Annotated in this window: 105 protein-coding genes and 2 rRNA genes (2 of these 107 running past the window's edge); 65 read left to right on the forward strand and 42 right to left on the reverse strand. The window is 58.5% G+C overall.

Going from position 1 to position 113,975, the window contains the following annotated elements:
- The 9 genes from B9Z37_RS12375 to B9Z37_RS12415 all read left to right on the forward strand — a co-directional run.
- Positions 1 to 2,006 (forward strand): 23S ribosomal RNA (locus B9Z37_RS12375) (it extends 874 nt beyond the left edge of the window).
- A 161-nt stretch (positions 2,007 to 2,167) separates the two neighbouring features.
- Positions 2,168 to 2,280 (forward strand): 5S ribosomal RNA (gene rrf, locus B9Z37_RS12380).
- 205 nt (positions 2,281 to 2,485) lie between these two features.
- Entirely contained in the window at positions 2,486 to 4,819 is a 2,334-nt protein-coding gene (locus tag B9Z37_RS12385) for a bifunctional salicylyl-CoA 5-hydroxylase/oxidoreductase (RefSeq protein WP_108313346.1), read from the forward strand.
- Entirely contained in the window at positions 4,820 to 5,620 is an 801-nt protein-coding gene (locus tag B9Z37_RS12390; RefSeq protein ID WP_108313347.1) for an SDR family NAD(P)-dependent oxidoreductase, read from the forward strand.
- Entirely contained in the window at positions 5,617 to 6,126 is a 510-nt protein-coding gene (locus B9Z37_RS12395; RefSeq protein WP_240606714.1) for a MarR family winged helix-turn-helix transcriptional regulator, read from the forward strand. The genes B9Z37_RS12390 and B9Z37_RS12395 overlap by 4 nt, the downstream gene beginning before the upstream one ends.
- Complete coding sequence (locus tag B9Z37_RS12400; RefSeq protein ID WP_053172453.1) at positions 6,123 to 6,983, forward strand: enoyl-CoA hydratase family protein; 861 nt, start codon at positions 6,123 to 6,125, stop codon at positions 6,981 to 6,983. Before B9Z37_RS12395 ends, B9Z37_RS12400 begins: the two co-directional genes overlap by 4 nt.
- Before the next feature lie 3 nt (positions 6,984 to 6,986).
- On the forward strand, positions 6,987 to 8,171 hold the full coding sequence (locus B9Z37_RS12405; protein ID WP_108313348.1) for an acyl-CoA dehydrogenase family protein: 1,185 nt from the start codon (positions 6,987 to 6,989) through the stop codon (positions 8,169 to 8,171).
- 19 nt (positions 8,172 to 8,190) lie between these two features.
- Positions 8,191 to 9,843, forward strand: coding sequence for an AMP-binding protein (locus B9Z37_RS12410; protein WP_167394395.1), 1,653 nt, complete (start codon positions 8,191 to 8,193; stop codon positions 9,841 to 9,843).
- Between the two features lie 10 nt (positions 9,844 to 9,853).
- A complete protein-coding gene (locus B9Z37_RS12415; RefSeq protein WP_019427185.1) occupies positions 9,854 to 10,249 on the forward strand; it encodes a RidA family protein in 396 nt (131 codons plus the stop codon).
- Positions 10,250 to 10,641: 392 nt separating this feature from the next.
- On the opposite strand, the gene B9Z37_RS12420 is transcribed toward B9Z37_RS12415, so the two are convergent.
- The 3 genes from B9Z37_RS12420 to B9Z37_RS12430 all read right to left on the reverse strand — a co-directional run bounded on the left by B9Z37_RS12420 (position 10,642) and on the right by B9Z37_RS12430 (position 13,450).
- Positions 10,642 to 11,475: an alpha/beta fold hydrolase gene (locus B9Z37_RS12420; protein ID WP_240606737.1), complete on the reverse strand. Its 834-nt coding sequence runs from the start codon at positions 11,473 to 11,475 to the stop codon at positions 10,642 to 10,644.
- Between the two features lie 267 nt (positions 11,476 to 11,742).
- Positions 11,743 to 12,744: an NADP-dependent oxidoreductase gene (locus tag B9Z37_RS12425; protein WP_108313351.1), complete on the reverse strand. Its 1,002-nt coding sequence runs from the start codon at positions 12,742 to 12,744 to the stop codon at positions 11,743 to 11,745.
- 103 nt (positions 12,745 to 12,847) lie between these two features.
- Positions 12,848 to 13,450: a TetR/AcrR family transcriptional regulator gene (locus B9Z37_RS12430; RefSeq protein ID WP_108313352.1), complete on the reverse strand. Its 603-nt coding sequence runs from the start codon at positions 13,448 to 13,450 to the stop codon at positions 12,848 to 12,850.
- A gap of 47 nt (positions 13,451 to 13,497) precedes the next feature.
- Between B9Z37_RS12430 and B9Z37_RS12435 the strand changes: the two genes are divergently transcribed.
- Positions 13,498 to 14,715: an MFS transporter gene (locus B9Z37_RS12435; RefSeq protein WP_108313353.1), complete on the forward strand. Its 1,218-nt coding sequence runs from the start codon at positions 13,498 to 13,500 to the stop codon at positions 14,713 to 14,715.
- Between the two features lie 319 nt (positions 14,716 to 15,034).
- Here B9Z37_RS12435 and B9Z37_RS12440 read toward each other — a convergent pair whose 3' ends face one another.
- Both B9Z37_RS12440 and B9Z37_RS12445 read right to left on the reverse strand, forming a co-directional pair.
- A complete protein-coding gene (locus tag B9Z37_RS12440) occupies positions 15,035 to 15,475 on the reverse strand; it encodes a MarR family winged helix-turn-helix transcriptional regulator (RefSeq protein ID WP_108313354.1) in 441 nt (146 codons plus the stop codon).
- Positions 15,472 to 16,020 carry a flavin reductase family protein gene (locus B9Z37_RS12445; RefSeq protein WP_108313355.1) on the reverse strand — a complete coding sequence of 183 codons (549 nt, stop codon included), beginning with the start codon at positions 16,018 to 16,020 and terminating at the stop codon, positions 15,472 to 15,474. The genes B9Z37_RS12440 and B9Z37_RS12445 overlap by 4 nt, the downstream gene beginning before the upstream one ends.
- A 98-nt stretch (positions 16,021 to 16,118) precedes the next feature.
- Here B9Z37_RS12445 and B9Z37_RS12450 point away from each other — a divergent pair, with 98 nt between their 5' ends.
- From B9Z37_RS12450 to B9Z37_RS12470, 5 genes are all read left to right on the forward strand, one after another.
- Complete coding sequence (locus B9Z37_RS12450; RefSeq protein ID WP_108313637.1) at positions 16,119 to 17,204, forward strand: M29 family metallopeptidase; 1,086 nt, start codon at positions 16,119 to 16,121, stop codon at positions 17,202 to 17,204.
- On the forward strand, positions 17,201 to 17,983 hold the full coding sequence (locus B9Z37_RS12455; protein ID WP_108313356.1) for an alpha/beta fold hydrolase: 783 nt from the start codon (positions 17,201 to 17,203) through the stop codon (positions 17,981 to 17,983). The genes B9Z37_RS12450 and B9Z37_RS12455 overlap by 4 nt, the downstream gene beginning before the upstream one ends.
- A complete protein-coding gene (locus tag B9Z37_RS12460; protein ID WP_407067236.1) occupies positions 17,980 to 19,248 on the forward strand; it encodes an acyl-CoA dehydrogenase family protein in 1,269 nt (422 codons plus the stop codon). Before B9Z37_RS12455 ends, B9Z37_RS12460 begins: the two co-directional genes overlap by 4 nt.
- Positions 19,248 to 20,798 (forward strand): class I adenylate-forming enzyme family protein, encoded by a 1,551-nt coding sequence (locus B9Z37_RS12465; protein ID WP_108313357.1) that lies wholly within the window; start codon positions 19,248 to 19,250, stop codon positions 20,796 to 20,798. The genes B9Z37_RS12460 and B9Z37_RS12465 overlap by 1 nt, the downstream gene beginning before the upstream one ends.
- 130 nt (positions 20,799 to 20,928) lie before the next feature.
- Positions 20,929 to 21,894 carry a Bug family tripartite tricarboxylate transporter substrate binding protein gene (locus tag B9Z37_RS12470; protein ID WP_108313639.1) on the forward strand — a complete coding sequence of 322 codons (966 nt, stop codon included), beginning with the start codon at positions 20,929 to 20,931 and terminating at the stop codon, positions 21,892 to 21,894.
- A 98-nt stretch (positions 21,895 to 21,992) separates the two neighbouring features.
- On the opposite strand, the gene B9Z37_RS12475 is transcribed toward B9Z37_RS12470, so the two are convergent.
- From B9Z37_RS12475 to B9Z37_RS12530, 12 genes are all read right to left on the reverse strand, one after another.
- Positions 21,993 to 22,769 carry a YecA/YgfB family protein gene (locus B9Z37_RS12475; RefSeq protein ID WP_108313358.1) on the reverse strand — a complete coding sequence of 259 codons (777 nt, stop codon included), beginning with the start codon at positions 22,767 to 22,769 and terminating at the stop codon, positions 21,993 to 21,995.
- Positions 22,770 to 22,911: 142 nt separating this feature from the next.
- Entirely contained in the window at positions 22,912 to 24,156 is a 1,245-nt protein-coding gene (locus B9Z37_RS12480; RefSeq protein ID WP_108313359.1) for an ATP-binding protein, read from the reverse strand.
- Positions 24,157 to 24,317: 161 nt separating this feature from the next.
- Positions 24,318 to 24,785 (reverse strand): PIN domain-containing protein, encoded by a 468-nt coding sequence (locus B9Z37_RS12485; RefSeq protein WP_240606715.1) that lies wholly within the window; start codon positions 24,783 to 24,785, stop codon positions 24,318 to 24,320.
- Complete coding sequence (locus B9Z37_RS12490) at positions 24,782 to 26,113, reverse strand: THUMP domain-containing class I SAM-dependent RNA methyltransferase (RefSeq protein WP_108313360.1); 1,332 nt, start codon at positions 26,111 to 26,113, stop codon at positions 24,782 to 24,784. Before B9Z37_RS12490 ends, B9Z37_RS12485 begins: the two co-directional genes overlap by 4 nt.
- A gap of 10 nt (positions 26,114 to 26,123) precedes the next feature.
- Positions 26,124 to 27,665 carry an RNA polymerase factor sigma-54 gene (locus B9Z37_RS12495; RefSeq protein WP_108313361.1) on the reverse strand — a complete coding sequence of 514 codons (1,542 nt, stop codon included), beginning with the start codon at positions 27,663 to 27,665 and terminating at the stop codon, positions 26,124 to 26,126.
- A gap of 37 nt (positions 27,666 to 27,702) precedes the next feature.
- Complete coding sequence (gene lptB / locus B9Z37_RS12500; protein WP_108313362.1) at positions 27,703 to 28,461, reverse strand: LPS export ABC transporter ATP-binding protein; 759 nt, start codon at positions 28,459 to 28,461, stop codon at positions 27,703 to 27,705.
- Complete coding sequence (gene lptA, locus B9Z37_RS12505) at positions 28,458 to 29,084, reverse strand: lipopolysaccharide transport periplasmic protein LptA (RefSeq protein ID WP_108313363.1); 627 nt, start codon at positions 29,082 to 29,084, stop codon at positions 28,458 to 28,460. The genes lptB and lptA overlap by 4 nt, the downstream gene beginning before the upstream one ends.
- A gap of 143 nt (positions 29,085 to 29,227) precedes the next feature.
- Positions 29,228 to 29,902, reverse strand: coding sequence for a thiol:disulfide interchange protein DsbA/DsbL (locus B9Z37_RS12510; protein ID WP_108313364.1), 675 nt, complete (start codon positions 29,900 to 29,902; stop codon positions 29,228 to 29,230).
- Between the two features lie 28 nt (positions 29,903 to 29,930).
- Entirely contained in the window at positions 29,931 to 30,560 is a 630-nt protein-coding gene (locus B9Z37_RS12515) for an SPOR domain-containing protein (protein ID WP_108313365.1), read from the reverse strand.
- 14 nt (positions 30,561 to 30,574) lie between these two features.
- Positions 30,575 to 32,272, reverse strand: coding sequence for an arginine--tRNA ligase (gene argS / locus B9Z37_RS12520; protein WP_108313366.1), 1,698 nt, complete (start codon positions 32,270 to 32,272; stop codon positions 30,575 to 30,577).
- A gap of 69 nt (positions 32,273 to 32,341) precedes the next feature.
- Positions 32,342 to 33,268 (reverse strand): LysR family transcriptional regulator, encoded by a 927-nt coding sequence (locus B9Z37_RS12525; protein ID WP_108313367.1) that lies wholly within the window; start codon positions 33,266 to 33,268, stop codon positions 32,342 to 32,344.
- Positions 33,269 to 33,342: 74 nt separating this feature from the next.
- Complete coding sequence (locus B9Z37_RS12530; protein WP_205872590.1) at positions 33,343 to 34,266, reverse strand: hydroxymethylglutaryl-CoA lyase; 924 nt, start codon at positions 34,264 to 34,266, stop codon at positions 33,343 to 33,345.
- Positions 34,267 to 34,449: 183 nt separating this feature from the next.
- On the opposite strand from B9Z37_RS12530, the gene B9Z37_RS12535 reads away from it, so the two are divergent.
- From B9Z37_RS12535 to B9Z37_RS12555, 5 genes are all read left to right on the forward strand, one after another.
- Positions 34,450 to 36,681 carry a malate synthase G gene (locus tag B9Z37_RS12535; RefSeq protein ID WP_108313368.1) on the forward strand — a complete coding sequence of 744 codons (2,232 nt, stop codon included), beginning with the start codon at positions 34,450 to 34,452 and terminating at the stop codon, positions 36,679 to 36,681.
- Positions 36,682 to 36,778: 97 nt separating this feature from the next.
- Entirely contained in the window at positions 36,779 to 37,012 is a 234-nt protein-coding gene (locus tag B9Z37_RS12540; RefSeq protein WP_108313369.1) for a hypothetical protein, read from the forward strand.
- Between the two features lie 11 nt (positions 37,013 to 37,023).
- Positions 37,024 to 37,281, forward strand: coding sequence for a cysteine-rich CWC family protein (locus B9Z37_RS12545; protein WP_108313370.1), 258 nt, complete (start codon positions 37,024 to 37,026; stop codon positions 37,279 to 37,281).
- On the forward strand, positions 37,278 to 38,804 hold the full coding sequence (locus tag B9Z37_RS12550; RefSeq protein ID WP_108313371.1) for an MFS transporter: 1,527 nt from the start codon (positions 37,278 to 37,280) through the stop codon (positions 38,802 to 38,804). Before B9Z37_RS12545 ends, B9Z37_RS12550 begins: the two co-directional genes overlap by 4 nt.
- 3 nt (positions 38,805 to 38,807) lie before the next feature.
- The gene (locus tag B9Z37_RS12555; protein WP_108313372.1) at positions 38,808 to 39,572 is read left to right on the forward strand and encodes a class II glutamine amidotransferase; all 765 of its coding nucleotides are present in this window, start codon (positions 38,808 to 38,810) and stop codon (positions 39,570 to 39,572) included.
- 50 nt (positions 39,573 to 39,622) lie between these two features.
- Here the strand turns inward: B9Z37_RS12555 and gshB are convergent, their stop codons facing one another.
- The 3 genes from gshB to icmF all read right to left on the reverse strand — a co-directional run bounded on the left by gshB (position 39,623) and on the right by icmF (position 45,523).
- Positions 39,623 to 40,564 (reverse strand): glutathione synthase, encoded by a 942-nt coding sequence (gene gshB / locus B9Z37_RS12560; protein WP_108313642.1) that lies wholly within the window; start codon positions 40,562 to 40,564, stop codon positions 39,623 to 39,625.
- A gap of 119 nt (positions 40,565 to 40,683) precedes the next feature.
- Positions 40,684 to 42,192 (reverse strand): AMP nucleosidase, encoded by a 1,509-nt coding sequence (locus tag B9Z37_RS12565; protein ID WP_108313373.1) that lies wholly within the window; start codon positions 42,190 to 42,192, stop codon positions 40,684 to 40,686.
- Positions 42,193 to 42,232: 40 nt separating this feature from the next.
- Positions 42,233 to 45,523, reverse strand: coding sequence for a fused isobutyryl-CoA mutase/GTPase IcmF (gene icmF, locus B9Z37_RS12570; RefSeq protein ID WP_108313374.1), 3,291 nt, complete (start codon positions 45,521 to 45,523; stop codon positions 42,233 to 42,235).
- A 160-nt stretch (positions 45,524 to 45,683) separates the two neighbouring features.
- Between icmF and B9Z37_RS12575 the strand changes: the two genes are divergently transcribed.
- Positions 45,684 to 46,118, forward strand: a complete 435-nt coding sequence (locus tag B9Z37_RS12575; protein WP_108313375.1) for a rhodanese-like domain-containing protein — start codon at positions 45,684 to 45,686, stop codon at positions 46,116 to 46,118.
- Positions 46,119 to 46,185: 67 nt separating this feature from the next.
- Positions 46,186 to 47,508, forward strand: coding sequence for an acetylornithine deacetylase/succinyl-diaminopimelate desuccinylase family protein (locus tag B9Z37_RS12580; RefSeq protein WP_108313376.1), 1,323 nt, complete (start codon positions 46,186 to 46,188; stop codon positions 47,506 to 47,508).
- Positions 47,509 to 47,798: 290 nt separating this feature from the next.
- Here B9Z37_RS12580 and B9Z37_RS12585 read toward each other — a convergent pair whose 3' ends face one another.
- Positions 47,799 to 49,253 carry an amidase gene (locus B9Z37_RS12585; RefSeq protein ID WP_108313377.1) on the reverse strand — a complete coding sequence of 485 codons (1,455 nt, stop codon included), beginning with the start codon at positions 49,251 to 49,253 and terminating at the stop codon, positions 47,799 to 47,801.
- Positions 49,254 to 49,265: 12 nt separating this feature from the next.
- On the opposite strand from B9Z37_RS12585, the gene B9Z37_RS12590 reads away from it, so the two are divergent.
- Entirely contained in the window at positions 49,266 to 50,033 is a 768-nt protein-coding gene (locus B9Z37_RS12590) for a type III pantothenate kinase (protein ID WP_108313378.1), read from the forward strand.
- Between the two features lie 16 nt (positions 50,034 to 50,049).
- On the opposite strand, the gene B9Z37_RS12595 is transcribed toward B9Z37_RS12590, so the two are convergent.
- Both B9Z37_RS12595 and B9Z37_RS12600 read right to left on the reverse strand, forming a co-directional pair.
- Positions 50,050 to 50,715 carry a TetR/AcrR family transcriptional regulator gene (locus tag B9Z37_RS12595; protein ID WP_108313379.1) on the reverse strand — a complete coding sequence of 222 codons (666 nt, stop codon included), beginning with the start codon at positions 50,713 to 50,715 and terminating at the stop codon, positions 50,050 to 50,052.
- Between the two features lie 22 nt (positions 50,716 to 50,737).
- Positions 50,738 to 51,265 carry a phasin family protein gene (locus tag B9Z37_RS12600; protein WP_108313380.1) on the reverse strand — a complete coding sequence of 176 codons (528 nt, stop codon included), beginning with the start codon at positions 51,263 to 51,265 and terminating at the stop codon, positions 50,738 to 50,740.
- 110 nt (positions 51,266 to 51,375) lie between these two features.
- Between B9Z37_RS12600 and rfbB the strand changes: the two genes are divergently transcribed.
- The 4 genes from rfbB (at position 51,376) to slmA (ending at position 55,298) form a co-directional block, all read left to right on the forward strand.
- Positions 51,376 to 52,479 carry a dTDP-glucose 4,6-dehydratase gene (gene rfbB / locus B9Z37_RS12605; RefSeq protein WP_108313381.1) on the forward strand — a complete coding sequence of 368 codons (1,104 nt, stop codon included), beginning with the start codon at positions 51,376 to 51,378 and terminating at the stop codon, positions 52,477 to 52,479.
- A gap of 282 nt (positions 52,480 to 52,761) precedes the next feature.
- The gene (gene rfbD / locus B9Z37_RS12610) at positions 52,762 to 53,658 is read left to right on the forward strand and encodes a dTDP-4-dehydrorhamnose reductase (RefSeq protein ID WP_108313382.1); all 897 of its coding nucleotides are present in this window, start codon (positions 52,762 to 52,764) and stop codon (positions 53,656 to 53,658) included.
- 69 nt (positions 53,659 to 53,727) lie between these two features.
- Positions 53,728 to 54,627, forward strand: coding sequence for an acetylglutamate kinase (gene argB, locus B9Z37_RS12615; protein ID WP_108313383.1), 900 nt, complete (start codon positions 53,728 to 53,730; stop codon positions 54,625 to 54,627).
- 47 nt (positions 54,628 to 54,674) lie between these two features.
- Positions 54,675 to 55,298, forward strand: a complete 624-nt coding sequence (slmA, locus tag B9Z37_RS12620; RefSeq protein WP_108313384.1) for a nucleoid occlusion factor SlmA — start codon at positions 54,675 to 54,677, stop codon at positions 55,296 to 55,298.
- A gap of 235 nt (positions 55,299 to 55,533) precedes the next feature.
- Here the strand turns inward: slmA and B9Z37_RS12625 are convergent, their stop codons facing one another.
- Complete coding sequence (locus B9Z37_RS12625) at positions 55,534 to 56,247, reverse strand: Crp/Fnr family transcriptional regulator (RefSeq protein ID WP_167394386.1); 714 nt, start codon at positions 56,245 to 56,247, stop codon at positions 55,534 to 55,536.
- A gap of 128 nt (positions 56,248 to 56,375) precedes the next feature.
- On the opposite strand from B9Z37_RS12625, the gene B9Z37_RS12630 reads away from it, so the two are divergent.
- The 3 genes from B9Z37_RS12630 to B9Z37_RS12640 are packed head-to-tail and all read left to right on the forward strand — an operon-like array spanning position 56,376 to position 60,391.
- A complete protein-coding gene (locus B9Z37_RS12630; RefSeq protein WP_167394387.1) occupies positions 56,376 to 57,344 on the forward strand; it encodes a Bug family tripartite tricarboxylate transporter substrate binding protein in 969 nt (322 codons plus the stop codon).
- A gap of 32 nt (positions 57,345 to 57,376) precedes the next feature.
- Positions 57,377 to 58,948 (forward strand): sulfatase family protein, encoded by a 1,572-nt coding sequence (locus tag B9Z37_RS12635; RefSeq protein WP_108313387.1) that lies wholly within the window; start codon positions 57,377 to 57,379, stop codon positions 58,946 to 58,948.
- 12 nt (positions 58,949 to 58,960) lie between these two features.
- Complete coding sequence (locus B9Z37_RS12640) at positions 58,961 to 60,391, forward strand: sulfatase-like hydrolase/transferase (RefSeq protein WP_108313388.1); 1,431 nt, start codon at positions 58,961 to 58,963, stop codon at positions 60,389 to 60,391.
- A 261-nt stretch (positions 60,392 to 60,652) separates the two neighbouring features.
- On the opposite strand, the gene manD is transcribed toward B9Z37_RS12640, so the two are convergent.
- The 8 genes from manD to B9Z37_RS12680 form a co-directional block, all read right to left on the reverse strand.
- Entirely contained in the window at positions 60,653 to 61,864 is a 1,212-nt protein-coding gene (gene manD, locus B9Z37_RS12645; protein WP_108313389.1) for a D-mannonate dehydratase ManD, read from the reverse strand.
- Positions 61,865 to 61,881: 17 nt separating this feature from the next.
- Positions 61,882 to 63,300: a mannitol dehydrogenase family protein gene (locus B9Z37_RS12650; RefSeq protein ID WP_108313390.1), complete on the reverse strand. Its 1,419-nt coding sequence runs from the start codon at positions 63,298 to 63,300 to the stop codon at positions 61,882 to 61,884.
- 101 nt (positions 63,301 to 63,401) lie between these two features.
- A complete protein-coding gene (locus B9Z37_RS12655; protein ID WP_108313391.1) occupies positions 63,402 to 64,463 on the reverse strand; it encodes a malate/lactate/ureidoglycolate dehydrogenase in 1,062 nt (353 codons plus the stop codon).
- A 154-nt stretch (positions 64,464 to 64,617) separates the two neighbouring features.
- Positions 64,618 to 66,147 (reverse strand): UxaA family hydrolase, encoded by a 1,530-nt coding sequence (locus B9Z37_RS12660; protein WP_108313392.1) that lies wholly within the window; start codon positions 66,145 to 66,147, stop codon positions 64,618 to 64,620.
- Between the two features lie 45 nt (positions 66,148 to 66,192).
- Positions 66,193 to 67,587, reverse strand: a complete 1,395-nt coding sequence (locus B9Z37_RS12665; protein WP_108313393.1) for a TRAP transporter large permease — start codon at positions 67,585 to 67,587, stop codon at positions 66,193 to 66,195.
- A 22-nt stretch (positions 67,588 to 67,609) separates the two neighbouring features.
- Complete coding sequence (locus B9Z37_RS12670) at positions 67,610 to 68,185, reverse strand: TRAP transporter small permease (protein WP_108313394.1); 576 nt, start codon at positions 68,183 to 68,185, stop codon at positions 67,610 to 67,612.
- Positions 68,186 to 68,255: 70 nt separating this feature from the next.
- A complete protein-coding gene (locus B9Z37_RS12675) occupies positions 68,256 to 69,245 on the reverse strand; it encodes a sialic acid TRAP transporter substrate-binding protein SiaP (protein WP_108313395.1) in 990 nt (329 codons plus the stop codon).
- Positions 69,246 to 69,299: 54 nt separating this feature from the next.
- Positions 69,300 to 70,022, reverse strand: a complete 723-nt coding sequence (locus B9Z37_RS12680; protein ID WP_108313396.1) for a FadR/GntR family transcriptional regulator — start codon at positions 70,020 to 70,022, stop codon at positions 69,300 to 69,302.
- 181 nt (positions 70,023 to 70,203) lie between these two features.
- Here B9Z37_RS12680 and B9Z37_RS12685 point away from each other — a divergent pair, with 181 nt between their 5' ends.
- From B9Z37_RS12685 to B9Z37_RS12725, 9 genes are all read left to right on the forward strand, one after another.
- On the forward strand, positions 70,204 to 71,319 hold the full coding sequence (locus B9Z37_RS12685; RefSeq protein WP_108313397.1) for a mandelate racemase/muconate lactonizing enzyme family protein: 1,116 nt from the start codon (positions 70,204 to 70,206) through the stop codon (positions 71,317 to 71,319).
- Positions 71,316 to 72,065 carry an SDR family oxidoreductase gene (locus tag B9Z37_RS12690; RefSeq protein WP_108313398.1) on the forward strand — a complete coding sequence of 250 codons (750 nt, stop codon included), beginning with the start codon at positions 71,316 to 71,318 and terminating at the stop codon, positions 72,063 to 72,065. The genes B9Z37_RS12685 and B9Z37_RS12690 overlap by 4 nt, the downstream gene beginning before the upstream one ends.
- Positions 72,066 to 72,082: 17 nt before the next feature.
- Positions 72,083 to 72,841, forward strand: a complete 759-nt coding sequence (locus B9Z37_RS12695) for an SDR family NAD(P)-dependent oxidoreductase (protein ID WP_108313643.1) — start codon at positions 72,083 to 72,085, stop codon at positions 72,839 to 72,841.
- A 23-nt stretch (positions 72,842 to 72,864) separates the two neighbouring features.
- Positions 72,865 to 73,728 carry a fumarylacetoacetate hydrolase family protein gene (locus tag B9Z37_RS12700; protein ID WP_108313399.1) on the forward strand — a complete coding sequence of 288 codons (864 nt, stop codon included), beginning with the start codon at positions 72,865 to 72,867 and terminating at the stop codon, positions 73,726 to 73,728.
- Between the two features lie 355 nt (positions 73,729 to 74,083).
- Complete coding sequence (locus B9Z37_RS12705; protein ID WP_108313400.1) at positions 74,084 to 74,839, forward strand: TetR/AcrR family transcriptional regulator; 756 nt, start codon at positions 74,084 to 74,086, stop codon at positions 74,837 to 74,839.
- Between the two features lie 44 nt (positions 74,840 to 74,883).
- Positions 74,884 to 76,695, forward strand: a complete 1,812-nt coding sequence (locus tag B9Z37_RS12710) for an acyl-CoA dehydrogenase C-terminal domain-containing protein (protein WP_108313401.1) — start codon at positions 74,884 to 74,886, stop codon at positions 76,693 to 76,695.
- A 25-nt stretch (positions 76,696 to 76,720) separates the two neighbouring features.
- On the forward strand, positions 76,721 to 77,164 hold the full coding sequence (locus tag B9Z37_RS12715) for a DUF2147 domain-containing protein (RefSeq protein ID WP_108313402.1): 444 nt from the start codon (positions 76,721 to 76,723) through the stop codon (positions 77,162 to 77,164).
- An 18-nt stretch (positions 77,165 to 77,182) separates the two neighbouring features.
- Complete coding sequence (locus B9Z37_RS12720) at positions 77,183 to 77,947, forward strand: enoyl-CoA hydratase (RefSeq protein WP_108313403.1); 765 nt, start codon at positions 77,183 to 77,185, stop codon at positions 77,945 to 77,947.
- A gap of 49 nt (positions 77,948 to 77,996) precedes the next feature.
- Positions 77,997 to 78,479 (forward strand): thioesterase family protein, encoded by a 483-nt coding sequence (locus B9Z37_RS12725; protein WP_108313404.1) that lies wholly within the window; start codon positions 77,997 to 77,999, stop codon positions 78,477 to 78,479.
- Positions 78,480 to 78,519: 40 nt separating this feature from the next.
- On the opposite strand, the gene B9Z37_RS12730 is transcribed toward B9Z37_RS12725, so the two are convergent.
- Entirely contained in the window at positions 78,520 to 78,930 is a 411-nt protein-coding gene (locus B9Z37_RS12730) for an acyl-CoA thioesterase (RefSeq protein WP_108313405.1), read from the reverse strand.
- A 38-nt stretch (positions 78,931 to 78,968) separates the two neighbouring features.
- Between B9Z37_RS12730 and B9Z37_RS12735 the strand changes: the two genes are divergently transcribed.
- The 13 genes from B9Z37_RS12735 (at position 78,969) to B9Z37_RS12795 (ending at position 92,933) form a co-directional block, all read left to right on the forward strand.
- Positions 78,969 to 80,837, forward strand: coding sequence for an ABCB family ABC transporter ATP-binding protein/permease (locus tag B9Z37_RS12735; protein ID WP_108313406.1), 1,869 nt, complete (start codon positions 78,969 to 78,971; stop codon positions 80,835 to 80,837).
- 6 nt (positions 80,838 to 80,843) lie between these two features.
- The gene (locus tag B9Z37_RS12740) at positions 80,844 to 81,788 is read left to right on the forward strand and encodes a LysR substrate-binding domain-containing protein (protein WP_108313407.1); all 945 of its coding nucleotides are present in this window, start codon (positions 80,844 to 80,846) and stop codon (positions 81,786 to 81,788) included.
- Between the two features lie 278 nt (positions 81,789 to 82,066).
- Positions 82,067 to 83,095 (forward strand): amino acid ABC transporter substrate-binding protein, encoded by a 1,029-nt coding sequence (locus B9Z37_RS12745; RefSeq protein WP_108313408.1) that lies wholly within the window; start codon positions 82,067 to 82,069, stop codon positions 83,093 to 83,095.
- A gap of 83 nt (positions 83,096 to 83,178) precedes the next feature.
- Positions 83,179 to 84,378: an amino acid ABC transporter permease gene (locus tag B9Z37_RS12750; protein ID WP_240606717.1), complete on the forward strand. Its 1,200-nt coding sequence runs from the start codon at positions 83,179 to 83,181 to the stop codon at positions 84,376 to 84,378.
- A 1-nt stretch (position 84,379) separates the two neighbouring features.
- Positions 84,380 to 85,483: an amino acid ABC transporter permease gene (locus B9Z37_RS12755; protein ID WP_205872591.1), complete on the forward strand. Its 1,104-nt coding sequence runs from the start codon at positions 84,380 to 84,382 to the stop codon at positions 85,481 to 85,483.
- A gap of 13 nt (positions 85,484 to 85,496) precedes the next feature.
- The gene (locus B9Z37_RS12760) at positions 85,497 to 86,252 is read left to right on the forward strand and encodes an amino acid ABC transporter ATP-binding protein (RefSeq protein WP_019430768.1); all 756 of its coding nucleotides are present in this window, start codon (positions 85,497 to 85,499) and stop codon (positions 86,250 to 86,252) included.
- 78 nt (positions 86,253 to 86,330) lie between these two features.
- On the forward strand, positions 86,331 to 87,368 hold the full coding sequence (gene pyrC, locus B9Z37_RS12765) for a dihydroorotase (RefSeq protein ID WP_108313411.1): 1,038 nt from the start codon (positions 86,331 to 86,333) through the stop codon (positions 87,366 to 87,368).
- Positions 87,369 to 87,415: 47 nt separating this feature from the next.
- The gene (locus B9Z37_RS12770) at positions 87,416 to 88,192 is read left to right on the forward strand and encodes a DUF3025 domain-containing protein (RefSeq protein WP_167394396.1); all 777 of its coding nucleotides are present in this window, start codon (positions 87,416 to 87,418) and stop codon (positions 88,190 to 88,192) included.
- Positions 88,193 to 88,262: 70 nt separating this feature from the next.
- Positions 88,263 to 89,138 carry a protease HtpX gene (gene htpX, locus B9Z37_RS12775; protein WP_108313412.1) on the forward strand — a complete coding sequence of 292 codons (876 nt, stop codon included), beginning with the start codon at positions 88,263 to 88,265 and terminating at the stop codon, positions 89,136 to 89,138.
- Positions 89,139 to 89,370: 232 nt separating this feature from the next.
- Positions 89,371 to 90,252: a DMT family transporter gene (locus B9Z37_RS12780; RefSeq protein ID WP_240606718.1), complete on the forward strand. Its 882-nt coding sequence runs from the start codon at positions 89,371 to 89,373 to the stop codon at positions 90,250 to 90,252.
- 34 nt (positions 90,253 to 90,286) lie between these two features.
- Positions 90,287 to 90,976, forward strand: a complete 690-nt coding sequence (locus B9Z37_RS12785; RefSeq protein ID WP_108313414.1) for an ABC transporter ATP-binding protein — start codon at positions 90,287 to 90,289, stop codon at positions 90,974 to 90,976.
- Complete coding sequence (locus tag B9Z37_RS12790; RefSeq protein WP_108313415.1) at positions 90,973 to 92,253, forward strand: ABC transporter permease; 1,281 nt, start codon at positions 90,973 to 90,975, stop codon at positions 92,251 to 92,253. Before B9Z37_RS12785 ends, B9Z37_RS12790 begins: the two co-directional genes overlap by 4 nt.
- A gap of 56 nt (positions 92,254 to 92,309) precedes the next feature.
- Positions 92,310 to 92,933 carry a DUF3299 domain-containing protein gene (locus B9Z37_RS12795; RefSeq protein WP_240606719.1) on the forward strand — a complete coding sequence of 208 codons (624 nt, stop codon included), beginning with the start codon at positions 92,310 to 92,312 and terminating at the stop codon, positions 92,931 to 92,933.
- A 60-nt stretch (positions 92,934 to 92,993) separates the two neighbouring features.
- Here B9Z37_RS12795 and B9Z37_RS12800 read toward each other — a convergent pair whose 3' ends face one another.
- From B9Z37_RS12800 to B9Z37_RS12810, 3 genes are all read right to left on the reverse strand, one after another.
- Positions 92,994 to 93,893, reverse strand: a complete 900-nt coding sequence (locus tag B9Z37_RS12800; RefSeq protein WP_108313416.1) for a 5'-nucleotidase — start codon at positions 93,891 to 93,893, stop codon at positions 92,994 to 92,996.
- A gap of 12 nt (positions 93,894 to 93,905) precedes the next feature.
- Complete coding sequence (gene ilvA / locus B9Z37_RS12805; protein WP_108313417.1) at positions 93,906 to 95,453, reverse strand: threonine ammonia-lyase, biosynthetic; 1,548 nt, start codon at positions 95,451 to 95,453, stop codon at positions 93,906 to 93,908.
- Positions 95,454 to 95,525: 72 nt separating this feature from the next.
- On the reverse strand, positions 95,526 to 97,856 hold the full coding sequence (locus tag B9Z37_RS12810; protein WP_407067237.1) for a TonB-dependent receptor domain-containing protein: 2,331 nt from the start codon (positions 97,854 to 97,856) through the stop codon (positions 95,526 to 95,528).
- Between the two features lie 592 nt (positions 97,857 to 98,448).
- Between B9Z37_RS12810 and B9Z37_RS12815 the strand changes: the two genes are divergently transcribed.
- Both B9Z37_RS12815 and B9Z37_RS12820 read left to right on the forward strand, forming a co-directional pair.
- Positions 98,449 to 98,901, forward strand: coding sequence for an OsmC family protein (locus B9Z37_RS12815; RefSeq protein WP_108313419.1), 453 nt, complete (start codon positions 98,449 to 98,451; stop codon positions 98,899 to 98,901).
- A 42-nt stretch (positions 98,902 to 98,943) separates the two neighbouring features.
- Positions 98,944 to 100,164, forward strand: a complete 1,221-nt coding sequence (locus tag B9Z37_RS12820) for an ATP-binding protein (protein ID WP_108313420.1) — start codon at positions 98,944 to 98,946, stop codon at positions 100,162 to 100,164.
- Between the two features lie 23 nt (positions 100,165 to 100,187).
- Here B9Z37_RS12820 and coq7 read toward each other — a convergent pair whose 3' ends face one another.
- Complete coding sequence (gene coq7, locus B9Z37_RS12825) at positions 100,188 to 100,814, reverse strand: 2-polyprenyl-3-methyl-6-methoxy-1,4-benzoquinone monooxygenase (protein WP_108313421.1); 627 nt, start codon at positions 100,812 to 100,814, stop codon at positions 100,188 to 100,190.
- A 149-nt stretch (positions 100,815 to 100,963) separates the two neighbouring features.
- On the opposite strand from coq7, the gene B9Z37_RS12830 reads away from it, so the two are divergent.
- The 3 genes from B9Z37_RS12830 (at position 100,964) to B9Z37_RS12835 (ending at position 103,586) form a co-directional block, all read left to right on the forward strand.
- Entirely contained in the window at positions 100,964 to 102,205 is a 1,242-nt protein-coding gene (locus tag B9Z37_RS12830; protein ID WP_240606720.1) for a porin, read from the forward strand.
- Positions 102,206 to 102,394: 189 nt separating this feature from the next.
- The gene (locus tag B9Z37_RS14365) at positions 102,395 to 102,634 is read left to right on the forward strand and encodes a hypothetical protein (RefSeq protein ID WP_146179736.1); all 240 of its coding nucleotides are present in this window, start codon (positions 102,395 to 102,397) and stop codon (positions 102,632 to 102,634) included.
- Positions 102,635 to 102,677: 43 nt separating this feature from the next.
- Positions 102,678 to 103,586 carry a hypothetical protein gene (locus B9Z37_RS12835; protein ID WP_108313423.1) on the forward strand — a complete coding sequence of 303 codons (909 nt, stop codon included), beginning with the start codon at positions 102,678 to 102,680 and terminating at the stop codon, positions 103,584 to 103,586.
- A gap of 9 nt (positions 103,587 to 103,595) precedes the next feature.
- On the opposite strand, the gene B9Z37_RS12840 is transcribed toward B9Z37_RS12835, so the two are convergent.
- Complete coding sequence (locus B9Z37_RS12840) at positions 103,596 to 104,162, reverse strand: tyrosine-type recombinase/integrase (protein ID WP_108313424.1); 567 nt, start codon at positions 104,160 to 104,162, stop codon at positions 103,596 to 103,598.
- A 455-nt stretch (positions 104,163 to 104,617) separates the two neighbouring features.
- Here B9Z37_RS12840 and B9Z37_RS12845 point away from each other — a divergent pair, with 455 nt between their 5' ends.
- The gene (locus B9Z37_RS12845) at positions 104,618 to 104,974 is read left to right on the forward strand and encodes a DUF6876 family protein (RefSeq protein WP_108313425.1); all 357 of its coding nucleotides are present in this window, start codon (positions 104,618 to 104,620) and stop codon (positions 104,972 to 104,974) included.
- Positions 104,975 to 105,437: 463 nt separating this feature from the next.
- On the opposite strand, the gene B9Z37_RS12850 is transcribed toward B9Z37_RS12845, so the two are convergent.
- Positions 105,438 to 105,827 (reverse strand): hypothetical protein, encoded by a 390-nt coding sequence (locus B9Z37_RS12850; RefSeq protein WP_146179737.1) that lies wholly within the window; start codon positions 105,825 to 105,827, stop codon positions 105,438 to 105,440.
- Here B9Z37_RS12850 and B9Z37_RS12855 point away from each other — a divergent pair.
- Both B9Z37_RS12855 and B9Z37_RS12860 read left to right on the forward strand, forming a co-directional pair.
- The gene (locus B9Z37_RS12855; RefSeq protein WP_108313427.1) at positions 105,826 to 106,014 is read left to right on the forward strand and encodes a hypothetical protein; all 189 of its coding nucleotides are present in this window, start codon (positions 105,826 to 105,828) and stop codon (positions 106,012 to 106,014) included. The genes B9Z37_RS12850 and B9Z37_RS12855 overlap by 2 nt on opposite strands.
- A gap of 142 nt (positions 106,015 to 106,156) precedes the next feature.
- Positions 106,157 to 106,600: a DUF6641 family protein gene (locus B9Z37_RS12860; RefSeq protein WP_108313428.1), complete on the forward strand. Its 444-nt coding sequence runs from the start codon at positions 106,157 to 106,159 to the stop codon at positions 106,598 to 106,600.
- On the opposite strand, the gene B9Z37_RS12865 is transcribed toward B9Z37_RS12860, so the two are convergent.
- Complete coding sequence (locus tag B9Z37_RS12865; protein ID WP_108313429.1) at positions 106,590 to 107,942, reverse strand: site-specific integrase; 1,353 nt, start codon at positions 107,940 to 107,942, stop codon at positions 106,590 to 106,592. The genes B9Z37_RS12860 and B9Z37_RS12865 overlap by 11 nt on opposite strands.
- A gap of 251 nt (positions 107,943 to 108,193) precedes the next feature.
- Here B9Z37_RS12865 and B9Z37_RS12870 point away from each other — a divergent pair, with 251 nt between their 5' ends.
- On the forward strand, positions 108,194 to 109,300 hold the full coding sequence (locus B9Z37_RS12870; protein WP_276308870.1) for a porin: 1,107 nt from the start codon (positions 108,194 to 108,196) through the stop codon (positions 109,298 to 109,300).
- A gap of 190 nt (positions 109,301 to 109,490) precedes the next feature.
- Positions 109,491 to 109,730, forward strand: a complete 240-nt coding sequence (locus tag B9Z37_RS12875; RefSeq protein WP_108313431.1) for a hypothetical protein — start codon at positions 109,491 to 109,493, stop codon at positions 109,728 to 109,730.
- A gap of 78 nt (positions 109,731 to 109,808) precedes the next feature.
- On the opposite strand, the gene B9Z37_RS12880 is transcribed toward B9Z37_RS12875, so the two are convergent.
- Positions 109,809 to 110,168, reverse strand: a complete 360-nt coding sequence (locus tag B9Z37_RS12880) for a hypothetical protein (protein WP_108313432.1) — start codon at positions 110,166 to 110,168, stop codon at positions 109,809 to 109,811.
- A 573-nt stretch (positions 110,169 to 110,741) separates the two neighbouring features.
- On the opposite strand from B9Z37_RS12880, the gene B9Z37_RS12885 reads away from it, so the two are divergent.
- The 3 genes from B9Z37_RS12885 (at position 110,742) to B9Z37_RS12895 (ending at position 113,876) form a co-directional block, all read left to right on the forward strand.
- A complete protein-coding gene (locus B9Z37_RS12885; protein WP_108313433.1) occupies positions 110,742 to 112,316 on the forward strand; it encodes a hypothetical protein in 1,575 nt (524 codons plus the stop codon).
- A gap of 331 nt (positions 112,317 to 112,647) precedes the next feature.
- On the forward strand, positions 112,648 to 113,247 hold the full coding sequence (locus B9Z37_RS12890) for a tyrosine-type recombinase/integrase (RefSeq protein ID WP_108313434.1): 600 nt from the start codon (positions 112,648 to 112,650) through the stop codon (positions 113,245 to 113,247).
- Between the two features lie 185 nt (positions 113,248 to 113,432).
- Positions 113,433 to 113,876, forward strand: coding sequence for a DUF6641 family protein (locus tag B9Z37_RS12895; protein ID WP_108313435.1), 444 nt, complete (start codon positions 113,433 to 113,435; stop codon positions 113,874 to 113,876).
- On the opposite strand, the gene B9Z37_RS12900 is transcribed toward B9Z37_RS12895, so the two are convergent.
- On the reverse strand, positions 113,866 to 113,975 hold the 3' portion of the coding sequence (locus B9Z37_RS12900) for a site-specific integrase (protein WP_205872593.1). The gene runs 886 nt beyond the window's last position; 110 of the gene's 996 nt are visible here — the last part of the coding sequence; its start codon lies off the right edge, out of view; its stop codon occupies positions 113,866 to 113,868. The genes B9Z37_RS12895 and B9Z37_RS12900 overlap by 11 nt on opposite strands.

A 113,975-nucleotide genomic window follows, 5' to 3' on the forward strand; every position in this document is an offset into this window, starting at 1 on the left:
GTCATGGCGACTTACCAAACCAAGGCAAACTCCGAATACCGATGAGTACAGCTTGGGAGACAGAGCACCGGGTGCTAACGTCCGGACTCAAGAGGGAAACAACCCAGACCGCCAGCTAAGGTCCCTAAAATTGGCTAAGTGGGAAACGAAGTGGGAAGGCTAAAACAGTCAGGATGTTGGCTTAGAAGCAGCCATCATTTAAAGAAAGCGTAATAGCTCACTGATCGAGTCGTCCTGCGCGGAAGATGTAACGGGGCTAAGCCAGTTACCGAAGCTGCGGATTTGCAATTTATTGCAAGTGGTAGGAGAGCGTTCTGTAGGCCTGTGAAGGTGGTGGTGTAAACCCTGCTGGAGGTATCAGAAGTGCGAATGCTGACATGAGTAGCGTTAAAGGGGGTGAAAAGCCCCCTCGCCGTAAGCGCAAGGTTTTCTACGCAACGTTCATCGGCGTAGAGTGAGTCGGCCCCTAAGGCGAGGCAGAGATGCGTAGCTGATGGGAAACAGGTCAATATTCCTGTACCGATGACAAGTGCGATGTGGGGACGGAGAAGGTTAGCTCAGCCAACTGTTGGATATGTTGGTTCAAGCCTGTAGTCGTGCTCGGTAGGCAAATCCGCCGGGCTTAGATGAGGGGTGATAACGAGGGTGCTTGCACCTGAAGTGAGTGATACCCTGCTTCCAGGAAAAGCCACTAAGCTTCAGCTTGTCATTGACCGTACCGCAAACCGACACTGGTGCGCGAGATGAGTATTCTAAGGCGCTTGAGAGAACTCAGGAGAAGGAACTCGGCAAATTGATACCGTAACTTCGGGAGAAGGTATGCCCCAAGTAGGTGAACTCGAACAGAGGGAGCCCAACGGGGTTGCAAAAAATCGGTGGCTGCGACTGTTTAATAAAAACACAGCACTCTGCAAACACGAAAGTGGACGTATAGGGTGTGACGCCTGCCCGGTGCTGGAAGATTAAATGATGGGGTGCAAGCTCTTGATTGAAGTCCCAGTAAACGGCGGCCGTAACTATAACGGTCCTAAGGTAGCGAAATTCCTTGTCGGGTAAGTTCCGACCTGCACGAATGGCGTAACGATGGCCACACTGTCTCCTCCTGAGACTCAGCGAAGTTGAAATGTTTGTGATGATGCAATCTCCCCGCGGAAAGACGGAAAGACCCCATGAACCTTTACTGTAGCTTTGTATTGGACTTTGAACAGATCTGTGTAGGATAGGTGGGAGGCTTTGAAGCTGGAACGCTAGTTTCAGTGGAGCCGACGTTGAAATACCACCCTGGTGTGTTTGAGGTTCTAACCTAGGTCCATTATCTGGATCGGGGACAGTGCATGGTAGGCAGTTTGACTGGGGCGGTCTCCTCCCAAAGCGTAACGGAGGAGTTCGAAGGTACGCTAGTTACGGTCGGACATCGTGATAATAGTGCAATGGCATAAGCGTGCTTAACTGCGAGACTGACAAGTCGAGCAGATACGAAAGTAGGACATAGTGATCCGGTGGTTCTGTATGGAAGGGCCATCGCTCAACGGATAAAAGGTACTCTGGGGATAACAGGCTGATACCGCCCAAGAGTTCATATCGACGGCGGTGTTTGGCACCTCGATGTCGGCTCATCTCATCCTGGGGCTGTAGCCGGTCCCAAGGGTATGGCTGTTCGCCATTTAAAGAGGTACGTGAGCTGGGTTTAAAACGTCGTGAGACAGTTTGGTCCCTATCTTCCGTGGGCGCTGCAGATTTGAGGAAGCCTGCTCCTAGTACGAGAGGACCGGAGTGGACACACCTCTGGTGTATCGGTTGTCACGCCAGTGGCATTGCCGAGTAGCTAAGTGTGGAAGAGATAACCGCTGAAAGCATCTAAGCGGGAAACTCGTTTCAAGATGAGATCTGCCGGGGCCTTGAGCCCCCTAAAGAGTCGTTCAAGACCAGGACGTTGATAGGTCAGGTGTGGAAGCGCAGTAATGCGTTAAGCTAACTGATACTAATTGCTCGTGCGGCTTGACCCTATAACTTTGATCACATACCGCAAGGTGTGCATTGGTCAAGGAAGTTATGCCAAGTTGACGCATTCAAAAAAGGTCGAAAGACCCAAGCGCAAGCTTAAAATCTGATTCCAAGCTCTATGAATTTGTTGTCTTGACGCGAGTCAAGGTGACGCCAAGTTATGCCTGATGACCATAGCAAGTTGGTCCCACTCCTTCCCATCTCGAACAGGACAGTGAAACGACTTAGCGCCGATGATAGTGCGGATTCCCGTGTGAAAGTAGGTCATCGTCAGGCTTTTACAGCACGAAACGCCCCACCGATCGGTGGGGCGTTTTGCTTTGTGCGAAGCATTTCAGCATGCGCACCATTCACTCCCCTTCTTTTGTTTTCTACGGGTTACTCCCTGATTGACCGCCTGTTCATTCGCCTCAATACTTGAGGCTTGAAATATATAGGCCTTAATCAATGGCCTGTGCGGTCTATAGCAAAGAGAACGAACATGAAAATTGTGTGTATTGGCGGTGGTCCATCGGGTTTGTACTTTGCGTTGCTGATGAAAAAGCTTGGCCCACACCACGACATCACGGTGGTGGAGCGCAACAAGCCCTACGACACTTTTGGCTGGGGCGTGGTTTTCTCGGACCAAACGCTGGAGAACATGCGTCAGTGGGACAGCCAGACCGCTGCGGAGGTGGAGCAGGCCTTCAACCACTGGGATGACATCGAGCTGCACTTCAAGGACGAAGTGATCCGCTCAGGCGGCCACGGCTTTGTGGGCATTGGTCGCAAGAAGCTGCTCAACATCCTGCAAGTGCGCTGTGAAGAGCTGGGCGTGAAGCTCTTGTTTGAGCAAGACGTGCAGTCCGACCTCGACTTTCCTGATGCCGACCTGATCATCGCCAGCGACGGCATCAACTCGCGTGTGCGCAGCCGTTTGCCCGAGGTGTTTCAGCCAGATATCGTCACGCGTCCCAACCGCTACATCTGGCTGGGCACCAACCGCCAGTACGACGCTTTCACCTTTTTGTTCGAGAAGACCGAGCATGGCTGGTTCCAGGCGCACGTCTACAAATTCGACAACCAGACGTCCACCTTCATCGTCGAGTGCCCTGAACACGTCTGGCTGGCACACGGCCTGGACAAGGCCGACCAAGATGCTTCGATTGCCTTCTGCGAAAAGCTCTTTGCCAAGAACCTGCAAGGCGAGAAGCTGATGACCAACGCCCGTCACCTGCGCGGCTCGGCATGGCTCAACTTCCAGCGCGTCAAGTGCGCCAACTGGTCCACCTTCAACGGCAACAGCCATGTGGTGCTGATGGGCGACGCGGTGCACACCGCGCACTTTGCCATCGGCTCGGGCACCAAGCTCGCGCTCGAAGACGCCATTGAGTTGGTGCGCCAGTTCAAGGCGCTGGGCGACACCGCAGACCGCATCCCTGAAGTGCTGAAACATTACCAAGCCGTGCGCGAGATCGACGTGATCCGCCTGCAAAACGCCGCCTGGAATGCGATGGAATGGTTCGAGGTGTGCGGCGAGCGCTACTGCGACCAGCTCGAACCCGAGCAGTTCATGTACTCCATGCTCACCCGCAGCCAGCGCATCAGCCACGAGAATTTGCGCTTGCGTGACAAGGCCTGGCTGGAAGGCTATGAGGCCTGGTTCGCAGGCCGCACGGCTACGCCCGGGGTTCGTCCTCCCATGTTCACGCCCTATACCCAACGCTCGGTCACGCTCAAGAACCGTGTGGTGGTCTCGCCCATGGCGCAATACATGGCCGTGGACGGCCGCGTGGGTGACGACCACCTGGTCCATCTGGGCGCACGCGCCATGGGCGGTGCAGGGCTGGTGATGGTCGAGATGACCGCACCCAGCGCCGACGGTCGCATCACGCACGGCTGCCCGGGGTTGTGGAATGAGCAGCAGACCACCGACTTTGCAAGAATAGTGGACTGGGTGCATGCCAAATCTGACGCGAAGATCGGCCTGCAGATCGGCCATGCCGGGCCCAAAGGTTCGACCTGCCGACCCTGGCAAGGCGCGGGCATGGACCAGCCTGTGCCCGCTGACGACGCAGAAGGCAACTGGCCATTGTTGGCGGCCTCCGCCCAGCCCTATTTGCCCCATGGCGATGTGCCCCGCGTCATGACCCGCGCCGACATGGACCGCGTCACGGCCGACTTCGTGGCCAGCACACAGCGCGCTGCCCAAGCCGGGTTCGACTGGCTGGAGCTGCACTGTGCGCACGGTTATCTTTTGTCGAGCTTCATCAGTCCGCTCACCAATCAGCGCACAGACGAATACGGCGGCTCGCTCGCCAACCGCCTGCGTTACCCGCTCGAAGTGTTTGCCGCCGTGCGCGCCGCTTGGCCCAAAGACCTGCCCATGTCTGTGCGCATCTCGGCGCACGACTGGGTCGAAGGCGGCATCACACCGACCGACGCGGTCGAGATCGCCCGCGCCTTCAAGGCGGCAGGCTCCGACATGATCGACTGCTCATCGGGCCAGGTCAGTGCGCAGCAAAAGCCCACTTACGGCCGCATGTACCAAACCCCCTTTGCCGACCGCATCCGTCAAGAAGCGGGCATCGCCACCATCGCGGTGGGTGCCATCAGTGAAGCTGACCACGTCAACAGCATCTTGGCCGCTGGCCGCGCCGACCTGTGCGCCGTTGCCCGCCCGCACCTGGCCAACCCTGCCTGGACCTTGACCGAAGCGGCGCGCATCGGCTTCAAAGACATCGCTTGGCCGCGTGCTTACGTGTCAGGCAAGCCCCAGCTTGAAGCGGGCTTTGCCCGCGAGCGCGCCCAGCAGGCTGCGACAAAGGGGGATTGAATGGCCGATGAACTGCAGGGCCGCCATGCCCTCATCACCGGCGCAGGTGCAGGCATTGGCGCGGCCATCGCGTTGCAGCTCGCGCAAGCGGGTTGCCGCTTGACCTTGTGTGGCCGCTCGCAGGACAAGCTGCAGGCGCAAGCCGAGGCACTGCGAGGGCAAGTGCCCGACGTGGCGGTACTGATCGCGCCCATGGACGTGGCCGATGAACACGCCGTGCAAGCGGCGATGCAGCAGGCGCAGGCCCGCTTTGGCCCGGTGAACATCTTGGTCAACAACGCGGGCCAGGCGCACAGCGCGCCCTTTGCCAAGACCGATGCCGCGCTGTGGCAGCAGATGCTGAACGTCAACCTCACAGGCACTTACCACTGCATCCAAGCCGTGCTGCCCGGCATGCTCGAGGGGGCCAAAGCAGGCACACCAGGGCGAATCATCAACATCGCCAGCACGGCGGGCCTCAAAGGCTATGCCTATGTGAGCGCCTATGTCGCGGCCAAGCACGGCGTGGTGGGCCTGACCAAAGCGCTGGCCCTCGAATTGGCCCGCAAAGGCGTGACCGTGAACGCGATTTGCCCCGGCTACACCGAGACCGACATCGTGCGCGAAGCGGTGCAAAACATCGTGAGTAAAACAGGCAAGAGCGAAGCCGAAGCGCGCCAAGTCTTGGCCGCGAGCAACCCGCAACAGCGCTTGGTGCAGCCGCACGAAGTGGCGCAAAGCGTGTTGTGGTTGTGCGCAGCGGGCAGCGATGCGATCAACGGTCAATCGATTGCCATTGATGGTGGGGAGCTGGTGTCATGAGCGCACGACCCGACATCGACATGGCCTCTGTGGACATGGAAAAGCGCGCGCACGCCGACCACCACGCCTCGCTGCGCTTGTGGTTGCGACTGCTCTCGGCCACCACCCGCATCGAAGACACGATCCGCCAACGATTGCGCGAGCAGTTTGACATCACGCTGCCGCGCTTTGACCTGATGGCACAACTCGAGCGCGAGCCGCAAGGCTTGTCGATGAGTGAGCTCTCGCGCCGCATGATGGTCACGGGTGGCAACGTCACATCCATCGTTGACCAGCTCGAAAAAGAACAACTGGTGCAGCGGCAAATGCAGGCAAGCGACCGCCGCTCCTACACCGTCAGCCTGACCGATGCCGGGCGCAGCGCATTTGCGGCCATGGCCCTGGCCCACGAGGGCTGGGTCGTCGAGCTGCTGTCGCCGCTGGCGGCAAGCCAACAAGAACAACTGCACAAATTGCTGGGCACCTTGAAGTCCGGCACCCCAACAAATTCGAAGGAGACAAAATGAGCCAACGCTACCTGCCCGGCCAGCCCCACCAGCTGCCCCGCCACAACCAGCCCATGGCGGGCTACCAGCCCGAGCATTTTTTGCTGTCCGTCAAAGACGGTGTGGCCACGGTGAGCTTGAACCGCCCCGAACGCAAGAACCCGCTGTCGTTTGACTCCTACGCCGAGCTACGTGACTTTTTCCGCGCCTTGCCCTACGCACCTGACATCCATGCCGTGGTCATCACGGGCGAGGGCGGCAACTTCTGCTCGGGTGGCGATGTCCACGAAATCATCGGCCCGCTCACCCAGCTCGACATGCCCGGCCTCTTGGCCTTCACCCGCATGACGGGCGATTTGGTCAAGGCCATGCGTGCCTGCCCACAACCCATCATCGCGGCGATAGACGGCGTGTGCGCGGGCGCAGGCGCGATCCTGGCCATGGCGTCTGACCTGCGCTACGGCACCGAGCGCAGCAAGACTTATTTCCTGTTCAACAAGGTCGGCTTGGCCGGATGCGACATGGGCGCGTGCGCGCTCTTGCCGCGCATCATCGGCCAGGGCCGTGCAAGCGAGCTGCTCTTCACCGGACGCGGCCTGGGCGCGCTAGAAGCCGAGCGCTGGGGGTTTTACAACCGCGTGTGCGAGGCAGGCACGGTGTTGGCCGATGCGCAAGCCATCGCCGCCCAGCTGGTGGCAGGCCCCACATTTGCCAACGGCATCACCAAAAAGATGCTGCAACAAGAATGGAACATGGGTGTGGATGAAGCCATCGAGGCCGAAGCCCAGGCCCAAGCCATTTGCATGGCCACCAACGACTTCCACCGGGCGTACCACGCCTTTGTGGCCAAGCAAACACCCGTGTTTGAAGGGGACTGAGCCATGTCAAATCACACAGCCACTCACCCGCCAGAACTCGACTGGCCTTTCTTTGACAACAGCCACCGCGACTTCAAAGTGCGCCTGGACGCTTGGTGCCAAGAGCACCTTGCCCACGCGCACCACGACGAAAGCCGCGACGCGGTGGACGCCGAATGCATCCGCTTGGTGCGCTTGCTGGGCAGCGGCGGCTGGCTCAAGCATGCAGTGTCCGGCACGGCCTATGGCGCAGCGTCGGACGTGATCGACACCCGCCAGCTCTGCCTGCTGCGCGAAACATTGGCTTTCCATAACGGCTTGTCGGACTTCGCGTTTGCCATGCAGGGCTTGGGCACAGGCGCCATCAGCCTCATGGGCACAGCCGATCAAAAGCAGCGCTACCTGTCGCGTGTGGCGTCGGGCCAGGCCTTGAGCGCCTTTGCCTTGAGCGAACCCGATGCAGGCTCCGACGTAGCCGCCATGCAGTGCAGCGCCACGGCCACGGCAGACGGCTATGTACTCAACGGCCGCAAGACCTGGATCAGCAACGGCGGCATCGCCGACTTTTATGTGGTGTTTGCCCGCACAGGCGAAGCGCCCGGTGCACGCGGCATCACGGCTTTCATTGTCGATGCCGACACGCCCGGTCTGTCGATTGAAGAGCGCATCGACGTAGTGGCTCCTCACCCGCTGGCCACGCTCAAGTTTGACAACTGCAAGGTCGCTGCCAACCAGCGCATTGGCGAAGCGGGCCAAGGCTTCAAGGTCGCCATGGCCACGCTCGATGTGTTCCGCACCTCGGTGGCGGCGGCCGCTTTGGGTTTTGGGCGGCGTGCGCTGCACGAGTCCATCAGCTGGGCGCGTTCACGCAAGATGTTTGGCCAAACCTTGGGCGACTTTCAGATCACCCAGACCAAGATCGCGCAAATGGCCACCATGCTGGACGCGGCCACGCTTTTGACGTATCGCGCCGCTTGGTTGCGCGACCAAGGCGGGCGCATCACCCGCGAGGCGGCCATGGCCAAGATGACCGCCACCGAAAACGCCCAGCAGATCATCGACATGGCGGTGCAGATGCACGGCGGCATGGGCGTCAAAAAAGGCGTGATGGTCGAGTCGCTGTACCGCGAGATCCGGGCGCTGCGCATTTACGAAGGCGCCACCGAAGTGCAGCAGCTGATCATCGGCAAAGACTTGCTGAAAGGTTGACATGAGCGACTGGAACCAACTGCTGCCCAGCAGCCACACCGACACCTTTGCGCGTGACCGGCTGCCGCCCAAAGACCAGCTGCCTGTGTTCATGGCGGACCGACCCGAGCTGGACTACCCGGACCAGATCAACTGCGCAGTGGAATTGGTGGACCGCCATGTGCAGGCAGGCCGAGGCGAGCGCATCGCGCTGCATGGCGTGAGCGACTTCAACAAGGGTGGTGGCGACTTCAGCTGGACCTATGCGCAGTTGCAAGACAAGAGCAACCGCATCGCCCAGGTGCTGACCCTCGACATGGGCCTCGTGCCCGGCAACCGCATTTTGCTGCGCGGTGGCAACAGCCCCATGATGGCCGCTTGTTTGCTGGGCGCGCTCAAGGCGGGCCTGGTGGCGGTGCCCACCATGCCGCTGCTGCGTGCGGGCGAGCTGGCCCAGATCATCGACAAAGCCCAAGTCAGCGCCGCCCTGTGCGACAGCCTGCTGGCCGACGAACTGCAGCACTGCATGACACCCGGTCACGCCAGCCACATGGCCAGCTTGCAGCAGCTGGTGCAGTTTCGCAGCGATGCCCCTGATGGCCTGGAGCAGCGCATGGCGCAGCAAAGTGACGCGTACACGCCTCACGCCACCAGCCGCGACGACGTGTGTTTGATCGCTTTCACCAGCGGCACCACAGGCAAGCCCAAAGGCACCATGCACTTTCACCGCGATGTGCTGGCCATGTGCGACTTGTTCCCGCGCCACATCTTGCAGATGAACGAGAACGATGTCGTATGCGGCACGCCGCCCATCGCCTTCACTTTCGGGCTGGGTGGTCTGTTGGCGTTCCCGCTGCGATATGGCGCGAGCACCGTGCTGCTCGAAAAGCACACGCCCGAGACCTTGATGCAGACCATTGCCAAGTACCGCGCCACGCAGTGCTACACCGCGCCCACCATGTACCGCCAAATGGCGACGCTGGCCAAAGGCGTTGACCTGTCGAGCCTCAAGCACCCCGTCTCGGCAGGCGAGGCCTTGCCCGACGCCACCCGCCAGCTGTGGAAGCAGGCCACAGGCATCGAGATGACCGATGGCATTGGCGGCACCGAAGTGATCCACATCTACATCTCGAGCGCAGGCGCGCAAGTGCGCCCCGGCAGCATTGGCCAAGTGGTGCCCGGCTATGTGGCGCAGATCGTGGATGACGACATGCAGCCCGTGTCGCCTGGCACCGTGGGGCGCCTGGCGGTGCGCGGCCCCACAGGCTGCAAATACCTGGCCGACCCGCGCCAGCAAGACTATGTGAAAGACGGCTGGAACCTGCCCGGCGACACCTTCGTCATGGACGCCGATGGCTACTTCAGCTACCAAGCGCGCAACGATGACATGATCATCTCGGCGGGCTACAACATCGCAGGCCCTGAGGTGGAAGGCGCTTTGCTGCAACACCCGGCCGTGGCCGAATGCGGCGTGGTCGGCATGCCCGACGAAGACCGTGGTCACATCGTGCAGGCCTATGTGGTGCTCAAACCCGGCCACACGGGTGATGTGGCCATGGAAAAAACCTTGCAAGAGCACGTCAAACAAACCATCGCCCCGTTCAAGTACCCGCGCAAGGTGGTCTTTTTGGACGCCTTGCCCCGCACTGAAACCGGCAAACTGCAGCGCTTCAAGCTGCGTCAAATTTCTTAAGGAGCCCACCATGTTCAACGTCTTGCAACCCGAAGGCTGGGCACCCGCCAAAGGCTATGCCAACGGCATCGAAGCGCGTGGCCGCATGGTGTTCGTCGCGGGCATGATCGGCTGGAACGGCCAAGCCCAATTCGAGACTGACGACTTTGTGGCCCAGTGCCGCCAAGCCCTGCAAAACATCGTCGACACGCTGGCCTGCGCAGGCGCAGGCCCACAGCACATGGCCCGCATGACCTGGTACGTCAAGGACAAAAAGGAATACCTAGCCCGCGGCCGCGAGCTGGGTAAGGTCTATCAGGAAGTCATTGGCAAAAACTACCCCGCCATGACGCTGGTGCAAGTGGCCGACCTGGTCGAAGATCGAGCCCAAGTTGAGATCGAAGTGACGGCGGTGGTGCCGGAGTGAGCGAAAAATGCTTTGGTAAGAAGCTGTAGAAAGCCTAGATCGATCGGCAGATTTAGGCTGAAAGCGGACCATCACTACGAGCAGTTGACCGGCAGAAGCCGACCCATAGCAGCCCTTCGACCTGTGGGTTGAGTGATGGGTTTGTCGCGGAAGCAGTCTGTCACTGATTTTTATTTTCAGGGTAGAAAGGAAAATTATTCGAGCATATTTCTTTTCTAAATCAGTCATGACATTTTCGACAGACCTTGCGGGAACAGCGATCTGGTTTATGTTGGGTCTTGATTGAAATTCGCCCAAAGATACGCGAACCTTTCGCCCCGGATCTCAATAAATTAGGTGGGCAATATCAGGTTTCTATAGTTCATAGCGAAATTCTTCAATACTTCGAAAACTTAGCGTGCTAGAAACTCAAGTGCACTAGGCACGAAAGTGTTGTGGAACTGGAAGATTCCGCCATGGCCCGCATCGGGATAAATGATCAAAGTACTGTTCGGGAGTCGCCGCGCCAGGTCATGTGTGTTGCCCGTCGGAACCATGCGGTCAGCGTCTCCATTCGCAACGAGCACAGGCTGTTTAACGATCGAGAGATCCGCTGGCTCTTTATGCCCCCAGGTGCGCAGTGCCTGCAATTGAGCGATGAACGCGCTTACAGCAATTTCCTGATCACGATACTCCGCACGTTCCTTTAGACGTTCCAGAAATGCTTTACCTGCCTCGATGCCGCTTGTCGTGCGCGTGAAGAACAAAAACTGTTTGGCATCCTGGCCCGTGAAGAAGCCCCGCAACATGTCATAAAAGGTCACTCCCACCACCGAGCTGATGCCTTCTCCACCAGCAGGGCCGGTTCCAGCGAGGATCATTTTTCGGACAAGTTCGGGCTCTTTCAGCACGATTTCCTGAGCAACCATGCCCCCCATCGAAAAACCTAAAAGGTCTACCTTTTTAAAACCTTTTGCTTTGATGAAAGCGGTGGCATCGTCAGCCATTTGCTCAATCGAGTTAGATGGTTTACCCGTGGAAGCTCCGATACCGCGGTTGTCAAAGGCGATCACATGGTGCTTGGCTGCAATGCCATCCATGATCCGCGGGTCCCAGTTGTCCAGCACAGCCGCGAGATGAGCCAAGAATACGATGGGTGTCCCGTTATTGTGCTTACCCAACTCTCTGTACGCGAAGGTGATTCCGCCTATCGTGATCTCCTGTGTACGGACATTTTTCCAATTCATTATTAAGGCTTGGCTTGCCTCTGGCAGAGTTTGCGCGTGTCCTGTCGACACTGGATTTGAAGCGCTCACTGGGTTTGAAATGACTGCAGTTGCAACTGAAATTCCTATCACGGTGCGCACAAAGTTTTGTGTGATTGTGCGCAGAGTGTCGCTAATCAGATGAATAGATTTTTCAATTTTCATATGGGACTGCAGAAGGAGTAATGGTAGTTTTTATGGCGCTCGGCAAAGTCTTGCCTTATCAATGCGTGGTTCTTTGGTAACCCGTCAACGCACCTTGATCACAACCTTGCCCTTGGCGCGTCCACTTTCGACGTAGGCCAAGGCCTCGTTGGTGGCATCAAACGGAAATACTTTGTCCACAACTGGGTGGATGGCTCCTGACTCGATCAGAGCTGTGATTTTTTGAAGCTGGCTGCCGCTGGCTTTCATGAAGAGAAACGAGAAATCGAAATCCAGGCGCTTCGCCTTTCTACGGGTGCCAAAGCTCAGTGCACGCGTGACTTGCTTCACAACCCAAGGGAGCTTGAGTTCTTCCGCAAATTCGGGGGTAGGCGGGCCTGAAATGGAGATGAGTTGTCCGCCGGGTTTGAGGACATTCAGAGACTTTTCAAGTGTCTTCCCATCTTGACTATTGAGAACAACGTCGTAGTTGCTCAAAACACTTTCAAAATCTTCCTTTTTGTAGTCGACCACGACATCGGCACCCAGCGCTTTGACCCAAGACACATTGCCTGTGCTGGTCGTGGTGGCCACAGTTGCGCCCAGATGTTTTGCCAGTTGGATAGCGAACGTGCCAACTCCGCCAGAACCGGCTTGAATAAAGACCTTCTGACCTTTCTGAAGTTTGGCTTTTTCAACCAGCGCCTGCCAAGCCGTTAAAGCGATAAGCGGGAGTGATGCAGCCTCTTCCATGGAAAGATTCTTAGGCTTGAATGCAAGCGACGTTTCTTTGACTGGAACAAATTCAGCGAACGTTCCGATCCGATGATCATCTGGCCTGGAATAGACCTCGTCACCGGGTTGGAACATTTGCACGCGTCGCCCCACCTTGACCACCACACCGGCCACGTCATGACCTAAGACAAAGGGGGTTTTGTAAGGGAGGATGAGCTTGAATTCTCCATTTCTGACTTTGACATCCAACAGATTGACGCCAGTCGCGTGTACTTGGACTAAGACTTCGTCATCTCGCAGCACTGGCTCGGGCACATCAACGGCCTTTAAGAGTTCTTTTTTTCCATAGCGATCAACAATGAATGCTTTCATGAAATTCTTTCTTTCAAAAATTGACTGTGGTGAAAACCAAGCGGCTCCATAAATTTCGGATCTCGCATGATGAATATCATATGTAAATTTAAAAAAACAGGAATCAGATCCCGACCGAATTTAGCTTTTTCAAAGTTGAACTACACAGCGATTCCGACAGCGCGGAGTCATTCACTGCACGCGCGAGAATCAATGTGCCCACCATCATGGACACCGTGACCAATGCACGCTCGTGCGCAGCTGGCTGCCCCCAATCGGGAAACTGACGCGCAACCAAGTCAATCATCTCTTTGATGCGCAATGTAGCGGCACGGCGAACTTCATCAGACTGTCGTGGCATCTCAGAGCCAAGGGCAGAAATCGGACATCCAGATTCGATGCCGTCAATATGCTCTCTGGACAGGTAAACCTGCATCATGGCCTGAAGCGCTTCCTCAGGTGGCACTGAGGCAATGACGCTCGAAGCAACAGCGTTGGCTTGCGCACCAGCTCGATCCACAGCCTCGACCAACATGGCTTCACGTGACTCAAAGTGGGCATAAAACGCACCGTGCGTGAGTCCTGCTTCCTTCATGATGTCGGCAACACCCGTACCGTCATAGCCGCTGCGACGTATGGCGCGGGCAGCAGCATCCACGATGCGCTCATGTGAGGCTTCTTTTGATGCAAGACGTGCGCTTGATTTGTTTCGCATGATGTGTATCATACAGAAAATTATTCGAAAAGAACTGTAATCCAATCAGGAAGTCGTTTATGTCATTTTTTTCCAGCATGAATCACCGTGGTGTTTGGTTCACCACTCTTATGGCGTCCGCTATTTTGATGATCACCATGGGAACCAGACAGTCTATGGGGCTTTATGTGGGACCGCTCAACACAGACACGGGGCTTGGCATTGTCACGATAAGTTTGGCCATGGCAATCGGCCAATTTGTATGGGGTGCTATTCAACCTATCGCTGGTGCTTTTGCAGACAAATACGGCCCACGCCCAGTACTTCTGAGTGGTTTATTTATTCTTGTCTTAGGTTCTGCATTGACACCCTTTGTCACCAGCAGTTGGGGTCTTATCCTGACGATGGGCGTATTAAGTGCAATGGGTGCAGGTGCTTGCAGTTTTTCAGTCCTGCTAGGTGCTGCCGCTCAGCGCATGCCTGCAGAATCAAGAGGAGCCGCTTCGGGCATCATCAATGCGGGTGGTTCATTTGGCCAATTTGTATTCGCGCCCATCATTCAAAAGCTGATTCCATGGGTTGGTTGGATGGGTTCCATGTGGACTATGGCGGTAGTCACACTACTGGCAATTCCACTACTTAACCGATTGACCAGTGATACGCATGCCCCTGCCAAAGCAGCCGATCCAGAAGGTGGCCTCAAAAAAGCAGTTAGAGATGCCATGCGTAACCCCAGTTATTTACTTTTGCATTTGGGGTTTTTCACATGCGGCTTTCACATCGCATTTTTAGTCACCCACCTACCTACCGAAGTGGGCTTGTGTGGTTTAACTCCCGCTGTGGCCAGTTGGTCATTGGCCATCATCGGGTTGGCCAATATTTTGGGCAGTCTATATGCCGGGTCGTGCGTCAATATGTATAGAAGTAAGTATGTTTTGGCAACGATGTATGGATCACGGGCTTTGCTGATTGCGATGTATCTGGTAGCGCCCAAAACGGAATGGACTTTTTATGTGTTTGCCATGGGGTTGGGGTTCACATGGTTAGCTACGGTTCCACCAACAGCAGCAATTGTTGGTAAATTATTCGGCGTTCGGTATTTGGCAACTCTCTTTGGTTTGACACTACTTTCGCACCAAATAGGAGGATTTTTAGGAGCCTATCTAGGAGGCTTGGTTTTTACTGCTAACGGAGACTATCAATGGATGTGGTGGGCAGATATCGCATTGTCTGGCATGGCTGCACTAATTAATTTACCAATTAAAGAAGCGCCCATTGCAAAGCCTTTGACGGCCTAAAAAAAGGAATTCAGAGCCTAGACTCTTCAAATGGCTCTCTCACTAAGGCCCCCTTCCGCATGCTTGAACCAATAGCCTCAATGGCTTTTGACTTGAATGGATTCCCTGGATGACCGCTTAGCCAATCAAGCGTGCGTTGACACCACAACCGCAACTTCCGCTTGTGGCCGGAAGCAGCCTAAGCGCTTAACGGCTTCGAGCGACCACTTCCGCTGCAAAACAGCCGTTGGGTCTTAGCCCCAACCACTTGCCGCAGAGACCGGCAATAAATGGTTCACCAAAACCTAAAACTAAAAATCTTGGCTGTGCCCTTGCGCGCTCAGGTACTGCCATGCGCCGCAATCAAGCTCTCCAGCATGAGCTTGAGTTGATGTGCCGGGTCTGCCCCCAAAGCAGACACCACCTGTGCCTCGTGCGCTTTGGCTTGCTTCAGCAGGGGCTGCACTTTGCGCCGACCTGCGGCCGTGAGGCTCACCAGGCTTTGCCGTTTGTCGTGTGCGGCGTCGCAACGCGTGACCCACCCGGCGTCTTGCATGCGGCCCACCAGCTTGGTCACGGTGGGTTGTTTGGCCAGCACGATGCTGGCGAGTTCGTTGATGCTTAAACTGTCTTTGCCCGACAAGCTGGCCATGACGCGCCACTCCATGAGGCTCAGGCCGCTGGCTTCGACCACGGCATGGAATTCACTCGAAATCAAATGGCTGGCGCGTGCCAGCAAATAGGCCAGGTAGTCGTCGACAAAGCCTGCTGATTTGCTCATGCCAGTGGCGTGGTGGTGCTGAACTGACCGCCCTGGTAAACGAGTGGGGCCGAGCCATCACTGAAACCGCAGCGTTCTACCTCACCCACAAAAATCACATGGTCGCCTTCTTCGTGGCGGCTGCGGTTGTGGCATTCAAACCAGGCCAGAGCGCCTTTCAAAATGGGTAACCCGGCTTGTCCTAGGGTGTAGGCGGTGTCGGCAAAGCGGTCGCCTTTGCCGTAGGCAAAGCGATTGCACAAGTCGAGCTGGTCTGCGGCCAGCACATTCACCACATAGTGCGTGCCCGCATGGAACAGCGGCAAGCTGCTGGCCCGGTGGCCCAAGCTCCACAGCACGAGCGGCGGCGTGAGCGACACCGAATTGAAGGAGCTGGCCGTGATGCCCACAAAGCTGCTGCTGGCTGTATCGCCTTTTTGTGCGCCTGGCGCGAAGGTGGTGATGACGGTCACGCCTGTGGCAAAGCGCGACAGGGCCTGCCTGAAATGAGGGGCCTCAAAGTCAGGGGTCAGCGGCTGAATGGTCGGAGGTGGGTTGGGGCGCATAGGGTCATTATGGATGAATTTACATGAATATTCATATAAACTGTTTGGCATGAGGTCGAGTGCGTCGTGCGCAGAACCAGTTCGTCAAGGAGACAAGCATGCTGGTGGAACGAATCGAAAACAGGTGGCTCGCGGCCTTTACCCGCACCTTCACGCTGTGCAAGGTGCAGCCTGGCGAAGTGGTCGCTATTTTGGCCGAAACCCAATCACGCCGGGTCAACGTGGACTTGGCCCGCCTCGCGCTGGAGGCCATGGGCGCCCGCGTGTTCGAGGTGACTTTGACAACGCCTGCGCTCACCGCCCCCGCGCCCGTGCGCTCCACAGGCGCTAGCGACGCGATTGGCCAGCTCGGCCCCGTGGTGGCAGCTCTCGCCCGCGCCGACATGGTGGTGGACTGCACCGTCGAAGGCCTGCTGCACGCGCCCGAGCTGCCCACCATCATGAAGGGCGTGGACGGCCACATGCCGCGCCTGCTCATGGTGTCCAACGAGCACCCTGAAATCTTGGAGCGCACCGTGCCCGATCCGGCGCTCGAAGGCGTGGTGCGCTCGGCCATGAAAAAGCTCCGCGCTGCACAGCAGATGCATGTGACGTCTGCCGCTGGCACTGACCTGCGCGTGAACCTGAAACATGGCGACAAACAAGCGGTGGTCGGCGGTGTGTGGGGCTTTTGCCCCAAGCCGGGCATGGTGTCGCACTGGCCTGCCGGGCTGGCGCTGGCATTCCCGGCCGCAGGCAGTGTCAACGGCACGCTGGTCATGGCCCCGGGCGATGTGAACCTGACCTTCAAAAGCTATTTGCGCGACACGATCCGCCTGACCATCGAGGACGACAGCGTGGTCGCCATCGAGGGGCAGGGCGTCGATGTGGACATGATGCGCGGCTACTGGAAAGCCTGGGAAGACGCCGAAGGCCACCGCGCCGCTTATGCCGTCTCGCATGTGGGCTTTGGCCTGAACCCGGCGGCGCGTTGGGATGCCATGGCGTTCTACGACAAGCGCGACTGCAACGGCACCGAGCTGCGCGCCTTTGCGGGCAACTTTTTGTACTCGACCGGGGCGAACGAGGTGGCAGGCCGCCACACGCTGGGCCACTTTGACCTGCCTATGCGCGGCTGCACCATCTGTCTGGATGACACCGTGGTGGTCGATGCGGGCCAAGTCGTGAGCGCGGCGCTGGCATGAACGCACCCGCCTTCACCGACGTGGGTTTGCCCACACAACCCGCCGTGGTGTTCTTGCACGGCGTGGGTGGCGGCCGACATGGCTGGGTAGCGCAGCAAGCGCATGTGGCCGCTTTGGGTTGGCGCAGCCTGGCCTGGGACATGCCCGGTTATGGCGACAGCCCCATGGTCAGCCCCTACGACTTCGCGCACCTGGCGCAAGCCCTCTGGCAGATGCTGGACGCGGCGCACATCGACCAAGCCGTGTTGGTGGGCCACAGCATGGGGGCCATGGTCGCCCTGCAAGCCTGGACGCAAAAGCCAGAGCGCATCTGTGGCCTGCTGCTGGCCGCCAGCAGTCCGGCTTTTGGCAACTCAGATGGCGATTTTCAAAAGCAGTTTTTGGCGCAGCGCCTCGCCCCGCTGGAAGCGGGCAAAACCATGGGCGACATTGCCGACAAGCTGATCCCGACCATGGCCGCTCCCGGTGGCGATGCAGCCCAGTTGATCCCTGCGCACCAAAGTATGTCGGCCGTGCCGCCCGCCACCTACTGCGCCGCATTGCATGCGCTGGTGCAGTTTGAGCAACGCGCCGCTTTGCCCACCCTCACCGTGCCCGTGCTGTGCCTGGCTGCAGAGCACGACCGCACCGCACCACCCACCGTGATGGAACGCATGGCGCAAAAGATCCCCGGTGCGCGCTATGCCTGCTTGGCCGGGGCAGGGCATTTGCTGCATTACGAACAGCCCAAGGCGTTCAATGCCGAACTCGAAAAATTTCTGAAGGACGTGAAACCATGACCGACGTGCAAGCCCCCTCTCAACCAGACGTCATGCCCATCTGTGGCGACGATTACCCCCTGACCGAAAAACAGCAAAAGCTGATGGCGCTGGCCCGCCAGCTGGGCCGCGAGAAGTTCGCCCCCCGTGCCGCGCAACTCGACCGCGACGCGCAGTTCCCGTTTGCCAACTACGACGACATGCGTGACTCGGGCCTGCTGGCGCTGTGCGTGCCCGAAGCGCATGGCGGCCACGGTGCCGACTACGCCACCTATGCCATGGTCTCGGCCGAGATCGGCCGCTACTGCGGTGCCACCGCGCTCACTTTCAACATGCACGTCTGCACCATGCTCTGGAGCGGCTTGTTGTCTGAAGACCTGGAGATGACGCCTGAGCAACGCGCCATCCACCGCACGCACCAGGCCACGCACTTTGCCCGCGTGGTGAAAGACGGTGCGATCTATGCGCAGCCTTTCTCCGAGGGTGGTGCGGCCGCTGCCGGGGCACAACCTTTTGGCACGCTCGCCGTGAAGGTCGAGGGCGGCTGGAAGATCAATGGCAAAAAAATCTTCGCTTCGTTGTCCGATGCAGCCGATTACTTTGGTGTGCTCTGCACCGAGAAAAAAGAGGGCACCGACCTCTCGCGCCGCGACACGCTGTACCTGGCTGTGCCGCGCACCGCGCCGGGTCTGACGGTCGAAGGCGACTGGGACCCGCTGGGCATGCGCGCCACCGTGTCACGCAACCTGATCTTCAAAGACGTGTTCGTGCCCGACGACGCGGCGCTCATGCCGCAAGGCCTGTACTTCCAGGCCGCCAGCCGCTGGCCGCACATGTTCATGACGCTCTCGCCCACGTACATGGGCATCGCGCAAGCGGCGTACGACTTCACCGTGGCCTATTTGCGTGGCGAGATTCCCGGCACGGGCCCCATCAAGCGCCGCCAGTTCGCGACCAAGCAAATCGCCGTGGCCGAGATGTTCATCAAGCTCGAACAAACACGCAACCTCTTTTTGCGCGCCATCGAAGACGCGAAGGTGGACCCGAGCAAGTCCACCCGCCTGCGGGCCTATGCCGCGCAGTACACCATCATGGAAAACGCGCAAGACATCGCCCGCTTGGCCATTCGCACCTGCGGCGGTCAGTCCATGCTCAAAAGCCTGCCGCTGGAGCGCCTGTACCGCGATGCGCGTTGTGGCTCGCTCATGCTGCCCTGGACGGCCGAGCTGTGCATGGACCGCATTGGCCGCGAAGCCCTGTACGAACCCGGCGAAAAAGACGAGTGATGTTGGGCGACGAAACCAGCCCCCTCTCAGCCCGCTTTGCGCAGCTGGCGCAGGACTGCGGCACGCAGCCCGCCATGACCTTTCGGGGCGATGAGCGCAAGGCCACCCAGACGGGTGACAGCACCATCGCCTACGACTTCGCCAAGTTCTGGCGGCGCGTGGAGCGCGTCACAGCTCACCTGCAATCCACCTGGGGTGTGCAGCCGGGTGACCGCGTGGCCTGGCTAGGCTTCAACCACGAGCTGCAACTGGTCACGTTGGTGGCCTGCGCCCGTTTGGGCGCGGTGTTCTTGCCGCTCAACTTTCGGCTGGCCGTGCCCGAGTTGCAGCAGGTCATGCAAGACGCCCAGCCGCGCTTGCTGGTGCATGACACCCACCACGCCGATGCTGCGCATGCGTTGCAAGGCACAGACCTGCAGCACACCCACCACGACACGTTGATCGCCACCGCCTCGCCTCGTGGCCTGCCGTTGCCCACTGTGCACAGTGAGCTGCCGCTGCTGTTGGTCTACACCTCGGGCACCACGGGCGTGCCCAAGGGCGCGGTGCACACGCAAGCCGCGCTGCTCGCCAATGCCCGCGCCAGTGCCTGGGCGCACGACTTTGTAGAAGGCGACAAGGTGCTGTCCACGCTGCCGATGTTCCATGTGGGCGGCCTGTGCATCCAGACCCTGCCCGCGCTGCTGGCGGGGGTGGAGGTGGTGCTGCATCCGCGCTTTGACCCGACCGCTTGGTTGGATGAAATGCACACGAGCCGCCCCACGCTGTCGCTCTTGGTGCCCGCCACCATGCGCGCCGTGTTTGAACACCCGCGCTGGGCCGAGACTTCGCTGGCTTGCCTGCGCGGCATCATGACCGGCTCGTCCACCGTGCCTGTGGCTTACCTCGAAACGCTGCACGCACGCGGCGTGCCCGTGGGGCAGGTCTATGGCACCACCGAGACGGGGCCTGTGTCCATCGTGCTGCGCCTGCCGGACGCCATGGCCCGAGTGGGCGCATCCGGCTGGCCGCACCCGGAGGCGCAGGTCAAACTGATCGACGCCCAAGGCCAGGAAGTCGGCCCCGGTGAAACGGGCGAAGTCTGCATCCGCGCCGCCAACCTGATGCGCGGCTACTGGCGTGCCGACGGCGAAATCCACGCGGGTCTGCAGGACGGTTGGTTCCATTCTGGCGATTTGGGTCAGCGCGCCGAAGACGGCTGCATCACCATCGTGGGCCGCAGCAAAGACATGATCATCTCGGGTGGCGAAAACATCTATCCGGCCGAAATCGAAAACCAGCTTGTCACTTTGCCCGGCGTGGCCGACAACGCGGTGGTCGGCGTGGCCGATGCCCGCTGGGGCGAAGTGCCCGTGGCGGTGCTGGTGCGCCGCCCAGACTCCGCAGGGCAAGCCCTGAGCGCCGAAGCCGTGCTGGCCCACCTGCAGTCGCGCATCGCCCGCTTCAAGTTACCGCGCCGTGTGGTGTTCATGGACAGCCTGCCCAAGAGTGCCTTGGGCAAGGTGCAAAAGCCCGCTTTGCAGTCCCTTTTGACCGGGACAAACCCTTAAAAACCGCCTCTTTCTTCGCCTGCGTGACAGCGTTGTCACACCTGCATGGCATCATGATTTGATGCATCAAAACAAGGAGATACGCATGGTTCAACTGTCACGCCATTTCAATCGCCGCCCGGTTCTGGGCATGGCGGCTGCAGTTCTGTTGTCGACCACGTCTTTGGCCTGGGCGCAAACCGCCTGGCCCACCAAGCCCGTCAAGATCGTGGTGCCCTTCGCACCCGGCGGCACCACCGACATCCTGGCCCGAGCCATCGCCCCGGATTTGAGCAAAGCTTTTGGTCAGCAATTTGTCATCGAAAACAAGGGCGGCGCAGGCGGCAACCTAGGGGCAGAAATCGTGGCCAAGTCCGCAGGTGACGGCTACACCCTGCTCATGGGCACCGTGGGCACGCACGGCATCAATCGCGCCCTTTACGCCAAGCTGCCCTACGACCCCTTCAAGGACTTCGCCCCCATCACGCTGGTCGCGGGTGTGCCCAACGTGATGGTGGTCAATGCCGAAAAAGCCGCTGCCAACAAGATCAACAACGTCAAAGACTTCATCCAGTACGCCAAAGCCAACCCCGGCAAGTTGAACATGGCGTCCAGCGGCAACGGCACTTCCATCCACTTGGCAGGCGAGTTGTTCAAGTCGCAAACCGGCACCTTCATGGCCCACATCCCATACCGCGGCTCCGGCCCAGCCTTGCTCGATTTGGCGGGCGGCAGCATGGACGTGATGTTCGACAATTTGCCCTCGGCCATGCAACTCATCAAGGCGGGCAAACTCAAGGCCTTGGCTGTCACCAGCAGCCAGCGCTCCGCTGCTTTGCCTGACTTGCCCACCGTGGAAGAAGCAGGTGGCCTCAAAGGCTTTGAAGCCAGCAGCTGGTTCGGTTTGCTGGCCCCCGCAGGCACGCCCCCCGATGTGGTCAGCCGTATCCAGCAAGAGGTCGCCAAGTCATTGGCCTCTCCGGCCATGAAAGAGCGCCTGGCCACTTTGGGCGCGATCCCCAGCGGCAACACGCCTGCACAGTTTGCAGCGCTGATTGACGCCGAGCACAAGAAGTGGGCCGAAGTCGTCAAGGCCTCGGGTGCCAAGGTCGACTGATGGTGTGTCTCTGAAACGGCATGGATACCCGCCTGCACGGGTATGACAACTGTTCAGTGTCATCCCGGACTTGAGCCGGGATCCATCTTCGCTGGGCCTCAGGCCCCGCAGCACTTTTTGTATTTTTTACCGCTGCCGCAGCTGCAAGCATCGTTGCGGCCGGGCGTAGCTTCTTTGATGACTTGAGCTACGCGGGGGCCGATGTTGCGCCAGATTTCGCGCAGGTCATACACCGCCCACAAAGCCTCGCCATAAGCGTTCAGGCGGTTTTCGCTCACGCTGGGTGGGCCGTCTTCCGACAGTGCCGACAAGGTGGGCACATCGGTGTCGTCTTCGGTCAAGGCCACAACGGCTTCAAGCGACAGGTCATGCCACTTGTTGGCATCTTTGTCTTTGGGGGCAGCCCACTCTTCGGGCCAGTTTTCCACCGCAAACATGAAGCCCAAGGCCCACACCTGGGCAAATGACGGGATTTCGCTGTCTTCAATCTCTTCACGCTCTTCGGGTGGCAATGACGCAATCGCGCCGCGCACATCCATCACCTCGGGCGCATAGGCCTTGTCGTCGTCCAGCGCTTCCACGGGGGTGTCGAGTGCGAGCTTGATCTCGTCAAAACGGCGCTGCCACAAGGCCATGAACTGCTGGCGCTGGGCGTCGTCGGCAAAGCTGCCACCTTCGGCCTCGTCCGGGTCAATGCCCAGCAGCATCGGCAGCCACTCGCTGTCGGGGATGGCGCGGCGGCAGCACACCAGCGCGGCCATAAAGCCCTCGCAAAACTCCCACTGCGGCGTCTCTTCAAAGCGCTCGCGCAGGTCGTCCAGGATGTTGTCCAGGGTGTCAAAGTCTTCGGCTTCCAAGCCAGCGGTCGTGTTCATGCGGTGTTCCTATTGCAATGGCAGGATTGTAGAAGGGGCGGTGGCCAGACACGCCTGTGCTTGTCTGCCGCCACTTTGCTTGTCTATCAAGTGGGAGCGAGCCCCTGCTCGCGAAGGGTTCGCCACGGGAGTCTGCGAAATATCACTTGCCCCAAAGTGTCGACAACGGGGCCGCCCAGATGTTGTCGCCCAGCGGCAGGGTTTCATCGCCGTCATAAAGCAGCACGCCCATTTTGAAATCAGCCCCCGCCAGTCCGGCGAGTTTTCGCAGTCCGCGCAGGTCGCTTTCTTTGACGGTGGCCGATGACTTGACTTCAACCCCGACCACCTGGCCTGCGGCGTTTTCAATCACCACATCGACTTCCACCTGGTCGGCATCCCGGTAGTACAGCAGTTGGTAGTCGCCCTCGGCGGTGCTGGCATGCTTGAGCAATTCTGAATAGACAAACGTTTCCAGCACATGGCCAAAGCGTGTTTTGTCTTTTTGGGTTTCTTCAGCGGTCAAGTCCAAGAGGGTGGCCAGCAGACCTGCATCGATGAATTGAAGTTTGGGCATTTTGACCATGCGCTTGAGGCGATTGCGCGCCCAAACGTCCACGCGTTTGAGCAAATACATTTGCTCAAAAATGCCGAGATATTTGGCGGCGGTCTTGTTGTCGATGCCCACTTGGCCGCCAAGTTGAGAGTAGTTGCACATTTGCCCGGCCATCTGAGCCAGGGCGCGCAAAAACCGCGGCAGTTGATCCAACTTGTCAATGTTGGCGATGTCGCGAACATCCCGCTCCACCATGGCCGCGAGGTATTGACGCGCCCACGTTGTGCGACGCCTGTCGGTGGATCGCGTCAGTGCCTCCGGGTAGCCGCCGCGCAGCACACGGGCAACCAAGTCATCGTCGCGGGCAGATGAGCCTGCTTGAGGCAGGTGGTCAGCAAACGCATGATCCAGCCAGTTGGCGGATTGCCCTGCGATTTCGCTTTGTGACAAAGGCAGCAGTGACAAAGTCTCCATGCGCCCCGCCAAAGAATCGGCCACTGTGGGCAGGGCCATCAAGTTGGCTGAGCCGGTGAGCAAAAAACGCCCTGGGCGGCGGTCTTCATCCACGCTTTTCTTGATCGCCAGCAACAAACCTGGGGCGCGTTGAATCTCGTCGATCACCGCACGGTCCAAACTGCGGATCATGCCCACCGGATCTTCTTGGGCCGACAAAAGGGTGAGCGCGTCATCCAGTGTCAGGTAACGGAATTCGCCGCTGTGGCCAGCGATTTGTTTGACCAGTGTCGTTTTGCCTGCTTGCCGTGGACCGGCCAAGAGAACCACTGGCGTGTCGCTCATGGCTTCAAGGAGATGCGGCGCGATGAGTCGCGGGAACATTTCAGGATCAGTCATGCCTGAATGTTAGCGTAAATTCAGGAAAATTATGACGTAAATTTGGGAATTGAGTGCCGTAAATTTTGGATTATTTTTGGGTTTTCTTGAGGCGGATGGCTGTTTTCCGGCCAGAAGATGTGACGCAGGTACGGCCTCCCATAAGGGAGCCAGCGGACGGTTCAGGGCACCTTAGGGTTCAACGCCACGCCGCAGCGCTCCAAGCGTTTTTTCATGCAGAGTACTTGCGCGTCTTTGCTGTGCAGAGCAGCGGCGTGGGCCACGGCCAGGTCGATGAATTTTTGGTCGTCGGCGTCTTTGCAGGCGTAGGGGGCTTTGGGCGCGTCGGGCTGCAGTTGGGCCCAGCGGTCAAAGTGGCCGAGCACGGCGCTGGCGGGCAGTTCGCGGTGCGTGAGGCGTTTGACGATTTGCGGGTAGGCGAGCACGCGGGCCAGTTCTTCGCGCATGGCGGCGGTGGCCAGCCACTGCGTGCTGCCGCTCTCGACGCTGGTGCGCAGTGCTTCGGATTGGGGTTCGTCAAATACCCACAGGTCGAGCACGATGTTGGTGTCCAGCACGCGGCGTGTCGGGGGCTGATCTGAGCCTGCGTCCAGTCCGCCGCCAAGGCCCTTGTTTACCGCCTCACTCATGAACCTGTTGTTCCCGTTGTTCCCGATGTGTCGGGGTTGGGCGTGCCATCGCTGGGCACGCGCTTCAAGCTGCCCTTGATCATGTCAAAGCGGAACAGGCGGCATTCGATGGGGCCGTTCCACATGGGCACGCGGCGCGATTCTTTCAGGCGCATTTTGCTGGGCAGTTTCAGGTCGGGCGTGAGCATCCAGGCGCTCCAGCCGCTGTAGTTTTTCTTCCAGTGGCTGGCCAGTTGGGCAAAAAAGTCGACGCTGTCGTCGCCGTCTTGGGTTTGGGCGGTTTCGCGGTGGTGGCTTTGGTCGGCTGCGCGGGTACTTGAGCGCGCATCGGCCAAGGCCCCGGGCTGGAAGCTGTCGCGCCCACGCCCGGCCACACCCGCTGCGGCAATGCGCTCGCCATAAGGCGGGTTGAGCAGCATGACGCCGGGCGTCTCGCTGGGCGGCATGCGTTGCAGCGCGTCGCCACCCCGGAATTCGATCACGCCCGACACGCCTGCGCGTTCGGCGTTGCGCTCGGCAAAGTCGACCATGCGGAAGGCCACATCGCTGCCAAAGACGGGCGCGGTGGGTTCGTGTTCGTTGTCGCGGGCTTCTTCGATCAGGCCTTGCCAGACGTGGTTCTGGAAGGGCAACAATTTCTCGAAACCAAAGCGACGCTGTAAGCCGGGTGCGATGCCGCAGGCGATTTGCGCCGCTTCGATTGGGATGGTGCCGCTGCCGCAGCAGGGGTCGTACAGGGGGACGGTTGCGTCCCAGCCACTGGCCGCGATCATGGCAGCGGCCAGGGTTTCCTTCAAAGGCGCGTCGCCTTTGTCGGTGCGCCAGCCGCGCTTGAACAGCGGTTCACCCGATGTGTCGATGTACAGCGTGAGGGTTTCGGGCGTGACGTGGGCATAAATGCGCACATCGGGCCAGGTGGTGTCCACGTTCGGGCGCTCGCCGCGCTTGGCGCGAAAGCGGTCGGCCACCGCGTCTTTGATCTTGAGGGCCGCAAAGTTCAGGCTGGTCAGCGGGCTGTGCTGCGCCGTGATGTCGATCTTGAAGCTTTGCTTGGGGGTGAACCAGATCTCCCAGGCCACTTCACTGGCCGCCCGGTACAGGTCGTTTTCGTTGCGGTAGTCGGTGACCGACAACTGCACCAGCACGCGCTGGGTCAGGCGGCTGTGCAGGTTGATGCGCATGGCGTCGCGCCACGAGGCGCGGGCCATCACACCGCCGCGCCCGGTCATCAGGTCGTTGCCGGTCAGGCCCGTGATGGTGTGCACTTCGTCGGCCAAAAAGCCCTCAACGCCAGCGGCGCAAGGCATGAACAGGTTCAATGAATTCACTCGAATACTCTCAAAGGGTTTTGCGCAGGTTCGCAGGCGCGATCTTCAGGGCTTCGCGGTATTTGGCCACCGTGCGGCGTGCGCAGTCGATGCCTTGCTCTTTCAGCATTTCAGAAATCTGGTTGTCCGACAGAGGTTTGGCGGGTTTTTCGGCAGCCACAAACTGCTTGATCAACGCCCGCACGGCGGTGCTGGATGCGGCGCTGCCGCTGTCGGTGCCCAGGCCCGAGCCAAAGAAATACTTCAGCTCAAAGGTGCCCTGCGGCGTGGACATGTATTTGGCCGTGGTCACGCGGCTGATGGTGGACTCGTGCATGCCCAGCTCGTCGGCGATCTCGCGCAGCACCAGCGGGCGCATGGCCAGCTCACCGTGCGTCAAAAAGTTCTTTTGCCGCTCCACGATGGCAGTCGACACACGCAAGATGGTGTCAAAGCGCTGCTGGATGTTCTTGATGAACCAGCGGGCTTCTTGCAGGCGCTGCTGCAAACCCGCGTGCGACGAGCCTTTGCTGCCGCGCAGGGCGTTGGCATAAATGTCGTGCACGCGCAGTTTGGGCATCACGTCCGGGTTGAGCTGGATGCGGAATTTGGGCGTGGCGGTCTTGCTGGTGTTCACCACCAACACATCAGGGATGATGATGTTTTGCTCAGCCTGCACAAAGGGGCGGCCAGGCTTGGGTTCGAGTCGGGCGATGAAGGGGATCGCGGCTTTGACCACGGCTTCGTCCAGGCCGCAGGCCACCGCCAGGCGTTTGAAGTCGCGCTTGGCCAGCATTTCCAGGGGCTGAGCGCACACGGCCAAAGCGGCTTGTGCCACGGCATCGTCTGGTTCGTCTTGGAGCAAGGCCTTGATCTGGATGCGCATGCACTCGGCCAAATCGCGAGCGCCCACGCCCACGGGTTCGAGCGATTGCAGCAAACCCAGCGCCACAGTGAAGCGGTGCACCAGCTCGTCCAGTTGCTCGTAATCGTCGCTGCCCGCCAAGCTGGCGGCCAGTTCGGGCAGGGTGTCGGTCAGGTAGCCGTCGTCGTTGAGCGACTCGATCAAAAAGCGCAGCGCCGCGCGGTCGATCTCGGACAGGCGCAGCGACAAGGCCTGTCGGTGCAAAAAGTCAGTCAATGAGCCGCTGCTGCGGGCCAGGTCGATGGCATCGGCGGTTTCTTCGCCGTTGTTTTGCCGAGGCCCGGCCTCACCGCCCCATTCGCTGTCGTCGGGGCGCATGTCCACGCTGCCGTCGCCGTCCCAGCTTTCGGCCACATCGGTCACGGCTTCGTCGCGGGTTTCGCTGGCGCTGTCTTCGCTGCTGCTGGACGTGCTGGCGCTCTCGCTCACCCGGTCGCCCAAGCTGACATGGGTGTCGGTCTGCTCTAGGCCAAAGGCTTCGGAAGCGGATTCCTCTTCGCTGCGCTCTAAGAACGGGTTGTCGTCCAGCATCTGGTCGACTTCCTGCGACAGCTCCAGCGTGGACAGTTGCAGCAGGCGAATCGATTGTTGCAACTGGGGCGTGAGCGCCAGGTGCTGGGACATGCGGAGCGACAGACCGGGTTTCATGGCTGTGCTCTGATGTCGTTGACGGGTGATTTGTTCATCACATTCGGAAGTGTTCGCCCAGATACACGCGTCGTACCTCGGTGTTGGACACGATCTCGTCGGGCGTGCCCGCTGCCAGCACACGACCCTCACTGATGATGTAGGCGTGGTCGCAAATGCCCAGCGTTTCGCGCACGTTGTGGTCGGTGATGAGAACGCCGATGCCGCGTTGTTTGAGGAAGGCGATGATGCGCTGGATTTCGATCACAGCGATCGGGTCGATGCCTGCAAAGGGTTCGTCCAGCAAGATGAAGCGCGGATCGGTGGCCAGGGCGCGGGCAATCTCTACGCGGCGGCGCTCACCGCCCGACAAAGCCACGGCGGGTGAATCGCGCAAATGGTCAACGCGCAGGTCGGCCAGCAGTTCGCTCAGCCGTTTTTCGATGTCGGCTGGTGCAAGTGCTTGGCCTTGGTCGTCGGTTTGCAGCTCCAGAATGGCGCGCACGTTGTCGGCCACACTCAGCTTGCGAAAGATGGAGGCTTCTTGCGGCAGGTAAGACAGGCCCATGCGCGAGCGCTTGTGAATGGGCATGCGGGTGACGTCTTCGCCGTCGATCAGGATCTGGCCGCCGTCACCGCGCACCAAGCCCACGATCATGTAAAACGAGGTGGTTTTGCCTGCACCGTTGGGGCCCAGCAGACCAACCACTTCGCCCTTGCCCACCTGCACGGACACATCGTGCACCACTTTGCGGCTGCCATAGGCCTTCTTCAGGTGGTGCGCTTCCAGTCGACTGGTCACCAGTGGCTCACTCATGGTTTCTTGCTTTCGCCTGCGTTCGGGCTGGTCCGCAGTGCAGGTGCTGCCGTTGTCGGTGCGGTGGTTGACGGTGTGCCCACTTTTCGGGGCGTCAGTACGGCTCGCACACGTTGATCGCGCGGGTCTGTGGCTTTGGCGCCCTTGGGTGGGCCGTCAACGGTCATGACTTCGGTGGTGTTGTTGAAGACGATTTTTTCGCCATTGATTTGGTCGGCCAACTCCGTGCCGCGCAAAATTCGGACCTCTGCCCGCTGAATCAGCGTCACCACATCGGCTTGGCTGTCGTAGATGGCCGTTTCGCCTTCACCTTCGGTGAACTCGTCGACCCCTTCGCGCTTCTGGCGAAAAAACACCCGCTCTTTGGGGGCCGCCCAGACGTGGGCCACTTGCTGGCCTTGTTTGTCTTGCTGCACTTCCATGCGGGCGCCGCGCAGCACCATGGTGCCTTTGAAGGCCACAACGTTGCCGATGAAATGGGTGAGCAGCTTGTTTTCGTCGTGGCGCATCGCGTCCGCTTCAATGAGCATGGGCTTGTCGCGGTCGGCTTTTTCGGCCCAGGCAGGCGTGCAAAACAAGCTCAGTCCTGCGGCGAGGAGGCTGATGGTCCGTAGAATTGTCATTGGGGGCATGAATCTTGCTGGTGACGATTTTTGATTGTAGGGGCAAGAGCGACCAGATCGACCTCGCAGCGCGTGTCAAGGCATAAAAAAAGCCCGCTCAGGTGACTCACCCGCGGGCTTGGGTTGGGGCTGCTGGCGCTGGCTCAGCTTTTCTTCTGGCCCGCTTTCGCGTTGCTTTGGGCGGGGCGTGACTGGGCGATCAAGGCTTCCGTCACTTTCAGCGCTTGTTCCATGCTCCCGGCCAAAGTGCCGTCCACGTAGTAGCGACCCGCCACCCCCAAGGAAGGCACGCCTTCCACTTTGAAGTCGTTTTGCAATTGGACCGCACGCTTGAGTTTGCTGGCCACCCCAAACGATTTGTAGATCTCGTTGAACTTGGTTTTGTCCAAGGGCTGTTTTTCTGCCCAGGCCAGCACGCTGGCATCTGAGTTGAGGGGCAGCTTTTCCACATGGACCGCAGCAAACACTTTGGCGTGCAATGTGTCGAGCAAATTCATGGCTTCGAGCGTGAAAAACAAGCGCTGCTGCGGCGCAAAGTCGTCACGGAAAGACACGGGGATGCGGCGCACCACCACATCCTTGGGCACATTTTTGACCCATTGGGCAAAAGTGGGTTCAAACGCATTGCAGTGTGGGCAGCTGTACCAAAAGAACTCGATGACTTCGACCTTGCCTGTACCTGCTTCTGTGGCCACAGGGCGGTCCAGTGTCAAAAAGTCTTTGCCAGACTTGAACACAGTGGCTTGGGCCCAAGCGGCAGAGGTGCTGAGCCAAGCGGTGGCTGTCACCAAGGCGGTAGAGAAGAAACGGCGTTTCATGGGGTGCTCCAGATCATGAAGGACGTGTTCAGCGCTGAACACGCACCAAGGTGTTTTCAATGCCGCTGCCCTCCAGGCGGGTGCGAATTTTTTCAGCGGCGGCTTTGTCTGTAAAGGGACCCAAGCGTACACGGAAGATGCTGCGGCCAGCTTGATCTCGCTCAGAGACCTTGGCATCCAGACCCATTAAAGCCAGCTTGGCTTTTTGGGCGTCGGCATCGTTGCTGGTGCGATAAGCGCCTACCTGGATGACGTAGTCAAACGGATCGGCACTGGCACTGTTGGCGGCAGGGGTTGAGAGCCCAGACTTGGATTTGGCCAAATCGCCCAAGGGATCGGCTGTGACCGCCGGGCGCGGCTCGGTCTTGCCGACTTCTGGCGTGGTTTTTTCGGCTGCGGGATTGGGTGCTGCAGGAGCACTGGGGGTTGCCGGTACATCTGCAGGGGGCTTGGGCTGGAGCACACCGTTCGGGTTCCAGTCTTTGTTTTTCTGGCTTTCCTGCACGTCCTGGTCGTTCGTGCGTGGCTGGTTCTTGTTCGAAAAAGGCGTGGGCACCTTGGTCACATAAACGGCCACGGCCAAAGCCACGCCCAAACCCAGCACCAGCCCAATGATGAAGCCGAGAAAAGTACCGCCGTGTTGGGTGTGGAGTTTCATGTCGTTGTGTCCGTTCACATTTTTGGGGGGGCTGACACGCCCAGTACTTGCAGGCCATTTTTCAGCACTTGCGCGGTGGCCGCGACCAGGGCCAGTCGGGCGGTTTTGACCGCTTCATCGTCCACCAAAATGCGTTCGGCGTCGTAGTAGCTGTGGTACAGCGAGGCCAAATCACGCAGGTAGAAGGTCACATCGTGCGGCGCAAAGTCGGTGGCTGCAGATGTGAGCATCTCGGGGTACTTGGCCAAGGCCAGCATGAGCGCGTGGGCTTGCGGGCTTTGCAGTGGCGACAAATCGGCGTTGGCGAGTGATGCGGTGTCACCACCGTCCTTGTCTTTCCAGGCCGCCAACACCGAGCAGATGCGTGCGTGGGCGTACTGAACGTAGTACACCGGGTTGTCGTTGTTTTGCGCCAGCGCCAGGTCGATGTCGAAGATGTATTCGGTGTCGGGCTTGCGCGAGAGCAGGAAGAAACGCACCGCGTCTTTGCTGGTCCACTCGATCAGGTCGCGCAGCGTGACATAGCTGCCAGCTCGCTTGGAAATTTTGACCTCTTCGCCCCCGCGCATCACCCGCACCATGGTGTGCAGCACGTAGTCGGGGTAGCCCTCGGGGATGCCCACGTTAGCCGCTTGCAAACCTGCACGGACCCGGGCAATCGTGCCGTGGTGGTCGGTGCCCTGGATGTTCACCACGCGGGTGAAGCCGCGTTCCCACTTGGTGATGTGATAGGCCACATCGGGCACGAAGTAGGTGTAGCTGCCGTCGCCCTTGCGCATGACACGGTCTTTGTCGTCGCCGTAGTCGGTGGACTTGAGCCACAGCGCGCCGTCTTGTTCGTAGGTCTTGCCTGCGTCTTTGAGCTTTTGCACGGCGGCATCCACCTTGCCGCTGGTGTACAGGCTCGACTCCAGGTAGTAGTTGTCGAATTTGACGTCAAAGGCCTTCAAGTCCAAGTCCTGCTCGTGGCGCAAATAGGCCACAGCAAACTGGCGCATGCCGTCCAGGTCATTCACATCGCCGCTGCCGGTGAATTCGCGGTCGTCGGACTTGACGGTTTTCTTCGCCAGAAAGTCGTTGGCGATGTCCTGGATGTAGTCGCCGTTGTAGGCCGGTGCATTTTCGCCACTGGGCCACTCTGCATCGCCCGGCTTGAAGCCCTTGGCGCGCAACTGGGTGGAATTGGCCAGGGTGCCGATCTGCACGCCCGCGTCGTTGTAATAGAACTCGCGGTAAACCTGCTGGCCTTGTGTGGCCAGCAGATTGCAGATGGCGTCACCCAAGGCGGCCTGACGGCCGTGGCCCACGTGCAGCGGGCCTGTCGGGTTGGCAGAGACGAACTCGACCAGCACTTTGTCGGTTTTGATGCTTTGGCTGCCAAAATCGGCACCGGCCTGCAGCACCTCATGTACCACGGCCTGCTTGGCCGCATCCTTGAGGCGGATGTTGATGAAGCCAGGTCCTGCGATCTCGATCGCGTCCACCCAGCGCTCGAACGCGGGTGTCAACAACAAGGCCGTGCGCAGGGTTTCCGACAGCTGCCTGGGGTTTTGCTTGAGGGCTTTGGCCAGCTGCATGGCGGCCGTGCAAGCCAGGTCGCCGTGAGCAGCCACTTTGGGCGATTCGAAGGCCGCGCGCGCACCGGCACCGGTTTGGAGTTTTTCAAGCTCTGCGGCCAGGGCCGTGAGCAAATGTTGTTTGGCAGAAAGCATAGAGGCCCATTTTACGGGCAGGCTTGATGAGCCCAAGTGCTTGGCTTGAATGGCCGTTCTGAGTACGAATCAATGCGGAGGTGCCTGCCAGTAACCGGTTTGGGCGTAGTGGTGTTTCAGGTAGTCAATCCACAGCCTCACCCGCAAGGGCAAATGTTTGCGCTGAGGGAAAACCACAAAGATGCCATTGGGCGGCGCAGCAAAGTCTTCCAGCACGGCGACCAACTGGCCTGACTGGATTTCGCTTTCGACTTCCCAGGTGCTGCGCCATGCAATCCCGTAGCCCGCCAGGCACCAGTCGTGCAGCACTTGGCCGTCCGAGCAGTCGAGCGGGCCACCGGGTCGCAGGTGCGTGACTTCATGGCCTGTTTCGGTCGATGTGCGAAACGCCCAGCCCCGGGTTTGTGAGGCATCGCTCGACAAGGTCAGGCAATCGTGTTGCAACAGGTCGGACGGCTGCAAAGGCGTGCCGCGTCGCGCCAGATAGCCCGGCGTAGCCACACATAAGCGGCGGTTGTCGGCCATGCGCACGCTCACCAGCGACGAGTCGGGCAGGTCGCCCACGCGCACGGCGCAGTCAAAACCCTCGGCTGCCAAGTCCACCACCCGGTCGCTCAAATTGAGCGAAATCGACACATCGGGGTGCAGTTCGCGAAAGCGCGGCACCAAAGGGGCCACATGCCTGCGCCCGAAACCAGCCGGAGCGGTGATGCGCAAATGCCCGCTGGCCTTGACGCCCCCCGCCGATACGCTGGCTTCGGCATTGGCCACATCCGAGAGCAAGCGCTGACAATCTTCCAGAAATGCACTGCCTTCGTGGGTCAGGGTGATGCGCCGCGTGGTGCGCACCAGCAGCTTCACGCCCAGGTTTTCTTCCAGCGCATCGAGCCGCCTGCCAATGATGGCCGGGGCCACGCCCTCAGCCCGGGCGGCGGCGGTCAGGCTGCCTTTGGTGGCAACCGAGACGAAGGTTTCAAAGGCTTTGAGCTTGTCCATGTGCCTCGATTATGCGGGTTCAAGGTTGCAATGCTGCCGTTGCGATGGGTGATTGATGCGCGAGGATGCTTGTATCAAACCCAGCCCTTGGGCAAACCCGCCTCGGGCGTCATGCCGTACAGCGGTTCGCCAGGCAGCCCGGCTTTCAACGGCGCGCGTGCGGCCATGAGTTTGTGCAGATCAACCCCGGTGGACACGCCCATGGCCTCGAACATGACGACCAGGTCTTCTGTGACCACATTGCCTGAAGCGCCAGGGGCGTAAGGGCAGCCGCCCAGGCCGCCGAGCGAGCTGTCAAAAGTGCGCACGCCTGCCTCGTAGGCGGCCAGGCCATTGGCCAAGCCCAGCCCTCGGGTGTTGTGCAGGTGGGCCGCGCCTGTGAGGGGGCCGATTTCCTGGAACATGCGCTTGAACAAGCGGCTCACTTGGGCAGGGTTGCCCATGCCGGTGGTGTCCGACAGGCCAATCTCGTCAACGCCCGCTTCGGCCAGCAGCACGGCCAGGCGCAGCACATCGTCTTCTGGCACCAGGCCTTGCAAGGTACAACCAAAAGCGGTGGACATGCCGACTTCGACCGGCACGCCAGGCGCCATCTCGTCGCGCAAGCGCAAGACTGCCTTGACCTCTTCGACCATGGCTTCTGGCGTTTTGCGCACGTTGGCCATGGAGTGGGCGGGACTGGCCGATACGGGCAGGGTGAGCTTTTGCGCCCCGGCCTGCAGCGCCGCCTGTGCGCCGCGCAGGTTGGGCACCAGGGCCATCACCCGCACGCCAGTGTGGCGCAGCGCGTGCTGCACCACCTGTGCAGCATCGGCCATTTGCGGCAACAGCTGGGCGGGCACGAACGAGGCCACTTCAATCTCGCGCAGCCCAGCAGCCGCCAGTGCATCGATCCAGCGCAGCTTGTCGGCCGTGGGCATGGTGGCCTTGACCGATTGCAGCCCATCGCGTGGACCCACTTCGCTGATCAGGACCTCAGGGGCGTGAATGTTGGTCATGACACGATTAAACAACAGTGGATTCGTGCGGAAAAGTCATGGGTTTATGGCTTTTGAGCGTGTTTATCTGCATCCAAACTTAGAATAAAGTCCTTTTTCACTGAATAGACGCGGTTGCCTTGTCCAACAGCGTCCCATTCAATGACCGATATTCCTGTTTTTCAACATCCTTTCGAGGCTTCCATGACTGCACGCACCACCATCCACAACCTGCAAGTGGCCAACCCGCTGCTGAGCTTCATCAACGACCAGATGCTGCCCGCCACGGGCGTGGACAAAGACCAGTTCTGGAAAGGCTTCAACGACATCGTGGCCGATCTGGCCCCCAAAAACATCGCCCTGCTGGCCGAGCGTGACCGCATCCAGACCGCCATGGACTCGTGGCACACCGCCAATCCCGGTCCGGTCAACGATGCCAAGGCCATGAAGGCCTACCGCAAATACCTCGCCCAAATCGGCTACTTGGTGCCTGAGCCTAAAAATGCCCAAGCCACCACCGCCAACGTGGACGCCGAGCTGGCCAAGCTCGCTGGCCCTCAGCTGGTCGTGCCGATCTTGAACGCACGCTACGCCCTGAACGCGGCCAACGCCCGTTGGGGTTCTTTGTACGACGCGCTGTACGGCACAGACGCGATCAGCGAGACCGACGGTTGCGAAAAAGGCTCGGGCTACAACCCCAAGCGCGGCGCCAAAGTCATCGACTACTGCCGCAACGTGCTCGACCGCACGGCCCCACTGAAGACCGGTTCGCACGTGGGCAGCAAGGGCTACGCCGTGAAAGCGGGCAAGCTGGTGGTCACCCTGGCCAATGGCAAAAATTCCACCTTGGCCGATGCCAAGCAGTTTGTCGGTTACACCGGCTCCGCATCAGCCCCCGCCTCGGTGCTGTTCGTGCACAACGGCATCCACCTCGATCTGCAAATCAACAAGACCACGGCCATCGGCAAGACCGACCCGGCTGGCGTGTCCGACCTGATCGCTGAAAGCGCTTTGTCCACCATCCTCGACTTGGAAGACTCGGTGGCTGCAGTGGACGCCGAAGACAAAGTGCTGGCCTATGCCAACTGGTTGGGCATTTTGCAAGGCACTCTGAGCGAAGAAGTGCAAAAGGGCGGCAAGACTTTCACGCGGACCATGAACGGTGACCGCGAATACACCAAGCCCGCTGGCAAAGGTACCGTCAAGCTGCACGGCCGCTCGCTCATGTTTGTGCGCAACGTCGGTCACCTGATGACCAACCCCGCCGTCTTGTACAAAGGCGCGGACGGCAAAAACCACGAGATCCCCGAAGGCATCTTGGACGCCATGGTCACCGTGACCTGCGCTTTGGTGGACTTGCAGAAAAAGTCCTCGCACCCTTTGCGCAACAGCCGCACGGGCAGCGTCTACATCGTCAAGCCCAAGATGCACGGCCCCGCCGAAGTGGCGTTTGCCGACGAGCTGTTTGGTCGTGTCGAAAAAGTCATTGGCATGAAGCCTTCCACCGTCAAGCTGGGCATCATGGACGAAGAGCGCCGCACCAGCGCCAATTTGAAAGCCTGTATCGCTGCCGCCAAGAGCCGCGTGGCCTTCATCAACACCGGCTTCCTGGACCGCACAGGCGACGAGATGCACACCTGCATGCTGGCCGGACCCGTGATGCGCAAGGGCGACATCAAGAACAGCACTTGGTTGGGTGCTTACGAGAAGAACAACGTCAATGTGGGCCTGGCCTGCGGCCTGCGTGGCCGCGCCCAAATCGGCAAAGGCATGTGGGCCATGCCCGACCTGATGGCCGACATGTTGAAAGCCAAAATCGGCCACCCACTGGCCGGTGCCAACACCGCTTGGGTGCCCAGCCCCACTGCCGCCACGCTGCACGCCATGCACTACCACCAAGTTCATGTCTCCGCGCTGCAAAAGCAGATGGAAAAGGCTGTCGCCAAGCAAGACCCGAAACAATTGCGCGAAGACACGCTCAACGCTTTGCTGCAGTTCCCTGTGGTGGCCAAAGACGCGGCCAACTGGTCGGCTGAAGACAAACAAAAAGAACTCGACAACAACGCCCAAGGCATCTTGGGTTATGTGGTGCGCTGGGTTGATCAAGGCGTGGGCTGCTCCAAGGTGCCCGACATCAACGGCGTGGGCCTGATGGAAGACCGCGCGACCCTGCGCATCTCCAGCCAACACATGGCCAACTGGGTGCAGCACGGCGTGGTGACCGAAAAGCAAGTCAAGCAAACCATGGAGCGCATGGCCGCTGTGGTGGACGCGCAAAACGCTGGCGACGCGGCTTACCAGCCCATGGCAGGCAACTTCGCCAAGTCGGCGGCTTACAAAGCGGCTTGCGATCTGGTCTTTAAAGGCAAGGCGCAACCCAGTGGCTATACCGAGCCGCTGCTGCATGCTTGGCGCTTGAAGGTCAAAGCGGCCTGAAAGCGCAGGGCTCTGACAAGGGCCGATGCTTAAAAACGGCTCCTTCGGGAGCCGTTTTGCTGTGCATGGTTGAAAATGGTGCTTTGAGGAGGGCGCGATGCGCTGGATTGACCGGATTCCGATGTGGTGGCTGGTGGCTATTGCCGTTTATTTGGCCGGGGCCCCGTTTGTGCCTGAGCCGCATTTGGTGGAGAAGTGGCGCATGCTCATGCAAGGCAGCTTGAGCAAACCCATCGACATCTTTGATTTTTTCTTGCACACCACCCCTCTGGTGGTACTGGGCATTCGCCTGTGGCGTGACGCGCAGCGCCGCCGCCAGGGCAAGGACTGAGACCTGCCACCATGTCGCAGCCTGCCCTTGACCCTTGCCGCTGCCCCTTGTGCGGGCAGCCCAATGCCTGTGCCATGGCCATGCCGCAAGCCTGTGATGCCGCGTCCGGGCCGTGCTGGTGCACGCGGGTTCAGTTCAGCGCCGATTTGCTGAAGCAAGTGCCCGAAGCGGCGCGCAACAAGGCCTGCATTTGCGCGGCTTGTGTGGCGGCGTCCGAACAGCCTTCCCCAGGCACAAGCCTAGGCCATAACCAAGGCAAACACGCATGAGCCTGGCCCAAGGCCCCCACAGCCTGCAAGCACTGCAAGCGCGTTATGGCGAGCGGCATCGCTGGTTGCTGCTGCTGTCGGTCATGCTGGGCTCCATGGCGGCGGTGATGTCGTCCACCATCATGAACGTGGCCATCCCTGACATGAGCGCCCACTTCACGCTGGGCCAAAGCCGTGTGCAGTGGGTGACCTCGGGCTTCATGGTGGCCATGACGGTGTCCATGCTCACCACGCCTTGGCTGCTGTCGCGCTATGGCTACCGCCGGGTGTACGAGGTGTGCATGTGGCTGTTGCTGGGGGGCGGAGTTGCGGGTGGCTTTGCCAATGACTTCCCTTTGGTGATGGCTGCCCGTGTGGCCGAAGGCTTGGCCGCCGGGGTTGTGCAACCCATTCCGGCCATCATCATCTTGCGTGCCTTTGCGTCTGACGAGCAGGGCCGCGCCAGCGGGCTGTTTGGCATGGGCGTGGTGCTGGCCCCGGCCATTGGCCCGAGCATTGGCGGGGTGCTGGTCGATGTGTTTGGCTGGCGTTCGATCTTTTTCATGGTGGTGCCGCTGGCCATGGTGGCGCTGTGGTTGTCGCGCCGCTATGTGCCCACCTCGGCCCCTGGCGGTGTGCAAGCCGATGCCGACAGCCCGGGGCTGGACTGGATCGGGCTGGCACTGGCCAGTGTGTCCACCCTCGTGCTGCTCAATGGCCTGGTGCAGTTGCGTGGCGATGACGACACGGTGGCCGTGGCGCTGCTGGCGCTGGCGGGCGTGGGCATGGCGGCGTTTGTGGCCTGGCAGCGCTATTTGCTGCTGCCTCGTCGACACGGGCGCCGCCCAGGTTCAGGCCGCAAAGGCCAGCCAGTGCGCCAGGCCCCCCGAGGCCCACTGATGAACCTGCAGGTGTTTGGCCACCGCCATTTCGCCATGGGGGCGCTGGTGTCGTTCACCTACGGCATCGCGCTGTTTGGCTCGACCTATTTGCTGCCGGTCTACATGCAAATGGGTTTGAGGCTGTCACCGTCCTACATTGGCGCAGCCTTGTTGCCTGCGGGTATTTTGCTGGCCGTGACCATCGCCGCCGTGGGGCGTTTGTCGCACCGCATGCCGCCCGCCCATTGGGTGAGCTGGGGCTTGGCTTTGCTGGCGCTGTCGTTCGCGCTCATGCCCTTGGTCCATCCGGCCGCAGGCTTGGCGCTGCTTTGGATTTTGGTGATCCTCGGGCGCATTGGCCTAGGGTTCATCTTGCCTTCACTCAACCTGGGGGCGATGCGGGGCTTGCCCAAAGACCTGATCCCGCAGGCGTCGAGCGTGATTGGTTTTGTGCGCATGCTGGGTGGTGCGGCGGGCGTGAGCATTTGCGCCATCGTGCTGGAGTGGCGACTGGCGGTTTATGCCTTGTCGACCAGCGGACAGGGCGGTGCTGATTTGCGGGCCTTCAACGAGACCTTTGTGTTTTTGGCGACCATGACCGCCTTGGCCTTGTTGGCGGCCTGGAAAATGGGTGAAGCTCAAACGATTGCGAAGAAAGACTGAACCATGTGCCAACTGCTCGGCATGAACTGCAACACCCCCACCGATGTGACCTTCAGCTTCAGCGGCTTTGCGCAGCGTGGTGGCATCACCGACCACCACAGTGACGGTTGGGGCATCGCTTTTTTTGAAGGCCAAGGCGTACGCCATTTTGTGGACCACCAAAGCGCCAGCACCTCACCCATTGCCGACCTGATCCGCCGCTACCCGATCAAAAGTCAGAACGTCATCGCTCACATTCGCAAAGCCACGCAGGGTGAGGTGAGCCTAGAAAACTGCCATCCCTTTGTGCGTGAACTGTGGGGGCGCTACTGGGTGTTTGCGCACAACGGTAATTTGGTGGACTACGCACCGCGCCTGCACGGCAGCTTCAAGCCCGTGGGGCAGACCGACAGCGAGCGGGCGTTTTGCTGGCTCATGCAAGAGCTGGCCAAATCACACGCCAGCGTGCCCAGCGTGGCAGAACTCAGTTGCACCTTGCGCGAGCTGGTGCCGCAAATCGCACAGCACGGCACGTTCAATTTCTTGTTGTCCAACGGGCAAGCCCTGTGGTCGCACGCCAGCACGCATCTGCACTATGTGCTGCGCAGGCACCCGTTTAATCGGGCCACGCTCAGTGACGAAGATCTGAGTGTCAATTTTGCGGACCACACCCGTGAGAGTGACCGCGTGGCGGTGGTGGTCACGCAACCGCTGACCACCGACGAAAACTGGGTCGCTTTTGAGCCTGGCCGCTTGTATGCATTTGAGGACGGGAATCTGAACGCGTAGATTGGATTCAGGCTCGGTGAAAGATTCGAGCGGGCCTGACGCCGCAGCGCTTAAAGTGCGGCTTCCACCGCGTCCATGAACAACGCCGCCACGTCGCAACCCATCTGGTCGGTGATTTCCTGAAAGCAGGTCGGGCTGGTGACGTTGATCTCGGTCAGGCTGTCGCCAATGATGTCCAGCCCCACCAGCATCAGGCCGCGTGCAAACAAAATGGGGCCGAGGGCCTCGGCGATTTCGCGGTCACGCGCTGAGATGGGTTGGGCCACGCCTTTGCCGCCAGCGGCCAGATTGCCACGCACTTCGCCGCCTTGCGGAATGCGCGCCAGACAAAACGGCACGGGCTTGCCGCCGATCAGCAGCACGCGTTTGTCGCCTTTTGCGATGCCGGGCAAAAACTTTTGCACCATCACTGTCTGGGCGCCGCCTTGGTTCAGGGTTTCGATGATCGCGCCCAGGTTCAGGCCATCGGCACCGACCTTGAAAATGCCCATGCCGCCCATGCCGTCCAGCGGTTTCAAAATGATGTCACCGTGCGTGGCGTGGAACTCACGGATGTCCGCTTCGCTGCGGGTGACCAGCGTGGGTGCAATGAATTGCGGGAACTCCATGATGGCCAATTTTTCAGGGTGATCGCGCAGCGCGGCAGGGCTGTTGAACACCTTGGCACCTTCGCGCTCGGCTTGGCCCAACAGGTGGGTGGCGTAAAAGTATTCGCTGTCAAAGGGTGGGTCTTTGCGCATGACCACTGCGTCAAAATTTTTCAATGCGGCACGGCCGGTGCCGGTTTCGGAGAACCAAGTCGTGGGGTCACCCGTCAGACGAATTTCGCGTACCTGCGCCGATACCGCTTCGCCTTGTTGCCAGCGCATATCGGTCATCTCGCATGCCACGACCTGGTGTCCGCGCTTTTGCGCCTCGCGCATCATCGAAAACGTGGTGTCCTTGTAAATTTTGAAGGACTCAAGAGGGTCGGCAACGAAGAGGATTTTCATGGTGTTCATTGTAGGAGGTGATCGTTTTGTAGGTCGGCGGCTTCAGCCCCGACAAGTGTTCGTGATCCATCGTGTCGGGGCTGAAGCCACCGACCTACAGGGGCCAGACCTTGACCCCGTCACTGGAAAGCGACTTCGGCAAAGCTGCGCAACTTGCGGCTGTGCAGTTGGGCCGGTCCTGCAGCGCGCAACAATTCGAGTGCCCGTATGCCGATCTGCAGGTGCTGGTTCACCCGCTCACGGTAAAAGTGGTTGGCCATGCCGGGCAGCTTGATCTCGCCGTGCAGCGGCTTGTCGCTCACACACAGCAGCGTACCGTAGGGCACCCTAAAACGAAAACCGTTGGCAGCAATCGTGGCGCTCTCCATGTCGAGCGCCACGGCGCGGCTCTGGCTGAAACGGCGTTGGGGCGTGGTGGCCGCGTTCTGGGTGGGCAGCAACTCCCAGTTGCGGTTGTCGGTGCTGGCCACGGTGCCGGTGCGCATGAGGCGTTTGAGGTCCGCGCCATGACAACCCGTGACCTCGGACACCGCACGCTCCAGCGCCACCTGAATTTCGGCCAGTGCCGGAATCGGCACCCACAGCGGCAGCTCTTCGTCGAGCACATGGTCCTCGCGCACATAGGCATGGGCCAGCACGTAGTCGCCCAGCTGCTGCGTGGTGCGCAGGCCCGCGCAGTGGCCCAGCATCAGCCAACTGTGCGGGCGCAGCACCGCGATGTGGTCGGTGATGGTCTTGGCGTTGGCCGGGCCGACGCCAATGTTGACCATGGTGATGCCGCTGTGGTCTTCTCGCACCAGGTGGTAGCCCGGCATTTGCGGCAGGCGTGGCGGAGCCGCGCCCAAAGCGTCTTCGGGCTGGGAGCTCAGGCCCACGCGGCGCGTGACCACATTGCCCGGCTCCACAAAGGCGACATAAGGGCTGTCCGGTTTGGCCATCTCGGCATGGCCCAGCGCAATGAACTCGTCGATGTAGAACTGGTAATTGGTGAACAGCACAAAGTTCTGAAAGTGCACCGGGTTGGTGCCGCAGTAGTGGCGCAGGCGGTGCAGCGAATAGTCGATGCGCGGCGCGGTGAACAGCGACAGCGGCGCGGGCTGGCCGGGTGCGGGCTCGTAGGTGCCGTTGGCAATGCCGTCGTCCATGGCCGTCAGGTCAGGCAGGTCAAACACCTCGCGCATTTGGGCGCGGCGCTCGGCGCTCATCTCGCCTTCGATGTGGTCGTTTTCGGCAAACGAAAAATGCACCGGAATCGGCAACTGGCTGGTGCCCACCTCCAGCGCCACGCCGTGGTTGGCCAGCAGCAGCGCAAACTGCTGGCGCAGGTACACGGCAAACAGGTCGGGCCGCGTGAGCGTGGTTTCGTAGCGCCCGGCGGTGGCCACAAAGCCGTAGCTCAGCCATTCGGTCTCCAGGCTCTTGGGCGGCACCCAGCCGGTCGTGGTCTGCAACCGCACAAAGGGGTAGCAAGCGCGCACTTTGTCGGCCATCGGTTCGCCCGCCACATAGCGGCGCATGGCCTCGCGCAGGTGCTTCAGACTTTGGTCATAAATGGCTTGAACCCGAGCCAAGGCGGCTTCGGCTGTGTCAAACACTTCGGGGGCGATGAAAGGTGTGGGTCTTTGCATGGCCCCATTGTGCACATCCAATGTTTCGGTTTTGCCTGCCTTACATATTGCGCCGGTACTGCCCACCCACCTCGAACAAGGCATTGGTGATCTGACCGAGCGAGCACACCCGCACAGCGTCCATCAGCACTTCGAACACGTTGCCGTTGTCGATCACGGCTTGCTGCAAGCGCTTGAGCATGGCCGGGGATGCGTTGGCGTGCAGCGTCTGGAAGTCGTTCAGGCGCTGCAGTTGCGATTGCTTTTCTTCCTCGGTCGATCGGGCCAGCTCCAGCGTGTCCATGACTTGATCGCCCTTGGGGTTGCGGAAGGTGTTGACGCCGATGATGGGCAGCTCGCCGGTGTGCTTGAGCATCTCGTAGTGCATGGACTCGTCTTGAATCTTGCCGCGCTGGTATCCGGTTTCCATCGCGCCCAGCACGCCGCCGCGCTCGGCGATCTTTTCAAACTCGGCCAGCACCATTTCTTCGACCAGCTCGGTGAGTTCGTCGATGATGAAGGCGCCTTGGCTCGGGTTCTCGTTTTTGGCCAGGCCCCATTCGCGGTTGATGATGAGCTGGATCGCCATGGCGCGGCGCACCGAGTCTTCGGTGGGCGTGGTGATGGCTTCGTCAAACGCGTTGGTGTGCAGGCTGTTGCAGTTGTCGTAGATCGCGATCAACGCCTGCAGCGTGGTGCGGATGTCGTTGAACTGGATCTCTTGCGCGTGCAGCGAGCGGCCCGAGGTCTGGATGTGGTACTTGAGCTTTTGGCTGCGCTCGTTCGCGCCGTATTTTTCTTTCATGGCCACCGCCCAGATGCGGCGCGCCACGCGGCCGAGCACGGTGTATTCTGGGTCCATGCCGTTGCTGAAGAAGAAGGATAAGTTGGGCGCGAAATCGTCGATGTGCATGCCACGCGCCAGGTACGCTTCCACAAAGGTGAAACCGTTGGACAGCGTGAAGGCCAGCTGCGAAATCGGGTTGGCCCCGGCTTCTGCGATGTGGTAGCCCGAGATGGACACCGAGTAGAAGTTGCGCACGTCGTGGTGCACAAAATACTGCGCGATGTCGCCCATGACCTTGAGCGAGAACTCGGTCGAGAAGATGCAGGTGTTTTGGCCCTGGTCTTCTTTCAGGATGTCGGCCTGCACCGTGCCACGCACATTGGCCAGCACCCATTCCTTGATTTTTGCAGTCTCGGTTTCGGTGGGTTCGCGGCCGTTCTCGGCTTTGAACTTGTCGATGTTCTGGTCGATGGCCGTGTTCATGAACATGGCCAAGATGGACGGTGCGGGGCCGTTGATCGTCATCGACACGCTGGTGGTGGGATTGCACAGGTCAAAGCCCGAGTACAGCACCTTCATGTCATCGAGCGTGGCCACGTTCACGCCCGAGTTGCCGATCTTGCCGTAGATGTCCGGACGCAGGTCGGGGTCGTTGCCGTAGAGCGTGACCGAGTCGAAGGCGGTGGACAAGCGCTTGGCGGGCAGGCCTTCGCTCACCAATTTGAAGCGGCGGTTGGTGCGGAAGGGGTCACCTTCACCGGCAAACATGCGAGTGGGGTCTTCGCCTTCGCGCTTGAAGGCAAAGGTGCCCGAGGTGTAGGGGTAGCTGCCGGGCACGTTGTCCAGCATCAGCCACTTGAGCACTTCGCCGTCGTCTTCGTATTGGGGCAGCGCCACTTTGCGGATGGTGGTGCCGCTCAGACTTTTGGTGGTCAGTGCCGTGCGGATTTCCTTGTCGCGGATTTTCACCACGTACTCGTCGCCCGCGTAGGCCTTTTGCATGTCGGGCCACTGAGCCAGCAGTTTGCGGGCGGTCGGGTCTTGGGTTTGTTCGCGGGCCACGGCCAGGTCAATGGCGGCTTCCGAAGCCTTGGCGCGGCCGGGTTTGCCTTCTTCGAGCATGCGGGCGGCTGCGCGCAGTTGCTGGATTTCGCGGGCCAGGCGGGCTTGGGCCACGGCGCGCTTTTTGTAGCCACGCACGGTGTCGCTGATTTCGGCCAGGTAGCGGGTGCGTGCGGACGGCACGACCGGGTTCTGGTGGGTGCTGTGGCGCACGTTGACCACCGGCAAACGGCCTTCGGTGGTGGGCATGCCCAGCTCGGCCAAGCGGGTTTTGAGCGCTTGGTACAGCGCCGTCACGCCGTCGTCGTTGAAGCGGGCTGCCATGGTGCCAAACACGGGCATCTGTTCCATGGGGACAGTCCAGGCTTCTTTGTTGCGTTGTACTTGTTTGGCGACATCGCGCAAGGCGTCGCTCGCGCCTTTGCGGTCGAACTTGTTGATGGCCACGAACTCGGCAAAGTCCAGCATGTCGATTTTTTCGAGCTGGCTGGCCGCGCCAAACTCGGGCGTCATCACGTACATGGGCACATCCACATGCGGCACGATGGCGGCGTCGCCCTGGCCAATGCCGGACGTTTCCACCACGATCACATCAAAACCCGCCACCTTGCAGGCCGCCACCACGTCGGGCAGGGCGGCTGAAATCTCACTGCCAAAGTCACGCGTGGCCAGCGAGCGCATGAACACGCGGGGGCCTTGGGACCAAGGCGAAATCGCGTTCATGCGGATGCGGTCGCCCAGCAGGGCACCACCGCTCTTGCGGCGTGAAGGGTCGATCGAGATGACCGCCACACGCAAGCTGTCGTCTTGGTCCAGGCGCAGGCGGCGGATCAGTTCGTCGGTGAGCGACGACTTGCCCGCACCGCCGGTGCCGGTGATGCCGAGCACGGGCACTTTCTTGCTCGCCGCCTGTTCGCGCACGGCTTGGACCACGCTGGCATCGGCCTTGTCGTTTTCCAAAGCGGTGATCAGTTGGGCCAGTGCGCGCCAGTTCATCTCGCCGTGGCCCTGTATCGCTGCCACGTCTTTGGGGGCCAGTGGGCTCACGTCCTGGTCGCAGCGCATGACCATCTCGCCAATCATCCCGGCCAGGCCCATTTTTTGGCCGTCTTCGGGGCTGAAAATCCGCACGCCTTTGTCGGCCAGGGCGCGAATCTCGGCCGGCACGATCACGCCGCCGCCGCCGCCAAACACTTTGATGTGCTCGCCGCCCCGGGCTTTGAGCAGATCGACCATGTAGCTGAAGTATTCGTTGTGGCCACCCTGGTAGGAACTGATGGCGATGCCCTGCGCGTCTTCTTGCAGCGCAGCCGTCACCACCTCGTCCACCGAGCGGTTGTGGCCCAGGTGGATCACTTCGGCGCCCATGCTTTGCAGGATGCGGCGCATGATGTTGATGGCCGCGTCGTGGCCGTCAAAAAGAGAAGCGGCGGTGACAAAACGGACTTTGTTGGCGGGTCGGTATTCGGCCAAGGCTTTGAATTCGGCAGACAGGTCGGTCATGGTTGTCTCTTGGGTTGTTCAGTTGACGTTGACGTAAACGTCAATCAAGACCCGCATCTTAGCCGGTGGTGGCTTTCCTGTCACTGACGACCTGATTCGGCTCGGTCTGGGCCTGAAAAGTTATCATTCGGGCCTGTTTTTTGCCCTACAGGAGCCCCCCATGAATGCGCCTCAAATCTATTTGCCGGCCGGCGTGCAGCCTGCTGCAGGTTACGCAGGGGACATCAGCCCCGATTTGGCGTGGGCGTGGGTCCAGTCGGGCGAGGCCGAACTGGTCGATGTGCGCACCGACGCCGAGCGCGCTTGGGTGGGGTTTGTGCCCGGTGCCCATGCATTGGCCTGGAAGCAGTGGCCCGGCATGGCGATGAACCCGGGGTTTGACGCTGGCGTGCAGGCCTTGGGCGTTGGCGGCAAAAAGCTGGTGCTGTTGTGCCGCAGCGGTGTGCGATCGATTGCCGCCGCCCAGCGCGCGACCGAGTTGGGCTTGCAGGCTTACAACATTCTGGAAGGCTTTGAGGGCGACCCGGACGAGCAGGCGCACCGCGGCCTCAAGGGCGGCTGGCGCTATCGCGGCCTGCCTTGGCAGCAAAATTGACCGCGATTCCTGGTTTCTGAGCTCTGAGTGACTTCGCGCTTGCAGTGGCGGGCGATAGACTGAGGCCATGAACGCCTCTGCTCAAAAGCTCCTGGACCGCATCGAAGCCAAACGCGAGGAGGTCACAGCCCTTACGCAAGAGCTGGTGCGCATCCCCACCGTCAATCCGCCCGGGGACGCTTATGAAGCCTGTGCCCATTTCATTGGCGAGCGGCTGTCGAAAAAGGGTTTTGCGGTCGAATATGTCCGGGCCATTGGCGCCCCCGGCGACAGCGACAGCCACCCCCGCACCAATGTGGTGGCGCGCTGGCAAGGCGGCTCGACCGGCGAGTGCGTGCACTTCAACAGCCACATCGACGTGGTCGAAGCCGGTTCAGGCTGGACCTATGAGCCTTTTGGCGGGCAGGTGGCCAACGGCCGCGTGTATGGCCGTGGCACCTGCGACATGAAGGGAGGGCTGGCGTCCAGCATCATCGCCTGCGAAGCCCTGATCGAGTCGGGCTTGCCGATTCCGGGCGCACTGGAAATCAGCGGCACGGTGGACGAAGAATCGGGCGGTTTTGCGGGCGTGGGCTATCTGGCCGAGCGCGGCTACTTCAGCAAACCGCGTGTGCACCATGTGATCATTCCTGAGCCGCTGGGGGTGGACCGCATCTGTCTGGGCCACCGGGGCGTGTGGTGGGGTGAGGTCGAAACCCGGGGCCGCATTGCGCATGGTTCCATGCCTTTTTTGGGCGACAGCGCCATCAACCACATGAGCGCCTTCATCCATTTGCTGGAGACACAATTGCAGCCGCGCCTGGAAGGTCGCCACACCGCCGAGCCGGTGGAGCCGCCGGGCGCACGGGTGAGCACGCTCAACATCAACAGCATCCACGGCGGCCAGGTCGAGCAGCACTACGCCAACGACGCGCGCGGCTGGCCCACGGCGCAAACGCCCGCGCCAGTGGTGGCACACAGCTGCCGCACGGTGCTCGACCGGCGCTTCATTGCCGAAGAAAACCTCGAAGCCGTCAAGCAGGAAATCATCGACATGCTCGACGAACTCAAGCGCACCCGGCCGGGCTTTGACTACGGCATCCGCGACATCATGAGTTTTGTGCCCACCGCCACGCCCAAAGACGCACCGGTGGTGGACGCTACCGCCCGCGCCATTGCCCGCGTGCTGGGGCGCGAGCCCAGCTACATCGCCAGCCCAGGCACCTATGACCAAAAGCACATCGTGCGCACGGGCAAGCTGCAAGATTGCATCGCCTACGGCCCGGGCATACTGGATCTGGCGCACCAACCCGATGAATACGTGGGCATTCAGGAGCTGGTCGATTCGGCCAAGATCATGGCGCTGGCTTCGCTGGATTTGACCGGCTGGACTCGCTTGAACCAAGCTTGAGGGCAACGCGGCGTCGGACAAGGAACGTCATGCCCGCGAATGCGGGTATCCATGGCGGTCGAAGCCATGGATCCCGGATCAAGTCCGGGATGACGTGAATAGATCAAGTCCGGGATGACGTGAATAGATCAAGTCCGGGATGACGTGAATAGATCAAGTCCGGGATGGTTTGAATAGATCAAGTCCCGGATGGTTTGAATAGATCAAGTCTGGGATTGCGTGACGGGATCAAGACCCATTCGACCACTTTTGTTTTTGTCACCCCGGGCGAAGACCCGGGGTCCAGGCTTTCAAATACCGGGCGGCTGTTTGGCGATCATGTCCTGGTTGGCCATCTCGTAAGCGTGTGCCAGTTTCAGCAAGTCCAGGTCGCCCTGGGGTTTGCCAATCAAGGCCAAGCCCATGGGCAAACCGTTGGCACCAAAGCCTGCAGGCACGCTGATGGACGGCAAGCCCGCAAAGGTGGCGTAAATCACCACCTCCATCCAGCGGTGGTAGGTGTCCATGGGGCGGCCCGCCACACTTTGTGGCCAGCGCAGCGACACGTCAAACGGCCAGGTTTGCGCCACCGGAATGGCCAGCACATCAAAGCGTTCAAACAGCTGCAGCATGCTCTGGAAAAACCGCGTGCGTGTGGCGCTGGCCGACATCAGTTGCGCGCCGGTCAAGGTCAGCGATTGGTCGTGTTCCCACAGCGCTTCGGGCTTGATTTTTTCGCGATTGGCCGCGTTCACCAAAAAAGGTGCGACACGCGGCCCGACCAGGGCCTGGCGCCAGACCAGCCAGGCTTGCCAGACCTGCTCGGGTGGCATGCCCAGCACGGCCTCGTCCACTGTGCAGCCCATGCCCAAAAAGCTTTTCAACGCCGATTGACACAGGTCCAGAATGCCTTTTTCCATGGGCAAATAGCCTTGCAGGTTGCCCAGCCAGCCGATGCGCTGACCTTTGGGATCGCTCTCCAATGAGCCCGCGAACACGGCCGGGTCTTGCGTCAGGCTCAAGGGGCTGAAGGCGTGCGGACCAGCTTGCGTCGACAGCAGCATGGCCAGGTCGCGCACATGCCGGGCCATGGGGCCTTCGGTGCCCAGTTGCGCAATGAACACGTCTTGCGCAGGCCACATGGGCACACGGCCTTGCGAGGGGCGCATGCCAAACACGTGGTTCCAGCCCGCCGGGTTGCGCAGGCTGCCCATGAAGTCCGAGCCATCTGCCACGCTCAGCATGCGCTGGGCCAGTGCCACAGCGGCACCGCCACTGCTGCCGCCCGCCGACTTACTCGGGTCCCACGCGTTGCGGGTGGGGCCGAACACCTCGTTGAAGGTGTGCGAGCCCAAACCAAACTCGGGTGTGTTGGTCTTGCCGATGACGATGGCCCCGGCCGCTTTCATGCGCTGTGCCATCAGGCCGTCTTCGCTGGCCACAAAATCTTTCATCAACGGGCTGCCCAAGGTGGTGCGCAGACCTTGCACATTGGACAAGTCCTTGATGGCCTGGGGCATGCCATGCAGCCAACCCATGGATTGCCCGCGCGCGAGTTGGGCGTCGCGTTCATCGGCTTGTTGCAGCAGCACATCGTGTGCCACGCGGCTGACGATGGCATGGCTGCCCGGGTTGAGCCGGTCGACTTGCGTCAGGGTGGCGGCCATGACGTCGCGGCAGGAAACCTGCTTGTGGTGAATGGCGCGGGACAGTGCCTGTGCGCTCAGGTGGGGAATGTCATGAGGTTGGGAGGGCATGAAAGTCATTATCATCCTGCCATGACTTTTTTAGCACTTGACGTCGGTAACACCCGGCTCAAATGGGCGCTCTATGAGCGGCCCCACCCCGATGCCGCTTTGCTGGCCCATGGTGCGGAGTTTCTGGAAAACATCGACCGCCTGGCCGAAGGCCCTTGGGCCGACTTGCCCGAGCCCGAACACATGTTGGGCTGCGTGGTGGCGGGTGATGCCATCAAACGCCGCGTACAAGAGCAGATGGAAATATGGGACATTCACCCCAAATGGGTGGTCCCCAGCGTGCAAGAGGCGGGACTGACCAATGGTTATGACCACCCCAGCCGGCTTGGGGCAGACCGTTGGGTGGCCATGATCGGTGCGCGCCAGCGCATGCTGGCGCAGGGGGGGGCACCGCGTCCGCTGGTGGTGGTCATGGTGGGCACGGCGGTGACGGTCGAGGCGATCGATGCCGAGGGCCGATTTTTGGGTGGATTGATCTTGCCGGGCCACGGCATCATGCTGCGCGCACTGGAGTCGGGTACAGCGGGTTTGCACGTTCCGACCGGTGAAGTCACGCCTTTTCCGACCAATACCAGCGACGCCCTGACCAGTGGCGGTACCTACGCCATTGCGGGTGCATGCGAGCGCATGGTGCATCACCTGCGTGAGCACACCGGGCAAGAGCCTCTGTGCATCATGACCGGTGGCGCGGGCTGGAAAATGGCACCCAGCATGTCGCTGCAATTTGAACTGGTGGACAACCTGATTTTTGACGGCCTGTTGGCCATGGCGACTCTGCGGTTTGCCTGACGGCCGCCTGGCTGCATCAGTGTTCGGGCGAGCTGTAAGCCGCCGTCAAACCTTGCAGATGGGTTTGCAAATCCGTGTTGGCCATGTAAGGCGTTAAAAGCGCCAGCACATGTTGTGCGCCCCGGGTCAGAGCCAGCCCGGCGCTGGCGGGCTCCAGGGCTTGCCGGGGGTTGCGCACATATTCATAGCTCAGCCAATACGTCACCATGACCGACATGCTGGCCGACAGGGTTTCGATGTTGTCCGGATCGATGCGCATCAGTCCTGCTGCGGCCAATGACTCCAGCATCAGCCTGAAGGCGTGGGTTTTGCGCTCCAGCACCGCATGAAAATGCGTTTCCAGGTGCCGATTGCCCGACAGCAGGTTGTTCAGGTCGCGGTACAAAAATCGGTGGCTCCAAACCTGCTCGAACAGCGAGTGCAGAAAAAACCAGGCGTCCTCGACATCTTGCACATCCGGTGCGGCATCCAGCAGGCCCAGCATGGCCACTTCGTATTGATCAAACAAGCGGTTGACCAAGGCGTCTTTCGATGCGAAGTGGTAGTACAGGTTGCCCGGACTGATGTTGAGTTCGGCCGAGATCAGCGTCGTTGACACGTTGGGTTCACCGAAGCGGTTGAACAGCTCCAGCGTGACCTCGGCAATGCGCTCGGCGGTGCGGCGGGGGGCTTTTTTGGCCATGGCTGAAGACGGCGCCGATCAATCAAACCGTCTTTTTCGGACGCTTGGCGGCGCTGGCCGCTTGGGGTTTGGCTTTGACCGTTTTGCCGGTCGCTGCCACTGTGTTTTTTGCGGTGGTCGACGCCGGTTTGGGCGCGCCCTTCGTTGGCAGCCCTGCAAGCTGCGCTTCCAGTTGCGCCACACGGTCGGTCAGCATCTGAATGTCCAGCAGCGTGGGCATGCCCAAGCGGTGCAAAGCCTTGGCCACACGGTCTTCAAACAAGTGTTCCAGTTTGTCCACCCGGCCAGAGGTTTGCTGGCCAAAGTCGCTGGCCATGTGGCTCAGGCGTTCGGTGGCTTCTTGCAGGCGCTGTTGTGCTTCGGCCTGGCTTTTCCGCTGAAAGGCCAAACCGTCATTCACCAGGGCTTCAATCGCTTTGCTGCCTTGCTCCTGGGCTTTGGCCATGGCCCCCAAGCCTGCCAGCCAGACGTGCTGGGCGGGTGGCGCGGTGCCATCTTGTTGCGCGGTGGCGCTCGCTTTGCTGCGCGTGGTGTCGTTTGATTTGGCCATGATGCACTTCCTGAACAAGGTGTCACTTTAACCTGCGTTCGAGCGCAATGCTTCTAAAATCTCAACACAGAGGTTCCGCGTCCCGTGGCACCCACCAGATCCGCATCCTCATGACCATTCTCGTCACCGGCGGCGCCGGCTTCATTGGCGCCAACTTTGTCCTCGATTGGCTGGCCGCCAGCAACGAGGCCGTCATCAACCTCGACAAACTCACCTATGCGGGCAACCCCGAAACCCTGGCCAGCCTGCAAGGCGATGCGCGCCACCAACTGGTGCAAGGCGACATCGGTGACAGCGCTTTGGTGAGCCGCCTGCTGGCCGAGCACCAGCCCCGCGCCGTCATCAATTTTGCCGCCGAAAGCCATGTGGACCGGTCCATCCATGGCCCGGGCGAGTTCATCGAAACCAACATCGTGGGCACTTTCAGGCTGCTGGAAGCCGTGCGGGGGTATTGGAGTGGGTTGGCCGATGCAGACATTCGCGCGCAGGGGCTCGCTCCTACAGGGGCAGCTGACAAGCCCACTAAAGCGGGCTTTCGCTTTTTACACGTGTCGACTGACGAGGTGTATGGTTCGCTCGGCAAAGACGATCCGGCGTTTGCCGAGACGCACCGTTACGAACCCAACAGCCCCTACAGCGCCAGCAAGGCCGCCAGCGACCACTTGGTGCGTGCCTGGCACCACACCTATGGCTTGCCGGTGCTGACCACCAACTGCAGCAACAACTACGGGCCCTACCACTTCCCCGAAAAGCTGATCCCGCTGATGATTGTCAACGCCCTGGCGGGCAAGCCCCTGCCGGTGTATGGCGACGGCATGCAGGTGCGCGATTGGCTGTATGTGAAAGACCACTGCAGCGCCATCCGCACGGTGCTGGCGGGCGGCCGCTTGGGCGAGACCTACAACGTGGGTGGCTGGAATGAAAAGCCCAACATCGAGATCGTGCAGACCGTGTGCAAGCTGCTCGACGAGATGCGCCCCAAGGCCGGTGGCAGCTACGCCAGCCAGATCACCTACGTGACCGATCGCCCGGGCCATGACCGCCGTTACGCCATTGACGCACGCAAACTCGAAGCCGAGCTGGGCTGGAAGCCTGCCGAGACCTTTGAAACCGGCATCCGCAAAACTGTGGCGTGGTATCTGGCCAACCCGGAGTGGGTGGCCCATGTGCAAAGCGGCGCTTACCGTGAGTGGGTGAACAAACAATATGCATGAGCCGTGGACCCCCGATCGGGTCGGGGGTGACAAAGCGAAGGCAATGCCCACAGATCAGGTCGGGGATGACAAAAACGAAGGCAATGCCCCCCGATCGGGTCGGGGTTGACAGGCATTTGTCATACCCGCTCCCACCTCTGTCATACCCGCGCATGCGGGTATCCACGGCAGTCGAAGGCAAAAGGCATGGATCCCCGATCGGGTCGGGGATGACAAAAACGAAGGCAAACCCCGATCAGTCGGGGTGAAAAATAGGCGGTACAACATGAACAGGAACCCACTGTGAAAATCTTGCTGTTAGGCAAAAACGGTCAAGTCGGTTGGGAGCTGCAACGCAGCTTGGCACCCTTGGGCGAGGTGCTGGCGCTGGACCGGCACAGCACCGATTTTTGCGGTGATTTGAGCCAGCCCGAGCGCCTGGCTCAAACCGTGCGGGACTGGCGCCCTGACGTGATCGTCAATGCCGCCGCCCACACGGCCGTCGACAAAGCCGAGTCTGAATCCGAGTTGGCCCGCTGTCTGAACGTCACCGCACCGGCCGCACTGGCGCAAGCCGCCGCCGAAATCGGTGCCTGGCTGGTGCATTACTCGACCGACTACGTGTTCAACGGCGAGGGTGATCAAGCTTGGCAAGAAGGCGATGCCACCGGCCCGCTCAGCGTCTACGGCCAGACCAAGCTTGAAGGCGAGCAGGCTATCGTCGCCAGTAGCTGCAAACACCTGATTTTTCGCGCCAGCTGGGTGTATGCGGCGCGGGGTGGCAACTTTGCCAAGACCATGCTGCGCCTGGCCGCTGAACGTGAACGCCTCACCGTGATCGATGACCAACACGGTGCACCCACCGGCGCAGACCTGATTGCCGATGTGACCGCCCATGCCATTCGCCAGGTCATGGCGAGCCAAACGCCAGCGTTGGCTGGCATTTACCACCTGGTGGCTTCGGGTGAAACCACTTGGCACGGCTATGCCAGCCACGTGATCGCACAGGCGCGTCACCTCCAGCCCGATCCGGGCCTGAAAGTGACCGAAATCGCACCCGTGCCCACCACCGCATTTCCAACGCCCGCCCAGCGGCCGCTGAATTCACGCTTGAGCACCCACAAGCTGCAAGAAGCCTTTGGGCTGGTGCCGCCGCCGTGGCAGCAAGGCGTCAACCGCATGCTGGCCGAGATCCTCTGAGTCGTCACGGGCTTGCGGCACAATCCTCTGAACTTTTGAACCCTCTTTTTTGACACTTCGCCACGCACCATGACCGACAACACCGCTGCCCCCACCGTTGCCCCGCATGACCAGGCCCAGATCCTGGCGCAGGCCATGCCCTACATCCGCAAGTTCCACGGCAAGACCTTGGTCATCAAATACGGCGGCAACGCCATGACCGACCCGGCCCTGCAGCAGGCCTTTGCCGAAGACGTGGTGCTGCTGAAGCTGGTGGGCATGAACCCGGTGGTGGTGCACGGCGGTGGCCCACAAATTGAAACGGCCTTGAAGCGCTTGGGCAAAAAAGGCGAATTCATCCAGGGCATGCGCGTGACCGATGCCGAGACCATGGAAGTGGTGGAGTGGGTGCTGGGCGGCGAAGTGCAGCAAGACATCGTGGGCATGATCAACCGCGCAGGCGGCAAGGCCGTGGGCCTGACGGGCCGTGACGGTGGCCTGATTCGCGCCAAAAAACTGCGCTTGGTGGACAGTCAGGACCCGACGAAAGAACACGACGTGGGCCAGGTGGGCGAGATCGAAAGCATTGACCCTTCCATCTTGACCTGCTTGCAAGACGATGCCTTCATCCCCGTGGTCAGCCCCATTGGGTTTGGTGCCAACAACGAAAGCTACAACATCAACGCCGATGTGGTGGCCGCCAAGTTGGCCACCGTGCTGCAAGCCGAAAAATTGCTCATGCTCACCAACATCCGTGGCGTGCTGGACAAGCAAGGTGAACTGCTGACCGAGTTGACGCCCAGCCGCATCGACGAGTTGTGTGCCGACGGCACCATCAGCGGCGGCATGATCCCTAAAATTGCCGGTGCACTCGATGCCGCCAAGAGCGGTGTCAACGCGGTGCACATCATCGATGGCCGTGTGCCCCACGCCATGCTGCTGGAGGTGCTGTCCGAGCAAGCCTTCGGCACCATGATCCGCAGCCGTTGAAAGCGCGCGCACGTCTGCGTGACCAGAATTAAAAAAGAGGGGGAGACATGGCAGACCAAGAAACACAAAGCGAGCGTTTTTCAGACGAGGACGCGACGCCTGCACGCAAACGCCCGCGCCCGGGTGAGCGGCGCTTGCAGATTTTGCAAACGCTGGCCGCCATGCTGGAGCAGCCCGGTGCAGAGCGTGTGACCACGGCCAGCCTGGCCGCCAAGATCGGCGTGAGCGAAGCGGCCCTGTACCGACACTTCGCCAGCAAGGCGCAGATGTTCGAGGGCCTGATTGATTTTGTAGACCAATCGGTGATCGGCCTGATTCGGCAGGTGACAGATCGAGAGCCCGCAGGCCCTGTGCAGGCCAGCCGCATCGTGGCCTTGTTGCTGCAGTTTGCCGAGAAAAACCCAGGCATGAGCCGCGTGATGATTGGCGATGCCCTGGTGCTGGAGCACGAACGCTTGCAAGAGCGCATCAACTTGCTGTTTGACAAGATCGAGGCGCAGCTGCGTCAGTCCCTCAAAGGCATTGAGTCAGCCACCCCCACGGCCGATGCTCAGTTGGTGGCCTCGTTGTTGGTGGCCTTCATGCAAGGGCGCTTGCAGCGCTTTGCCCGATCAGGCTTCAAGCGGCTGCCTTCGGAGCATTTGCAGGCGGCGCTGGCGCGGATGCTTTAAGGCTTCCCAAGCCTCCCCGTGTGCTGCACTGGTGGTGTTGTTTCGTATGGTCTTGTTGTGTCCGGGCCGTGTGCGTCAATGGCGAATTTAGGCTGGAAGCGGACCATCGCTACGAGCAGTTGACCGGCAGAAGCCGACCTACAGCGGCCGTTTGACCTATCGGTGCGTTTCTAGTCATTTGACCTTTGAAACAAATTGAGAACACCCTCTTGAAATTTGTAAAGTCTCGCGACTTCTAGTCGGACCTTTCGATCAATCCTCGCAAATTCAACACCTCGATCCAGCCGCGACCCAGTTTCAAAACGCCATCGCCTTCGAGCACTTTAAGAGCAATCGATGCCTTCGGACGGCTGATGCCGCAGCTGGCAGCTATCTGTTCATGTGTTGCGACGACGACGGTACGCCGGTCGGATCGGCTGGGCAAATCAGCCGCCATGCGCGCCAAGCCAGCACAAAGGCGGGTTTGCACGCCTCTTGCAGCCCAACTGCGCTCACGTGCTTGCAGCTCACGCAGGCGCTGACCGAGAAAACGCACCAACATTAGCAGCAAACCCTGATCATTCAGCAGACAAGTCTCAATGTCTTTCAGCGGTAGCCATTGAATGGTGCTGGGCTCTCCGACCACCAAGTCACTCCCGCTGGGCAGCTGGTTGAACAAGTAAGAAAGAAAAGCCATTTCACCCGCGCGAAATGAAATGGGAACGATTTGCCCGCCTTGGACACCCGGCACATGCACAACAGCATCGAGGCGACCGCTCATGACGAAAGGCAGTTGCGTCACGCGATCTCCCGCTTTGCACAAGCTCACCCCTGCAGCAAATCGGTGCAGCGGCCTGCTCTTGAAGGCCAGCGGTTGCGCAAGGGCGTTCGCAAACTTGCGGCTCAATTGACGGCTTTGCAAAAGTTCTGCCGCGAAGCGATCACTGGAATGCAGTTGATTAGGGGTCATTCCTGTATTGTTCCCGAAGATACTGAAGCGCGCTCCAGCCCGGCACATGATCGTTTTATTCGCAAATGGCCTTCACCGCGAATATGCCCACACCCAATGCTGATTGCAGCTTCCTTGAAAGGATCATCATGTTGAACCGTCGCCACTGCTTGACCTACATCGGAACCAGCGCTGTCGCAGGCCTCTCGCCCAGCCTGGCCTTTGCGCAAGGCAAACCATTGAAAATCCTCGTGGGTTATCCCGCAGGGGGGGCGGTGGATGTGGTGGCTCGCCAAGTCGGTGAGGAACTTCGTGTCGCAGGCTACAACACGGTCATAGAAAACCGAACGGGTGCCGCTGGGCAACTGGCCACCGAGGCGATGCTTGCTGCTTCTGCCGATGGCAGCACGATTGTGATGATGCCAGGGGGCAATGCGACGATCTTCCCGCATGTCTATCCAAAACTGCGTTATTCGATGAGTGATCTCGCACCGCTGGCAGGTGTTTGCTCTTTCCAGTTTGCTTTGGGTGTCGGGCCGGGCACACCTGCCAAAACACTCAAGGAGTTTGTGGATTGGGCCAAGGCCAACCCTGGTAAGGCCAGCTACGGCACGCCGGGTGCTGGCACGGCCATGCACTTCATGGGTGTGATGTTTGGGCGCAAGGCTGGCATCGATTTTCAGCATGTGCCCTATCGCGGCGGTGCAGCCGCTATGACGGATGTGTTGGGTGGGACGATTCCCGCCCTCTCCACGACGCTCCCCAACCTGGTGACGCATCACAAGTCCGGCAAGCTTCGCATTCTTGGTTTCAGCGGAGACAAGGCCTTGCCGGGCCTGTCGGGCGTGCTCACGTTCAAAGAGCAGGGCTACCCCGAATTGCAGCTGAACGAGGTGTTTGCGTTTTTTGCATCGAGCAAAACGCCGAAAGCGATCCAACTCGAACTGGAAGCCGCGATTGTTGCTGCGGTGCGCAGCCCACGCTTGGTTGCTGCCATTGAAAAACTCGAGTTTGATTCTGACGTCAGGTCTTCGGCTGATTTGGCGCGTCATCTCAAAGAGGATTTTGAACGCTGGGGCCCTGTCATCAAAGCTACGGGATACACCGCTGACAACTGATGCAGTTCATTCGCTAACCTGGGTGACACGATTTGAAAAGACCTAACATTTTGCTCATCATGAGCGATCAGCACCGCGCTGATTGTTTTGGATTCGAAGGCCGCCGGGTGCAAACGCCGCACCTTGATTTGCTGGCCCGGCAAGGTACGCGATTCACCCAATGCATCACCCCAAATGTGGTGTGCATGCCCTCAAGAAGCGCCATCTTGACCGGTATGCTGCCATTGACCAGTGGGGTGCACGACAACGGTATTGATCTGGACGAGTCCATCGCGGCGGGAGGCTTTTCCGGATCACTGAGCAAAGCGGGCTACGACACGCGATTCATCGGCAAGGCGCATTTTTCGAGCAACCATTCCTACGCCAACCGTCCAACCGGTCGCTGCGAGAACATTCCCAGTTCGCATATGTTTGCAGACGATTGGCAAGGCCCTTACATGGGCTTTGAAAAGGTCGAGTTGATGCAATTGGGGCACAACTACTGGCTACCCGAGGCCAGCCCTGGCGGCTTGCATTACGAGCGTTGGTACCACCGCGATGGCTTGGGTGCCATGAAGAACGCCCTGTACAGCCAGCGCCTTGACCCGAAAACACAGGCTGCACAAACGCACAACAGCGCCCTGCCCACGGCTTGGCACAACAGCACTTGGGTGGGAGATCGCACGGTCGCGTACATCGCTGAGCAGGGGCGGCGCCAGCGAGAAGCCACCGATGCCCAAGCGACAGCACAGCCGTTTTGCGCGTGGGTGTCGATGGCAGATCCGCATCACCCTTTTGATGCACCTGCGCCCTGGTGTTGGATGCATCGCCCAGATGAGGTGGATCTGCCACCGCATCGGCTTCGAGATTTGGACAAACGCCCCTGGTGGCACAGAGCCGCACTTGAAAACACGCCCGGCGGCACACCAGAAAGCCGAAAAGTGCGTGAGGAATACTCGCGCATGACACCGCAAAGCGATGCTCAGTTGCGAGAAATAATTGCCAATTACTACGGCATGATTTCTTTGGTGGACCACCAGGTGGGGCGGATCTTGTCTGCGCTGGACGATGCGGGCCTGGCTGACAAAACGCTCGTGGTGTTCACTTCTGACCACGGTGAATTGCTGGGCGATCATGGCCTCATGCTCAAAGGCCCGATGCATTACGAAGGCCTGCTGCGCGTAGGTTTGATCATGCGTGGACCTGGCATTGCTGCCAATCAAGAAAACAACCAACCTGTCTCCACGCTGGACTTGGCAGCGACCTTTGGCGACTATGCATCCACACCTGTGCCCTCTGCTGTACACAGCCAAAGCCTGCGCCCACTGCTCACCGGCATTGGCAACGCAGAGCGCGATCACGCCTACAACGAATGGCGCCTGGGTCCATCGCGTTGTGGTGTCGCCTTGGACTTGCGCACTGTGCGCACCCGCAGCGCCAAGCTCACGCTTGAATTAGACAGTGGGGTCGGTGAAATGTATGACCTGAGCAACGACCCCTATGAGTGCGTCAACCTGTTTGACGATCCTAAGCATCGCGGCTTGCGTGAGGAGTTGATGCAGCGGCTCATGAGCCGCCCGGATGATATTCGCAACCCACTGCCTGAACCCGTTGGGCCTGCTTGAGGACCTTGGACGATGACCTTGAACACGTTGATTCTTTTGACCGACGAGCAAGATGCGCATGCCTTGGGCTGCGCTGGCCACCCTTTCGTCAAGACACCCCATCTGGACGCCCTGGCTGCCCGTGGCACTCGATTCACTCAAGCCCTCACACCCTCGCCCATCTGCGTCCCCGCACGGGCCGCACTGGCCACAGGGCGCTGGGTGCATGACATCGCCTATTGGGACAACGCCATGGGCTACGACGGGCGTATCCCCGGTTGGGGGCACGCACTCCAAGCTGCTGGTCACTGCGTCGAGTCGATGGGCAAATTGCACTATGTCAATGCCACTGCGCTCACCGGATTTTCCAAGCAGCACGATCCCTTGCATCTGGCCGATGGCATCGGGCAGGTCTGGGGCTCGGTGCGCAACCCATTGCCCAATACGCCGCGCCCATCGCGGCTGTTCACCGAACTAGGTGCTGGGCTGTCCAGCTACAACCAGTACGACATTGCCTCGGCTGAGCATGCAGCCCAGTGGTTGCATGACAAGGCCGCCGAAAAAGATGCTGCGCCATGGACCTTGTTCGTTGGTTTCGTCGCGCCACATTTCCCATTGGTCGTGCCCCAACGCTACCTCGATGCCATCGACATGGATGCCATTGCCGACCCACGGCTACATCCGCTCAGCGGCTATCAGCGTCACCCGTGGGTGCAGCGGCATGCGGATTTTTCAAATGCAGACGATGAGTTGGGCACACCTGAGCGCCGCCGCTTGGCTTTGGCTTGCTATTACGCTTTGACATGCTTCATTGACGAGCAAATCGGCAAAGTGCTTGAAGCGCTTGGACAAACCGGTTTGCAAACATCCACCCGAGTGATCATGAGCAGTGATCATGGCGACAACCAAGGTGTGCGCGGGATGTGGAACAAATCAACGCTCTACCGCGAAGCCACCCATATCCCTTTGATCTTGGCTGGGCCAGGAATCCCTGAAGGCAAGGTCTGCGCGACCCAAGTCAACCTGGTTGATATCGCTCCGACCTTACTCGACAACGCGAACCTGCCCGCAGACCCCACGCTGCCGGGCCGATCGCTTGTGGAGATCGCCAACGAGAACGATGATCCAGAGCGTATCGGCTTCAGCGAATACCACGCCGTGGGCTCACCCAGCGCAGCCTATTTGGTGCGACAAGGCCAGTGGGCGTATCACCACTACGTGGGCTATGAACCAGAATTGTTTGACATGTCGGTTGATCCAGGACAAACCGTTGACCTCGCTGCTAAAGATGGTTATCAGCCGATCCGCAAACACATGGAATCGCTTTTGAATCACATGCTTGACCCAGAAGTTGCCGACCAGAACGCCAAGGCCGATCAAGACGCGTTGGTCGCGCGATTCGGTGGCCGGGAAGCCGCTTTGGGCAAAGGCCCAATGGGCGCAAGCCCAGTGCCGTTGATCTGACGTAGGCTATACCAAACGTCAATAAGGCCAAGTCGATGGCCTCGACTCAAGGGTGGCCCGAATTTTGTGTAAATGGGGCGAGTGTTCAACCATTGGTGTCCGTACTCCAAATTGGACGATCACAGGTTGTGACCGCTTTGGAGAAATTCACCTGAATTTTCAACACCTCACGAAAGACCTATCGCCACGTCGATGTCTTTAACGATGTAAAGCCAAATAGCCGCTACCGCTGCTAAGCAGACCATACAAGATCGAAACGGATCACCAATTCCACAGCGTCCCATCATGCTGCAGTCGGTTCACCGGCAGATAAGCCCTTTGGTACGGGTACTTAGCAGCCAGCTTCTCGTCGATGTCCACCCCGTGGCCGGGTGATTCGCCGCAATACATCATGCCGCGCTCAAAGCGGTAGTCGTGAGGAAAGACCGACAGCATTTCCTCGCTGTGCGGCATGTATTCCTGCACGCCGAAGTTGGGCACCCAGGTGTCAAAGTGCAGGGCCGCACCCATGCACGCGGGTGACAGGTCGGTCGCGCCGTGGCAGCCGGTGCGCACCTGATAAAGGCTCGCCAAGTCGGCGATGCGCCGCAGGTGCGTGATGCCGCCCGCGTGGACCACGGTGGTGCGGATGTAGTCGATCAGTTGCTTTTCGATCAGTGTCTTGCAGTCCCAGATGCTGTTGAAAATCTCGCCCACCGCAATCGGTGTGGTGGTGTGGTGGCGTATCCACTGGAAGGCATCCTGGTTTTCTGCGGGTGTCGGGTCTTCCATCCAGAACATGCGCACGGGCTCCAATGCCTTGCCCAGCTGGCCTGCTTCGATGGGCGTCAGGCGGTGGTGCACGTCGTGCAGCAAATGGATGTCGGGACCCACGGCTTCGCGCACGGCTTCAAACAGGCCGGGCGTGTGGCGCAAATACTTTTCGGTGCTCCAGTCGTGTTCGCTGGGCAAGTTGCCGTCGGCGGGTTCATACATGCGGTTCGCTCCGCTCACGCCATAGACCTTGTTCAGGCCCGGCACGCCGCTTTGGGCGCGGATGGCCAAGTAGCCTTCTTCCTTGTGGCGCAAGACTTCATCGACCGTTTCGGCCGTGTCGCGGCCGTTGGCGTGGCCGTAGACCATCACCCCGGTGCGGCTGCGCCCGCCCAGCAGCTGGTACAGCGGCATGCCCGCCATCTTGGCCTTGATGTCCCACAGCGCGGTGTCCACCGCGGCAATCGCGCTCATGGTCACCGGGCCGCGTCGCCAGTAGGCGCCTTTGTAGAGGTATTGCCAGATGTCCTCGATCTGCTGCGGGTCGCGTCCGATCAGGCAGGGAATGAGGTGGTCTTCGAGGTAGCTGACAACAGCCAACTCGCGGCCGTTGAGTGTGGCGTCACCGATGCCGGTGACGCCTTGGTCGGTCTCGATCTTGAGGGTGACGAAGTTGCGGCCGGGGCTGCAGACGATGACGCGGGCGGCGGTGATTTTCATGGCGCGGGTCTCCGTCTTCAGGCTTCTTGGGCCAGCAGTTGCTGGATCGCTTTGTCCACGCCGTGCTGCATCACTTGCTGGTGCCAGTGCGTCACGCGGGCGATCCATGCGGCGTGCTGTGGCAGGGCGCTGCCCCACAGGTCTTCGCGGGCCAGCAGGGCGCGCACGCAGGTCTCGGGCTCGGTGCGTTGGGCGGCACCCAGGGCCATCAGGCTGGCTGCTTGCGGGTCGTTCAGTGTGTAGGTTTGGCCTTGTTCGTCCACGCCCAGGGTGTAGCGCACAAACACGGCGGCTGCCAGCGCGTGGTGTTCAAACGACGCGCCTTGGGCGATTTGCCCCAACACCGAAGGCGGCCAGCGCTGTGGAATCTTTTGCGAGCTGTCGGTGGCGATCTGGTGCACGCTGTGCTTCAGGTGCGGGTTGGCAAAACGCGCAATCAGTGCGTTGCGGTACTCGGCCCAGTCGCTGCGGCTCAGGTGCGGAGAGACTTCGCGGCCCATGAGTTGGTGAACAAATGTTCGGATGTGTTCTGCGCCAATGCAGTTGGCAATGAACGGCCGCGCTGTGACCGCGCCAATGAGTGCCATGGCCGTGTGGCTGCCATTGAGCATGCGCAGCTTGGCTTCTTCATAGCTGTGCACATCGTCCGTCACGCGCACACCGGCGCTTTGCAGCAGGGAGGCGTCGGCTGGGTCGGCAAAGCGGTTTTCGATCACCCATTCCCAAAAGCCTTCGGTGCTCAGGGCGCAGGCGTCCTGCAAGCCCAGTGCCTCTTGCGCAGCGGCCATCACTTCGGCTGTGGCGGCCGGCACGATGCGATCGACCATGCTGCACGGGAAAGCGCAGTGCGTGTCCAGCCAAACCAGTAGTTGAGCGTCTTGTGGCGTGGTGTGTTTGGCTGGAATCTCGGCTTTGACCAAGGCTTGCAGTTTATGGCCATTGCCTTGCAGGTTGTCGCACGAGGCGATGGTGATGCCGGGCAAGCCTGCCTGCTGGCGCAGGCGCAAGCCGTCCAGCAGCAGTTGGCCCAGCGCCGGGGTGTAGCCTTTTTCGGTCACGGTGAGTGTGACCCAGCGCGTGGCGGGTGCGGCAATGGCTTGGACCACCGCATCGCGTTCGGTGGTGGCCACGCTCGTGCGCCAAAGCGCGCCCGGCACTTGCCATTTCACGCCTTTTGCATCGGCGATGCGCACGGCATACAGGCCGTCTTGTGCGCGCAGTGGGTTCACCAGGTCGGGCCGTGTCATGCCCACGCCGTGGATGCCCCAGCGTGTGTCGCCACTGGCCAGCAACTGGTCAAACACCATGGCTTGGTGGGCGCGGTGAAAAGCACCTAGGCCTAAATGCACCACGCCCGGAGCGTGGGCTGTGCGGTCGTACGTCGGGGTCTGGATGGCCGCGGGCAGCGATGCCAAGGTGAGGGCTGAGAGTTTCATGAATGAGGGGGGATGGACCCCGGATCAAGTCCGGGGTGACAGTTGATAAGTTGAGGCCGGATGACCGTTGTTAAGTTGGGTCTAGCGTCGCAGTTGTTTGGTTAAGTTTTTTGCGACTGTTGGAGTTTTTGTTCGGACGCCTCGATTTCGGCCCAGGTGGCGTCGTCGATCCAGATGCCGCTTTGCTCGCGCTCGGCGCGGGCGGTGCGTTCGGGTTCGCCCGCCATGTGCACGCCGTCGCTGCCGGGGGCATCGGGGCTTTGGCGCAACCAGTCGGCAAAGGCCAGGGCTTCTTGCTCGAACATGTCTTGCGTGCCCAAGCGCACCGGGTCGATCAGCATCGTCAGCATGCCGTTGAGCACGGCACGCTGGTTGTCGGCTTCGCGGTGCCAGGTGCCGCCACCGGTCAGCGCACCGCCCAGCAGCTCGCAAGCCACGGCCATGCCAAAGCCCTTGTGGTCGCCAAAGGTCATGAGCGCGCCAAACAGGCCGTTGGATTGCGGCACCACCACCACGCCGGGGTCGGTGGTGGGGTGGCCGTGTTCGTCGATCAAATAGCCCGGCGGCACTTGCTCGCCTTTGTTGTGGGCCACGCGCATCTTGCCTTGCGCCACGCGGCTGGTGGCAAAGTCCAGCACAAAGGGCGCACGGCTGCCCATGGGCACGCCGATGCAGCAAGGGTTGGTGCCAAAGCGCCCATCGCCACCGCCAAAGGGCGCGACCACGGGGCGCGAGAGCACGTTGACAAAATGTACCGACACCAGGCCCTGCGCCACGGCCATTTCGGCAAAGTGGCCGATGCGGCCCAGGTGGTGCGAGCGACTGAGCGCCACAGTGCACACACCGTGCTGCTTGGCACGTTCAATGCCCATCTGCATGGCTTGCACGCCGGTGATTTGGCCGTAGCCGCGCTGGCCGTCCAGGTTGAGCAGTGGGCCGGTGTCCAGCAAAACTTTGACGCCCGTGTTGGGGCTCAGGCCCCCTTCGAGCACGGCATCGACATAGCGCGGCACCATGCCCACGCCGTGCGAGTCGTGCCCGCTCAGGTTGGCCATGACCAGGTTGTCGGCCACCTGGGCGGCCTCGGCTGGGGCGCTGCCCGCTTGTTCAATGATGCGGGCGACTTTGGCGCGCAGGTCAGCGGCTTGGATGCGTTGGCTCATGTTGATCCTAATCGGTCGTTGGATTTTTTCTTGTCACCCCGGGCTTGACCCGGGGTCCATCTTGAGGGCTGGTCATGGCGGTAGACCACATGGATCCCGGATCAAGTCCGGGATGACAAGAGGAAAGCCAGGTCCATGATGACGAGATGTTGTTTCACATCACCGCGCCCACTTGCCACGGCACAAACTCGTTTTGGCCGTAGCCGTGGCGCTCGCTCTTGGTGGGTTCGCCCGAGGCGGCGGCCAGGATCATCTCGAAGATGCGCTGGCCCATGTCGGCAATGCTCACGCCGCCGTCCACGATCTCGCCGCAGTTCAGGTCCATGTCCTCTTCCTGTTTTTTCCACAGGGCTGTGTTGGTCGAAAACTTCAGGCTGGGCGAGGGCGCGCAGCCGTAGGCGCTGCCGCGCCCAGTGGTGAAGCAGATCAGGTTGGCCCCGCCTGCCACTTGGCCTGTGGCGCTCACCGGGTCGTAGCCGGGTGTGTCCATGTAGACAAAGCCTTTGGCGGTGACCGGCTCAGCGTATTCGTAGACCGCCTGCAGGTTGCTGGTGCCGCCCTTGGCCACCGCGCCCAATGATTTCTCAAGGATCGTGGTCAGACCACCCGCCTTGTTGCCGGGCGAGGGGTTGTTGTTCATCTCGCCGCCGTTGATGGCGGTGTAGTTTTCCCACCAGCGGATGCGCTCGATCAGTTTGTGCGCCACCTCGGGCTTCACAGCGCGGCGCGTGAGCAAATGCTCGGCACCATAAATTTCGGGCGTTTCGCTCAGGATGGCCGTACCGCCATGCTGCACCAACAGGTCCACCGCTGCGCCCAGCGCCGGGTTGGCGCTGATGCCCGAATAACCGTCAGACCCGCCGCACTGCAAACCTACCGTGATGTGTTCAGCGCTGCAAGGCTCACGGGTGATGGCGTTGGCGCGGGGCAGCATCTCCTCAATCAGGGCAATGCCTTTTTCCACCGTGAGGCGCGTGCCGCCGGTGTCTTGGATGTTGAAGACCTTGAGCGTGTCGCCTTCGCGCAGGCTGCTGTGTGCCAGCCAGGTGTTGAGCTGGTTGGCCTCGCAGCCTAGGCCCACCACCACCACGCCCCAGAAGTTGGCGTGGGTGGCGTAACCGGCCAGCGTGCGCTCCAAAAGCTGAATGCCCAGCCCTTCGGTGTCCATGCCGCAGCCGGTGCCGTGGGTCAAAGCGACCACGCCGTCCACATTCGGAAAGTTGGCGAGTGCCGCGGGGTTGTTGCGTTTGGAAAAGTGGTCGGCAATCGCCCGTGCAGCGGTGGCCGAGCAGTTGACGCTGGACAACACGCCGATGTAGTTGCGCGTGGCCACACGGCCATCCGAGCGCTTGTAGCCCATGAAGCTGGCTTGCTTGCGAGCCGACTCGGGCTTCACGTCTTGCCCGATGGCGTAATCGCGCTCGAAGTTGCCTTTTTCCGCGCCCATGTTCAGGTTGTGCGTGTGCACATGCTCGCCCGGGGCAATGGCTTGCGATGCAAAGCCGATGATCTGGTTGTAGCGACGCACGGGCTCGCCCACGGCAATGGCGCGTGTGGCGATCTTGTGGCCGGGTGGCACCAGGCCGCGCACGGCCACGCCGTCCACAGTGCTGCCGCTCATGAGTTGGGCTCGGGCGATGACCACGTCGTCGGCGGGGTGCAGGCGAATGAAAGAATTGTTCATGATTTCAATCGGTTGGGGGCAGAGCCAAAGATCTGTCTCTCCAGGTCAATAGAATTGCTTGGGCAGCCACAGCACCAGACTGGGGAAGTAGGTGATGACGGCCAGGCTGCCCAGCAAGGGGAACAGCCAGGGCAGGATGGCGCGGGTGGTGGCTTCCACGCTCAGGCGCGCCACGCGGGCCAGCACAAACAGCACCATGCCCATGGGCGGATGCAGCAGGCCGATCATCAAGTTGAGCACCATGACCAGGCCAAAGTGCACCAGATCAATGCCCAGCTTCTGGCAAATGGGCACCAGAATCGGCACGAGGATGGTGATGGCGGCTGTGGGTTCGAGGAAGCAGCCGACAAACAGCATCAGCAAGTTGGCGAGCAGCAGGAACATCCAAGGCTCTTGCGTGAACCCCAGCACCCAAGCGCTGATGGCCGTGGTCACGCCTGTGGCGGTGAGCATCCAACCAAAAATGCTGGCTGCTGCCACGATGAACAGCACGGTGGCCGTGGTCTCTACCGTGTCCAGGCAGATCTTCACGAACATCTTGAAGTTGAGTGTGCGGTACCAGAAGAAGCCCAGCGCAATCGCCCAAACGCAGGCGGCAATCGCGCCTTCAGTCGGGGTGAATACGCCAGTGGTCATGCCGCCAATCAAGAGCACGGGCGTCATGATGGGCAGCACCGCCTGGAAGTTGAACAGCTTGTCGGCCGCGAACAACACGATCAAAGCGCCGAACACAGTGATTTGCGGTGGTGTGCCCATCGCCGTGACCAACCACCAGATGGACAGGGGCCAGCACACGACCACAGCAGTTTCTACCAAGGCCTTGATGACTTTGGACCACTCGAATTTAACGTCTGAACCCCAGCCATTTTTGTGCGCGAAATAGGCCACGGTGAGCATCATCAGCACAGCCATCAAAATGCCGGGCAAGATGCCCGCGAGGAACAAGGCCCCCACCGACACGTTGGCCATCATGCCGTAGATCACGAAGGGCAAGCTGGGGGGGATGATGGGGCCGAGCGTGGCCGAAGCCGCAGTGACGCCCACCGCAAATTCGGTGCTGTAGCCATGGTCTTTCATGGCCTTGATCTCGATGGTGCCCAGGCCTGCCGCATCGGCAATGGCGGTGCCGCTCATGCCTGCAAACACAACCGAGCCGACCACGTTGACGTGGCCCAGACCGCCTTTGAGCCAGCCCACCAGGGCCAGCGCGTAGTTGTAGATGCGGTTGGTGATGCCCGCGTTGTTCATCAGGTTGCCGGCCAAAATGAAGAAGGGCACGGCCAGCAGCGGGAAACTGTCGATGCCCGAGACCATGCGGTGGATGACCACAAACGGCGGCGAGCTTTCGACGAAAAACAAATAGAGCAAGGACGCACCTGCCATGGCAATCGCCACCGGAATACCGCCGCTCATGAGGATGAGGAAAAGGATCTTCAACATGGGAGAACTTTCTAAAGGCGTTTCAGCGGTCGGTCATTTCAGATTCGGGGCGTTGCAGCACGGTGTAGCCCCGCTGCCAATGCACGCGTGCAACCCAGATGGCGCGCAGGCACATGGCGGCAAAACCGGCCATGACCACGCCGTAGACGATGTTCATGGGCAAGTCGATGATGGTCATCTTGTAGCTGCCCAGCTTGTCCATCATCTGGCCGGTCAGCACAGTGGCTGCCGCGAAAAATGCAATGCGCATCACATCGACCACCGTGCCCATGGCACGAGACAGCCACTCGGGCATGAAGCGGTAAAAGAAGTCGACCTGGATGTGGTTGTTCTTGGCCACGCCAATGGTCGCGCCGGTGAACACGGTCGCAATCAGCATGTAGCGTGCAATTTCTTCGGTCCAGGAGGCCGAATTGTTCATCACGTATCGGGTAAAAAATTGGTAAAAAACCGTGGCACCCAAGGTCCAGAAAAACGCCAATGCCACCCAGGCTTCAATGGGGGTTCCTGACAGATCCACTTCATCGTCGGTGGCATGGAATTGGCCATCGTCGCCCATGACTTTGGGCATGGCATCCAGATCGGGTAGCTCGCTCATATTGCGTCCTTGAATTCGGAATAAGGCGCAGGCCAGGCTGCAAGAGCCTGACCTGCGCGATGGCGGTGCTTTATTTAGCAGCCTGGATCTTGTCGAAGTCAGCACGTGTGAAGCCCATGGACTCCAGCGGTGCGTTTTTCAGTACGGCGTCTTGGAACGACTTGCGGTCCACTTGCACGATTTGCAGACCTTTTTTCTTGAACTCGTCGACCAGCTCAGCTTCACGCTTTTTGATCTTGCCAGTCGAACGATTGGCCGCTTCCTGCGTCACTTCGGTGAACATTTTCTTTTCAGCATCGCTGAGTTTGTTCCAGACGTGAGGGGCTACTTGGGTGGTCAATCCGTCCACGATGTGCCCCGTGAGCATGATGGCCTTTTGCACTTCGTAGAACTTCTTGGCTTCGATGGTGGTCAGTGGGTTTTCCTGGGCTTCCACCGTGCCGTTTTGCAAGGCCAGGTACACCTCGGCAAAAGCGATGGGTGTGGGGTTGGCACCGCACGATTTGGGTGTGGCGGTGTAAGCCGGCACATCGGGCACACGAATCTTCAGGCCCTTCATGCCATCGCAGGTGGTGAAGGCTTTTTGGGCCGTGGTGTGGCGTGCGCCGTAATAGGTGTAAGCCGTGACCTGGATGCCGGTTTTGGCACGGTAGTCGTTCACCATTTCCTGGAAGATAGGGCTCTTGGAATAGGCGATCAGGTGATCGCCGTCACGGAAAATGAAGGGGTAGTAGGCGATGCCAAAGCGTGGATAGGTGCGGGCGGCAAACGATGTGCCGCTGATGATCATGTCCACCGTGCCCAAGGTCAGGCCTTGGTTGATGTCGGTTTCCTTGCCCAAAGTGGAGGCGGGAAAGACCTGGATGTCGAACTTGCCGTTGCTGCGTTTCTTGATTTCTTCAGCGGCCCAGACCGAGTCGATGTGGTACGGCTCGGATGTTTCGTAGGCATGGGCCCACTTCAGTTTTTGCTGGGCTTGTGCGCCGGTGCTGATCAGCATCGAGCCGATCGCAACAGTGCCCAAGGCGGCCAGGGTTTTCAGGGTGAATCGTTTGCTCATCGTTGTCTCCTTAGTGGTTTTTGAAAATTGCTGACGCGAAAAAAGGGCATACCCTTATCGGGCGGGAGCGCGGCGCCAGCTCGCGCTGTATCTTTTGTGGGCTTGTTTCAAGTGCTTTTGCATTGCTTTACGTGCACCAGTGCTGTCGCGGGCTTCGATGGCGTCCAGCACGGCTTGGTGCTCGGCAATGGCCGCTTGCCAGGAAGCCGGGTGCTCAAAATAGTCACCCAGACGCTCGAACAAGGGGCCGTTGCGGGCTTGCCAGAAGCGCTGCACGGTGTCGAGCAATACGCCGTTGCCGCAAGCTTGTGCAATCCCCTCATGAAAGGCTTCATCGCCCCAGCGGGGCACCTCGTCGCGAGCGGCTTCCAGTTTCATTTTTTGCAGACCATTGCGGATAGCTTGCAGGTCTTTCTTTTGGGCGTTTTGCGCAGCCAGGGCGGCCACTTCGGCCTCCACCAGAATGCGCGCGCTCATGACTTCGAGTGGACCCCATTCGGCTGATGCATCGCTTTGGGCTGCTCCTGCCTTGTTTTTGAGCGGCGTGGTGCTTTGCACATAAATGCCCGACCCCGTGCGCACTTCGATCATGCCTTCAACCTCAAGGGCAATGAGCGCCTCGCGCACAGAAGGGCGACTCACACCCAGTTGGACCGCCAAGTCTCTCTCTGCCGGCAAACGCGAGCCCACAGCAAACTCCCCTGAGTTCATCAGTTGTCGAAGTTGTTCGGCAATCTGGCGATACAGGCGTTGGGGTTCGACGGTTTGGATGGGCATGCGGGGAATCAGGGATAACGTGAATTGGACAAGTGGTCAGACCAGTTGCACAATCATCACATGTTCAAAAGCTGTTGCAACTCCGCACAAACCCGTATGTCGGTCGTCCTCAAGATCGTTGTGGGTGAGGTTTGCCGCAGCACATGCCGTCCACCTTTTGCCGCCTACAGGTTTGATCCAGATGTCTTCTGTTGTCATTGACCGCGTGAGTCTTCGGCAAGTCAATTTGCCACCCAAGGTTTTGCGCACCGACGCCATTCAGTCGTTCGTGACGCAAGAAACCATCTTGCTCACGCTGCACTGCAGCGACGGCATTGAGGCCACAGGCTACGCTTACACCATCGGCACCGGGGGCTCTGCGGTCATCGCATTGCTCAAGGACCACTTGGCGCCACGTTTGATCGGTCGCAACCCGGTCATGGTGGAGGCCATCTGGAAGGATTTGTTTTTTCACACCCATGCCACTGCTGTGGGCGCGATGACCAGCCTGGCGCTGGCCTGTGTGGACACCGCCTTGTGGGACTGGCGAGCGCAAAGTCAGGGCTTGCCGCTTTGGCAGTTGCTGGGCGGTGCGCAAGCGCGGGTGCCGCTCTACACGACCGAAGGCGGCTGGCTGCATTTGTCGCCCGAGGCGCTGGTGGACCAGACACTGGAGGCGCAAGCCCTGGGCTTTAAAGGTGCCAAGATCAAAATAGGCCGCCCGCATGTGAGCGAAGACGTGGCCCGCCTGAGTGCGGTACGCGATGCGGTAGGTCCGGGCTTTGAGCTGATGACCGATGCCAACCAGGGCTTTAACCGCGCCGAGGCCGTGCGCCGTGCGCGGGCTTTCGATGGTTTGGGGCTCGCGTGGATCGAGGAGCCCTTGCCCGCCGAAGATGTGTCGGGTCACCGTCAGCTGTGTGAGCACACGACCATCCCGGTGGCGGTGGGCGAGTCCATGTACCACCCGATGCAGTTTCGCGAAGTCTTGGAGCAGGGGGCTTGCTCCATCGTGCAGCCCGATGTGGCGCGCATCGGCGGCATCACACCCTGGATCAAGACGGCGCATCTGGCCGAAACCTTTGACGTGGCGGTGTGCCCGCACTTTTTGATGGAGCTGCACGTGAGCCTGTGCGCGGCCGTGCCCAACGCCACCTGGGTGGAATACATTCCGCAGCTCGACGACATCACCACCTCACGCATGAAAGTGGAGGGTGGTTATGCCCATCCGCCAGAAACCCCCGGTCTGGGCATCGCCTGGGACTGGTCAGCGATTACCCAAAAACAAACCACCCATCTGGAGATCAAGGCACCATGAGACTCAAAGGAAAAACCGCGCTGATCACGGCCGCCGGGCAAGGCATTGGCCAAGCTGCGGCGCTGGCCATGGCCGCAGAAGGCGCTGTCGTTTACGCCACCGATGTGAACGCTGAATTGCTCAAGTCGTATCAGGGCGTGGCCAATGTGCACACCGCCGTGCTGAACGTGCTCGACAAAAACGCGATTGCCGCGCAGGTGGCCAGCATGGACCGCATCGACGTGATCTTCAACTGCGCGGGCTTTGTGCACAACGGCTCCATTGTGGAAGCCAAAGACGAAGAATGGGAGTTCGCCTTCAACCTGAACGTGCGCTCGCAGTTCTGGATGATCCAAGCGGCCATTCCCAAAATGGTGGCGCAGTTCGAGAAAGACGGGCGCGGCGGCAGCATCATCAACATGGCCAGCGTGTGCTCCAGCGTCAAGGGTTTGCCCAACCGCTTCATTTACGGCACCAGCAAGGCGGCCGTGATCGGGCTCACCAAAAGTGTGGCGGCCGACTTTGTGCGCCAGGGCATCCGCTGCAATGCGATTTGCCCCGGCACTGTAGACACGCCTTCCCTGCAGGACCGCATCAACAGCTATGCCGACCCGGCGCAGGCCCGCAAGGACTTCATCAACCGCCAGCCCATGGGGCGGCTGGCGCAGGCGGCAGAAATCGCGCCCATCGTGACCTTCCTCGCATCGGACGAATCTATTTTTGCCACTGGCAACGCCTATATGGTGGACGGTGGCATGACCATTTGAATTTCAGAAAGATGTACATGAATTTGCTGGACATGAAAGGCCGCCATGCGGTCATCACCGGTGCAGCCACCGGTTTGGGTTTTGCCATTGCGCAGCGCATGCTGGCTTCTGGCGCACGCGTCACGATCTGGGACCGCGATGTCGCAGGCATGGCCAATGCGGCCGAGCAACTGCGTCAGGGCCAGCTGGGTGCGGTGGTCAACACGGTTCAGGTGGATGTGACCAGTCATGCTTCGGTGGTGCAGGCTACCGCGCAAACCACGTCACTGGCCGATGTGGATGTGCTGGTCAACAGCGCGGGCATCACCGGCCCCAATGTCAAAGTGTGGGACTACCCGGTCGATGCCTGGAAGCAGGTGTTCGATGTGAACGTGCACGGCCTGTTCCACTGCTGCCGCGAACTCGGCGCACACATGAAGGCGCGCAACTACGGCCGCATCGTCAACATCGCCTCGGTCGCGGGCAAGGACGGCAACCCCAATGCCAGTGCTTACAGTGCGAGCAAAGCGGCCGTCATTGGCCTCACCAAGTCGCTGGGCAAAGAACTGGCCGACACGGGGGTGCGCGTGAACTGTGTCACCCCAGCGGCTGTGAAGACGGCGATTTTTGATCAAATGACGCCCGAACACATCCAGTTCATGTTGTCCAAAATTCCGATGGCCCGCTTTGGCGAGCCCGAAGAAGTCGCCGCCATGGTGACCTGGTTGAGCACCGAAGAATGCTCCTTCTCCACCGGCGCGGTCTTTGACCTGTCCGGTGGCCGTTCCACGTATTGATTTTTTACACACTGAGAGGTTTTATGAAACTCGTTCGCTATGGCCAACCCGGCAAAGAAAAACCAGGCCTGATCGACGCCGATGGCCGCTTGCGCGACCTGAGCGCTGTGGTCAAAGACATCACGCCTGATTTGCTCAATGACAAGGCATTGGCCAAGCTGGCCAAGGTCAAGACCGACAAGCTGCCTTTGGTGCGCGGCAAAAAGCGTTTTGGCACGCCCATCTCGTCGACCAGCAAGTTCATCGCCATTGGCCTGAACTACGCCGACCACGCGGCCGAATCGGGCATGCCTATTCCCAAAGAGCCGATCGTGTTCACCAAGGCGATCTCCTGCATTCAGGGTGCGGACGACGACGTGATGTTGCCCAAAGGCTCCAAGAAGTCCGACTGGGAAGTCGAATTGGGCATCGTGATCGGCACACGCGCACGCTACGTCACGCAAAAAGAAGCCCTCAACCATGTGGCTGGTTATTGCGTGGTCAACGACGTGAGCGAGCGCGAATACCAGCTCGAGCTGGGCGGCAGCTGGGACAAGGGCAAGGGTTGTGACACTTTCGGCCCTGTCGGCCCATGGCTGGTCACACGCGACGAAGTGCCCAATCCGCAAGCTCTGGGCATGTGGCTGGATGTGAATGGCGTGCGTTACCAGACCGGCAATACCAAGACCATGATTTTTGGCGTCGCCAAGTTGGTGAGCTACGTGAGCCAGTTCATGACCTTGGAGCCGGGTGACATCATCACCACCGGCACGCCTCCAGGCGTGGGCATGGGCGTCAAGAAAGACGGCAAGCCCGCACCTGTGTTCTTGAAGCGCGGCGATGTGATGCGCTTGGGCATCGACGGCTTGGGTGAGCAAACCCAGAAAGTCGTGGCCTTCAAGGCCTGATTTTTTTGACTTGACCGGGCAGGCCGTGCTTGGCGAGCATGGATACCCGGTCAAGCCGGGTATGACAATTGGCTTTGCCACCCGTCCCTTTGCTTGTCACCCCCAACTCGATCGGGGGTCCATGACTTCGACGGCCATGGATACCCGGTCAAGCCGGGTATGACAATTGGCTTGTCACCCGTCCCTTTGTTTGTCACCCGTCCCTTTGTTTGTCACCCCCGACTCGATCGGGGGTCCATGACTTCACCGCTTGTGTTTGTCTCGGTTGCTCCTGATTTACCCTTGGTCCGTCAAGTGGTTTGATCGCTTGTTGAATTTTGGTGCAAAATAGAACGACCGTTCTATTTTGACCACCATGACCGACCGCAAACACCCTTCCAAAGTTGAAACCCTGCCCGTGCCGGAGGCGGGACGCCGCGTGCTGATCAAGGGCCAACAAACCAAAGCCGTGATCATCGAGGCCGCATTGGGCCTGGCTTCGCAGATCGGACTTGAGGGCTTGTCCATTGGGGCACTGGCCGAAGTGACTGGCATGAGCAAATCGGGTGTGTTTGCCCACTTTGGCTCCCGCGAAGAACTCCAGATTTCCGTCATCCGCGAATACCACGACCGTTTCGAAGCCGAGGTGTTCTATGCGGCCATGCAAAACCCCCGTGGTGTGCCCCGGTTGCAGGCCATGTTTGACAACTGGATGGTGCAGACGTCGGCCGAAATCGATTCGGGCTGCATTTACATCAGCGGTGCGGTTGAATTTGACGACCGGTCTGGTCCGGTACGCGATGCGCTGGCTTCGTCGGTGGTCAGTTGGCAAACCGCCTTGCGCCGTGCCGTCGAACTGGCGCAGGAGGAAGGGCAGCTCAGCCGCGAGTCCGATGCACACCAGATCGCATTTGAAATCCATGGCCTGATTTTGGCCCTGCACTATGAAGCCCGATTTTTGCGCAACCCCAGCGCCACAGAGCGTGCCCGGCAAGGCTTTTCGCACATTCTGGCGCGTTATGCGGTTAAGCCGACTGCGCCCGAGGCTGTGACGCGCGTGTCCAGCAAATCTCCCCAACTGGTTTCGGTGTCCAAACCTGCCGCAGCGCGGCGCAAAAGCACCGCTGACTGATTTCTATTCTTCACAGACTTCACCTACTTTCTCAAGGAATTGCCATGCCCGTCTACAACCCACCCCTTCGCGACATGCAGTTTGTTTTGCATGAGCTGCTCAACGTGAGTGATGAATTCAAAGCGCTGCCCAAGCATGCAGAGACCGATGTCGACACCATCAATGCAGTGCTCGAAGAAGGTGGCAAGTTCGCCGCTGAGGTTGTCTTCCCGATCAATATTTCAGGTGACACACAAGGTTGCACATTGAACCGAGACACGCATGCCGTGACTGCACCGGATGGTTTCAAGGATGCATATGCCCAATTTGTGGCGGGTGGCTGGCCTTCTCTGAGCTGTGATCCCGAGTTCGGCGGCCAAGGCCTGCCATTTGTGGTCAACCAGTGCTTTTACGAAATGCTCAACTCGTCCAACCAGGCCTGGACCATGTACCCCGGCTTGTCGCACGGTGCGTATGAAGCCTTGCACGCGCATGGCACGCCCGAGCAAAAAGCTTTGTATCTGCCCAAGCTGACCAGTGGCGAATGGACCGGCACCATGTGCCTGACCGAGCCGCACTGCGGCACCGACCTGGGCCTGCTGCGCACCAAGGCCGAACCGCAGGCCGATGGCACCTATCGCATCACCGGGCAAAAGATTTTCATCAGCGCGGGTGAGCACGATCTGGCCGCCAACATCGTGCACCTGGTGCTGGCCCGTTTGCCCGATGCGCCGCCCGGCAGCAAAGGCATCAGCCTGTTCCTGGTGCCCAAGTTCAAGGTGGCGGCTGACGGCAGCATGGGCGAGCGCAACGGCATTTACTGCGGCGGCATCGAGCACAAGATGGGCATCCACGGCAATGCCACTTGCCAGATGGTTTTGGACGAAGCCGTGGGGACCCTGGTGGGTCAACCCAACAAAGGGCTGGCCGCGATGTTCGTGATGATGAACGCTGCTCGCTTGGGCGTGGGCAACCAGTCGCTCGGTTTGACCGAGGTGGCCTACCAAAATGCATTGGCCTATGCCAAAGACCGTGTGCAGATGCGCTCGCTGACCGGGGTGAAGGCCCCCGGCAAACCGGCCGATCCGATCATCGTGCACCCCGATGTGCGCCGCATGCTGATGACTGCCAAGGCCTATGCCGAAGGGGGCCGCGCACTGGCTTGCTACTGCGCTTTGTTGCTCGACAAGGAGGTGAACCACCCCGACGAAGCGGTGCGCGCCGAAGCGGCCGAGCTGGTGGCTTTGCTCACGCCCATCGTCAAGGCCTTCACCACCGACAACGCCTGGGAGGCCACCTCGGCTTGCCAGCAGGTGTTCGGTGGCCACGGCTACATCAAGGAGTGGGGCATGGAGCAGTTCGTGCGCGATGCTCGCATCAACATGATCTATGAAGGCACCAACACCATCCAGTCGCTCGACTTGCTGGGCCGCAAGGTGCTGGGCAACCAGGGCGCATCGCTGCAAAAGTTCGGCAAGCAGATCGAAAAACTGGTCAAGGCCGAAATGGCCAATGAAGCCATGGGCGAGTTCATCAAGCCGCTGGCCGATCTGGGCCAAAAGCTCACCCAACTCACAGGCGAAGTTGGCATGAAGGCCATGAGCAACGCCGACGAGGTGGGCGCAGCCGCGGTGGACTACCTGCGCGTGGTGGGGCACTTGGTGCTGGGTTACTTCTGGGCCCGCTCGGCGCAAATCGCTCTGAAAAAACTGGCAGAGGCCGAAGAGGAAGCGCAGCGCCCCGATCCGTTCTACCAGGCCAAGCTGCAGACGGCGCGTTTTTATTTCACCCGCTTGATGCCCGAGACATCGAGCCTGATGCGCCGCATCCGTGCGGGCAGCGATGTGCTGATGGACACCGACGCCGCGCTGGCATGATCTTCTTTTTCACTGAAATCCAGCCATGATCAAAACAGTCCTGACCGCCAGCCTCGGGTTGCTCACCTTTTTTGCACAAGCTCAAATGAGTCCATTGGGCTTGTGGCGCAGCATCGACGATGAAAGCAAGCAGCCCAAGGCCGAAATTCGCATCAACCAGACCGCTGCAGGCACTTTGTCTGGGGTGGTCGAGAAGTCCTTGCAAAACAACCCCAACACCGATCCTCTTTGCAGCCTGTGTACCGATGACCGCAAAGACAAGCCCAAAATCGGCATGGAAATCATCCGGGGTGGTCAACAAGGCGACGGCAAACCGGTATGGGAAGGTGGGAAAATTCTCGATCCCGAGAACGGCAAGAATTACAGCTTGCGTTTGACCCCGATTGACGGCGGTAAAAAGCTCGAAGTTCGAGGGTACATCGGTACGCCCCTGTTGGGACGCACCCAAACCTGGATTCGCGTCCAGTAAACCTGCACAAGGAACGCCATGTCTGACATCCTGACCCACATCGACTCGGGGGTGATGACCATCACCTTCAACCGCCTGGACAAGAAAAACTCCATCACCTCGTCCATGTACGCGGCCATGGCCGATGCGGTGGCTCAGGCCGCGGCTGACGCCAGTGTGCGCGTGGTGCTGTTCCAGGGGCACGAAAGCGTTTTCAGCGCGGGCAATGACATCGGTGATTTTTTGAATCAGCCGCCCAGCACACAAGACTCGCCCGTGTTTCGCTTTTTGCGTGGCATAGCGACGTTTGAAAAACCGCTTTTGGCCGCTGTGGCCGGGCCTGCCGTAGGCATTGGCACCACCATGTTGTTCCATTGCGACCTGGTTTACGCGGGCGACAATGCCGCGTTTTCCATGCCCTTTGTGAACTTGGGTTTGTGCCCCGAGGCGGCTTCCAGCTTGCTGGCCCCGCGCATGTTTGGCTACCACCGTGCTGCCGAAGCCTTGCTCATGGGTGACCCCTTCTTTGCCGAGGGGGCCCAGGAAGTCGGGCTGGTCAACCGTGTCGTGCCGCCTACCGAAGTCAACGGCTATGCCCAAGCACAGGCACGCAAGCTGGCCGCTAAGCCGCTGTCGTCACTCATCGAGACCAAGCGTTTGATGAAAAGTGGCTACCAGCAAGAGGTGCTGCAAAAGATGGACGATGAAGGCAAAAGCTTCGGGCGCATGCTGAAAGAGCCTGCTGCCAAAGAAGCCTTTGGCGCTTTCATGGAAAAGCGCAAGCCCGATTTTTCCAAGCTGTAAATGCCGCGTCTTTCGCTTTCAGCGGGCGTTCTTCCCTAAAATCCCTGGCATGCCCCATCGCCCAACCACCCCCGTCGTCCTTGAAGCCGAATACATCGAGGGCTTTCGTCAGATCTACGAAGAAAAGATCGTCTTCAACAAGACGCTCGGCTTGAAGCTGGTGAAAGTCACGCCCGAAGGGGTCGAGGCCCGCATCGACATGCGGCCGGAGTTGGTGGGGCACTTTGCCTACAACCGCATTCATGGCGGCGTCATCAGCGCGGTGCTCGATGCCATCGGCAGCGCGGCTGTGATGGCGGCTCTGGCGGCCAAGCACATGGACGAAACGCCGGCCAAACGCCTGGAGCGCTTTGCCAAGCTGGGCACCATCGATTTGCGGGTGGACTATTTGCGCCCGGGCATTGGCGAGCACTTCACCATCACGGCCAATGCCCTGCGTGTGGGCTCGCGGGTGGGTTCATCGCGCATGGAGTTTTGTGGCCCCGACGGTACGCTGATGTCGACCGGGGCTGCGGCTTACATCGTCTCCTGAAGCTCTTGGACCTGCTGCGCCTGCGTCAAGACTTCGTTCATCACTCTTCGGGCACCAACCTCGGTTTGCCTTGGTCGTCCACCGCCACATAGGTCAGGTTCGCTTCGGTCACCTTGATGTACTGACCTTGCAGTTGGAAGCGCTCGGCAAACACTTCAACCTTGACCGTGACGGACGTGCGACCCACACGGACGATCCGAGAAAAAAATGACAGGATGTCTCCCACTTTGACCGCTTGCTTGAAGATGAACTCGTTCACAGCCACCGTCACCATGCGGCCGCGCACGCGTCGTGCGGGCAGAACAGCCCCGGCCAAGTCGACCTGAGCCATGACCCAGCCGCCAAAAATATCACCGCTGGCATTGCAGTCGGCGGGCATGGGGATGACCTTGAGCACCAATTCCTGGTCTGTGGGCAAAGCCACGGTGTGGGTGCGGGTAGTTTCAGACATGGGCACAATCGGGTGAACTAAAAACTGGATTGTCCCTTATGCGCCAACATGGCGAAACCGCTGCCTCTGCTTCTTCGTCCACAACGCCCTCTGGGCTGACCGTCACCGCCCCTGTGGGGGGTGATTGGCAAACCCTGTCGCGCCTCCTGCCGTACCTTTGGCAATACAAATGGCGTGTGGTCATTGCGCTGGCCTTGATGGTGGGCGCCAAGCTGGCCAACGTCAGTGTGCCCCTGCTGCTCAAGGAACTGGTGGACGCCATGAGCCTCAAGCCGGGTGATCCGCAATCGGTGCTGGTGGTGCCGGTGGCGTTGTTGGTGGGTTATGGCGCTTTGCGCTTGCTGACCTCGGCTTTCACCGAGTTGCGTGAGTTGGTGTTTGCCAAGGCGACGCAAGGTGCTTCGCGCAGCATTGCGCTACAGACCTTTGAACATTTGCATGCCTTGAGTCTGCGCTTTCATCTGGCCCGTCAGACCGGCGGTATGACACGCGATATTGAGCGTGGCGTGCGCGGCATCGAATCGCTGATCTCGTATTCGCTGTACAGCATCATCCCTACACTGATCGAGGTGGGGCTGGTGCTGACGATTTTGGCCGTCAAGTTCGATGCTTGGTTCGCTGGGATCACGCTGCTCGCGCTGACTTTGTACATTTTCTTCACTGTGCGCATCACCGAGTGGCGCACCCAGTTCCGTAAACAGGCCAACGAATTCGACTCTGCGGCGCACACGCGGGCGATTGATTCGCTGTTGAACTACGAGACGGTCAAATACTTTGGCAACGAATCGTTCGAGGCCGGGCGCTATGACGAAAGCCTAGAGCGCTTGCGTGTGGCTCGGCTCAAAGCGCAAACCACGTTGTCCGTGCTCAACACCGGGCAGCAACTCATCATTGCTGCCGCGCTGGTGGCCATGCTGTGGCGTGCCACCGAAGGTGTGGTGGCCGGACGCATGACGCTTGGAGATCTGGTCATGATCAATGCTTTCATGATCCAGCTGTACATTCCGCTCAACTTTTTGGGTGTGCTCTACCGCGAGATCAAGCAAAGCCTTACCGATTTGGACAAGATGTTTGTGCTGATGGACCGTGAGCGCGAAGTGGCCGATGCACCGGCTGCGACTGCGCTGGCTTTGCAGGGAGCGCCCGATGTGGTGTTTGACCACGTGTCATTTGCCTACGAAAGCGACCGGCCGATCCTGCAAGACATCAGTTTCACGATTCCTGCGGGTAAAACCGTGGCGGTGGTCGGCCCATCGGGCTCCGGAAAATCCACTCTGGCGAGACTGATGTTCCGGTTCTACGATGTGCAGCAGGGCAACATCTGCATTGCAGGGCAGGACATCCGGCAGGTCACGCAATCGAGCGTGCGCCGCGCTTTAGGCATCGTGCCGCAAGACACGGTTCTGTTCAACGACACGGTCGCCTACAACATCGCTTATGGCCAGCCCGGTGCCAGCCAGAGCCAGATCGAGGAGGCGGCACGCGCCGCACGCATCCACGACTTCATCGCTTCCACCCCCAAGGCTTACCAAACGTCGGTGGGTGAGCGCGGACTGAAGCTCTCGGGCGGTGAAAAGCAGCGTGTGGCCATTGCCCGCACCTTGCTTAAAAATCCGCCCATTTTGGTGTTCGATGAAGCCACTTCGGCGCTCGACTCTGCCAATGAGCGAGCCATCCAAGCTGAGCTCGCCAGCGTAGCCCAGAACAAAACCACTTTGGTGATTGCACACCGTTTGTCCACGGTGGTCGATGCGCACGAAATTTTGGTGATGGAGTCTGGGCGCATCATTGAGCGCGGCAACCATGCAGCACTTTTGGCTCAGCAGGGGCGTTACGCCAGCATGTGGTCGATGCAACAAAACGCAGAGGTCTCTCACTCATCCGTGGCCACGTCGTCAGCGACATAATTCGGCATGGAAACCAAATGGCTTGAAGATTTTGTGAGCTTGGCTGAAACCCGCAGTTTCAGCCGCTCTGCGCAGTTGCGCCATGTGACGCAGCCTGCGTTTTCCCGTCGAATTCAGTCGCTCGAAGCTTGGGCTGGCGCTGATCTGGTGGATCGCAGTTCTTATCCCACCAAACTCACCGCGGCGGGCGAGACCTTGTACGCCCAGGCTTTGGAGTTGCTTCAATCCTTGCAAAGCACCCGAGCCATGCTGCGTGGGCACAACTCTGCCGGGCAGGACTTCATTGAGTTTGCGGTGCCGCACACTTTGGCATTCACTTTTTTCCCTTCGTGGATTGCCGGCTTGCGGGAAGGTTTTGGTTCGATCAAAAGTCGCTTGATTGCCTTGAATGTGCACGATGCCGCCATGCGTTTGGTTGAGGGGGGCTGCGATGTGTTGATCGCTTACCACCATCCTTCACAGCCGCTGCAGCTCGATCCCGACCGCTATGAAATGGTGGTGTTGGGCCAGGAAGTGTTGGCCCCTTATGCCAAGGCGGGGCCTGATGCGCGTCCTCTTTTCAGCTTTCCAGGCGCGGCCTCCAAGCCCCTTCCCTATTTGGGTTATGCCCCGGGCGCGTATCTGGGCGGCATCACCGATTGGATTCTCAAGCAGTCTAAAACGCCGATTCACTTGGAACGGGTGTACGAGACAGACATGGCGGAAGGCCTGAAGGTCATGGCGATGGAGGGCCATGGCATCGCCTTTTTGCCTCGCAGCGCTGTGAAAAAGGAAGTGCAGACGGGGGCCTTGGTGGAGGTGGGCTTGTCGGCTGGACAGGTGCAAGCGTTGACCATGGAGGTGCGGGCCTACCGAGAGAAACCCAGTGCCAAACACCATGCCAAAGGAGCTGCACAACAGCTGTGGTTGCATCTGACCCAAAGACCTGCATCCGTCCACTCGTCGCGCTGAGGGCATTGATGTATGCATTTTTTGCATGACAATCAAGGGTACGCCCGGAGGATCCGTGCGTGGGAAACAGACTACATTCACGGCACGATTTCGTGCAGGCACATTTTGTGCAAGCTGAGGTAGTCGGTCTCCAGCACTGCTTCATTGTGGTGCGGTGTGATGGATCACTTGAGTTGTCTCCAATCCCTAGGGAAGCTCCTAGGCGGTCATGACTCAGTTTTGACATTTAATCAAGGGGTGGCGTTTTGCCGCTCAAAAATCGAAAGAGGATACAAACCATGAAAAAACATGCACGCACCGTGATCGGCGCCGTTTTGGCGACCGCAGGCTTGTTGGCTGGCACTTCTGCCATGGCCGGCAAAACACTGGACCAGATCAAACAGCGCGGACAAATTGTTTGTGGCGTCAACACCGGTTTGGCAGGTTTTTCTGCTGCCGATTCCAGTGGCAACTGGTCCGGCTTGGATGTGGACCACTGCCGTGCTGTGGCCGCCGCCGTGTTGAGCGATGCCAACAAGGTCAAATACGTGCCCTTGACTGCCCAGCAGCGTTTCACCGCACTGCAGTCTGGCGAAGTGGACGTTTTGGCTCGCAACACGACCAACACGCTCAACCGTGACGCTTCTTTGGGTCTGCACTTCATTGGTGCCAACTACTATGACGGCCAAGGCTTCATGGTTCCAAAAGGCAAAATCACCAGCGCCAAGCAACTCAAAGGTGCCACCGTGTGCGTGCAGTCCGGCACCACCACCGAGAAGAACTTGACCGATTTCTCCCGTGCCAACAAGCTGAACCTCAAGCCTGTGGTGTTTGAAAAAGTCGAAGCGGCTACAGGTGCTTATTTCTCTGGCCGTTGCCAGGCATACACCACCGACGCCTCTGGTTTGGCCTCGGTGCGCGCCAAGGAAGCCAAAGATCCTGCAGCACACTTGGTCCTGCCCGACTTGATCTCTAAAGAACCTCTGGGCCCTATGGTTCGCCGTGGTGACGACGAGTGGTTCGCCATCAACAAATGGGTGCTCAATGGCTTGATCGAAGCAGAAGAGTACGGCATCACCCAAGCCAATGTGGACCAAATGAAGTCGAGCGACAACCCTCAAGTGGGCCGCATGCTGGGCGCGACCGAAGACTTGGGCAAACACCTGGGCTTGGACAAAGAGTGGTTGGCCCGCGCGATCAAGACCACAGGCAACTACGGTGAAATGTTCGAACGCAACGTGGGCCCTAAAACAGCCATCAACTTGCCACGCGGTCTCAACAACCAGTGGAACAAGGGTGGCCTGATGTACGCAGCCCCACTGCGTTGATTTTCAGCCTTCTCTAAAGGCTCTGGATACGCCCCTTCTTGGGGCGTATCTTTGTCACCCGTGGTTTTATTCAGGCCCTGTACATGTCCCATTTTTCAATGATCGAGGCCAGGCCTTTGCCTGGCAAGAAAAACCGATCCATCTCGTGGCGCAGCCGCGAAGGGCGATCGGTCATCTACCAGATCGTCGCGATTTTGTCGGCTTTGGCGCTGGTCGCTTTGTTGGTGCGCAATACGCTCATCAACATGCGTTTGCGCGGCATTCAAAGTGGCTATGACTTTTTGCTACAACCGTTCGGCTTCGACATCAGTGAAACGATGATCGAGTACGCGTCCAACAGCACGTATTTGATGGCGTTCTTCATTGGCATGCTCAACACGCTCAAAGTGGCGGTGATTGGCATTGTGCTGGCCACCTTGTTGGGTGTGCTGGTGGGCGTGGGGCGTTTTTCGACCAACTTCCTGGTTCGCAAGGTTTGCTACGCCTATGTGGAATTTTTTCGCAACGTGCCGGTCTACCTGCAGTTGTTGATTTGGTATTTGGTTTTCACCGAAGCTTTGCCAGATTTCGACAAAGCCTGGCAATTGGGCCATTTTTACCTGAGCAAAAACGGTGTGTCTTTCCCATGGCCGGTATGGCAACTGGGTCAAACCTTGGCACTCTGCGGGCTCGTGTTGGGCTGTGTTTTTACGGTCATTTATCGCCGGCAGGCCAAGGCCCATTTTGATCAGACGGGCCAGACGCGTCCTGTCTGGGGCGTGTCCACAGGGGTGACTGTGGCGTTGATGCTTCTCGGCTGGTTGGCCGGTGGTGCGCCAGCCGAATGGAATTTGCCCAAGATCGGTGACTTCCAGATTGAAGACGGTGGTGTGTTCAGCCCGGAGTTCATGGCCTTGTTGTGTGGTTTGGTGTTTTACACGGCGTCGTTCATCGCCGAGGTGGTGCGATCGGGCATTGCCTCTGTGTCACTTGGACAGCATGAGGCCGCGGCTTCCCTGGGTTTGAACAAAGGCCAGTCCATGCGTTTGGTGGTCTTGCCCCAGGCTCTGCGTGTGATCATTCCACCCCTGACCAGTCAGTACCTGAACCTGACCAAAAACTCATCCTTGGCGGTGGCCATTGGTTACCCCGAACTGGTCTCCATCGCCAACACCACGCTCAATCAGACTGGCCGTGCCATTGAGGCGCTGTCTATCGTGATGTTGGTGTACCTGACCTTGTCTCTCATCACGTCGGCGCTTATGAACTGGTTCAACGCCAGTGCCGCTATCCAGGAGCGCTGACATGAATACGGTTTTTAAATCAATCGATGCGCGACCCATGCCGGGTCGCAGTTCGGGCCCCTTGGCTTGGTTGCGTGCCAATTTGTTTTCCACCATCGGCAACAGTTTGCTGTCGGTGTTCTTGCTGGCGCTGGTGGTTTGGGCATTTGTGGCCTCCATGGACTGGGCCTTGCTCAATGCCGTGTTCAATGCCAATTTGCAGGCATGCAATGACGTGCGCGGTGCAGGTGCCTGCTGGGGGGTGATCTCGGAAAAAGGCCGCCTGATTGTGATGGGGCGTTACCCTGAAACAGAGCACTGGCGTCCCGTGATCGCGACCGCGTTGATGCTGGGCGTGGTCGTTCTGAGCTGCATGCCACGCTTTTGGAACAAGGCGCTTCCGGCAATCTGGATCGTCATGCTGGCGATTTACTTTGTGTTGATGAAGGGCGGATTTTTTGGCTTGACCGCGGTGGACACAGACCAATGGGGGGGATTCCCGCTGACCGTCATGCTCACTGTGATCTCCATGACATTGGCTTTTCCGCTGGCCATTTTTGTGGCGCTGGGTCGACGCTCCAACATGCCCGCCATCCGGACTTTGTGCACTTTGTATGTCGAGTTGATCCGTGGTGTGCCGCTGATCACGGTGCTGTTCATGGCGTCGTTCATGTTGCCACTGTTCATGCCCGAAGGCGTCAAGATCGACGTGCTGCTGCGTGTGGTGGTTGGCATCACGCTGTTCTCTGCAGCCTACATGGCCGAGGTGGTTCGCGGGGGCCTGCAAGCGCTGCCCAAGGGGCAGACCGAAGCGGCGGCGACGCTGGGCTTGCGCTACTGGCAGCTCCAACGCATGATTGTTTTGCCGCAGGCTTTGGCCACCGTGGTGCCGTCCATCATGAACACCTTCATTGGTTTGTTCAAGGACACCTCTTTGGTGACCATTGTGTCGCTGTATGAGTTGACGGGTGCATTGGGCTTGGCGCTGAACTCGGATGCCGACTGGCGTCCTTTCAAGATCGAAGCCTACCTTTTCATCACCTTCATTTATTTTGCCTTTTGCTTTGCCATGTCACGTTACAGCTTGTGGATCGAAGACCGCACGGCCGTGAGCAAAGTTCGCTGAACGAAAGATCTCCATGACCTCCAATGCAACCCCTCTTATCGAGTTCAAGGGCGTCAACAAGTGGTACGCCAGCAATGGTTACCACGTGCTGCGCGACGTTAATCTGCAATTTGCCAAAGGCGAAAAAGTGGTCATTTGCGGCCCCTCGGGCTCGGGCAAATCCACCCTGATCCGCTGCATCAACGCCCTTGAGGAATACCAGGAAGGCACGCTCACGGTCGACGGCACGGTGCTTGGCGATGACCTCAAAGGCATCGACAAAGTTCGTCGTGAAGTCGGCATGGTGTTCCAGCAGTTCAACCTGTTTCCGCACCTGACGGTGCTCGAAAACCTGATCTTGTCGCCCACTTGGGTGGCGAAGATGCCGCGCAAGGAAGCCATTGAAAAAGCCATGGTGCAACTTGAGCGTGTGCGCATTGTCGAGCACGCTCACAAATACCCCTTGCAGTTGTCCGGTGGCCAGCAGCAGCGTGTGGCGATTGCCCGTGCGCTGTGTCTGACCCCCAAAATCATGCTGTTTGATGAGCCGACTTCTGCGCTCGACCCTGAGATGATCAAGGAAGTGCTGGACGTGATGATCGAGTTGACCAGTCAAGGCATGACCATGCTGTGTGTGACGCATGAAATGGGCTTTGCCAAGGCCGTGGCCGACCGCGTGATCTTCATGGACCAAGGCCAGGTGGTCGAACAAGCCCCGCCCCAACAGTTCTTTGATTCGCCACAAACCGACCGGGCGCAAGACTTTTTGTCCAAAATCCTGGGGCATTGAAAGGCGGGACGGGCGCTGCCATCGCTTTCGGCGAAAGCGATGGATGGGATGAGGGCGAAGGTTTGAGACAATATGCACATGACTCAAGAACTCACCCTCACCCGACCAGACGACTGGCACCTGCATGTGCGCGACGGTGCTGCATTGAATGTGGTTGTGCCGCACACGGCCGCGCAGTTTGGCCGCGCCATCATCATGCCCAACCTGAAGCCGCCGGTGACCACGGCCGAGCAGGCACTGGCCTACAAAAATCGCATCCTGGCCGCTGTGCCCCAGGGCATGGATTTTGAGCCCTTGATGACGCTTTATCTGACGGACAACCTGAATCCGGCAGAAATTGCGCGAGCCAAGGCGGCAGGCGTGGTGGCTTGCAAGCTCTATCCCGCAGGTGCTACGACCAACAGCGATGCGGGCGTGACCGACTTGCGCAAAATTTACCCTGTGCTGGAAGCGATGCAGCGCGAAGGTGTTTTGCTGTTGGTGCACGGTGAGGTCACCTCATCCGACATCGACCTGTTTGACCGTGAAGCGGTGTTCATCGAGCAGCAACTTAAGCCGCTGCGCCGTGATTTTCCGGGCCTCAAGATCGTCATGGAACACATCACCACGAAAGAGGCTGCGCAGTACGTGGCTGAAAGTGATGCGTTGCTGGGGGCGACCATCACCGCGCACCACCTGCTCTACAACCGCAACGCCATCTTCACGGGTGGCATTCGCCCACATTACTACTGCTTGCCTGTCCTCAAGCGCGAGACACACCGGCTGGCCTTGGTGCAAGCCGCCACAGGGGGCAACCGCAAATTCTTTTTGGGCACAGACAGTGCGCCCCATCCGGCGCACCTCAAAGAACACGCCACGGGTTGTGCAGGTTGCTACACCGCGCATGCGGCCATTGAGATGTATGCGGAAGCCTTTGACCAGGCCGGTGCGCTGGACCAGCTGGAGGCCTTTGCCAGTTTCAATGGTGCTGACTTCTATGGCCTGCCGCGCAACAGCGGCCATGTCACGCTGCGCCGTGAGAGCTGGACACCTGCCGAGAGCTTTGCTTTTGGTGAAGCCGAGCTCAAACCTTTGCGCTCCGGAGAGAGCTTGCCGTGGCGTCTGGTGGCGGCCTGAACCCCAACCGCCCGGGGCACCGGTGCGAAGCCATCTCAACCTTGGGCGTGGCCGACATTGATTGGGCTGCTCCTTGGTTGGCCAACTGGCGAGAGGTCGGTCAAGCGCTGGCGCTGCGCGTGATCGCGGGCTGCCCTCAACCTCAAGCATTGAACGAGGCCGCTTTGGCGCCGGTGGGTTTTGTGCCGCAATCCGATTTACCCGAAGGCCAGGCCTACGAAGACTTCATTTACGCCCAAGGTCTTGTGCCCACGCGTGAAGGCTTGCACGACTTTTTCAACGCCTTGTGCTGGATGCATTTTCCGCTGGCGAAAAAGCGTTTGAACCAATTGCAGGCCCGTGAGATCGCGCGAGCAGGTGTCGGTCAGGTGCGCGGTCCTGTTCGGGATGCGGCGACAGTGTTTGATGAAAATGCCTTGTTGATCCAGGCTTCTGACGCCTTGTGGTCGGCACTGACCGAGCACCGTTGGGCTGACGCTTTCCTGGCTTTGCGCCATGAGTGGTCAGATGCGCGCTTGTGGACGTTTGGCCATGCCGCCCTCGAAAAGCTGGTGCAGCCCTACAAATCGATCACCGTGCATTTATGGCGCGTTCCTGACGACGTGGCCCATGAGCAGATCGATGCGTGGCTGGCGCAGGACTTGACGGCCGACAAGCTCGCGACCAAACCCTTCAGCCCTCTGCCCGTGCTGGGTGTGCCGGGTTGGTGGCCAGCCAACGAGACGGCCGTTTTTTACGAAGACGTCAGCGTTTTCAGGCCGCGCCGCCTCAAGGGGGCGGCTGAAAAACCGTACGCCAATCCGGAAATGACGCCTTCGGTTTGATTTTGCCCAGTAAGTCCCTAATATGCCGTCCAACGAGCCCGCGTCTTCCGGGTAGAAAGTGAAACCATCCATGAAACGTATTTTTCTGTTTGTCCTGACCAACCTGGCCGTCGTGGTCGTCTTGGGCATTGTGGCCAGCTTGCTGGGTGTGAACCGATTCTTGACAGCCAACGGCCTGAACCTGGGCGCTTTGATGGGCTATGCGCTGATCATGGGTTTTGGGGGAGCCATCATTTCCCTGCTCATGAGCAAGTGGATCGCCAAAATGTCTTCGGGTGTGCGCGTCATCACCCAACCCGCCAATGCCGACGAGGCCTGGATTGTGGAGACCGTGCGCAAATTTGCTGACAAATCAGGCATCGGCATGCCCGAGGTGGGCATTTTTGAAGGTGACCCGAACGCCTTTGCCACGGGCGCCTTCCGTGACTCGGCTTTGGTGGCTGTCTCCACCGGCCTGTTGCAAAACATGACGCACGAAGAAATCGAAGCCGTCATCGGCCACGAAGTTGCGCACATCGCCAACGGCGACATGGTCACCATGACGCTCATTCAAGGCGTGATGAACACTTTTGTGGTGTTCATCTCCCGTGTGGTGGGTTACGCGGTGGACAGCTTCCTGCGCAAAAACGATGAAGAAAGCAGTGGTCCTGGCATCGGCTATTACGTGACCACCATCGTCATGGACATCCTGCTGGGCTTTGTGGCAGCCATGATCGTCGCTTGGTTCAGCCGCCAGCGTGAATTCCGTGCCGATGCGGGAGCCGCCAAACTGATGGGCCGAAAGCAACCCATGATCAACGCCTTGGCGCGTTTGGGCGGTGTGCACACCGCGGAACTGCCCAAGAGCATGGCGGCGATGGGCATTGCTGGTGGTATCGGTCAGTTGTTCAGCACCCACCCGCCGATTGAAGAGCGCATTGCCGCGCTGCAAAACAGCGCCCAATAAGGTCTGACTGCCCCATCAAGCTGCGACCGAATCCATCTTCGGTTGCAGGGGCAGGCCGCTGCGAAAACCGACCACCACAAAGCTGCGTAACCCAAGCGACCCGCTTGGGCGGTGACTCGCCCTAAGATGGTTGGGTGAATCATATTTATCTCGGTGTTTGCGCATGAAGCCGCGCAAATCCTTTTTCTCTCCACCTCGTCCTTGGTTGCTTGCGCACCACCGTGGTCAGCGCATGTTTTCAGCTTGGCCAGCCGCTGTGCGGGGCATGGTCTGGATGGTGTTGGGCGGTTTGTTGTTCTCCGTTCTGAACACCATTGCCCGTCATTTGACTTTGCACTTGGACGTTTACCAGTCCCAGTTTTTGCGGTACTTGTTTGGCTTGCTGGTAATGCTGCCGTGGGTCTACCGCGATGGTTGGCGTGCTTATGCGCCAGTGAACATGGTGGGGCAGTTCTGGCGGGGCGGCGTGCATACGCTGGGCCTGATTTTGTGGTTCACTGCCTTGCCCCAAATCCCACTCGCCGACATGACGGCCATTGGTTTTACAGGGCCGATTTTCATCATGATCGGCGCGGCCTGGTTTTTGGGTGAGCCCATGCGCAAAGACCGCTGGATCGCCGCTGTGATTGGTTTTTCCGGCGTGCTGGTGGTGGTCTTGCCCAAAATGTCGGGCGAGGGTGGTTGGTACAACCTCGTCATGCTGGCTTCCTCGCCCGTATTTGCCGCATCATTTCTCATCACCAAGGCCTTGACCCGCTACGAAAAACCCGGCGTGATTGTGCTGTGGCAAGCCCTCACCGTCACGGTGCTCAGCTTGCCCATGGCCTTGCCCCACTGGCAAATGCCGACACCCATGCAGTGGTTGGGCTTTGCCGCCACAGGCGTGTTGGGCACGTTGGCCCACTATTGCCTGACGCGAGCCTTCGCCATGGCCGACATTTCCGCAACCCAGTCCTTGCGATTTCTCGACTTGGTCTGGGCGTCTTTGTTGGGCTGGTTGGTGTTTGGCGATGTGCCGAGCCAATCCACTTGGCTGGGGGCCTTCGTCATCTTGTGGGCCACGGTCTGGATTGCCCGCCGCGAAAGCAGGAGAAAGAGCGCTGCACCCGATTGACGGGGTATATTTTCCAATAAAAAGGGAGAGCTGCGTGATCGACATTGAACCCTTGCGTTATGCATGGACCTCTGCTGGCGAAGACACGTTGGCCTTGGGCGCGTTGCAGGTGTCGGCTGGACAAACCGTCTTTTTGCACGGCCCCAGTGGTTGTGGCAAAAGTACCTTGCTGGGCCTGCTGGCGGGCGTGATCTTGCCCCAAAGTGGCAGGGTGTCCTTGCTTGGACAGGACTGGGCCGCTTTGCGTCCAGGTCAGCGTGATGCATTCCGCGCTGACCATGTGGGCGTGGTGTTTCAGCAATTCAACCTTCTGCCTTATTTGAGTGTGCTCGATAACGTGGTGCTGCCTTGTCGGTTTTCAGCGCTGCGGCGTGAGCGTTGCCAGGCTGAGGGCGGGCCACAAGTCGCGGCTCAAAACTGGTTGCAACGCATGGCAATGCCTGCCGAGTTGTGGACACGTCGTGCAGATGCCTTGTCGGTCGGACAGCAACAACGCGTGGCGGCAGCCCGTGCCCTGATGGGGCAGCCCGAGTTGATTTTGGCGGACGAGCCCACCTCGGCGCTCGACGCTGCTTTGCGCCAAGACTTCATGAATCTGCTGCTGCAGGCCACGCGTGATGCAGGAAGCACTTTGGTGTGCGTGAGCCACGACGCTGCGCAGGCCACGCGGTTTGATGTGCAATGGGCCTTGCCTGATTTGCAGCAAATGGTGGCGCACACATGAGTAGCCTGGCAGGTATCGCACGACTCAGCGCATGGAACAGGCGCAGCACGCTGGTGTGGGTCGTGATCTCATTGGCGCTGGCCACGGCTTTGTTGTGGACATTGGAGCGTTTGCGCCATGACGTCCGAGTCAGCTTTGCGCAATCGGTCAGTGGCGTGGATTTGATTGTGGGGGCGCGCAGCAGTCCGGTGCAGCTCATGTTGTTTTCAGTGTTTCACATCGGCAGCGCACCGCAAGTGCTGTCCATGGACAGCGTGCGCGCTGTTGCCCAACACCGATCGGTGTCCTGGGTGGTCCCGCTGAGCTTGGGTGACTCGCACAGAGGCTATCCGGTGCTGGGCACCACGCCCGCGTATTTTCAGCACTTTGCTTATGGGGACAAGCAGCCCTTGGTGGTGCAAAGCGGTGCCGTGTTCTCAGGGACGCTCGATGGCTTGTACGAAGCGGTGATCGGTGCCGAGGTGGCCCGTCAGCTGGGTTATGGCTTGGGCCAGCAAATCACCTTGGGCCATGGTTTGCACGAACATGACCATGATCATGAAGACCATGCCGACAAGCCCTTTCAGGTGGTCGGCATTTTGGCCCCCACCGGGACACCAGTTGACCGCACCGTGCATGTCAGCTTGCAGGCTTTGGAAGCCTTGCATCTGGATTGGGCAGGCGGGGCACCCATGCCGGGCGGGCACATTCCCGCAGATCAAGCGCGCAAGTTTGACCTGGAGCCTGTCGAAGTCACGGCCGCACTCGTGGGGCTCAAAACCCGTGCAGCGGTCTTCAATGTGCAGCGCTTTGTCAGTCAGTACGAAGACGAGGCCCTGATGGGGGTGATGCCTGGCGTGGCTTTGGGCGAGTTATGGGGTGTTTTGGGGCTGGGCGAAAACGCCTTGTTGGCGGTGTCGGCGCTGGTGGCGTTGGTGAGTTTGTTTTCGCTCATGGCGGTGGTGCTGGCAGGCCTGAACGAGCGCCGACGCGAACTCGCTGTGTTGCGAGCCGTGGGGGCCGGACCGCGCCATGTGCTGGGTCTCTTGGCGCTGGAAGGGACTTGGGTGATCTGCACCGGTGTGCTGTTGGGTGTGTTGCTGGCCCAAGTGGGCATGGCCCTAGGGGCGCCTTGGTTGCAAAACAGCTTGGGTATCCGCCTGCAAATCGCCGCACCGCTGCCGACGCAGTGGGCTTTGGCGGTGACGATCGTGCTGGCGGGTATGCTGGCCAGTTTAGGGCCCGCTTGGCGTGCTTACCGCATGTCATTGGCCGATGGCCTGTCGCCGCGTGCATGACACGTTGACCGCTGGGTCTGACCGTGGGAATGACCACCGAGAATGGGAGCGAAGAAATGGAAAAAGCGATGCTGTCTGGTCGAGTTGTTGTGCTGTTTGCGACGCTGTGTGCTTTGAACGCGCCAGCGCAAAGCTTGCGCGAAACCGCCCGCGAGTTGGTGCCGCAAGTTCAGCCTGCGCTGTCTGCAGAAAGTGGCCCTGCAGGCGCCAGCACACCAGGCCCTGTCCGCACCATCGGTTGGGAGCAACTGATCCCGGCCGGTTGGGACCCCTACAAGGACCTTAAAGCGCTCAACCTCGATGGCCTGAAAGACAACGACCCCAAGGCAGACGAGGCCCTTAAAAAAATGCGCAAGATGTGGGACAACGCGCCCATCAACCCATTGCTGCTCGGACAGAACGTGCGCTTGCCGGGGTTTTTGGTGCCCCTGGAGGACGTGCCTGGTGGTATGAAAGAGTTTTTGCTGGTGCCTTACTTTGGCGCCTGCGTGCATTCGCCCCCACCCCCGGCCAACCAAATCGTGCATGTGGTGCTCGACAAGCCCAACAAACGCTTTCGTTTGATGGACGTGATTTGGGTGACGGGCCAGATGAGCGCGACCAAAACCGACTCGCACATGGGGGCGGCCAGTTACCGCATAGATGCCAAAGCGCTGGCCCCGTTTGTGGATAAAAAGTGAAGCCGTCCTGAGCGCGAACGCAAGGCCTGGTCCGCTTCTGAAAAAACGACGCCTTGAGCCTCAATCCGGATTCGAAATCCCTGAGGCGACATGCCCCGAAGGCACATGCCGGGCAGCTGACTCGATATGGCCCGTTTGATCATCAAAGAAAAAATCGGGTTCGAACTCACGTAAAAATTCACCTTTGGGCAAACCACCCAAAAACATGGCTTCATCCACCTCGATGTTCCAGTTCATCAAGGTTCGGATGGCGCGTTCATGTGCTGGGGCGCTGCGTGCCGTGACCAACGCGGTGCGGATGCGCATGGCAGGGGTGCCCGCTTGTTGCAAACGGTGCAAAGCCTCCAGCAGCGGTTTGAAAGGGCCTGCCAGCAAAGGCTGGCCAGCTTTGGCCCGCTCGTGTGCCTGAAACGCCGACAAACCTTCGGCCTGAAACACCCGCTCGGCTTCGTCTGAAAACAGCACCGCATCGCCGTCAAAAGCAATGCGCACTTCATGGGGATGCGCTTCGGATGCCAGGGCCGAGTGGGGGTAGACCTGCGCGGCTGGCACGCCCGCATCGAGTGCGGCACGCACATCCGACAAATGCGTGGACAAAAACAAATTGGCGTTCAGCGGCTTGAGGTAGCGCCACGGCGGCTGCCCCCGCGTGAAGCTGCCACGTTGAATAGGCAAGCCGTAATGCTGTGCAGAACGGAACACCCGCATGCCCGACACCGGATCATTGCGGGACAAAATGACCACCTCCACCCGCTGTGCCTCTGGATCATTGAAAGCCAGCAGCTTGCGCACCAAAGAAAACGCCACGCCCGGCTTGGCAGGCACTTCCAGCCGATCAAGCTGCAGCTTCATGTAAGCCCGGTCGTCGCCTTGCTCAAACAGGCGGTTTTCTTCTTCAAAGTCGAACAGCGCGCGCGACGAGATCGCGACGACGAGTTGGCCTTCTAGGGATGCGGGCATGGCAGCTCCTTGTCAGCTTCTCAAAAACAGTCGGTACACCGGATTACTTGTCTCTTCCGCATATGGATACCCCAGCGTTTCCAAAAACTTGGCAAACGCCTTGTCGTCTTTAGGCGGCACCTGCAGGCCTACCAGAATGCGCCCGTAGTCGGCGCCCTGGTTGCGGTAGTGGAAAAGGCTGATGTTCCAGCCTGGGCGCATCAAGCTCAAAAACTTGAGCAAGGCACCCGGACGCTCGGGGAACTCAAAGCGCAGCAAGCGTTCGTCTTGTGACATGGCCGAGTGCCCGCCCACCATGTGGCGGATGTGCTCTTTCGCCAGCTCGTCGTGGGTCAGGTCGATGGCCTGAAACTTGTTTTTATTGAAGTTGGCGGTGATCTTGGTGCTCTCGCCCTTGGCCGATGTGCTCAGCCCCAAAAACACATGGGCTTTGTCCGAATCGCTCATGCGGTAGTTGAACTCGGTCACATTGCGCGGGCCGCCGGGCAGGCTGCCAATCAGCTCCAAAAAGCGCTTGAAGCTGCCGCGCTCTTCAGGAATCGTCACCGCAAAAAGCGCTTCCTTTTCTTCGCCCACATCGGCGCGTTCGGCCACAAAGCGCAGACGGTCAAAGTTCATGTTGGCGCCGCACAAAATGGCCGCATAGGTCTGGCCTTTGGTCTTGTGCGTGGCCACGTATTGCTTGATGGCGGCCACGGCCAGTGCACCTGCGGGCTCCACGATCGATCGGGTGTCCACAAACACGTCCTTGATGGCCGCGCACACAGCGTCGGTGTCCACGGTCATGTATTCGTCGACCAGATGGCGAGCGACACGGAAGGTCTCTTCGCCCACCAGCTTGACCGCGGTGCCGTCCGAAAACAGGCCCACATCGGGCAATGTCACGCGCTTTTTGGCGGCCACGGATTGGATCATGGCGTTGGAGTCGTTCATCTGCACGCCGATCACCTTCACCTCGGGGCGCACCGCCTTGATGTAGTTGGCCACCCCGCTGATCAGACCGCCCCCGCCGATGGCCACAAACACCGCATCGAGCGGACCTTGGTGTTGGCGCAGCATTTCCATGGCAATCGTGCCCTGGCCCGCGATCACATCGGGGTCGTCAAAGGGGTGCACAAAGCTCAGCCCCTGCTTTTTCTGCAGCGCCACCGAGTGGTTGTAGGCATCTGAATAGCTGTCACCAAACAACACCACTTCGCCGCCCAGGCCTTTGACCGCGTCGATCTTGACCTGCGGCGTGGTGGTCGGCATGACGATCACTGCCCGCGTGCCCAAGCGGCTGGCGCTGAGCGCCACGCCCTGTGCATGGTTGCCGGCCGACGCGCAAATCACACCTTTTTTGAGCTGCTCGGGCGTCAAGTGCGCCATCTTGTTGTAAGCCCCGCGCAGTTTGAAACTGTGCACGGGCTGCTGGTCTTCCCGCTTGAGCAGCACCTGGTTGCCCAATCGGCGCGAGAGGTTTTTAGCAGGCTCCAGCGCCGACTCGGTGGCCACGTCGTACACGCGGGCATTGAGGATTTTGATCAGGTAGTCGGCTGGGCGGAGTTTGGAGGTGGTCATGTCAGCTGTGTCAATGGCCCGCGCAAGAGGGGGGCTATGGTTTGATCATAGCGCGCAGCCCATGCCTCTTTTTCAGAACTTGATGTCCATGGCAATCCGCACCGTACGACCGTAGTAATCGTCATAACGCGTGTCTGACAAAGTCGAGCCCAGATAGGGGCTGTTGTAGCGAACCGGAGGCGTGCGGTTGGTTAAGTTGGCAATGTGCATCCGCATGCTGAAGGTGGGTGTGAACCTGTACACCCCGGAGACATCCAGTGTCCAATGATCCGGTACGCGGTGCGTGAATTTGTCGCCCACGAAATAGCCTTGAGAGTCGATCAATGCCGGTATGGCTTCATCGTTGCCAGAGTGGTAATTGACATGTGCGGTCACACCGAAAGTTCTGGCTTCGAGTGACGTTGTCAAACGCAAGATGTTGCGTGCAGTCACTGAGCCTGTTGCGGTATCGTAGTTGCCCAAATTAGAGACGGGTGTTTGTCCCGGATAAGTGCTGCGCTTGGACTTCAGGTTGTAGGTGCCTTCTAATCCAGCCCAAACTCGTCCCAGACTCACCGGCCAGCGGTAACGGATTTGGTAGTCGATGCCCGATTTGGTCATGATGCCTTGGTTAAACGGCTTGATTGTGTAGCGTGGTCTGCCTGTGTGGTTGTAGTTGCTTGTGTAATAAATCGCTTTGAGCGCCGGGTCACTGAATATCTGATCTGGTGTCCAAGTGCCAAAAACATTGGTCACATCCATTGCCCAATAGTCCAGACTCATGCTCCACTGAGATGTCGGTTGAGAAAGGATGCCCAAACTCCATTGCCTTGATTTTTCGGGTTCGAGATCGGGGTTGCCGAGCGAGTAATAGTCGATGAGGCCAGCAGAGTTGTAACGGCTGTAATTGCTGGCGCTGGTCTGTGCCAGGGTCGGAGCCCGAAACCCCGTGCCTGTGCTGACGCGTAAATGGGTGTTGTCGGCCACTTCCAGTTTGGCGCCCACTTTGCCTGTCAGGACTTTGCCAAAGTCACTGTACCATTCTGCCCTTAAGCTCGATACAAACTCCAGCCGGTCATACAAAGGCATCTGCAATTCCAGGCCTGCACCACTGTTGCTGCGCTTGAAAGGGTAGTCCTCACGGTTCTCAGCCAGTTCATTGGTAAGTTGCGATTGCGTGTTGAAAAATACCGTGCCCAGCTTGATATCACCCCATTGGTTTTCCCCAACTGTGCGCGAAGCCAGGAGTTGAGTGTCTTGTAACCGTGTGCGATATTCGTGCGCAGTTGAAGGTTCGGCAAAGCGCGCCCTGATCTTGGTCCAAGTGGCATCAGAGTAGGTGCTGGGGTCTTGCTGGCGCTCTGCGGCGGTCAGGATGGTTCCCCAGTTGCTGCCCAGAGTGAAGCCGCCTCGGTTGATGGTTTCAAAGTGGTTTTCGGCGCGCGTGTGGCTGGCGGTGTAATACCAGTTTTTCCATTCACCACGAACACCTATCACCGCCCGGTGGTTGTTTTGTCTTTCGTTGGCAAAACCCGGGTTGAAATCTTCGGCGTCGTAGAGGATGTTGCCATTGGTGGCTTGTCCGTTGACGATACGGCGATAGTCACTGCGCTGCTGTTGGTAACCGATTTCGGAAAATACTGCCAACGTGGCATCAATTCGCTTTTCAAATGCCACCCACAGGTTGGTGTTTTCGTAGCCCGGATAAAGGTAAGTGTCTCGCAGCTGGCTGGTCTGGCACTGGTGCCGTGGCCAACTTGTGTTTCTGCGGGTCACGGTGTAATCGAAACCCGCAGGGCACAACGCTGGGTTGGTGCTGTTGCTCAGCAGTTGCGCCGGTGCGTTGTTCGGGATTATGTTCTGAGGCACAAAATACACTGGGTTGCCCTGTGCGTCTTCCCCATAAAGCTGTGGGCGAAGGTCTGTGTAAGCGCGGTCACGCATCCGCACCGGGTCACGTTGTTGCATTTCCAGGTGCATGGACAAAGCGTAGCCATCCTGGTCCAGTTTGCCTTTGCCCAAGCTGATGCCTGCGCTGTAGCCATCGCCAGCACCTTGGGTGGTCAGTTTCTCTGCACTCAAGCTGATTCCTGGGGCTTGCTGCAGCGTGATCAAATTGACAACGCCGGCGATCGCGTCACTGCCATAGATGGACGATGCACCGTCGGTCAGAATTTCGACCCGCTCAATGGCCCGCAGCGGCACCATCGACAAATCAACAGCAGTGCGGTCCACCTGAGGGCGCTGTTTGGCAAAAGAAGGGGCTCTGCGGCCATTGATCAAGACCAGTGTGCCCGCTTCATAGCCATGAATCGCTGCAGATCGGTAGCCTCCTTGGCCGGAAATGTTGGTGCCGCCGGATTCGGTGTACGAATGCATCGATGACAGGCCCTGGATCAACTCGGGCACTGACTCTACCCCCATGCGCTCGATTTCCTTGCGGTCAATGACCCGCACTGGTAATGCTTCACGGCTACGTGGGTTGATCACGCTGGAGCCGGTGATTTCCACCCGTCCAAATTGGCGGTGTTCGAGGGCTTGCTCGATCACCATGACCTCATGCTGAGCTTGTGCGCAAACAGGCCATAGGAGCACTGCGGCCAACCATCTCACCCAAAGACCGCATCCAAGGCAATCTAAGCCTAGCCACCGAGTTGTACTTGGTGCTTGATACGCCATGTTTTTCATCAGCAGCCCACGGTGAGAGTTTTTCTAAAGCAATTTTGAATTAAATTAGTTATTTATTATCCATTTTTATTTTGTGGTCAAAAAAATGCCCCGAGCCTTGCGGCTTGGGGCAAATCCACCTTTTCAGAGGGTGGAGGAGACAATGGGGGCATGCAAAAAAGCACGCGTGTGCAGATTTTAGCTGGATATTTGCTGCGTTGCAGCAAGTTGGGTGTATCAAATTGCAAAAACTTGCAAAGATCTTCATGTCAATCCGGTTTACGATCCGCTTCAAATTCACTTTTAACGGTGCGCGCAAAGCTGCCGTACCCTTGCCAAGAAAGCACATATGGAATGCACAGTCACTTGGACCGGCGCTGCCGGCACCCGCTCCGGCATGGGGTTTTTGGCCGAAACAGGCTCAGGCCACGTGGTGGCCATGGACGGTGCCCCTGATGCCGCCAAACCCGAGAACGGCGGTCAAAACCTCGCTCCCCGCCCCATGGAAATGCTGCTGGCAGGTACCGGCGGATGCACGGCTTACGACGTGGTGCTCATCTTGAAGCGCGGCCGCCATGACGTGCGCGGCTGCAGCGTCAAAATCAGCAGCCAACGCGCCGAGGTCGACCCCAAGGTCTTCACCCGGATCAACATGCACTTCACCGTCACGGCCAAAGGCGTGCCCGCCAGCGCGGTGGAGCGAGCCATTGCCATGAGCCACGACAAATACTGTTCGGCCAGCATCATGCTGAGCAAAACAGCCGAGATCACGACCAGTTTTGAAGTGGTGGAAGCCGTGTAAAATTCAGAAAAATGGAATTGCTTTCCATAAATTCGGAAAATCATGCTGGATCGCACACTCGCACAAGCCATTCGTCACGTTAGCCAAAACTTTCCTGTCTTGATGGTCACAGGACCACGCCAAGTGGGGAAAACCACATTGCTAGAGATGTGCAGCGAAGGCAACAGGTCGTATGTCACGCTGGACGACATGGACATGCGCCGCCTCGCGCAACAAGACCCCGCCTTGTTTTTGCAGACTTGGCCTGCACCCGTCACTATCGACGAAGTGCAATACGCGCCTCAACTTTTCAGTGCCATCAAAATGGCGGTGGACAAGGATCCGCGCAATGGACAGTTTTGGCTCACAGGCTCGCAAAAATTTCAACTCATGCAAGGCTTGACCGAAAGCTTGGCTGGGCGAGTGGCCATTGTGGATTTGTTGGGGCTGTCGCAGGCCGAGCAACAAGGACGAGCCAAGCAATCACAAGCTTTTATCCCAACCCCCGAATGGATCGCCCAAGCCCGTGCATTGGCCAAACCCATGACGCTCAAGGCTTTGTACGCACAAATTTGGATGGGCTCTTACCCCCGCTTGCAAACCCAAGGCGAGCAAAGCCGCGATGTTTTTTACCGATCGTATGTTCAAACCTATGTGCAGCGCGACGTGCGGGAGTTGCTCAAAGTATCAGACCCCTTGAGTTTTCACCGTTTCTTGGGCGTGGTAGCCGCCAGAACTGGGCAGTTGCTCAATTACGCCAATTTAGCCAATGAGTTGGACATCGACACCAAAACCGCCAAAGCCTGGTTGTCGGTTTTGGAGGCCTCCGGCCTTGTGTATTTGTTGCAGCCTTACCATCGCAACCTGACCAAACGCATGCTCAAGTCACCCAAGTTGTATTTTTTAGACACAGGTCTGGCCGCTTACCTGACCAAATGGAGCACACCCGAAGCGCTGGAGGCGGGCAGCATGTCGGGCGCCATCCTAGAGACTTGGGCCGTGGCTGAAATCCTCAAAAGCTACTGGCACAACGGCAAAGAAGCGCCTCTGTACTTTTACCGTGACACCGATCAAAAAGAAATTGATCTGCTCATCGAATCGGACGATGTGATTTACCCGATCGAGATCAAGAAAACCGGGACACCCTCCACGCAAGCCAGCAAGGCGTTTGCAGCCGCAGCCCATTTGGGCAAGACCGTGGGCCCGGGCGCTGTACTTTGTCTGACGCCGCGCGACGTGCCTTTGTCGGACAGCGTCACGGCCATTCCCATGGGATATCTGTAAGTGGCTTAGCCAGCCAATGGGTGTCAAACCCGGTGCGCGACCGTCGTCATCACCTTGGCGGCGGCCTGCATCAGGACTTTGACCGTGCCAGGCAGCTCCGTCGCCCCAGCCTTCATGGCCATCTGGGCGTGGGCGATCTCATCGGTTTTCATTTGTGCCACGATAGCGCGTGACGCGCTGTCTGCTGCGGGCAGGCGGTCCATGTGGCTTTGCAAATGGGCTTCCACCTGCCGCTCGGTCTCGACCACAAAGCCCAAGCTCACCCGGTCGCCGCCCAGCTTGCCTGCGGCATAGCCTATGGCGAACGCACCGGCGTACCACAGCGGGTTCAAGAGAGAGGGGCGGTCGTTCAGGTCATCAAGCCGCTGCTTCGTCCAAGCCAAGTGGTCCGTTTCTTCGCGGCTGGCTTCGGCCAATTGGGCTCGCAAGGCGGGGTCTTGGCAGGCCAGGGCCTGACCGGTGTAGAGCGCCTGAGCGCACACTTCTCCCACATGGTTAACGCGCATCAGAGCGGCAGCCTCGCGGCGCTCGGTGTCAGACATCTCAATGCCCATGGCTGGGGCTTGTGGCGTTGGGCGGCTGGCACGTGGTGCAGCCCACAAAGTGCGCAGGGCACTGTCAGCGGCAAGGATCAAAGCGTTGAGCGACATGCAGAAAGTTTACCCTTTCAGCCGTTGTGCCTCGTCGCAGGGTTGAAAGTCGGCATTCATGCCCAAAGGAAGATTGCACGCTTCATCTGCTTGATTGAATAGTCTTTTGAAGTTGTTGAATTTATTGATAAAAATCTTAAAAATATCCGGTGAAAGTGCCTGATTGGGGGTGTTTTGTTGCATCAATGCAACGAAAAAGACCTTTATTCTTTGAATCGCTTGGAAAAGGCGGTTTGCTCTGGTGCAATACGCTCAACCTTCCGAAATTGGAGGTTGGCTTAGTGTTTAGACAGGTGATGTTCACCCCACGAACCCCAAGCTCTTTTTTAAACTTTGGAGAACTCTCAATGAAAAAAACTCTGATTGCTCTGGCTGCTGTTGCTGCCACCGGCGCTGCTTTCGCACAATCCACCGTGACTTTGTTCGGCGTGGCTGATACTGCCGTTACCTACACAAAAACAGGCGCAGCTAAGAAGACATCCATGACAACCAGCGGCCTGAACTCCAGCCGCATCGGTTTCCGTGGTGAAGAAGACTTGGGCGGCGGCATGAAAGCTGCCTTCCACATGGAAGCTGGCGTGAACACTGACAACGGCACTGGCGCTGGCACAAACACAAACAACCAAGCTGCTGGTCAAATCGCAGGCACTACAACAGTTGGCTCGCAAGGCCTGACTTTCAACCGTCGCATGACTGCCAGCTTGATGGGTGGTTTCGGCGAGTTGCGCGTTGGCCGTGACTACACACCTTTGTTCTGGAACCAGACTGTGTTTGATCCGTTCGGCACCAACGGTGTTGGCGCATCGCAAGCCAACGCAGCTGCTAACCCAGCCTCTTTGGTTGTTGGCGTGCGTGCTTCCAACAGCATCGGCTACATGTCACCTTCTTTCAACGGCTTCCAAGTCCAGTTGCAAACTTTCTTGGGTGAAAACGCATCCAACGACGCCGCTACCGGTAAAAACTCTGGTTCCGGCAATGGCCTGCGCGCCACTTACGCTCAGGGTCCTGTGAGCCTTGCTTTGGCAACTGCCAAGTACGACACAGATTTGAACGTCAAACACGAAGGCACCAACTTCGGCGCTTCTTATGATCTGGGCGTTGCCAAGATCATGGCTGTTTACTCGCAAGACCAAGACTCCACAAGCGGCGTTGACGCTGCCAAAGTCAAAGGTACTTTGATTGGCTTGACAGCTCCCCTGGGTGCTGGTGTTGCCAAGGCTGCATGGTCCAACTCCAAGCAAGGCGCTACAGTTGACACTGACAAATTTGCTGTTGGCTATGTTTACAACTTGAGCAAGCGTACAAGCATTTACACAACATTTGCTAACACCAAGCCAAAAACTGGCGACAAGACTACAGGTTTCGACCTGGGTCTGTCCCACTCCTTCTAATTTGACGCTGGCGCAAGCCAGCTGAGAGTTAAAAGCTTAAAACCCCACCGTGGCAACACGGTGGGTTTTTTCTTGCCTGCACGCTGTGCGGCAGTCATGAAACAACGGTGAGCAAGGGAAAACACTGGTGCTGCACAGTGTTGTTGCTGATAAATTTAACAAATCAACAACACCAACTTGGAGCGAGACATGGCTACAGCAGCAGACTTGGCAGCAAAAAAGAAGGCGGCAGAAGATGCAACAGCGGCATATCAAGCAGCAGTTGATGCAGCACGCGAAGAAGATTTGAAGACTGCAAAGGCACTTATTGAATTGCACGAATTCAAAGTTGCAGACTTGAAGCCTGAACTGAAATTAACACGTACGCCAGCAAAGAAGGCTGCAACTAAAAAGCCTGCAGCCAAGAAGTCATCACGCCACAAAAGTTGAGCGCACTGATGCGCTGCATGCTCAGTACTCAGCGCAGATATGGTTGACGCGGATTGCCAAACGCATCGACGATCTGCACTATCAAAACTTCCATGTGCCAGTGTTGCAGCACCAAGAGCGTGTGCTGCGCGAAATGGGCTGTAACCAACAGTACCAAGTTGGTCATGTACATGCAGACGCTGACTACGTGGATGCACAAGAGCGGTACACATATACAACACCCACTTGGCCTTTGCGTGCAGAGTTGACGGCGCAGCAAGTTCAGCAACTGCAAGCCATCAACTCAGCAGTACGTGCAGCGCTGCAACACAGGACAATCACACTGTCGCAGCTGCGCCGTGCATTGACACCACAACAGTTGCAAGAGTTTGCAGCAAGTTTGGCAGATGTGCATGAACCCAGTGAAATCATGTACGGCGGCGGCATGCCAGAACCACTGCGCGACTACAACGCTGCATTGAGAGCAGCAGATTTCGCATGGTCAAGATTTGAAGCACAACCAACAACACCAAGACACAACGCACTCAGCGTAAAAAAAGCAGGTGCGAGCATGGAAGATCGCGCCATCAGTTTATATGAACATGCGATTGAGCGGTTGGCTGACATTTTTACCAGTGCACAGCGTGGTGATTACGGTGCAGGCATGTATGGCGAGTTGCAAACATGGATGGACAGAACAGTTGAGTTCGATTCGCTGATGCCGAATGCAGTTGACACCAATCCATATGCAATGCCGCGAGTGCGCGGGAGTAAATCACGTTATGCACAAGACTCAGGATTGCCCAAGCTGAGCAAACGCATCAAGCGTGAGTACTGTGCATTGATTTCGCTTCTGGTTGCAGGATGTGAATTGGCGTTTGTGTTACCTGTGCAGAAACCACAAGCCATGACACATCAAGAACAACAGCAGCAGCGTGACAAGCTTCGCATGCTGTTGCGCAAGCTCAAGTGAGTGTCGCTGTCAAACCATTTCCACAGCGTTGCGCTTCATGTCGTCGTTGACGTCGATGTATTTTTGGGTCACAGCAATGCTGCGGTGTCCCGCTAACTCAGCCAACACCCGCACGCCAATGCCACGTGATGCCAGCAAAGTTATGAATGATCTCCTCATCGAATGTGAGCTGGCTCCAGCAATGCCCGCACGCTTGAACAAGTAGTGAAAGTGCTGCGCCATCACGTTGGCGCTGAAGCGCTTGCGCCCCGCAGTGATGAACAGGGGGTTGGTAGCTGGAACAAGTCCACGCAGGTCCAAGTAGGCTTGCAGTTCATCACGAAGCTTCTGCGGCAAGAACACTGTGCGTGGATGACGTCCCTTGGTCTGCGCCGCAGTGAGGCGTATTTCTGCACGCACACTGCCATCTGTGTTGCGCACGTCACCCACTGAGAGACTGGCGATTTCTCCTACGCGAACGCCTGACCACAAGCCTGTCAAAAACATCACTCTATTGCGCATGGCGTAGCTGCGCGGTTGGATGTATTGCAGCACTTGTTCAATTTCTGCAGGGGTCAGTGTTTTGGCTTGGCTCATGGTGTGTTGGGTGTTTTTCAAATCGTTGCAGTCCTTTTAGTGTGTTTGGTTTGATGTTTTTGGGCGACCAATGCCCCGAAAAAATCACGGGGCAAATTTCCGTAATGATTTCAACCAGGTAAACCTAATCGTGATTTCATTTGGTGCTGTATTTATGTCGCGCCGCATGCAAGTTGTGCGAACTGCGCTACATCTCGCCAGCGATTGCATAAAACAGCGCTGCAGCGCTTGTGCGGAGTTCCAGCTACGTGGGGTGCTGGACTGGCGTGATCGCTGCGCACAGCGCTGATTTGAGGTGTGGGCTGCTGTAGTGTGAGCACTGCGCCAGCAAGACGGGACTGCTGGCGCAGTGTCCACACATGCATGCATGCCCCGCAGGGTACACGGGTTACAGGTCGCACGTGAGCACAAGAGAGTCAACACTGCGCTGATGTTCTACATCTAAACGCACTGAAATGAATGAATTTGAACCAGCCCAACTCGATCTGTTCACAGGCACTGAGCGCTACTACCGTATCACTCGCAGGTGCTTGCTAACAGATGGCACCAAATACCTCGCAGATGCAGCAGGTGCCTATTGGCTCATGGATGCCATTGCCAGCCATTTGCATGAAATTGGAACTGCGGATTGGTTTGTGCTCGTGCGCATGCATGTAACCAACACTCATGCGGTCATGACCTACGAGGATGGTCGTGGTCATGAGCACGCAACTCAAGTGATTGGCTACACAGACTTTCCCATGGCTTCAGTGACCATTTACGCCTGCTGGGACAGTGAGCATTGGGTGCTGATGTTGCCCACTGAGTATTGAAGTGATTGCACAAACCCCAAGCGAACTCGCGTTCGCTGTGCACTCGCATGATGCGTCGCTGTCGCTCTGCATCATGCTCTGCACTGAATTTTTCTTGAGCAGACATGTGAGCAGCTGTGAACGAAGCCGAACATCACGCAGTGATGGGAGGGGTATTGGGCTCATTTAGATTAGATTGGACACACGACGGCTATAGCACGAGAGCCACTCTGGTGCTATCAGCCGCCGTGTCGTGTAGTGTCATTTGAGTTGAGTCGTACTACACGCTCGTAAAAGAGTTTTAAGGGAGGCAGATGTATTGAAACTCCCAGTTGCGCATCGCAACCACTCTGCGGCATCACCTATTGCTCACACACCTTTACGACGATGTGTGTAGGGCGGGGTCATTAGCCGTCATATTCCAACCCGCGTTTTTGCCATTTTTTGGCGAGTGACTTACTCGCATGAATTCCTCAGCTGCAGATCAGCCAGCGCTGCCCAATTTCCTTTTGATCAACTTGGCGTATTTGCGCTGAGCTTGTTTGGTGATGTTCAAGACCTTGAAGCACTGACCTTGCGTGATCTTGCTGCGCTTGGCGCCATTGGCTGCACGCAGAAAATTATTCAGCGTGGCTGCTTGGTTTTGCTCCAGCAGCTTGACATGATTTTTTAGCGTGTTTGTTGCCAGCTTTTGCGCTTGGAACAGCTCTGCAGTGCCCACATAGATTTGATTGGCGTTGATGCCATTGCTTTTGAGCCATGCATCTGTCTTCTGCCTGTCCGTGATGTTCTTGAATGTTTCCATGCAAGTATTTATGAATGCCAAATAAGACCGTGCTTTTTTCGTGGCGATATTTGGCATAAATACCTGCATGCAAATACATGAAGTCGTGATCAAGCCCAAAACGCCAGAGCAGCACCGCATTGATACCCTCAAAGCCACCAAAGACAGGGCAGCGGATGCTCTGGCTGTAGAACGTCAGCGCCAAAAGATCAGCAAGGCGCAGAAGGCAATGAATGCCGCACAGCAGTCAGCCAGCGTCACGCCCAACGTCCCGTAACTGGACGTTGAGTGTCGTGCGGCACGTCACCTTGCATCATGCGCAGCACATGACCCGTCATGTTCGCGGGTTTCTGGTCGCTGATGCCATCAAATGATCACAAAATTGTCTGTGCTTTACAAACATTTGAAAGGAAGAGCACATGACAGCCATTTTGAACACACTCAAATTGACCGCAGCACGCAAAACCCGTGCACTGCCCACAGTGGTCAAGCGTCGCAACAAACTCTTGATCAAACTGGGCGAGCAGCGCATGCTGGCAGATGCACAGGCGCAAGGACTGCATTACACCCCCACACGTTACCGCTCATTCAAAGACGCTGACACTGGCGCACGCATCGCCAAACAAGTACCTGTTCGCATCAAGCCATGGTTTTGGATTGGGGAAAAGGGAGAGTGCTTGCTGGCAATCAACTACGGCAGCAAGCAAATTGAACTGCAAAAAGGAAAAACTGCCATTGACGTGGGTGACGTTGCAAACCTGTGTGCCGTGCTGGACACAGTGATTGACGCTGTGAAAAACGGTGAACTTGATCCGCAGATTGAGTCAGCCAGCGTGAAACTGCGCGAAGGCTTCAAGAAATAACGGATGGGCTGTGCTGACGAGTCCTGCGACTTTGCAGCATGCCAATGTTCTGCTCGCCCGTTACCGTGCTGGCGTAGTGCTGGTTGATCATGTCCACACTGGTGCGTGCATTGCGTGCCAGTGTCAGCAAGTCAATGCCTTGTCCGTATAGCAAACGGAAGGTGATGCTGGAATGGCGCAGACTGTACAAGCTGCGCTCTTGTCCGTGCGCACCCAACTTCAACCCAGTGCGTGCCAAAACCCAGTTGAAATAAAACGCCAGCACCCAGTGCGCATAAGCACGATCACGCAAGTACGGCAGGAACAGGTAGTTGTCTGGTGCTGCAAGGTTCTGTGCGCTGTAGTGCTGCGTGATCTGTTGATAGATGCGCACTGCAGGCTGCAGCGTGACGATGGGGCGTGAGTGGCTTTTTGTTTTGGGCAAGTTCAGGCGCAGGTAAGTGTTGTCATTGCGCACCACTTCTACGTGTCTGTGCTTGAGGGTTTTCAAATCGCTTGGGCGTATGAAGCTGTTGACCATAAAACCAATGCACCACGCAACATCTGGCGGCATGGTGTACTCAGCTGAGCGCAAACGGTAGTTTTTGCGCAGTGTGCTGTCGCTGTCAGGGTGTCTGGTGTGCTGCAGCTTGCGAGCAGTGCGCATGATCTGCCAGTATTCAGTGGGTGTAAAAGCGCCGCGACTGTTGGTTTGTACTTTGATCTTGGGAAACTCTGGCAGCTTGTCCAGCGCATTCACTGCCACAGCCAGTGTCAATATCTTGCGCACAGCAACCAAGTACTGGCTGACGGTGATGGTTGAGAAACTCTTGCTCAGGTACTGAGTGAATACCAGCAGTTCAGCGTGATCCACAGCAGCAGGTGATAGTTTGCCCCAGCGCGGCAGTATGTGTGCATCCAGTCTGTTGCGCAGCACTTTCAAGCTGCCTGCTGAAAACTCACCGCGCTCCACACGAGCTTGTTCGTTTGTGATCATTTGCGCTGCCATTGCAGCAAATGTTTTCTGGGGTTTGACTGCAGTGGTCGCGAGAGATACGACACCTTGTATTGGCGTTGGTTTAATGCGCAAACTGGCAGACTGCGCCAGCAGTTGCTCGTAAAAGTCACGTGCAAAGCTTTGAGCCATGCGCAGGCTTTGCGTCTGTGTGCTGCGTCTGTGTGTGCGTCCTTCAATCCAGCAGCGCACTTGCCAAAACTTGCTGGCAGCTATTTTGAACACAGATAGTTTGCGGGGATAGCCAGGTACTGGTGTGATGGTCGCAGGAATGGGCACTGTGCGCTCACGTGCTTGAGTGCGTAGCACTGGGTCGTTGGCTGCAGCTGCGGTAAAAACGGTCAACATCACTCAAGCGTACTGTTGTACATCGCAAATGCAACCGCGCACAAAAACGGTTGAAGCGATTAACAGGCGTAGTCTTGCCGTGTTGTTGCCGTGCTGCACCGTGTGCATCCACGCTGATAAAAAGACATGCTGCACACTGAACAGTTGTACACCAGCAGGTTTGCAACAAGCGTCACTTTTAGGTTGGGTGAACCTTGGCGTGCTCTTTTAAACTTTTCGGAATTTTGTGAGGAAAATCAAGCATTGTTGCTCTGGCTGCTGTTGCTGCCACCGGCGCTGCTTTCGCACAATCCACCGTGACTTTGTTCGGTGGCGCTGACCTGAACTACCGCTCTGTCACTTCCGGCGCGAACAAGTTCAGCGGTATGGCTCAAGACGGTATCTACTCCAGCCGTTTTGGCGTGATGGGTACTGAAGATCTGGGCGGCGGCTTGAAGGCTGGCTTCCACTTCGAAGGCGGCATGGCTCCTGACGTCGGCACTTCAACTGGCTTCAACTTCACACGCAAGTCCACCATCGGTTTGTCCGGCGGTTTCGGTGAAGTCCGCTTCGGCCGTGACTACACCCCTATGTTTACGGTCGCTGGTATCGCTGATCCATTCGGCACCAACGGTGTGGGTTCTTCCTACAACGTTGCTAACGGTGTGACCTCAGATGGCGTGATTGCTGCAGCTGGTTCATTTGCAACAGCTCAAGCTGCTGCTGCCGCAACAACACCTGCCTCCACAGTTGCAGCTGGCGCTGTTTACGCTGATCCAAACGCTGTTCGCGCTAACAACAGCATTGCTTACTACAGCCCATCTTTCAGTGGTTTCACTGTTAGCGGTATGTACAGCTTCGGTGGCGAGAACACCAACGTGGCCAAGAAAGCTGGCACTATGTCCAGCATCAAATTGGCTTACGCCAACGGTCCAGTTTCCGTTGCTTTCGGTAACCAAATCACCAAAGGTGGCGTTGCAACAACTTCCGCTGCTGACACTGAAAAGTGGACAACCAACTTCTTGGCTGGTGCTTATGACCTGGGCGTTGCTAAGTTGAGCTTGGGTTACAAAACTGACAAGTTGTCATTTGCTGACGACGCAAGTGTGAAGTCCATGATTTACGGTGTTGCTGCTCCTATGGGTGCTGTGACTTTGAAGGCTTCTTACGTTACTGCTAAGGCTGACGGCGATAAAATGGCAAACCAGTTCGCCTTGGGTGCAGTGTATGACCTGAGCAAGCGCACTTCTGCCTACGCTACTTACTCAACTCTGAAGAACGAAGAAGGTTCTGGTAAGAGCGTTGGTTCCGCTGCAGCTAGCGATTTCACTGGCCTGCGTTCCAAAGGCTTCGAAATCGGCGTGAAGCACACTTTCTAATTCCCCGCTGGCGCAAGCCAGCTGAGAGTTAAAAGACAAAACCCACCGTGGCAACACGGTGGGTTTTTTATTGGCTGAACGCTGTGCGTTGCAGTCAGCAAATAACTGCACTCAAGGGAAAACACTGGTGCAGTGTTGGTGATGTTGCTGATAAATTGATAAATGTGACAACAACACATTGGAGACACAAATGACAGCGACAAATGATCCGCAACAGCAACTTGAAGAGATGATTGCTGCGCAGAAACTGCTTGAAGAACAAATCAAACAGCAACGTGAAGTTGCGCGGCAAGCAGCTTTGGAATCAATCAAGCGTTTGTATGAGTCACATGCATTCGAATACAAAGATGTAAAAGACTTCATCAAATCAACTCCCGCTCGCAAGACAACGCCACGCAAAACAGCGACAAGAAAAAAGCGCAGCACATAAAGGCGTTGGAAAACTGCTCAAAGAAAAACAGCGTCACGCTTTGTGTACGCTGTTTTTTTATGTGTGCGTGCAATGGTGTCAGTTGGTGCGTGGTGCTTGGTGTGCTTTGAAAAGATTTTGCTGTGCTTTTTGCAGCTTGCTGCGTGCTTTGACTTGCTGGGCTTGTTGGTTGAGTTGTTTGGCACGGTCGCGCATGGATTTGACTTGAAGCTCTGCGGCGGACAACGGTGCGGTGGTTTCGTCAATCGCTTGTTCGCGTGCAAACGGTAGCAGGGACAGAACATTTACTGCTCCGTACTTTTCCGCGAGCAAGATTTTGGCATGCATGAAGTCGTCAGCGAGTGTGACGATTCGAGCGGTGATGGTCAATTGGTTTTTAACAACACGAACGGTGGCAATGAATGACAGTAGTGAATGAGTAATTTCGCTGATCTTCATGCAATTATTTATCGCACTGGCACAAGTGCGGTGACTGCGCTAGCTGTGCGGTGTTGTGCTAGCGCAGTGCGTCGTGATGCGGTAGAAATTGATTGAGAAAAAATGAATGAAACAAGTGCAGCAGAGGAATGTGAAAAATCAATTGCATCGGCGCAAGTTGCAGCGATGCGGTGCACACGAAATGAATTGGGAATATTGCACGAAAATTTGCACGGCAAAATGAATTGCAAAAATCAATCTATTTGGTTTTGTTGCGAAACTATTTGGTTCTAAATAAATATCAATGAGTGACAAAAAAGAGAAGATCAATTCATAGTGTGGTTGTTTAGAGATGTGTGTGTACGAGTTTGTGTGTTTGTATGTGTGTGATGTGCAAGCAAGTGAAGCAATCGTTAATGATGTGTTGCGCTGCGCTTACACATCTGTGAGCTTCATTCGCTTCGCTCATTCGTCACAATTTTCTTCAACTGCATTTGGTCTCAATTGATGGAAGTGGGATATGTATTATTTGAAGAATTACTATATGTGTAAGACATTTTTAATGTCGCACACAGTGCAGCATGGGAGCAGTGCATGACTGCGCAAACAATCAAGCTCACAGCAAGTGACGCTGTTGCAGCAGCACTCAAACGTGCAATGCCCAAAACAAACAAAGCGCAATTGGCATTGGCAAAGTACATCAGCGTGCTTGAGCAGCATTTGGAGCAATCGCTGCTGCACATGGATGACAACATGTACAGGTTTTTCAGACACTTTTATGTGAGCACGCACGATTTGACGCTGCAAGTGGGGCAGTTTGTGATTGATGGCAAAAGGCAGTACTTGCACAAGTGGCTGGAGTCAAACCGTTTGAATCTTGTTGCTGTGGTTTCAACAGGACAAAAAGGCGGGGATTATTCCACGGTGCAACTGACGCGGTATGTGACCATGACTGATGCCATGGACATCAATCAATTGCGCAAGAAGACGATAAATGAATTGGATGCATTGCTCAAAGACAATTCACTGACGGATTCGGATTTCTTTTACAAGATATTTCCAGACTTTGCCGCAATGAGCAAAGCAGAAGTTGATGAAAACTACGATCTGTGTCCAGTGGATGTGGCATCACTCAAACAGTTCATTGTGTTCTTGACCAAACGAGCAAACAAGATGAACGATGTGCAGCGGCAGATGTTGGTGCGACAAGCACAAGCGATTGTGAGAATTGCACAAGCGGGCAGCAACACATTGCCCATGAAAAAGAATCCCAGTCACTTTGGGCGCATGTACTACACGGGTGCACTGAATGTGCAATCAATTAGAACAGTGCTGCGTCATGCCATGCTGGGCGACTGCTATGAATACGACATCCGTTCAAGTGTTGTGGCATGGAAGCTGGGTTTTGCTTGGATGATTTGCGAGAAAAATGGAATCGTACCGCATGAGTTCAATGCGTCATTTGCAACTTGCTTGAGTTATTTGACGGACAAAAAAGCATTCAGAGAAACAATCAGGCAGCAGACATTTGGCGGCGGTACGCATATCAGCGCGGACATGCAGCTGGATGTGGTCAAACAAGCACTGACTGCAATCAGCTTTGGCGCGAGAAAGACAACACAAGGTTGGATTGATCGCAGCGGCAAAGCATTTAATCCTGCAATCGTCAAAATCATTGCAGATGAGCACGCACGCAGCAACTTCTACGCTTGTGCTGAGGCAGCAGCGTATATGGACGAGAACAAGCGCATGGACGAGATCATCACTGAGTATGCAAAAGAAAACGATCCAGCACTGCTCGCAGACACCGAACTGCAAACAGCATCAGGACGAATAAGCAAAAGCAAATTGATGTCGTTCTTGTATCAACAGTCAGAGTCAATTGTGATGGACATTGTTCGCAGAGAAGTTGGTGCGGTTTACAAAACAGTTTTGGCGAACGTGCATGATGCCATTTACATCAATGAGCGGCTGCACAGTGCAGACAAGAAACGAATTGAACTGCTGATGCGCAGAGAAACGGGATTGCAGTTTTGGTATTTGGATGAAGAAAAAATTACGGGCTACAAAGGTATTTCTGACGAAGTGCGCAAGGCAGAGCTGGCACACAAGGCGTTGATTGCGCAGCAAGAACAGTTGGCAAAGAGCTACGTGCCCAAAAACTTCTGAGTGTTGCGTTTGACTCACACTGCTGCAACAAAATATTATTGCGATTCAACTTAGAAAGTTGCATTGCACTTTGCGCTGCGCTGCTAGACTTGTTTAAACAAGCTGTGCTGCGTTATTTTTGAAAATGCATACGCGGTATGCTGAGTGAGCCGTTAAGGGTTTGTGCGCTGTTTTGCGCAATCGCAGACCAAGTGAAATTACACTAATATTTGGTTTTGCAAAAAGGCAATACATTCGTACAAGTTTCAGGTGTGATTGTTTTGGTTGTCCGCGTAGATGTTTGGTTGCACACTTGCATTGAATAAATATTTGATAGCAAGGAGTGGCAAATATGGCGCAAGCAAAGGTACTGACACAAGATGAAGTTGAACGAGTGATGCAATATCTCGGCAAGAAGCAGCACGCAATGAGAAACCAAGCAATGTTCTTGTTGACGCACGGATGTGGCGTGCGCATCAAAGAGTTGGTCAGCATGCGTATCTGTGATGTGTTGGAACGCAACGGCGATATCAAGCAAGAAGTCAATCTCAACAGAAACCAAACCAAGGGCGCTCGTGGGCGCACTGTGTATCTGGCTGACAAAATGCGTGATGTGATTCGCAACTATTTGCGCGAAAAATTTGGTGTGCAGGATTTATTGGCTGTGACCATGTCAAACACAAGTCGCGCACTGTTTGCTACGCAAAAGAGCGCTGACCGTGGGTTTTCTGCATCAACTGGCTGTCAAATGTTTCACTACTGGTACAAGGACTGTGACATTGTTCATGGCAGCAGTCACAGTGGTCGTCGTTCATTCATTACGAATTTGGCGAACAAAGGCGTGGCGATTCATGTGTTGAAAGAGTTGGCAGGACACAGATCTATTGTGGTCACCGAAAAGTACATTGCAAAGAATCCAACGGTGCTGCACGCAAGTGTCAACATGCTGTAAAAATACCATCTGCGTTTTTGCTGCAAATGTTGGTGCAGTTGTTGGTGCAAATGTTGGTGCAGTTGTTGGTGTCATTTAAAGCGACACTTTAATGACCCGCAATACTGAACGGAATTCGGTTGCTCACCCGTGGTGGTTGGGCACAAAATTGTCTGTGCTTTACAAACATTCGAAAGGAAAAGCACATGACAGCCATTCTGAACACATTGAAGTTGACTGCAGCCCGCAAGACACGTGCACTGCCTGACGTTGTCAAACGCCGCAACAAGCTGCTGATTAAATTGGGCGAGCAGCGCATGTTGGCAGCTGCACAGGCGCAAGGGCAGCACTACACGCCCACACGCTTTCGCTCATTCGCAGATGCTGACACTGGTGCACGGGTTGTTAAACAAGTGCCTGTTCGCATCAAGCCGTGGTTTTGGACTGGAGAGAAGGGCGAGTGTTTGCTGGCTATCAACTATGGCAGCAAGCAAATTGAACTGCAAAAGGGCAAGACTGCCATCGATGTTGGTGCAGTTGAGAACATATGCGCAGTCTTGGACACGGTGATTGATGCTGTGCGCAATGGTGAACTGGACACGCAGATTGAAAGTGCCAGTGTAAAACTGCGCGATGGATTCAAGAAATAACTGTGTGTGATAACTGGCTGTGCTGACGAGTACGGCGACTTTGCAGCATGCCAATGTTCTGCTCGCCCGTTACGGTGCTGGCGTAGTGCTGGTTGATCA

The organism is Limnohabitans parvus II-B4, assembly GCF_003063455.1.
In the GTDB taxonomy this organism is placed as follows: domain Bacteria; phylum Pseudomonadota; class Gammaproteobacteria; order Burkholderiales; family Burkholderiaceae_C; genus Limnohabitans_A; species Limnohabitans_A parvus.

Coding starts and splice junctions, on each gene's coding strand:
- B9Z37_RS12385 (WP_108313346.1), top strand. CDS start 2,486: ATGAAAATTGTGTGTATTGGCGGTGGTCCATCGGGTTTGTACTTTGCG.
- B9Z37_RS12390 (WP_108313347.1), top strand. CDS start 4,820: ATGGCCGATGAACTGCAGGGCCGCCATGCCCTCATCACCGGCGCAGGT.
- B9Z37_RS12395 (WP_240606714.1), top strand. CDS start 5,617: ATGAGCGCACGACCCGACATCGACATGGCCTCTGTGGACATGGAAAAG.
- B9Z37_RS12400 (WP_053172453.1), top strand. CDS start 6,123: ATGAGCCAACGCTACCTGCCCGGCCAGCCCCACCAGCTGCCCCGCCAC.
- B9Z37_RS12405 (WP_108313348.1), top strand. CDS start 6,987: ATGTCAAATCACACAGCCACTCACCCGCCAGAACTCGACTGGCCTTTC.
- B9Z37_RS12415 (WP_019427185.1), top strand. CDS start 9,854: ATGTTCAACGTCTTGCAACCCGAAGGCTGGGCACCCGCCAAAGGCTAT.
- B9Z37_RS12420 (WP_240606737.1), bottom strand. CDS start 11,475: ATGAATTGGAAAAATGTCCGTACACAGGAGATCACGATAGGCGGAATC.
- B9Z37_RS12425 (WP_108313351.1), bottom strand. CDS start 12,744: ATGAAAGCATTCATTGTTGATCGCTATGGAAAAAAAGAACTCTTAAAG.
- B9Z37_RS12430 (WP_108313352.1), bottom strand. CDS start 13,450: ATGATACACATCATGCGAAACAAATCAAGCGCACGTCTTGCATCAAAA.
- B9Z37_RS12435 (WP_108313353.1), top strand. CDS start 13,498: ATGTCATTTTTTTCCAGCATGAATCACCGTGGTGTTTGGTTCACCACT.
- B9Z37_RS12440 (WP_108313354.1), bottom strand. CDS start 15,475: ATGAGCAAATCAGCAGGCTTTGTCGACGACTACCTGGCCTATTTGCTG.
- B9Z37_RS12445 (WP_108313355.1), bottom strand. CDS start 16,020: ATGCGCCCCAACCCACCTCCGACCATTCAGCCGCTGACCCCTGACTTT.
- B9Z37_RS12450 (WP_108313637.1), top strand. CDS start 16,119: ATGCTGGTGGAACGAATCGAAAACAGGTGGCTCGCGGCCTTTACCCGC.
- B9Z37_RS12455 (WP_108313356.1), top strand. CDS start 17,201: ATGAACGCACCCGCCTTCACCGACGTGGGTTTGCCCACACAACCCGCC.
- B9Z37_RS12460 (WP_407067236.1), top strand. CDS start 17,980: ATGACCGACGTGCAAGCCCCCTCTCAACCAGACGTCATGCCCATCTGT.
- B9Z37_RS12465 (WP_108313357.1), top strand. CDS start 19,248: ATGTTGGGCGACGAAACCAGCCCCCTCTCAGCCCGCTTTGCGCAGCTG.
- B9Z37_RS12470 (WP_108313639.1), top strand. CDS start 20,929: ATGGCGGCTGCAGTTCTGTTGTCGACCACGTCTTTGGCCTGGGCGCAA.
- B9Z37_RS12475 (WP_108313358.1), bottom strand. CDS start 22,769: ATGAACACGACCGCTGGCTTGGAAGCCGAAGACTTTGACACCCTGGAC.
- B9Z37_RS12480 (WP_108313359.1), bottom strand. CDS start 24,156: ATGACTGATCCTGAAATGTTCCCGCGACTCATCGCGCCGCATCTCCTT.
- B9Z37_RS12485 (WP_240606715.1), bottom strand. CDS start 24,785: ATGAGTGAGGCGGTAAACAAGGGCCTTGGCGGCGGACTGGACGCAGGC.
- B9Z37_RS12495 (WP_108313361.1), bottom strand. CDS start 27,665: ATGAAACCCGGTCTGTCGCTCCGCATGTCCCAGCACCTGGCGCTCACG.
- lptB (WP_108313362.1), bottom strand. CDS start 28,461: ATGAGTGAGCCACTGGTGACCAGTCGACTGGAAGCGCACCACCTGAAG.
- lptA (WP_108313363.1), bottom strand. CDS start 29,084: ATGACAATTCTACGGACCATCAGCCTCCTCGCCGCAGGACTGAGCTTG.
- B9Z37_RS12510 (WP_108313364.1), bottom strand. CDS start 29,902: ATGAAACGCCGTTTCTTCTCTACCGCCTTGGTGACAGCCACCGCTTGG.
- B9Z37_RS12515 (WP_108313365.1), bottom strand. CDS start 30,560: ATGAAACTCCACACCCAACACGGCGGTACTTTTCTCGGCTTCATCATT.
- argS (WP_108313366.1), bottom strand. CDS start 32,272: ATGCTTTCTGCCAAACAACATTTGCTCACGGCCCTGGCCGCAGAGCTT.
- B9Z37_RS12525 (WP_108313367.1), bottom strand. CDS start 33,268: ATGGACAAGCTCAAAGCCTTTGAAACCTTCGTCTCGGTTGCCACCAAA.
- B9Z37_RS12530 (WP_205872590.1), bottom strand. CDS start 34,266: ATGACCAACATTCACGCCCCTGAGGTCCTGATCAGCGAAGTGGGTCCA.
- B9Z37_RS12535 (WP_108313368.1), top strand. CDS start 34,450: ATGACTGCACGCACCACCATCCACAACCTGCAAGTGGCCAACCCGCTG.
- B9Z37_RS12540 (WP_108313369.1), top strand. CDS start 36,779: ATGCGCTGGATTGACCGGATTCCGATGTGGTGGCTGGTGGCTATTGCC.
- B9Z37_RS12545 (WP_108313370.1), top strand. CDS start 37,024: ATGTCGCAGCCTGCCCTTGACCCTTGCCGCTGCCCCTTGTGCGGGCAG.
- B9Z37_RS12550 (WP_108313371.1), top strand. CDS start 37,278: ATGAGCCTGGCCCAAGGCCCCCACAGCCTGCAAGCACTGCAAGCGCGT.
- B9Z37_RS12555 (WP_108313372.1), top strand. CDS start 38,808: ATGTGCCAACTGCTCGGCATGAACTGCAACACCCCCACCGATGTGACC.
- gshB (WP_108313642.1), bottom strand. CDS start 40,564: ATGAAAATCCTCTTCGTTGCCGACCCTCTTGAGTCCTTCAAAATTTAC.
- B9Z37_RS12565 (WP_108313373.1), bottom strand. CDS start 42,192: ATGCAAAGACCCACACCTTTCATCGCCCCCGAAGTGTTTGACACAGCC.
- icmF (WP_108313374.1), bottom strand. CDS start 45,523: ATGACCGACCTGTCTGCCGAATTCAAAGCCTTGGCCGAATACCGACCC.
- B9Z37_RS12575 (WP_108313375.1), top strand. CDS start 45,684: ATGAATGCGCCTCAAATCTATTTGCCGGCCGGCGTGCAGCCTGCTGCA.
- B9Z37_RS12580 (WP_108313376.1), top strand. CDS start 46,186: ATGAACGCCTCTGCTCAAAAGCTCCTGGACCGCATCGAAGCCAAACGC.
- B9Z37_RS12585 (WP_108313377.1), bottom strand. CDS start 49,253: ATGACTTTCATGCCCTCCCAACCTCATGACATTCCCCACCTGAGCGCA.
- B9Z37_RS12590 (WP_108313378.1), top strand. CDS start 49,266: ATGACTTTTTTAGCACTTGACGTCGGTAACACCCGGCTCAAATGGGCG.
- B9Z37_RS12595 (WP_108313379.1), bottom strand. CDS start 50,715: ATGGCCAAAAAAGCCCCCCGCCGCACCGCCGAGCGCATTGCCGAGGTC.
- B9Z37_RS12600 (WP_108313380.1), bottom strand. CDS start 51,265: ATGGCCAAATCAAACGACACCACGCGCAGCAAAGCGAGCGCCACCGCG.
- rfbB (WP_108313381.1), top strand. CDS start 51,376: ATGACCATTCTCGTCACCGGCGGCGCCGGCTTCATTGGCGCCAACTTT.
- argB (WP_108313383.1), top strand. CDS start 53,728: ATGACCGACAACACCGCTGCCCCCACCGTTGCCCCGCATGACCAGGCC.
- slmA (WP_108313384.1), top strand. CDS start 54,675: ATGGCAGACCAAGAAACACAAAGCGAGCGTTTTTCAGACGAGGACGCG.
- B9Z37_RS12625 (WP_167394386.1), bottom strand. CDS start 56,247: ATGACCCCTAATCAACTGCATTCCAGTGATCGCTTCGCGGCAGAACTT.
- B9Z37_RS12630 (WP_167394387.1), top strand. CDS start 56,376: ATGTTGAACCGTCGCCACTGCTTGACCTACATCGGAACCAGCGCTGTC.
- B9Z37_RS12640 (WP_108313388.1), top strand. CDS start 58,961: ATGACCTTGAACACGTTGATTCTTTTGACCGACGAGCAAGATGCGCAT.
- manD (WP_108313389.1), bottom strand. CDS start 61,864: ATGAAAATCACCGCCGCCCGCGTCATCGTCTGCAGCCCCGGCCGCAAC.
- B9Z37_RS12650 (WP_108313390.1), bottom strand. CDS start 63,300: ATGAAACTCTCAGCCCTCACCTTGGCATCGCTGCCCGCGGCCATCCAG.
- B9Z37_RS12655 (WP_108313391.1), bottom strand. CDS start 64,463: ATGAGCCAACGCATCCAAGCCGCTGACCTGCGCGCCAAAGTCGCCCGC.
- B9Z37_RS12660 (WP_108313392.1), bottom strand. CDS start 66,147: ATGAACAATTCTTTCATTCGCCTGCACCCCGCCGACGACGTGGTCATC.
- B9Z37_RS12665 (WP_108313393.1), bottom strand. CDS start 67,587: ATGTTGAAGATCCTTTTCCTCATCCTCATGAGCGGCGGTATTCCGGTG.
- B9Z37_RS12670 (WP_108313394.1), bottom strand. CDS start 68,185: ATGAGCGAGCTACCCGATCTGGATGCCATGCCCAAAGTCATGGGCGAC.
- B9Z37_RS12675 (WP_108313395.1), bottom strand. CDS start 69,245: ATGAGCAAACGATTCACCCTGAAAACCCTGGCCGCCTTGGGCACTGTT.
- B9Z37_RS12680 (WP_108313396.1), bottom strand. CDS start 70,022: ATGCCCATCCAAACCGTCGAACCCCAACGCCTGTATCGCCAGATTGCC.
- B9Z37_RS12685 (WP_108313397.1), top strand. CDS start 70,204: ATGTCTTCTGTTGTCATTGACCGCGTGAGTCTTCGGCAAGTCAATTTG.
- B9Z37_RS12690 (WP_108313398.1), top strand. CDS start 71,316: ATGAGACTCAAAGGAAAAACCGCGCTGATCACGGCCGCCGGGCAAGGC.
- B9Z37_RS12695 (WP_108313643.1), top strand. CDS start 72,083: ATGAATTTGCTGGACATGAAAGGCCGCCATGCGGTCATCACCGGTGCA.
- B9Z37_RS12700 (WP_108313399.1), top strand. CDS start 72,865: ATGAAACTCGTTCGCTATGGCCAACCCGGCAAAGAAAAACCAGGCCTG.
- B9Z37_RS12705 (WP_108313400.1), top strand. CDS start 74,084: ATGACCGACCGCAAACACCCTTCCAAAGTTGAAACCCTGCCCGTGCCG.
- B9Z37_RS12710 (WP_108313401.1), top strand. CDS start 74,884: ATGCCCGTCTACAACCCACCCCTTCGCGACATGCAGTTTGTTTTGCAT.
- B9Z37_RS12715 (WP_108313402.1), top strand. CDS start 76,721: ATGATCAAAACAGTCCTGACCGCCAGCCTCGGGTTGCTCACCTTTTTT.
- B9Z37_RS12720 (WP_108313403.1), top strand. CDS start 77,183: ATGTCTGACATCCTGACCCACATCGACTCGGGGGTGATGACCATCACC.
- B9Z37_RS12725 (WP_108313404.1), top strand. CDS start 77,997: ATGCCCCATCGCCCAACCACCCCCGTCGTCCTTGAAGCCGAATACATC.
- B9Z37_RS12730 (WP_108313405.1), bottom strand. CDS start 78,930: ATGTCTGAAACTACCCGCACCCACACCGTGGCTTTGCCCACAGACCAG.
- B9Z37_RS12735 (WP_108313406.1), top strand. CDS start 78,969: ATGCGCCAACATGGCGAAACCGCTGCCTCTGCTTCTTCGTCCACAACG.
- B9Z37_RS12740 (WP_108313407.1), top strand. CDS start 80,844: ATGGAAACCAAATGGCTTGAAGATTTTGTGAGCTTGGCTGAAACCCGC.
- B9Z37_RS12745 (WP_108313408.1), top strand. CDS start 82,067: ATGAAAAAACATGCACGCACCGTGATCGGCGCCGTTTTGGCGACCGCA.
- B9Z37_RS12750 (WP_240606717.1), top strand. CDS start 83,179: ATGTCCCATTTTTCAATGATCGAGGCCAGGCCTTTGCCTGGCAAGAAA.
- B9Z37_RS12755 (WP_205872591.1), top strand. CDS start 84,380: ATGAATACGGTTTTTAAATCAATCGATGCGCGACCCATGCCGGGTCGC.
- B9Z37_RS12760 (WP_019430768.1), top strand. CDS start 85,497: ATGACCTCCAATGCAACCCCTCTTATCGAGTTCAAGGGCGTCAACAAG.
- pyrC (WP_108313411.1), top strand. CDS start 86,331: ATGACTCAAGAACTCACCCTCACCCGACCAGACGACTGGCACCTGCAT.
- htpX (WP_108313412.1), top strand. CDS start 88,263: ATGAAACGTATTTTTCTGTTTGTCCTGACCAACCTGGCCGTCGTGGTC.
- B9Z37_RS12780 (WP_240606718.1), top strand. CDS start 89,371: ATGTTTTCAGCTTGGCCAGCCGCTGTGCGGGGCATGGTCTGGATGGTG.
- B9Z37_RS12790 (WP_108313415.1), top strand. CDS start 90,973: ATGAGTAGCCTGGCAGGTATCGCACGACTCAGCGCATGGAACAGGCGC.
- B9Z37_RS12795 (WP_240606719.1), top strand. CDS start 92,310: ATGGAAAAAGCGATGCTGTCTGGTCGAGTTGTTGTGCTGTTTGCGACG.
- B9Z37_RS12800 (WP_108313416.1), bottom strand. CDS start 93,893: ATGCCCGCATCCCTAGAAGGCCAACTCGTCGTCGCGATCTCGTCGCGC.
- ilvA (WP_108313417.1), bottom strand. CDS start 95,453: ATGACCACCTCCAAACTCCGCCCAGCCGACTACCTGATCAAAATCCTC.
- B9Z37_RS12810 (WP_407067237.1), bottom strand. CDS start 97,856: ATGGGGGTAGAGTCAGTGCCCGAGTTGATCCAGGGCCTGTCATCGATG.
- B9Z37_RS12815 (WP_108313419.1), top strand. CDS start 98,449: ATGGAATGCACAGTCACTTGGACCGGCGCTGCCGGCACCCGCTCCGGC.
- B9Z37_RS12820 (WP_108313420.1), top strand. CDS start 98,944: ATGCTGGATCGCACACTCGCACAAGCCATTCGTCACGTTAGCCAAAAC.
- coq7 (WP_108313421.1), bottom strand. CDS start 100,814: ATGTCGCTCAACGCTTTGATCCTTGCCGCTGACAGTGCCCTGCGCACT.
- B9Z37_RS14365 (WP_146179736.1), top strand. CDS start 102,395: ATGGCTACAGCAGCAGACTTGGCAGCAAAAAAGAAGGCGGCAGAAGAT.
- B9Z37_RS12840 (WP_108313424.1), bottom strand. CDS start 104,162: ATGAGCCAAGCCAAAACACTGACCCCTGCAGAAATTGAACAAGTGCTG.
- B9Z37_RS12845 (WP_108313425.1), top strand. CDS start 104,618: ATGAATGAATTTGAACCAGCCCAACTCGATCTGTTCACAGGCACTGAG.
- B9Z37_RS12855 (WP_108313427.1), top strand. CDS start 105,826: ATGCAAATACATGAAGTCGTGATCAAGCCCAAAACGCCAGAGCAGCAC.
- B9Z37_RS12850 (WP_146179737.1), bottom strand. CDS start 105,827: ATGCAGGTATTTATGCCAAATATCGCCACGAAAAAAGCACGGTCTTAT.
- B9Z37_RS12860 (WP_108313428.1), top strand. CDS start 106,157: ATGACAGCCATTTTGAACACACTCAAATTGACCGCAGCACGCAAAACC.
- B9Z37_RS12865 (WP_108313429.1), bottom strand. CDS start 107,942: ATGTTGACCGTTTTTACCGCAGCTGCAGCCAACGACCCAGTGCTACGC.
- B9Z37_RS12875 (WP_108313431.1), top strand. CDS start 109,491: ATGACAGCGACAAATGATCCGCAACAGCAACTTGAAGAGATGATTGCT.
- B9Z37_RS12880 (WP_108313432.1), bottom strand. CDS start 110,168: ATGAAGATCAGCGAAATTACTCATTCACTACTGTCATTCATTGCCACC.
- B9Z37_RS12885 (WP_108313433.1), top strand. CDS start 110,742: ATGACTGCGCAAACAATCAAGCTCACAGCAAGTGACGCTGTTGCAGCA.
- B9Z37_RS12890 (WP_108313434.1), top strand. CDS start 112,648: ATGGCGCAAGCAAAGGTACTGACACAAGATGAAGTTGAACGAGTGATG.
- B9Z37_RS12895 (WP_108313435.1), top strand. CDS start 113,433: ATGACAGCCATTCTGAACACATTGAAGTTGACTGCAGCCCGCAAGACA.